Source organism: Pseudomonas sp. TH34, from assembly GCF_016650865.1.
GTDB lineage: Bacteria > Pseudomonadota > Gammaproteobacteria > Pseudomonadales > Pseudomonadaceae > Aquipseudomonas > Aquipseudomonas yamanorum.
The window spans coordinates 280,506-395,848 of record NZ_JAEKFB010000033.1 but is presented as its reverse complement, the minus strand read 5'-3'; the positions used below and the strand labels follow the sequence as shown (position 1 = coordinate 395,848).

Annotated in this window: 92 protein-coding genes, 1 other RNA gene and 5 pseudogenes (2 of these 98 cut by a window edge); 49 read left to right on the top strand and 49 right to left on the bottom strand. The window is 60.8% G+C overall.

Features of this window, described 5'->3' with window-relative positions; all coding sequences use genetic code 11:
- The 4 genes in view from JFU58_RS27355 to JFU58_RS27340 are tightly spaced (at most 24 nt apart) and all read right to left on the bottom strand, a layout consistent with a single transcriptional unit that may run on beyond the window.
- Window positions 1–51: the start of a serine O-acetyltransferase gene (locus JFU58_RS27355; RefSeq protein WP_063032377.1), read on the bottom strand. The gene continues 942 nt to the left of window position 1, outside the view; the window shows 51 of its 993 coding nt (coding positions 1–51); it begins with the start codon at window positions 49–51; its stop codon lies beyond the left edge, outside the window.
- A gap of 22 nt (window positions 52–73) precedes the next feature.
- Window positions 74–988, bottom strand: a complete 915-nt coding sequence (locus tag JFU58_RS27350; RefSeq protein WP_063034033.1) for a PLP-dependent cysteine synthase family protein — start codon at window positions 986–988, stop codon at window positions 74–76.
- Window positions 989–1,012: 24 nt separating this feature from the next.
- Window positions 1,013–2,872, bottom strand: coding sequence for a molybdopterin-synthase adenylyltransferase MoeB (moeB, locus tag JFU58_RS27345; protein ID WP_201142813.1), 1,860 nt, complete (start codon window positions 2,870–2,872; stop codon window positions 1,013–1,015).
- A gap of 1 nt (window position 2,873) precedes the next feature.
- On the bottom strand, window positions 2,874–3,767 hold the full coding sequence (locus tag JFU58_RS27340) for a DMT family transporter (protein WP_167410167.1): 894 nt from the start codon (window positions 3,765–3,767) through the stop codon (window positions 2,874–2,876).
- A 150-nt stretch (window positions 3,768–3,917) separates the two neighbouring features.
- On the opposite strand from JFU58_RS27340, the gene JFU58_RS27335 reads away from it, so the two are divergent.
- Window positions 3,918–5,342: an aminotransferase-like domain-containing protein gene (locus JFU58_RS27335; RefSeq protein WP_017479080.1), complete on the top strand. Its 1,425-nt coding sequence runs from the start codon at window positions 3,918–3,920 to the stop codon at window positions 5,340–5,342.
- Between the two features lie 83 nt (window positions 5,343–5,425).
- Here JFU58_RS27335 and ppsR read toward each other — a convergent pair whose 3' ends face one another.
- Entirely contained in the window at window positions 5,426–6,244 is an 819-nt protein-coding gene (gene ppsR, locus JFU58_RS27330; RefSeq protein ID WP_003215001.1) for a posphoenolpyruvate synthetase regulatory kinase/phosphorylase PpsR, read from the bottom strand.
- A gap of 178 nt (window positions 6,245–6,422) precedes the next feature.
- Between ppsR and ppsA the strand changes: the two genes are divergently transcribed.
- The 8 genes from ppsA (at window position 6,423) to JFU58_RS27290 (ending at window position 14,558) form a co-directional block, all read left to right on the top strand.
- Entirely contained in the window at window positions 6,423–8,798 is a 2,376-nt protein-coding gene (ppsA, locus tag JFU58_RS27325; protein WP_063032371.1) for a phosphoenolpyruvate synthase, read from the top strand.
- 107 nt (window positions 8,799–8,905) lie between these two features.
- Window positions 8,906–9,895: an alpha/beta fold hydrolase gene (locus JFU58_RS27320; RefSeq protein ID WP_017479078.1), complete on the top strand. Its 990-nt coding sequence runs from the start codon at window positions 8,906–8,908 to the stop codon at window positions 9,893–9,895.
- Window positions 9,896–10,117: 222 nt separating this feature from the next.
- Window positions 10,118–10,609 carry a ribonuclease E activity regulator RraA gene (gene rraA, locus JFU58_RS27315; protein ID WP_063032367.1) on the top strand — a complete coding sequence of 164 codons (492 nt, stop codon included), beginning with the start codon at window positions 10,118–10,120 and terminating at the stop codon, window positions 10,607–10,609.
- A 25-nt stretch (window positions 10,610–10,634) separates the two neighbouring features.
- On the top strand, window positions 10,635–11,630 hold the full coding sequence (locus tag JFU58_RS27310; protein ID WP_063032365.1) for a zinc transporter ZntB: 996 nt from the start codon (window positions 10,635–10,637) through the stop codon (window positions 11,628–11,630).
- Window positions 11,631–11,716: 86 nt separating this feature from the next.
- Window positions 11,717–11,962 carry a hypothetical protein gene (locus JFU58_RS27305; protein WP_003215011.1) on the top strand — a complete coding sequence of 82 codons (246 nt, stop codon included), beginning with the start codon at window positions 11,717–11,719 and terminating at the stop codon, window positions 11,960–11,962.
- Window positions 11,963–11,964: 2 nt separating this feature from the next.
- Window positions 11,965–12,789: a mechanosensitive ion channel family protein gene (locus JFU58_RS27300; RefSeq protein ID WP_008432650.1), complete on the top strand. Its 825-nt coding sequence runs from the start codon at window positions 11,965–11,967 to the stop codon at window positions 12,787–12,789.
- An 87-nt stretch (window positions 12,790–12,876) separates the two neighbouring features.
- Window positions 12,877–13,467 carry an RNA polymerase sigma factor SigX gene (gene sigX, locus JFU58_RS27295; RefSeq protein WP_063032363.1) on the top strand — a complete coding sequence of 197 codons (591 nt, stop codon included), beginning with the start codon at window positions 12,877–12,879 and terminating at the stop codon, window positions 13,465–13,467.
- Between the two features lie 107 nt (window positions 13,468–13,574).
- Window positions 13,575–14,558 (top strand): OmpA family protein, encoded by a 984-nt coding sequence (locus tag JFU58_RS27290; protein ID WP_201142812.1) that lies wholly within the window; start codon window positions 13,575–13,577, stop codon window positions 14,556–14,558.
- Between the two features lie 60 nt (window positions 14,559–14,618).
- Here the strand turns inward: JFU58_RS27290 and cobA are convergent, their stop codons facing one another.
- From cobA to JFU58_RS27250, 8 genes are all read right to left on the bottom strand, one after another.
- Entirely contained in the window at window positions 14,619–15,344 is a 726-nt protein-coding gene (gene cobA, locus JFU58_RS27285; protein WP_242488340.1) for a uroporphyrinogen-III C-methyltransferase, read from the bottom strand.
- 27 nt (window positions 15,345–15,371) lie between these two features.
- Window positions 15,372–18,080: a nitrate reductase gene (locus JFU58_RS27280; RefSeq protein WP_201142811.1), complete on the bottom strand. Its 2,709-nt coding sequence runs from the start codon at window positions 18,078–18,080 to the stop codon at window positions 15,372–15,374.
- A complete protein-coding gene (nirD, locus tag JFU58_RS27275; RefSeq protein WP_063032355.1) occupies window positions 18,080–18,397 on the bottom strand; it encodes a nitrite reductase small subunit NirD in 318 nt (105 codons plus the stop codon). Before nirD ends, JFU58_RS27280 begins: the two co-directional genes overlap by 1 nt.
- Window positions 18,394–20,847: a nitrite reductase large subunit NirB gene (gene nirB / locus JFU58_RS27270; protein WP_201142810.1), complete on the bottom strand. Its 2,454-nt coding sequence runs from the start codon at window positions 20,845–20,847 to the stop codon at window positions 18,394–18,396. Before nirB ends, nirD begins: the two co-directional genes overlap by 4 nt.
- Before the next feature lie 232 nt (window positions 20,848–21,079).
- Complete coding sequence (locus JFU58_RS27265) at window positions 21,080–22,750, bottom strand: bifunctional protein-serine/threonine kinase/phosphatase (protein ID WP_201142809.1); 1,671 nt, start codon at window positions 22,748–22,750, stop codon at window positions 21,080–21,082.
- Window positions 22,750–23,961, bottom strand: coding sequence for a nitrate/nitrite transporter (locus tag JFU58_RS27260; RefSeq protein ID WP_063032349.1), 1,212 nt, complete (start codon window positions 23,959–23,961; stop codon window positions 22,750–22,752). Before JFU58_RS27260 ends, JFU58_RS27265 begins: the two co-directional genes overlap by 1 nt.
- A gap of 989 nt (window positions 23,962–24,950) precedes the next feature.
- Window positions 24,951–25,526 carry an ANTAR domain-containing response regulator gene (locus tag JFU58_RS27255; protein ID WP_201142808.1) on the bottom strand — a complete coding sequence of 192 codons (576 nt, stop codon included), beginning with the start codon at window positions 25,524–25,526 and terminating at the stop codon, window positions 24,951–24,953.
- Window positions 25,527–25,538: 12 nt separating this feature from the next.
- Window positions 25,539–26,738 carry a CmpA/NrtA family ABC transporter substrate-binding protein gene (locus JFU58_RS27250; RefSeq protein WP_177026895.1) on the bottom strand — a complete coding sequence of 400 codons (1,200 nt, stop codon included), beginning with the start codon at window positions 26,736–26,738 and terminating at the stop codon, window positions 25,539–25,541.
- A 237-nt stretch (window positions 26,739–26,975) separates the two neighbouring features.
- Here JFU58_RS27250 and sctC point away from each other — a divergent pair.
- The 4 genes and pseudogenes from sctC to JFU58_RS27230 all read left to right on the top strand — a co-directional run bounded on the left by sctC (window position 26,976) and on the right by JFU58_RS27230 (window position 30,547).
- Window positions 26,976–28,438 (top strand): annotated as a pseudogene (sctC, locus tag JFU58_RS27245) (type III secretion system outer membrane ring subunit SctC).
- Between the two features lie 173 nt (window positions 28,439–28,611).
- Entirely contained in the window at window positions 28,612–28,977 is a 366-nt protein-coding gene (locus JFU58_RS27240; protein WP_063032342.1) for a winged helix-turn-helix domain-containing protein, read from the top strand.
- On the top strand, window positions 28,974–29,435 hold the full coding sequence (locus JFU58_RS27235; RefSeq protein WP_093200437.1) for a transglycosylase SLT domain-containing protein: 462 nt from the start codon (window positions 28,974–28,976) through the stop codon (window positions 29,433–29,435). Before JFU58_RS27240 ends, JFU58_RS27235 begins: the two co-directional genes overlap by 4 nt.
- Window positions 29,436–29,521: 86 nt before the next feature.
- A complete protein-coding gene (locus JFU58_RS27230) occupies window positions 29,522–30,547 on the top strand; it encodes a quinone-dependent dihydroorotate dehydrogenase (RefSeq protein ID WP_201142807.1) in 1,026 nt (341 codons plus the stop codon).
- Between the two features lie 121 nt (window positions 30,548–30,668).
- Here the strand turns inward: JFU58_RS27230 and rmf are convergent, their stop codons facing one another.
- Window positions 30,669–30,884, bottom strand: a complete 216-nt coding sequence (rmf, locus tag JFU58_RS27225; protein WP_002553055.1) for a ribosome modulation factor — start codon at window positions 30,882–30,884, stop codon at window positions 30,669–30,671.
- Window positions 30,885–31,416: 532 nt separating this feature from the next.
- Here rmf and rlmKL point away from each other — a divergent pair.
- The 3 genes and pseudogenes from rlmKL to JFU58_RS27210 all read left to right on the top strand — a co-directional run.
- Entirely contained in the window at window positions 31,417–33,681 is a 2,265-nt protein-coding gene (rlmKL, locus tag JFU58_RS27220; protein ID WP_063032336.1) for a bifunctional 23S rRNA (guanine(2069)-N(7))-methyltransferase RlmK/23S rRNA (guanine(2445)-N(2))-methyltransferase RlmL, read from the top strand.
- Window positions 33,682–33,822: 141 nt separating this feature from the next.
- On the top strand, window positions 33,823–36,222 hold the full coding sequence (locus JFU58_RS27215) for a sensor domain-containing diguanylate cyclase (protein ID WP_201142806.1): 2,400 nt from the start codon (window positions 33,823–33,825) through the stop codon (window positions 36,220–36,222).
- Window positions 36,223–36,431: 209 nt separating this feature from the next.
- A pseudogene (locus JFU58_RS27210) lies at window positions 36,432–36,644 on the top strand (hypothetical protein); the annotation flags it as partial.
- A gap of 177 nt (window positions 36,645–36,821) precedes the next feature.
- Here JFU58_RS27210 and dacB read toward each other — a convergent pair.
- On the bottom strand, window positions 36,822–38,282 hold the full coding sequence (gene dacB, locus JFU58_RS27205; protein WP_063032330.1) for a D-alanyl-D-alanine carboxypeptidase/D-alanyl-D-alanine endopeptidase: 1,461 nt from the start codon (window positions 38,280–38,282) through the stop codon (window positions 36,822–36,824).
- 235 nt (window positions 38,283–38,517) lie between these two features.
- Between dacB and JFU58_RS27200 the strand changes: the two genes are divergently transcribed.
- A complete protein-coding gene (locus JFU58_RS27200) occupies window positions 38,518–38,862 on the top strand; it encodes a YggL family protein (RefSeq protein ID WP_003219101.1) in 345 nt (114 codons plus the stop codon).
- Between the two features lie 54 nt (window positions 38,863–38,916).
- Here JFU58_RS27200 and JFU58_RS27195 read toward each other — a convergent pair whose 3' ends face one another.
- The gene (locus JFU58_RS27195; RefSeq protein WP_201142804.1) at window positions 38,917–40,107 is read right to left on the bottom strand and encodes a benzoate/H(+) symporter BenE family transporter; all 1,191 of its coding nucleotides are present in this window, start codon (window positions 40,105–40,107) and stop codon (window positions 38,917–38,919) included.
- Window positions 40,108–40,436: 329 nt separating this feature from the next.
- Here JFU58_RS27195 and JFU58_RS27190 point away from each other — a divergent pair, with 329 nt between their 5' ends.
- Window positions 40,437–41,201, top strand: coding sequence for a GntR family transcriptional regulator (locus JFU58_RS27190; protein ID WP_017477154.1), 765 nt, complete (start codon window positions 40,437–40,439; stop codon window positions 41,199–41,201).
- 124 nt (window positions 41,202–41,325) lie between these two features.
- Here JFU58_RS27190 and guaD read toward each other — a convergent pair whose 3' ends face one another.
- The 4 genes from guaD to xdhA all read right to left on the bottom strand — a co-directional run bounded on the left by guaD (window position 41,326) and on the right by xdhA (window position 47,444).
- Window positions 41,326–42,630, bottom strand: coding sequence for a guanine deaminase (gene guaD, locus JFU58_RS27185; RefSeq protein WP_063032326.1), 1,305 nt, complete (start codon window positions 42,628–42,630; stop codon window positions 41,326–41,328).
- 7 nt (window positions 42,631–42,637) lie between these two features.
- Window positions 42,638–43,480, bottom strand: a complete 843-nt coding sequence (gene xdhC / locus JFU58_RS27180; RefSeq protein WP_063032324.1) for a xanthine dehydrogenase accessory protein XdhC — start codon at window positions 43,478–43,480, stop codon at window positions 42,638–42,640.
- A 123-nt stretch (window positions 43,481–43,603) separates the two neighbouring features.
- A complete protein-coding gene (gene xdhB, locus JFU58_RS27175) occupies window positions 43,604–46,003 on the bottom strand; it encodes a xanthine dehydrogenase molybdopterin binding subunit (RefSeq protein ID WP_201142803.1) in 2,400 nt (799 codons plus the stop codon).
- Window positions 45,996–47,444 (bottom strand): xanthine dehydrogenase small subunit, encoded by a 1,449-nt coding sequence (xdhA, locus tag JFU58_RS27170; protein ID WP_093200412.1) that lies wholly within the window; start codon window positions 47,442–47,444, stop codon window positions 45,996–45,998. The genes xdhB and xdhA overlap by 8 nt, the downstream gene beginning before the upstream one ends.
- 280 nt (window positions 47,445–47,724) lie before the next feature.
- On the opposite strand from xdhA, the gene JFU58_RS27165 reads away from it, so the two are divergent.
- The 8 genes from JFU58_RS27165 to JFU58_RS27130 all read left to right on the top strand — a co-directional run bounded on the left by JFU58_RS27165 (window position 47,725) and on the right by JFU58_RS27130 (window position 58,857).
- Complete coding sequence (locus JFU58_RS27165; protein ID WP_017477159.1) at window positions 47,725–48,384, top strand: GntR family transcriptional regulator; 660 nt, start codon at window positions 47,725–47,727, stop codon at window positions 48,382–48,384.
- Window positions 48,385–48,386: 2 nt separating this feature from the next.
- A complete protein-coding gene (gene smc / locus JFU58_RS27160) occupies window positions 48,387–51,875 on the top strand; it encodes a chromosome segregation protein SMC (protein WP_063032321.1) in 3,489 nt (1,162 codons plus the stop codon).
- A gap of 259 nt (window positions 51,876–52,134) precedes the next feature.
- The gene (gene zipA, locus JFU58_RS27155) at window positions 52,135–52,986 is read left to right on the top strand and encodes a cell division protein ZipA (RefSeq protein WP_017477161.1); all 852 of its coding nucleotides are present in this window, start codon (window positions 52,135–52,137) and stop codon (window positions 52,984–52,986) included.
- Between the two features lie 87 nt (window positions 52,987–53,073).
- On the top strand, window positions 53,074–55,431 hold the full coding sequence (gene ligA, locus JFU58_RS27150) for an NAD-dependent DNA ligase LigA (RefSeq protein WP_201142802.1): 2,358 nt from the start codon (window positions 53,074–53,076) through the stop codon (window positions 55,429–55,431).
- A gap of 80 nt (window positions 55,432–55,511) precedes the next feature.
- The gene (locus tag JFU58_RS27145; RefSeq protein WP_201142801.1) at window positions 55,512–56,678 is read left to right on the top strand and encodes a zinc-binding metallopeptidase family protein; all 1,167 of its coding nucleotides are present in this window, start codon (window positions 55,512–55,514) and stop codon (window positions 56,676–56,678) included.
- Window positions 56,679–56,789: 111 nt separating this feature from the next.
- An RNA gene (ffs, locus tag JFU58_RS27140) (signal recognition particle sRNA small type) lies at window positions 56,790–56,886 on the top strand.
- Between the two features lie 311 nt (window positions 56,887–57,197).
- Window positions 57,198–58,244: an N-acetylmuramidase family protein gene (locus JFU58_RS27135; protein ID WP_063032315.1), complete on the top strand. Its 1,047-nt coding sequence runs from the start codon at window positions 57,198–57,200 to the stop codon at window positions 58,242–58,244.
- 1 nt (window position 58,245) lies between these two features.
- A complete protein-coding gene (locus JFU58_RS27130; RefSeq protein ID WP_201142800.1) occupies window positions 58,246–58,857 on the top strand; it encodes a hypothetical protein in 612 nt (203 codons plus the stop codon).
- A gap of 57 nt (window positions 58,858–58,914) precedes the next feature.
- Here JFU58_RS27130 and JFU58_RS27125 read toward each other — a convergent pair whose 3' ends face one another.
- Window positions 58,915–59,826, bottom strand: a complete 912-nt coding sequence (locus JFU58_RS27125; protein WP_063032311.1) for a DUF2167 domain-containing protein — start codon at window positions 59,824–59,826, stop codon at window positions 58,915–58,917.
- Window positions 59,827–59,887: 61 nt separating this feature from the next.
- A complete protein-coding gene (locus JFU58_RS27120) occupies window positions 59,888–60,751 on the bottom strand; it encodes a LysR family transcriptional regulator (protein WP_003219067.1) in 864 nt (287 codons plus the stop codon).
- 97 nt (window positions 60,752–60,848) lie between these two features.
- On the opposite strand from JFU58_RS27120, the gene JFU58_RS27115 reads away from it, so the two are divergent.
- Window positions 60,849–61,817 carry a DMT family transporter gene (locus JFU58_RS27115; RefSeq protein ID WP_201142799.1) on the top strand — a complete coding sequence of 323 codons (969 nt, stop codon included), beginning with the start codon at window positions 60,849–60,851 and terminating at the stop codon, window positions 61,815–61,817.
- Here JFU58_RS27115 and JFU58_RS27110 read toward each other — a convergent pair.
- Together JFU58_RS27110 and JFU58_RS27105 are read right to left on the bottom strand one after the other, a co-directional pair.
- A complete protein-coding gene (locus JFU58_RS27110) occupies window positions 61,731–62,102 on the bottom strand; it encodes a VOC family protein (protein ID WP_201142798.1) in 372 nt (123 codons plus the stop codon). The two genes, JFU58_RS27115 and JFU58_RS27110, sit on opposite strands and share 87 nt — an antisense overlap.
- Before the next feature lie 148 nt (window positions 62,103–62,250).
- Window positions 62,251–62,565, bottom strand: a complete 315-nt coding sequence (locus JFU58_RS27105; protein WP_003219061.1) for a helix-turn-helix domain-containing protein — start codon at window positions 62,563–62,565, stop codon at window positions 62,251–62,253.
- 310 nt (window positions 62,566–62,875) lie between these two features.
- On the opposite strand from JFU58_RS27105, the pseudogene JFU58_RS32700 reads away from it, so the two are divergent.
- The 3 genes and pseudogenes from JFU58_RS32700 to JFU58_RS27095 all read left to right on the top strand — a co-directional run.
- A pseudogene (locus tag JFU58_RS32700) lies at window positions 62,876–63,352 on the top strand (PAS domain-containing protein); the annotation flags it as partial.
- 747 nt (window positions 63,353–64,099) lie between these two features.
- Window positions 64,100–64,591: pseudogene (locus JFU58_RS32695) on the top strand (methyl-accepting chemotaxis protein); the annotation flags it as partial.
- Window positions 64,592–64,609: 18 nt separating this feature from the next.
- Window positions 64,610–66,301, top strand: a complete 1,692-nt coding sequence (locus tag JFU58_RS27095) for a putative bifunctional diguanylate cyclase/phosphodiesterase (RefSeq protein WP_063032306.1) — start codon at window positions 64,610–64,612, stop codon at window positions 66,299–66,301.
- Window positions 66,302–66,351: 50 nt separating this feature from the next.
- On the opposite strand, the gene JFU58_RS27090 is transcribed toward JFU58_RS27095, so the two are convergent.
- Complete coding sequence (locus tag JFU58_RS27090; RefSeq protein WP_063032304.1) at window positions 66,352–67,101, bottom strand: substrate-binding periplasmic protein; 750 nt, start codon at window positions 67,099–67,101, stop codon at window positions 66,352–66,354.
- Window positions 67,102–67,234: 133 nt separating this feature from the next.
- On the opposite strand from JFU58_RS27090, the gene dnaX reads away from it, so the two are divergent.
- The 5 genes from dnaX to JFU58_RS27065 all read left to right on the top strand — a co-directional run bounded on the left by dnaX (window position 67,235) and on the right by JFU58_RS27065 (window position 73,023).
- Window positions 67,235–69,289: a DNA polymerase III subunit gamma/tau gene (gene dnaX, locus JFU58_RS27085; RefSeq protein WP_201142797.1), complete on the top strand. Its 2,055-nt coding sequence runs from the start codon at window positions 67,235–67,237 to the stop codon at window positions 69,287–69,289.
- 43 nt (window positions 69,290–69,332) lie between these two features.
- Window positions 69,333–69,671, top strand: a complete 339-nt coding sequence (locus tag JFU58_RS27080) for a YbaB/EbfC family nucleoid-associated protein (RefSeq protein WP_003193199.1) — start codon at window positions 69,333–69,335, stop codon at window positions 69,669–69,671.
- A gap of 271 nt (window positions 69,672–69,942) precedes the next feature.
- The gene (locus tag JFU58_RS27075; protein ID WP_201142796.1) at window positions 69,943–70,977 is read left to right on the top strand and encodes an NADP-dependent oxidoreductase; all 1,035 of its coding nucleotides are present in this window, start codon (window positions 69,943–69,945) and stop codon (window positions 70,975–70,977) included.
- A gap of 65 nt (window positions 70,978–71,042) precedes the next feature.
- Entirely contained in the window at window positions 71,043–71,645 is a 603-nt protein-coding gene (gene recR / locus JFU58_RS27070) for a recombination mediator RecR (RefSeq protein WP_003219049.1), read from the top strand.
- Between the two features lie 229 nt (window positions 71,646–71,874).
- A complete protein-coding gene (locus tag JFU58_RS27065) occupies window positions 71,875–73,023 on the top strand; it encodes an acyl-CoA dehydrogenase family protein (protein WP_201142795.1) in 1,149 nt (382 codons plus the stop codon).
- 63 nt (window positions 73,024–73,086) lie between these two features.
- On the opposite strand, the gene JFU58_RS27060 is transcribed toward JFU58_RS27065, so the two are convergent.
- The gene (locus JFU58_RS27060) at window positions 73,087–73,635 is read right to left on the bottom strand and encodes an adenine phosphoribosyltransferase (protein ID WP_017477175.1); all 549 of its coding nucleotides are present in this window, start codon (window positions 73,633–73,635) and stop codon (window positions 73,087–73,089) included.
- 80 nt (window positions 73,636–73,715) lie between these two features.
- Window positions 73,716–74,450 (bottom strand): fumarate/nitrate reduction transcriptional regulator Fnr, encoded by a 735-nt coding sequence (fnr, locus tag JFU58_RS27055; protein WP_003219044.1) that lies wholly within the window; start codon window positions 74,448–74,450, stop codon window positions 73,716–73,718.
- Window positions 74,451–74,603: 153 nt separating this feature from the next.
- Here fnr and JFU58_RS27050 point away from each other — a divergent pair, with 153 nt between their 5' ends.
- Window positions 74,604–75,092: a hypothetical protein gene (locus tag JFU58_RS27050; RefSeq protein ID WP_063032296.1), complete on the top strand. Its 489-nt coding sequence runs from the start codon at window positions 74,604–74,606 to the stop codon at window positions 75,090–75,092.
- A 3-nt stretch (window positions 75,093–75,095) separates the two neighbouring features.
- Here JFU58_RS27050 and hemN read toward each other — a convergent pair whose 3' ends face one another.
- From hemN to ccoN (JFU58_RS26980), 14 genes and pseudogenes are all read right to left on the bottom strand, one after another.
- A complete protein-coding gene (gene hemN / locus JFU58_RS27045; RefSeq protein WP_093200370.1) occupies window positions 75,096–76,478 on the bottom strand; it encodes an oxygen-independent coproporphyrinogen III oxidase in 1,383 nt (460 codons plus the stop codon).
- A 103-nt stretch (window positions 76,479–76,581) separates the two neighbouring features.
- Window positions 76,582–77,265 (bottom strand): sulfite exporter TauE/SafE family protein, encoded by a 684-nt coding sequence (locus JFU58_RS27040; RefSeq protein WP_201142794.1) that lies wholly within the window; start codon window positions 77,263–77,265, stop codon window positions 76,582–76,584.
- Complete coding sequence (gene ccoS / locus JFU58_RS27035; protein ID WP_201142793.1) at window positions 77,258–77,476, bottom strand: cbb3-type cytochrome oxidase assembly protein CcoS; 219 nt, start codon at window positions 77,474–77,476, stop codon at window positions 77,258–77,260. Before ccoS ends, JFU58_RS27040 begins: the two co-directional genes overlap by 8 nt.
- Before the next feature lie 22 nt (window positions 77,477–77,498).
- Window positions 77,499–79,949 carry a heavy metal translocating P-type ATPase gene (locus JFU58_RS27030; RefSeq protein WP_201142792.1) on the bottom strand — a complete coding sequence of 817 codons (2,451 nt, stop codon included), beginning with the start codon at window positions 79,947–79,949 and terminating at the stop codon, window positions 77,499–77,501.
- 135 nt (window positions 79,950–80,084) lie between these two features.
- On the bottom strand, window positions 80,085–80,624 hold the full coding sequence (locus tag JFU58_RS27025; RefSeq protein WP_017477180.1) for a FixH family protein: 540 nt from the start codon (window positions 80,622–80,624) through the stop codon (window positions 80,085–80,087).
- Window positions 80,625–80,638: 14 nt separating this feature from the next.
- Window positions 80,639–82,053 (bottom strand): annotated as a pseudogene (ccoG, locus tag JFU58_RS27020) (cytochrome c oxidase accessory protein CcoG).
- 431 nt (window positions 82,054–82,484) lie between these two features.
- Entirely contained in the window at window positions 82,485–83,462 is a 978-nt protein-coding gene (ccoP, locus tag JFU58_RS27015) for a cytochrome-c oxidase, cbb3-type subunit III (RefSeq protein ID WP_017477182.1), read from the bottom strand.
- Entirely contained in the window at window positions 83,459–83,644 is a 186-nt protein-coding gene (locus JFU58_RS27010; protein WP_008437575.1) for a CcoQ/FixQ family Cbb3-type cytochrome c oxidase assembly chaperone, read from the bottom strand. Before JFU58_RS27010 ends, ccoP (JFU58_RS27015) begins: the two co-directional genes overlap by 4 nt.
- 5 nt (window positions 83,645–83,649) lie before the next feature.
- Window positions 83,650–84,258 carry a cytochrome-c oxidase, cbb3-type subunit II gene (gene ccoO, locus JFU58_RS27005; protein ID WP_003193167.1) on the bottom strand — a complete coding sequence of 203 codons (609 nt, stop codon included), beginning with the start codon at window positions 84,256–84,258 and terminating at the stop codon, window positions 83,650–83,652.
- A complete protein-coding gene (gene ccoN / locus JFU58_RS27000; RefSeq protein WP_063032286.1) occupies window positions 84,258–85,700 on the bottom strand; it encodes a cytochrome-c oxidase, cbb3-type subunit I in 1,443 nt (480 codons plus the stop codon). Before ccoN (JFU58_RS27000) ends, ccoO (JFU58_RS27005) begins: the two co-directional genes overlap by 1 nt.
- A 473-nt stretch (window positions 85,701–86,173) precedes the next feature.
- Window positions 86,174–87,121: a cytochrome-c oxidase, cbb3-type subunit III gene (gene ccoP / locus JFU58_RS26995; protein ID WP_063032284.1), complete on the bottom strand. Its 948-nt coding sequence runs from the start codon at window positions 87,119–87,121 to the stop codon at window positions 86,174–86,176.
- Complete coding sequence (locus JFU58_RS26990; RefSeq protein WP_003219012.1) at window positions 87,118–87,324, bottom strand: cbb3-type cytochrome oxidase subunit 3; 207 nt, start codon at window positions 87,322–87,324, stop codon at window positions 87,118–87,120. Before JFU58_RS26990 ends, ccoP (JFU58_RS26995) begins: the two co-directional genes overlap by 4 nt.
- 3 nt (window positions 87,325–87,327) lie before the next feature.
- Complete coding sequence (gene ccoO / locus JFU58_RS26985; RefSeq protein ID WP_010176375.1) at window positions 87,328–87,936, bottom strand: cytochrome-c oxidase, cbb3-type subunit II; 609 nt, start codon at window positions 87,934–87,936, stop codon at window positions 87,328–87,330.
- A gap of 10 nt (window positions 87,937–87,946) precedes the next feature.
- Window positions 87,947–89,371 (bottom strand): cytochrome-c oxidase, cbb3-type subunit I, encoded by a 1,425-nt coding sequence (ccoN, locus tag JFU58_RS26980; RefSeq protein ID WP_017477185.1) that lies wholly within the window; start codon window positions 89,369–89,371, stop codon window positions 87,947–87,949.
- Between the two features lie 79 nt (window positions 89,372–89,450).
- Here ccoN (JFU58_RS26980) and JFU58_RS26975 point away from each other — a divergent pair, with 79 nt between their 5' ends.
- Window positions 89,451–90,143 carry an alpha/beta family hydrolase gene (locus tag JFU58_RS26975; RefSeq protein WP_063032280.1) on the top strand — a complete coding sequence of 231 codons (693 nt, stop codon included), beginning with the start codon at window positions 89,451–89,453 and terminating at the stop codon, window positions 90,141–90,143.
- Window positions 90,144–90,227: 84 nt separating this feature from the next.
- On the opposite strand, the gene JFU58_RS26970 is transcribed toward JFU58_RS26975, so the two are convergent.
- From JFU58_RS26970 to acnA, 3 genes are all read right to left on the bottom strand, one after another.
- Window positions 90,228–91,793: a methyl-accepting chemotaxis protein gene (locus JFU58_RS26970; protein WP_093200349.1), complete on the bottom strand. Its 1,566-nt coding sequence runs from the start codon at window positions 91,791–91,793 to the stop codon at window positions 90,228–90,230.
- Window positions 91,794–91,877: 84 nt separating this feature from the next.
- Window positions 91,878–92,669, bottom strand: a complete 792-nt coding sequence (locus JFU58_RS26965; RefSeq protein WP_177026880.1) for a CPBP family intramembrane glutamic endopeptidase — start codon at window positions 92,667–92,669, stop codon at window positions 91,878–91,880.
- Window positions 92,670–92,780: 111 nt separating this feature from the next.
- Entirely contained in the window at window positions 92,781–95,522 is a 2,742-nt protein-coding gene (acnA, locus tag JFU58_RS26960; protein WP_201142791.1) for an aconitate hydratase AcnA, read from the bottom strand.
- A 191-nt stretch (window positions 95,523–95,713) separates the two neighbouring features.
- On the opposite strand from acnA, the gene rlmM reads away from it, so the two are divergent.
- On the top strand, window positions 95,714–96,787 hold the full coding sequence (gene rlmM, locus JFU58_RS26955; RefSeq protein WP_003219000.1) for a 23S rRNA (cytidine(2498)-2'-O)-methyltransferase RlmM: 1,074 nt from the start codon (window positions 95,714–95,716) through the stop codon (window positions 96,785–96,787).
- Between the two features lie 27 nt (window positions 96,788–96,814).
- Window positions 96,815–97,066: a sulfurtransferase TusA gene (gene tusA, locus JFU58_RS26950; RefSeq protein ID WP_063032275.1), complete on the top strand. Its 252-nt coding sequence runs from the start codon at window positions 96,815–96,817 to the stop codon at window positions 97,064–97,066.
- Here tusA and JFU58_RS26945 read toward each other — a convergent pair.
- Window positions 97,063–98,451: an MATE family efflux transporter gene (locus JFU58_RS26945; RefSeq protein WP_003218996.1), complete on the bottom strand. Its 1,389-nt coding sequence runs from the start codon at window positions 98,449–98,451 to the stop codon at window positions 97,063–97,065. The genes tusA and JFU58_RS26945 overlap by 4 nt on opposite strands.
- Before the next feature lie 189 nt (window positions 98,452–98,640).
- Between JFU58_RS26945 and pdxB the strand changes: the two genes are divergently transcribed.
- Window positions 98,641–99,783, top strand: coding sequence for a 4-phosphoerythronate dehydrogenase PdxB (gene pdxB, locus JFU58_RS26940; protein WP_063032273.1), 1,143 nt, complete (start codon window positions 98,641–98,643; stop codon window positions 99,781–99,783).
- 51 nt (window positions 99,784–99,834) lie between these two features.
- On the opposite strand, the gene JFU58_RS26935 is transcribed toward pdxB, so the two are convergent.
- Window positions 99,835–100,008 carry a PA1571 family protein gene (locus tag JFU58_RS26935; protein ID WP_010176367.1) on the bottom strand — a complete coding sequence of 58 codons (174 nt, stop codon included), beginning with the start codon at window positions 100,006–100,008 and terminating at the stop codon, window positions 99,835–99,837.
- Window positions 100,009–100,263: 255 nt separating this feature from the next.
- On the opposite strand from JFU58_RS26935, the gene JFU58_RS26930 reads away from it, so the two are divergent.
- Window positions 100,264–102,033, top strand: a complete 1,770-nt coding sequence (locus JFU58_RS26930) for an ABC transporter transmembrane domain-containing protein (RefSeq protein WP_201142790.1) — start codon at window positions 100,264–100,266, stop codon at window positions 102,031–102,033.
- A 63-nt stretch (window positions 102,034–102,096) separates the two neighbouring features.
- Here JFU58_RS26930 and JFU58_RS26925 read toward each other — a convergent pair whose 3' ends face one another.
- Window positions 102,097–104,025 carry a transglycosylase SLT domain-containing protein gene (locus tag JFU58_RS26925; protein ID WP_201142789.1) on the bottom strand — a complete coding sequence of 643 codons (1,929 nt, stop codon included), beginning with the start codon at window positions 104,023–104,025 and terminating at the stop codon, window positions 102,097–102,099.
- A 212-nt stretch (window positions 104,026–104,237) separates the two neighbouring features.
- Between JFU58_RS26925 and JFU58_RS26920 the strand changes: the two genes are divergently transcribed.
- Entirely contained in the window at window positions 104,238–106,157 is a 1,920-nt protein-coding gene (locus JFU58_RS26920; RefSeq protein ID WP_063032268.1) for an ATP-binding cassette domain-containing protein, read from the top strand.
- A gap of 198 nt (window positions 106,158–106,355) precedes the next feature.
- Here the strand turns inward: JFU58_RS26920 and JFU58_RS26915 are convergent, their stop codons facing one another.
- Window positions 106,356–106,793, bottom strand: coding sequence for a universal stress protein (locus tag JFU58_RS26915; RefSeq protein ID WP_003218985.1), 438 nt, complete (start codon window positions 106,791–106,793; stop codon window positions 106,356–106,358).
- A 105-nt stretch (window positions 106,794–106,898) separates the two neighbouring features.
- On the opposite strand from JFU58_RS26915, the gene JFU58_RS26910 reads away from it, so the two are divergent.
- The 7 genes from JFU58_RS26910 (at window position 106,899) to JFU58_RS26880 (ending at window position 115,201) form a co-directional block, all read left to right on the top strand.
- Window positions 106,899–107,336 carry a hypothetical protein gene (locus JFU58_RS26910; RefSeq protein ID WP_063032266.1) on the top strand — a complete coding sequence of 146 codons (438 nt, stop codon included), beginning with the start codon at window positions 106,899–106,901 and terminating at the stop codon, window positions 107,334–107,336.
- 452 nt (window positions 107,337–107,788) lie between these two features.
- Window positions 107,789–109,936 carry a fatty acid oxidation complex subunit alpha FadB gene (gene fadB / locus JFU58_RS26905; protein ID WP_063032264.1) on the top strand — a complete coding sequence of 716 codons (2,148 nt, stop codon included), beginning with the start codon at window positions 107,789–107,791 and terminating at the stop codon, window positions 109,934–109,936.
- 29 nt (window positions 109,937–109,965) lie between these two features.
- Window positions 109,966–111,141, top strand: a complete 1,176-nt coding sequence (fadA, locus tag JFU58_RS26900; protein WP_003218978.1) for an acetyl-CoA C-acyltransferase FadA — start codon at window positions 109,966–109,968, stop codon at window positions 111,139–111,141.
- Between the two features lie 97 nt (window positions 111,142–111,238).
- On the top strand, window positions 111,239–111,475 hold the full coding sequence (locus JFU58_RS26895) for a DUF1653 domain-containing protein (protein WP_010176359.1): 237 nt from the start codon (window positions 111,239–111,241) through the stop codon (window positions 111,473–111,475).
- 114 nt (window positions 111,476–111,589) lie between these two features.
- Window positions 111,590–114,211, top strand: a complete 2,622-nt coding sequence (topA, locus tag JFU58_RS26890) for a type I DNA topoisomerase (protein ID WP_017477200.1) — start codon at window positions 111,590–111,592, stop codon at window positions 114,209–114,211.
- 126 nt (window positions 114,212–114,337) lie between these two features.
- Complete coding sequence (locus JFU58_RS26885) at window positions 114,338–114,859, top strand: DUF6586 family protein (protein WP_063032262.1); 522 nt, start codon at window positions 114,338–114,340, stop codon at window positions 114,857–114,859.
- Between the two features lie 108 nt (window positions 114,860–114,967).
- Window positions 114,968–115,201, top strand: coding sequence for a hypothetical protein (locus JFU58_RS26880; RefSeq protein ID WP_003218969.1), 234 nt, complete (start codon window positions 114,968–114,970; stop codon window positions 115,199–115,201).
- Between the two features lie 111 nt (window positions 115,202–115,312).
- Here JFU58_RS26880 and sulA read toward each other — a convergent pair whose 3' ends face one another.
- Window positions 115,313–115,343 carry the 3' portion of an SOS-induced cell division inhibitor SulA gene (gene sulA, locus JFU58_RS26875; RefSeq protein WP_017477202.1) on the bottom strand. It continues 443 nt past the right edge of the window, so only the last 31 of its 474 coding nucleotides appear in the window; the start codon falls outside the window, past its right edge; its stop codon occupies window positions 115,313–115,315.

Genomic DNA, 115,343 nt, shown 5'->3' with positions numbered 1-115,343 from the left:
GTGGGTGAGCAACTCATCGTGCAGCTGTTGCATGTCGATAAAGCCCCCCATGGAGGCACCCCCGCAATAGTTGTTATTCAAAACAGGGCAAATAACTGTCGGCACTGTCGTAGACCATGGTCAGCACAACGGTATCGGTGGGCAGCTCCGGCGCCAGTTTGGCGATCGCCACCATGTTGGCGGCCGACGACAGCCCGAGGCTGATGGCATCGGTGCGCATGATGCGTTTGATCATGTCGAGGCATTCCTGGCGCGACACCTTGAGCATCCCGTCAATGATTGCGACGTTGAGAATGCTCGGGATCAACCCGATGGACAGGCCCTGGATATGGTGCGGCGCGTGGCGGTCGCTGAGCAGGTCGCATTCTTCCGGCTCCACCCCCATGACGCGGATTGCCGGCCAGGTGCTCTTGAGGGTTTCGCCGATGCCGGTGATATGGCCGCCGGTGCCGATGCCGCTGACGAAGTAGTCGACCCGCAGCTCGCCGAAGGCGCGGATGATTTCCCGGGCGGTGGTGTCACGGTGTGTCTGCGGGTTGGCGCCGTTGCGCTGCTGGTTGAGCATCACGTAGCTGGGGTTTTCCAGCTGCAGCTCCATGCACTTTTCGCCGTGGGAATTGTTGCCCTGGCGGCTGTCGGACAGCACCACCTTGGCGCCATACAGCCGCAGCAGTTTCTGCTTCTCCGGGCTGTAGTTGTCGGGGATCACCAGCACCACTTTGTAGCCCAGCACGTTGCCGGCCATCACCAGGCCGATGCCGGTGTTGCCGCCGCTGGGTTCGATGATGGTTTGCCCGGAGCCGCGAATCAGAATGCCCCGGCGCTCGGCGTCGAGGATCATCCCCAGGGCGATGCGCGCCTTGTGGCTGCCACCAGGGTTGAGGGATTCCAGCTTGGCGTAGACCTCAATGCCAAGGTCTTCGGAAAACTGTTCCAGGCGCACGATGGGCGTTTGGCCAATGGCGTCGAGTATCGAGTTATGCAACATCAAGTAAGAACCCATGGCCGCTGATCAGTACAAAGGCATGTCAGGTTCGACGTCGCGAACCCAGTGTTTCATGCCACCTTGCAGTACTTTGGTGTTGACGAATCCGGCGGCCAGCAACGTGCTGGCGGCTTGCTCCGCGCGGGTTCCGGCGTAGCAGATGAGGTAGTGAGTGTTGTCACGGCTGAGGTTGGCGAGTTGCCCGTCGAGTTCGGCCAGCGGGATGTGCACCACCCCCGGCAATTTGCACACTTCCAGCTCGCTGGCGTCACGCACGTCCAGCAGCACGTCGGCCTTGCTGTGTCGTTCGAGCAGTTGCTTGAGCACCCGCGGCTTGATGTAGCGCTCTTCGGCCAGGGACGGTTGGCTTGGCATGGCGTCGGCGCAGACAGCGGGTGCGAGGGTTTGGGTGTGGCGCAGTTCGGAACAGCAGGGGCAGTCGGCGCGGCGCTTGAAGCGGATCTCGCTGAACTTCATCGCCAGCGCATCAAAGCGCATCAGCCGGCCCGAGAGGGGGTCGCCAATGCCGATCAACAGCTTGATCGCCTCGGTGGCCTGGATCATCCCGACCACCCCGGGCAATACGCCGATGACGCCGCCAGCGCTGCAGTTGGGTGCCAGTTCCGCCGGCGGGGCCTGGGGAAACAGGCAGCGATAGCACGGCCCGCCTTTGTAGTTGAGCACGCTGATCTGCCCGTCGAAGCGGTAGATGGCGCCGTACACCAACGGCTTGCCTAACTGCACGCAAGCGTCGTTGACCAGGTAGCGGGTTTCGAAATTGTCGGTGCCGTCGATCACCAGGTCATAGGCGCCCACCAGTTCCAGGGCGTTGTCGGTGTTGAAGGCGGTGTCGTAGGTGTTGATCTGGATGTGGCTGTTGAGGTCCTGCAAGCGTTGCTTGGCGGACTCCACCTTGGGCAGGCCCAGGGTGCTGTTGCCGTGGACGATCTGGCGTTGCAGGTTGCTGCTTTCCACCACGTCGAAATCCACCAGCCCCAAGGTGCCGATGCCGGCCGCCGCCAGGTACAGGCTGATGGGCGAACCGAGGCCGCCGGTGCCGACGATCAGCACCTTGGCTTTCTTCAGGTTCAGTTGGCCTTCGCGGCCGACGCCGGGCAGGGTGATGTGGCGCACGTAGCGCTGCACTTCCTCGTTGCTCAGTTGGTCGACGTCCATGCCGCCGGAGGTGGCCAGCAGCACTTCGATTTTGGCCTTTTCGGGCAACCGGTCGTTGGCGTCGATCAGTTCCTCTTCGGCGGTGAACAGGAAGTGTTCCTTGAGCTGGTTATTCTCGTAGAGCAGGTGCGCCCGCAATTGCGGGTGCTCGATGCAGAGGTTTTCAATGACTTCGCGCAATGTCGATCCGGCACCCTCGAGGGTCGATGCTGGCAGCTTGGCCACGCGGACCAGGATGTCGGGGAAAGAGACAGCGTTCATGCACAACTCCGTTTGCAGGTCGTTGAAGGGGGTTTGGGCGAAGCGCTTGCCATCCCAGGCAAACAGTTTTGAACCTTGGGTCTTGCCCTGGCGAACATCGACCACCAGGTAACTTACGGGGTAGATCGGTTCTCCCATGAAGAGGGCCTTGTCCTGGTCTTCGTCGCTGAAATACGCGCCGACGTCAGGGTGGGAGTGGTAGATCACCACCACCGGGTTATCACTGCGAAACGCCTTATTCATCATCAGCGTGTCGGCCACCGAAAAGGTGTAACCGTTGGCTGCACTGCGTGAATACATCTCGGGGTTCTTGCGGTGCAGCTCGTTCTGGATGTTGCTGCCCAGGTGCACGGTGCCATCGGCGAAAACGAAACCGCAGCATTCCTCGGGGTAGCTGCGGTCGGCGTGGGCGTAAACCTGCTCCAGGGCGGTTGGGCTCAGGACCTTCATCTCAGTTTTTCTTCGCCAGGAGCTTTTCGATGGGCAGCTTGGTGATGGCAAAACCGGCTAGCAGGATCGCCGAATACATCATCAGGTCCTTGGAGATCTGCACGCCTTCGTACCAGGCACCGATGATCACCGCGAACACCGGGAAGATGATGAACACGAAGGACAAAATGATCGGGCTCAGGCGCTTGAGCAGCATGAAATACACGATAAACCCGCCCACCGACGCCACCAGGCCAAGGTAGAACAGCGCACTCCAGGAGCGCAGAGTGATGTCTTCGAACGTCGGGGTTTCAAACCACAGCCCGGCGACAAACAGCATCAGCCCGGCGATGCCGATGGGCAGGGTGTTGTAGGTGATCACGCTGATGGCGCTGCCTTGTTTCTTGGTAATCACGTAGCACAAGGCATGCATGATCGCGGCGGCCAGGATTGCCAGCACCCCGAAGAACTCGGCATGGTCCAGGTGCAGGCCCTGGCTCTTGATGATCATGTACAGGCTGCCGAAACCGATGGCGATACCGACCACCTGTGAAAAGTAGATGCGCTCGCGCAGGAACAGCGCGGAGAAAATCAGGATAAACACCGGCATGCAGCTGAACAGCAGCGCGGTGAGTCCGGACGAGACATGCATCTCGCCGTAGTTGAGCAAGTAATACGGAACGCTGAAGTAGGACAGCGTCACAAACACGAAGAACCAGCGGCTTTCCCGGGGAAACAGAATCGGCTCGCGGCGCACCCAGGCGAAACACAGGAACAGCGGAAACGCGATCAAGAACCGCAGCCCGGCAGAGGTCAGCGGCGGCACGCTCTCCACGGCGATCTTGATGCCCAGCCAGGTGGTGCCCCAGCTCAGGCACACGATCAGGAACATCACACTGGTTATCAGCCCAGCCAACCACTGCTTGTGAGTTTTTGTTTTTTCAGCATTTTCGAGAACGGCGGACATTGGCATCGTGACATTGCTTCCATGAGACCGAATTGACCTCTATATTGAGTGCCTTGATTCGGTGATTGAACCCGTAAAAGCACACTATTAGGGCGAAAGATGGCTGTCAAAACAAATATTGACATGGTGTCAATTATGCGAGAAGGACTCTCCAACGGGCAGGGCGTGAAGTACAAGCGCCTGTCCGATGTCATGGAGCGGGGCATTCTTGAAGGCTTGATTGAACCGGGAAGAAAGCTGCCGCCTCATCGGGTGCTTTCCGACAATCTTGGGGTCACTATCGGCACCATCAGCCGAGCCTACGGTGAGCTGGAGCGGCTGGGGCTGGTGGTGGCGCGCGTGGGTGACGGCACCTTCGTGCGCAAGCGTGGGATGGAACGCCAGCGGGATGAAGGCTTTCGCAACTTCAGCGACGAGCCGCGGCAGTACTTTGATATGAGCCGCAACATGCATATCCCGGGGCAGGAAACCACGTTCCTGGCCCAGAGCTTTCAGACGCTGGCCACTAACGCCAAGTTTTTGCAGGACATCAGTGCCTACACCCCGGATGCCGGCCTGCCGCGCTACCGGGCAGCGGGTGCCCAGTGGCTGGTGCAGCGGGACTTCCATCCGATTCCCGAGCAAGTGATCTGCGTGAACGGTGGCCAGCATGGGCTGCTGTGCGCACTGATGGCACTGTTACGGGCGGGGGACACGGTGGTCACCGAACAGTTGACCTACCCGGGGCTGATCACCGCCGCGCGCATGCTGGGAATACGCCTGATCGGCCTGGAAATGGATGAAGAAGGGCTGCTGCCAGGGGCGCTGGATGAAGTCTGTCGCAATCACCGGGTTTCGGCGTTGTACTGCACGCCGACCATCCAGAATCCTACGACAGCGGTGCTGTCGGTCGCGCGCCGTGAGGCGCTGGTCAAGGTCTGCCGCGAGCACAACCTGCTGATTCTTGAGGACGAGGCCCACGGTGTGCTGGTGGAAGACCGCCCGCCGCCCCTGAGCCATTTCGCCCCGGAGCGTACGATTCTGATCAGCAGCCTGAGCAAGGCGGTGTCGGCGGGGTTGCGCGTTGGGTACGTACACGCACCGCCGGCGCTGGTCAGCCGGATTTCTGCGGCCTTGCGTTCCACCTGTTGGATGGCCACGCCGGTCACCCTGGAATTGGCCACGCAGTGGATCGAGAACGGCACGGCAGAACACCTGCTGCACCAGCAGATTCAGGAAATCAGCCGCCGCAAGGCGTTGGTTGAAGGGTTGTTGATCGGGCTGGAGTACCGCACTCATCTGAACAGCCCGCACTTCTGGATCGAAGTCCCGGAGCCGTGGCGTGCGTCGGAAATCGAGGCGGAGTTGAAGCAGAACAATTACCTGATCGCGACAGCCGAGGCGTTTGCGGTGGGGCAGACGGCGGTGCCGCAGTTTATCCGGGCGAGTATCTGCAATACGTCGGGAGATGATCAGTTGCTGCTGGATGGGTTTGATGCGCTGGCGACAGCGCTGGGGCAGGGAGGAGGGCGGTTTCACCTGTGAACCCAACAGCTTGTTGTGAACAGGCCTCTGTGGCGAGGGAGCAAGCTCCCTCGCCACACAAGCACCTTGGCCAGAGAGCGTATTTACTTAAACCGCCGCTCCACCCCTTTCTCCACCAGAATCTTCGCCGAAATCTCTTCCACCGAAAAATGCGTGGAATTGATGTGCGCAATATTTTCCCGGCGGAACAGGTTTTCCACTTCCCTCACTTCAAATTCGCACTGCGCATAGCTGGAGTAACGGCTATTGGGCTTGCGCTCATTGCGGATCGCCGTCAGCCGGTCCGGGTCAATGGTCAGCCCGAACAGCTTGTGCTGGTGCGCGCGCAGGGCGCTCGGCAGTGTCAGGTGCTCCATGTCGTCTTCGGTCAGCGGGTAGTTGGCCGCGCGAATCCCGAATTGCATGGCCATATAAAGGCAGGTCGGCGTCTTGCCGCAGCGGGACACGCCCACCAGGATCAAATCAGCCTTGTCGTAGTAGTGGGTGCGGGCGCCGTCGTCGTTGTCGAGGGCAAAGTTCACCGCCTCGATCCGCTCCATATAGTTGGAGTTGTGGCCGATGGAGTGAGATTTTCCGACGGAGTATGACGAATGTTCACTTAACTCTTGTTCCAGCGGCGCCAGGAAGGTAGAGAAGATGTCGATCATGAAACCATTGGAGGTGGCGAGGATCTCACGAATGTCCTGATTGACGATGGTGTCGAAAATGATCGGACGAAATCCGTCTTTTTCGGCGGCCAGATTGATTTGTTGTACCATGGCCCGCGCTTTATCCACGCTATCGATATAGGGTCGCGTGAATTTGCTGAAGGTAATGTTTTCGAACTGCGCCAGCAGGCTTTGACCCAGGGTTTCGGCTGTAATGCCGGTGCCGTCGGAGATAAAGAAAGCAGATCGTTTCATTTGAGCCTTGGGCCTTAAGCTGATGACGAATCTTGGATATGATAGGCGCGATTTTGCCGTCCCGCAGTGGGCCGCATTCTCACTTATTTTCCAGGTCCAGGCCACAAACGCCGGTAACTGCTCCTACTGAGCCGCCGGCGTCCTGAGCTTTTCCAACACAGAAAGTGGAGAGATCACCTTGGTAGAGTACGTAGTTTCCCTCGATAAGCTCGGCGTCCATGATGTAGAGCACGTAGGGGGCAAGAACGCATCCCTGGGCGAGATGATCAGTAATCTTGCGGGCGCCGGTGTATCGGTGCCAGGTGGTTTTGCCACCACCGCCCAGGCTTACCGTGATTTCCTCGAGTTGAGCGGCCTCAACGATCAGATCCACGCCGCCCTCGATGCGTTGGACGTCGATGACGTCAACGCCCTGGCCAAGACCGGTGCCCAGATCCGTCAATGGATCATGGAAGCCGAGTTCCCCGAGAAGCTCAACGCCGAGATACGCACCGCGTTTGCCACGCTGTCGGCCGGTAACCCGGACATGGCCGTCGCCGTGCGCTCCTCGGCCACCGCCGAAGACTTGCCAGACGCCTCCTTTGCCGGCCAGCAGGAAACCTTCCTGAACATCCGCGGCGTGGAAAACGTAATCCGCGCGGCCAAGGAAGTGTTCGCCTCCCTCTTTAACGATCGCGCCATTTCCTACCGCGTACACCAGGGGTTCGACCACAAACTGGTGGCCCTGTCTGCCGGTGTGCAGCGCATGGTGCGTTCGGAAACCGGTACGGCCGGCGTGATGTTCACCCTGGACACTGAATCGGGCTTCCGCGACGTGGTGTTCATCACCGGCGCCTACGGCCTCGGCGAAACCGTCGTACAAGGCGCGGTGAACCCGGACGAATTCTACGTCCACAAACACACCCTTGAAGCCGGCCGCCCGGCCATCCTGCGCCGCAACCTGGGCAGCAAGGCGATCAAGATGATCTACGGCGACGAGGCCAAGGCCGGTCGCTCGGTGAAAACCGTTGATGTCGACAAGGCCGAACGCGCGCGTTTCTGCCTGACCGACGCCGAAGTCAGCGAATTGGCCAAGCAGGCGATGATCATCGAGAAGCACTACAAGTGCCCGATGGACATCGAATGGGCCAAAGACGGCGACGACGGCAAGCTGTACATCGTTCAGGCCCGTCCTGAAACCGTGAAGAGCCGCACTTCGGCCAACGTCATGGAACGCTACCTGTTGAAAGAAACCGGCACCGTGCTGGTGGAAGGCCGTGCCATTGGCCAGCGCATCGGCGCCGGCAAGGTGCGGATCATCAAGGACGTGTCCGAGATGGACAAGGTCCAGCCTGGCGACGTACTGGTCTCCGACATGACCGACCCGGACTGGGAACCGGTGATGAAACGCGCCAGCGCCATCGTCACCAACCGTGGCGGGCGCACCTGCCACGCGGCGATCATCGCCCGTGAACTGGGGATTCCGGCAGTGGTGGGCTGCGGCAACGCGACCCAACTGTTGAAAGACGGCCAGGGCGTGACCGTATCCTGCGCGGAAGGCGACACCGGCTTTATCTTCGAAGGTGAGCTGGGCTTCGACATCAAGCAAAACTCCATCGACGCCATGCCGGACCTGCCGTTCAAGATCATGATGAACGTCGGCAACCCGGACCGCGCCTTCGACTTCGCGCAGTTGCCGAACGCCGGTGTGGGCCTGGCCCGCCTGGAGTTCATCATCAACCGCATGATCGGCGTGCACCCCAAGGCGTTGTTGAACTACGACGGCCTGCCGCCGGACATCAAGGAAAGCGTCGACAAGCGCATCGCCGGCTACAACGACCCGGTGGGCTTCTACGTCGAGAAACTGGTGGAAGGCATCAGCACCCTGGCGGCGGCGTTCTACCCGAAAAAGGTCATCGTGCGGCTGTCGGACTTCAAGTCCAACGAATACGCGAACCTGATCGGCGGCAAGCTCTACGAGCCGGAAGAAGAAAACCCGATGCTGGGCTTCCGTGGCGCCTCGCGTTACATCAGCGAAGCCTTCCGCGACTGCTTCGAGCTGGAATGCCGTGCTCTCAAGCGCGTGCGCAACGAAATGGGCCTGACCAACGTCGAAATCATGGTGCCGTTCGTACGCACCCTGGGTGAGGCAAGCCAAGTGGTGGACCTGCTGGCTGAAAACGGCCTGTCCCGTGGCGAGAACGGCCTGCGCGTCATCATGATGTGCGAGTTGCCGTCCAACGCCATCCTGGCCGAAGAGTTCCTGGAGTTCTTCGACGGCTTCTCCATCGGCTCCAACGACCTGACTCAGCTGACCCTGGGCCTGGACCGCGACTCGGGGATCATTGCCCACCTGTTTGACGAGCGTAACCCTGCGGTCAAGAAGCTGTTGGCCAACGCCATCCAGGCGTGCAACAAGGCTGGCAAGTACATCGGGATCTGCGGCCAAGGCCCTTCCGATCACCCGGACCTGGCCAAATGGCTGATGGAACAGGGCATCGAAAGCGTCTCGCTGAACCCCGATTCCGTACTGGAAACCTGGTTCTTCCTGGCTGAAGGCCAAACGCCGGCGTAAAACGCAGCACCCAAAAGTGCCGGTCAACCTTGCGGTTGGCCGGCATTTCTCATTCTGTACAGGGCGGAACTCCTTCCGGACGCCGCCCTTTTTTGTGCAAGAGCATTATGCAAAGCAGCAGCAACCTGTTTCCCGTCGCCTTGATCAGCGCTGAGCGTCGTGGCGACCTGAGTGAAGACGTGTATCGGCTGAAACCCGGCAACAGCCCCGACGGCACTGTCGAGCTGGCCGTGACCCGCCTGGGCCTGGCTGATGTCCCGGAAAACCGGGGCGTGCCGGTGGTTTTGTTGCACGGCAGTTTCTCCAACCGACGCTTCTGGTATTCGCCCAAGGGCATCGGCCTGGGTGCCTACCTGGCGCGCGAGGGGTTCGACGTCTGGATCCCGGAAATGCGCGGCCATGGGCTGTCCCGGCGTAATCAGGCCTATGCCAAAAACCGCGTCGCCGACTATGCGCGCTACGATTTGCCGGCTATTGCGGCCTTTGTGCGTGAGCAAAGCGGGCAGATTCCCCACTGGATCGGGCATTCCCTGGGTGGCACGACCTTGGCTGCCGCCCTGGGTGGACAGCATCTGGGCGCGCCGGCGGTGGCCTCGGTGGCGCTGTTTGGCTGCCAGGTCAGCCGCACCCATTGGCCGTTGAAACTGCCACCGGTGGAATGGACCGGCCGGCTGCTCTTGAAGCGTTTTGGCGAGTTGTCTGGCTCCCGACTGAAACGTGGCCCAGAGGACGAGCCGGCGGGCGTTCTGATTGAAGCCATGCGCTGGAATGGTCTGTTCGGCCGTTTTGGCGAAGGGAAGCAGGACTGGTGGAAAGGCCTGGCAGATGTTGACGTGCCGCTATTGGCGGTGAGCGCTGCCGGCGATCACCAGGACCCGGACTGGGCCTGTCGCAAGCTCTTCGAACAGATCGGCTCCGAGCATCGCCAGTACCTGTGCCTGGGGCGTCAGCAAGGGTTCAGCGGGGATTTCGGGCATGTTGAGATGCTTGTCAGCAAGGCCGCACAGGCTGAGGTGTGGCCGTTAGTGAGGCGTTGGTTGAAAGATCCGCTCACACCTTTGATGGAGGCGCAGTCTCAGGAACTCGCAGCAGTTTGAGCGCAAGGCTCTATCAGGGGCGTTTCGCTTGTTTGCCGTAGCGGCTAAGATATGACGCGTTGGGTGGTTCTGGTCATATTCAGTCGCGCAGTGGGTCTTGCGTTGCTGTCCGATGGGCCCGACTATTCGACCCGGATTAAAGAACCTTCACGGCAAAGCGTTTCCAGATGTAAGTAAACAGTGGGATGTTTGACACCTTCTTTCACCTACAGGAGTTTCTCGATGAACCATTACCTTACCCCCGACCTGTGCGATGCCTACCCGGAGCTGGTGCAGGTGGTTGAGCCGATGTTCAGCAATTTCGGCGGCCGAGACTCCTTTGGTGGCGAGATCGTGACCATCAAGTGCTTTGAAGACAATTCCCTGGTCAAGGAACAAGCCGAACTCAACGGCACCGGCAAGGTGCTGGTGGTCGATGGCGGTGGTTCCCTGCGCCGCGCGTTGCTGGGCGACATGATCGCCGAGAAAGCCGCGAAAAATGGCTGGGAAGGGCTGGTGATCTACGGCTGCATCCGTGATGTCGACGTGATCGCCCAAACCGACCTGGGCGTGCAGGCCCTGGCCAGCCATCCAATGAAGACTGACAAGCGTGGTCTTGGCGATTTGAACGTGGCGGTGACATTCGCCGGCGTTACTTTCCGCCCAGGTGAGTACGTGTACGCTGACAATAACGGCGTGATCGTGTCCCCCAGCCCGCTGAAAATGCCTGAATAAACAGCAGTAGCCGACAGGGGTGAGGATGTTCGAGGAAGAAAACGCGCAGTGGGGGCTGGTGCATGCCCTGGTGCTGGACGGTAAAGGTGGTGCGCGTTCGATTGCCCGGACAGAGCTTGATGAGCTGCAATTGCAGCCTCAGGAAAGCCTGTGGCTGCATTGGGACCGTAGTCACCCGCAGACCCAGACCTGGTTGCGCAAATCCAGTGGCTTGAGCGAGTTCGCCTGTGACCTGCTGCTGGAGGAGAACACCCGTCCGCGCCTGTTGCCACTGCCGGACGCTGAACTGCTGCTGTTTTTACGCGGGGTGAACCTCAATCCCGGCGCCGAACCGGAAGACATGGTCTCGGTGCGGATCTTTGCCTCGGCAGCGCGGGTGATTTCCCTGCGCTTGCGCCCGTTGCGCGCCACCGACGAGTTGCTGGTGCAACTGGCGGACGGCAAGGGGCCGAAGACGTCCTCGGAACTGGTCCTTTATATGGCGCAGTACCTGACCAACAAGGTTCAGGATCTGGTCAGCGACCTGTCCGAAATCGTCGATATCGAAGAAGAAAAACTGGATGCCGACGAACGGTATACCCCGGAGCATGGCAGCGTTTTGCAGATCCGTCGGCGTGCCGCCGGGCTGAAACGTTTCCTGTCGCCGCAGCGGGATATTTTCGCGCAGTTGACCCGGATCAAGTTGCCCTGGTTCTGTGACGACGATGCTGACTACTGGAACGAATTGAACAACAGCCTGACCCGTTACCTGGAAGAGCTGGAATTGGCTCGGGAGCGCGTGGGGCTTGTGCTTGAGACCGAAGACCGGCGTTTGAGCCTGCGCATGAACCGCACCATGTACCGCTTCGGGATCATCACCGGGATCTTCCTGCCGATGAGTTTTCTCACCGGTTTGCTGGGGATCAATGTGGGGGGGATTCCGTTCTCTTCCAGCCCTTATGGATTCCTGATTGCCTGCCTGATGATGGTCTCGGTGGCGCTTGGGCAGTGGTGGTTGTTTCGACGGTTACGTTGGGTTTGAGCTGAATGTGACCTGAACATGGAAAGAGGTCATGTGACCCGAAGAATTTTACCCTCGTCTTTTAAATCACTTGCGAGAGGTTTTTTATGCACGATCCGTTCGAACAGTCTTTGCGTGACATGCTGAATGCCTCGCCGTCCAACCGGGACGACGATGCTTGCCTGGGTCGCGTTTTGAAAACCGCCAACCGCCAGGTCGGGGCGGGGGACCTGTTCGGTCTGCTTGGTCGCTGGTTGCCGGCGTTGATGATGGCCTTGAACAATGGTTCGGCCCATGTTTCACCGGTTTCCCGTCGTAAACCTCTTGCTCGCACTGCTGATAAGGCTGAATGAATATGGAACTCGATCTCTGGACTCAGAGTCTGGTAACTGCAATGACTGCGTTGTGGACCAAGGTGGCGAATTTCATTCCCAACCTGTTTGGTGCACTGGTGGTGGTGCTGCTGGGTTTCGTCGTGGCCAAGCTGCTCGACACCCTGCTCTCCAAATTGCTGGCTAAACTGGGTCTTGATCGATTGATGGGTGGTACCGGCCTGACCAAGATTCTGGGGCGTGCCGGGTTGCAGGTACCGATCTCGACATTGATCGGCAAGATCGTTTATTGGTTTGTTTTGCTGATTTTTCTGGTTTCTGCGGCTGAATCCCTTGGACTTGAGCGAGTTTCAGCTACTCTCGACATGCTGGCGCTGTATTTGCCGAAGGTATTCGGTGGCGCGCTGGTGTTGCTGGTAGGGGTTTTGCTGGCACAACTGGCCAATGGCCTGGTGCGCGGTGCGGCTGAAGGCGTAGGGCTGGATTACGCCAGTGGCTTGGGTCGAATTGCCCAGGGCCTGGTGATTATTATCAGTATTTCGGTCGCGATCAGCCAGTTGGAGGTCAAAACTGACCTGCTGAACCACGTGATTGTGATTGTTTTGATTACCGTTGGTCTGGCCGTTGCGCTGGCCATGGGGTTGGGAAGCAGGGAAATTGCCGGGCAGATTCTTGCGGGAATCTATGTGCGTGAGCTATATCAGGTTGGGCAACAAGTGCGTGTGGGCGAGGTCGAAGGGCAGATCGAGGAGATCGGCACGGTCAAGACGACAGTGCTGACGGATGATGGCGAACTGGTGTCGCTTTCAAACCGGATCTTGCTGGAACAGCATGTGACTAGCCGCTAACCCGGCGAATCCTGCTAATGTACGCCGCCGCGAACCTGGGTATCCAGGCTGTGGCGGACATTGACCTGACTGTCGGCACGATTTGTTTTGAATAAAGCCCAAACGCTGTCCACGCGCTATGACCCCCGTGAGCTCTCTGATGAGGAGTTGGTCGCGCGCTCGCACACGGAGCTGTTTCACGTAACACGCGCGTATGAAGAATTGATGCGCAGGTATCAACGCACTCTGTTCAACGTTTGTTCAAGGTATTTAGGGAACGATAGAGATGCGGATGATGTCTGTCAGGAAGTGATGCTCAAGGTGCTATACGGCCTGAAGAACTTCGAGGGCAAATCGAAGTTCAAGACATGGCTCTACAGCATCACGTACAACGAGTGCATCACGCAGTATCGGAAGGAACGGCGAAAGCGTCGCTTGATGGACGCTTTGAGTCTGGACCCCCTTGAGGAAGCGTCTGAAGAGAAGACGCCAACCTCGGAAGAAAAGGGCGGACTCGATCGCTGGTTGGTGCATGTGAATCCGATTGACCGGGAAATTCTGGTGCTACGATTTGTCGCAGAGCTGGAGTTTCAGGAAATCGCTGACATCATGCATATGGGTTTGAGTGCTACAAAAATGCGTTACAAACGCGCTCTTGATAAATTACGTGAGAAATTTGCGGGCAGTACTGAAACTTAGTGCGTGGCAAATATCTCTTACGTGTAGGCAAGTTCTGTTAGACTTGTCGCCGAGTTGTCCCCCGGTATGTGGGACTGCTTTACAATCACCAGATGGGGATTTAACGGATGAAACTGAAAAACACCTTGGGCTTGGCCATTGGTACTCTTATTGCTGCTACTTCCTTCGGCGCTCTGGCACAAGGTCAAGGCGCAGTTGAAGGCCAGCTGTTCTACAAAAAGCAGTTCAACGATAGCGTCAAGCATATCGAAGACGGCTACAATCCTGGCGCAAGCATCGGTTACTTCCTGACCGACGACGTGTCGATCAACCTGAACTACGACACTACCAACCACACCCGTTCGAACGACGGTACTGGCAACCAGAAGATCAAAGGTGATACCGGCAGCGTTACTGCCCAGTACCACTTCGGTCAAGCTGGCGTCGACTCCCTGCGTCCATACGTAGAGGGCGGTTTCGGCCACCAGAGCCGTACCAACGTACAGGCTGATGGTCACAGCGGTCGCGATCAGTCGACTCTGGCTATCGCTGGCGCTGGTGTGAAGTACTACTTCACCGACAACCTGTTCGCACGTGCTGGCGTTGAAGCTGACTACGCTATCGACAACGGCAAGTGGGACTACTCCGCACTGGTTGGCCTGGGCGTAAACTTCGGCGGCAACGCTGGTAAAACTGCTCCAGCTCCTACCCCAGCACCAGCTCCAGAGCCAGTTCCAGAGCCAGAAGCTCCGGTTGCTCAGGTTGTTCGTGTTGAGCTGGACGTGAAGTTCGACTTCGACAAGTCGGTTGTTAAGCCTAACAGCTACGGCGACGTGAAAAACCTCGCTGACTTCATGAAACAGTACCCACAAACCACCACCGTTGTTGAAGGTCACACTGACTCCGTCGGTCCTGACGCTTACAACCAGAAGCTGTCCCAGCGTCGTGCTGACGCTGTTAAGCAAGTCCTGGTCAAAGACGGTATTGCTCCTAACCGTGTAAGCTCGGTTGGTTATGGCAAATCCCGCCCAGTTGCTGACAACGCAACTGAAGCTGGCCGTGCTATCAACCGTCGCGTAGAAGCCTCGGTAGAAGCACAAGCAGCTCAGTAATTACTGAGTTGTAGAAAAAAGCCCGGCTTAGGCCGGGCTTTTTTTCGCCTGCAATTTACCTCAGGCGGTGGCGCTGGCCAGGGCCTCAACCGCTTGTGTCGCCTGGGCAACCCGGCCAATCACCAGGATCGCCGGGCTCTTGAGCGCAAATTCGTGCGCATCTTCCTGCATCCGGGCAAGACTGCTGCGGCACTCACGCTGATGTGGCAACGAGGCGTTTTCAATCATCGCCACCGGCATGTCATCGCTTATGCCACCTTCCAGCAACTGCTGGCGAATCTCCCCCAGCTTCGCCACCCCCATATAGATCACCAGCGTCGTGCCGCCCTCGGCCAGTGCCCGCCAATTGATGCTGCTGTCGTCCTGAGTGTGGGCCGTAACCAGCGTGACGCCACGGCTGACACCCCGCAACGTCAGCGGGATATCACAGTTCGTTGCCCCGGCCAGCCCCGCCGTAATGCCGTTGACCAACTCCACGGTCACCCCTTGCTGCCTGAGCCATGCCGCCTCTTCGCCACCGCGACCAAAAATGCACGGGTCGCCACCCTTGAGCCGCACCACGCATTTGCCTTGTCGGGCATAGCGCAACATCAGGCGATGGATAAACGCCTGCGGCGTGGAACGACAGCCGCCGCGCTTACCCACGGTGATCAGCCGTGCAGTGGGGCAATGCTCCAGTAGCGCCGGGTTGACCAGGTCATCGATCAGCACCACATCGGCCTCCCGCAGGGCTCTCACTGCCTTGAGTGTCAGCAGCTCCGGATCGCCGGGACCTGCGCCCACCAGTCAGACTTTTGCGCTCATATGCTTCCCTCACACTGTGATCGCGATTGGCTGCGTGCCGCTCGCCAATAGCCGTTTGATTTCCGGCACGCAGGAGCCGCATTGCGTGCCGCAACCCAGTTCCTGCTTCAGCCCATTCAGGTCCAGGCCCCGGGCAATGCCGGCGCCGACCGCGCTTTCGCTGACGTTCTTGCAGTTGCACAACGTCTTGTGGCTGGTGGAACCGCCCCCCGGTGGCGCACTCAGTGGCGCCAGCAGCCAGCGTCGCAACTGGTCATCGGTGCGGCCTTCCAGCCACAGGTTTTGCAACCAGTGGCGAGCCAGGGTTTCGCCGGCCAGGCGGATCGCGGTGATCCGGCCCTTTTCAATTTTTACCCGCTTGCCAATGGAGCGCCGCGGGTCGTCGTAGGCCATCACCGGGCCGTCATTCAGGCCCAGCAACTGGTCAATCTGCTTGAGCAGCTCAAGTGCAGGCGCCTCGTGATGCGCCCCACGAATCAGCAGGGCAGGCCGCTCGCGCCCGGTCAGGCTCAGGCTGACGTAGGCAAAACCCTCACACAGCGGTCGCAACGCTTCAAAGTGTTGCTGCACATCGCCTTCGATCAGCGCGAACAAGTGCCAGGGCAGTTGCACCGCCTCCAGGCGCACACCGCTATGTTTGAGTTCCGGCTGCTTGGACAGCGGATCGAACGCCGGCTGGGTGAGTGCATTCACGCCGCCTTTGAGAAAGCGGTCGCCCCAGTGCATCGGCAGGAACGCCTGGCCGGGACGCACGCTGTCATCACTGCCGACGGCGACAATCACGCTGCCGCGCCGACTTTTCAGGCTGATCAGGTCGCCTTCCTTCAAGCGATGCCGGCGCAGCTCGTCCGGGTGCAGGCTGAGCAACGCTTCACTGACATGCCCGAACAACTGCGCCGCGGTGCCGGTACGGCTCATCCCATGCCATTGGTCCCGCAGGCGTCCGGTGATCAGGGTCAGAGGGAAGCGCGCGTCACGCTGCTCTTTGGCGGCGCGATAAGGGTCAGCAACAAAGTGCGCCCGGCCAGTCTCCGTAGGGAAAATTCCGTCGGTGTACAGCCGTGGTGTTCCGCTCATCGCATCGGCCGGGAATGGCCATTGCTGCGGGCCCATCCGGTCCAGCAGGGCGTGACTGATACCCGACAGGTCCAAGTCACGCCCACGGGTCAGCAGTTTGTATTCATCAAAGATCTGCGCCGGTTGCTCAAAGGCAAAAAGACCCGGTTTTCCGGGACAAAGACGTCGCTCCAGGCGCTGGGCAAAATCCACAGTGATTGCCCAGTCCGGCCGTGCCTCTCCTGGTGGGACGATGGCCTGCCGGACGTGGGAAATGCGCCGTTCAGAGTTGGTGACCGTGCCTTCTTTCTCGCCCCAGCTCGCTGCGGGCAACAACAGGTCGGCGAAACGCGCTGTCTCGGTTGTACAAAAGGCTTCCTGTAGCACCACGAACGGACACGCCTCCAGGGCCTGACGCACGGTGTTCTGGTCGGGCAGGGATTGGGCGGGATTGGTGCAGGCGATCCAAAGGGCCTTGATCTTGCCGGCCTGTATTTGCTCAAACAATTCGATAGCGGTCAGTCCGGTGTTGGCCGGCAGTTGGTCAACACCCCAATACGCGGCCACTTCTGCCCGATGTTCAGGGTTGGCTGCCTCACGATGGCCTGGCAGCAAATTCGACAAACTGCCGGTTTCCCGACCGCCCATGGCATTTGGCTGACCCGTCAGGGAGAAAGGTCCACAGCCGGGACGGCCGATGGTGCCGGTCGCCAAATGCAGGTTAATCAGCGCACTGTTCTTAGCGCTGCCTGCGGTGGACTGGTTCAGCCCCATGCACCACAACGACAGGAAGCTCGCCGAGGTGCCGACCCATTCCGCGCACTGGCGCAGTTGCTCGACACTGATCCCGCACAGCTGCGTCACCATTTGCGGTGTGTAGTCGTGAACCAGGCGTTTGAGCTCCACCAGGCCGTTGGTGTGGGCCTGGATAAAGTCGCGGTCGATCCAGTCTTCCCACAACAACAGGTGCAAGATCCCATGGAACAACGCGACATCCGTACCCGGCAGGATCGCCAGGTGCAGGTCCGCCAGGTCGCACGTGTCGGTGCGCCGGGGATCAATCACCACCACCTTCATCTGTGGCCGACGAGCCTTGGCTTCCTCCAGGCGTCGGAACAACACCGGATGTGCGTAGGCCATGTTACTGCCGACGATCATCACGCAGTCGCTCGACTCCAGGTCCTCATAACTGCAGGGCGGCGCGTCGGCCCCCAGGCTGCGCTTGTAACCAACCACTGCTGACGACATACATAGCCGCGAGTTGCTGTCGATGTTGTTGGTGCCCACCAGCGCCCGCGCCAGCTTGTTGAAGCTGTAGTAATCCTCGGTCAGCAATTGCCCGGAGATATAGAACGCCACGCTGTCCGGCCCGTGTTCGGCGATGGTTTCGGCGAACACATTGGCCGCGTGTTCCAGGGCGGTATCCCAGTCCGTGCGGGTACGGGCCAGGCCTTTGCCCAGTCGCAGTTCCGGGTACAACGCACGGGCCGTAAGGTCCCCGGTGAGGTGCAGGCTGGAACCCTTGCTGCACAATTTTCCAAAGTTGGCCGGATGGCTCGGATCGCCACTGACACCGAGGATCTGCGAGCCATCATGTTCGATCAGCACGCCGCAACCCACCCCGCAGTAGCAGCAGGTGGACGCGGTGGTCTGGCGGTTCATCAACCGGCGTCCCGCAGCGCCAACATCACCCGGCCGTTTTCCACGCGGGCCGGGTGGTGATGGGCGCAGCCGACGTCCGGTGCCTGGGCTTCACCGGATTCCAGGTCGATCTGCCAGTTATGCAGTGGGCAGGCCACGCGCTTGCCGTAGATCAAACCCTGGGACAGTGGGCCACCCTTGTGGGGGCAGCGGTCGTCGAGGGCGAAAACTTCGTCGTCACTGGTACGAAAAATCGCGATGTCGCCTTTGGGCCCGGTGATGATGCGCGAACCCAGGGCGTTGATTTCTTCGAGGGCGCAGATATCCAGCCAGTTCATGCCGGCACCTCCAGCAGTTTGACGGGGATGGTGTCGAATTCCTTTTTCAGCAGTGGCTGTTCCAGGCGTTCTTTCCACGGGTCTTGTTCGAACGACAGGGAGAATTGCAGACGTTCGTTAAGCGCCTGACGCCGCGCCGGGTCTTCCAGTACGGCCTTCTTGATGTGCTCCATACCCACCCGTTGCAGGTAGTGCACGGTACGTTCCAGGTAGAAGGCTTCTTCCCGATAGAGCTGTAGGAAAGCGCCGTTGTATTCGCGCACTTCTTCGGCGGTTTTCAGCTTCACGAAGAACTCGGCCACCTCGGTCTTGATCCCGCCGTTACCGCCGATGTACATCTCCCAGCCGGAGTCGACGCCGATAATTCCCACGTCCTTGATCCCGGCTTCCGAGCAGTTGCGCGGGCAGCCGGACACTGCCAGTTTCACCTTGTGGGGCGACCACATATTGAACAGATCATGCTCCAGCTCGATCCCCAGCTGTGTGGAGTTCTGTGTACCAAAGCGGCAGAACTCGCTGCCGACGCAGGTCTTCACGGTGCGAATGGATTTGCCGTAGGCATGGCCAGACGGCATGTCGAGGTCTTTCCATACGCCAGGCAAGTCCTGCTTCTTGATGCCCAGCAAATCGATGCGCTGCCCGCCGGTGACCTTGACCATCGGCACGTTGTACTTGTCGGCCACATCGGCGATGCGCCGCAGTTCTGACGGATTGGTCACACCGCCCCACATCCTCGGGACTACCGAGTAGGTGCCATCTTTCTGAATATTGGCGTGGGCCCGCTCGTTGATCAGGCGCGATTGCGGATCGTCTTTCGCCTCGCCGGGCCAAGTGGAAATCAGGTAATAGTTGAGTGCCGGACGGCAGGTGGCGCAGCCGTTCGGGGTGCGCCAATTCAGGTAGCTCATGGTGCCGGCGATGGTCAGCAGGTGCTGGTCGCGGATGGCCTGGCGGATCTGCCCGTGGTTGAGGTCGCTGCAGCCGCAGATGGCTTTTTCGCTTTTCGGTTTGACGTCGGCCGCGCCGCCCACGGTGTTGATCAGGATCTGTTCCACCAGCCCGGCGCAGGAGCCGCAGGAGCTGGCGGCCTTGGTGTGTTTTTTCACGTCGTCGACGCTGAACAGCCCGTGTTCCTGAATGGCCTTGACGATGGTGCCCTTGCATACGCCGTTGCAGCCGCAGACTTCAGCACTGTCGGCCATGCTCATCGCCTTGTCCTGGCCCTGGTGACCTACATCGCCAATGGCGTTTTCGCCGAACATCAGGTGATCACGAATCTCGCCAATGGCATGGTTCTCACGGATCTGCCGGAAATACCAACCGCCGTCAGCCGTATCGCCGTACAGGCAGGCGCCGACGAGGATGTCGTCCTTGATCACCAGCTTCTTGTAGACGCCGCCAATCGGGTCGGAAAGGGTGATGGTTTCCGTGCCTTCGCCGCCCATGAAATCCCCGGCGGAGAACAGGTCGATGCCGGTGACTTTCAATTTGGTGGAGGTCACCGAACCCTGATAACGCGCAAAACCCAACTGGGCGAGGTGGTTGGCGCAGACCTTGGCCTGCTCGAACAGCGGTGCCACCAGGCCATAGGCGATCCCGCGATGGCTGGCGCATTCGCCGATGGCATAGATGCGCGGGTCGTAGGTTTGCAGGGTGTCGTTGACCAGAATCCCACGGTTGCACGGGATGCCGGATTTTTCCGCGAGCTCGGTGTTGGGGCGGATGCCGGCAGCCATCACCACCAGGTCGGCGGGGATCACATCGCCATTCTTGAATTGCACCGAACCGACGCGGCCGTTGCCGGCGTCATGCAGCGCCTGGGTTTGTTCCTGCAGGCGGAACACCAGGCCACGGCTTTCCAGTTCGGTTTGCAGCAACTGGCCGCTGGTCTTGTCCAGTTGCCGCTCCAACAGCCACTCGCCGATATGCACCACGGTCACGTGCATGCCGCGCAGCATCAGGCCGTTAGCCGCTTCCAGGCCCAGCAGCCCGCCACCGATCACCACCGCGTGCTTGTGGGTCCTGGCGGTGTCGATCATGGCTTGGGTGTCGGCGATGTCGCGGTAGCCGATCACACCGTGCAGCGTATTGCCGGGGATCGGCAAAATAAACGGCGTGGACCCGGTGGCGATCAGCAGGCGATCGTACTCGGCCTCGCTGCCGTCTTCGGCGATGACTTTGCGTTTGACCCGGTCGATCTGCACCACTTTGCGATTGAGCAGCAACTTGATGTTGTTATCGAGGTACCAGCTCAAATCGTTGAGCACGATCTCTTCGAAGGTCTGCTCACCGGCCAGCACCGGCGAGAGCAGGATGCGGTTGTAATTGGTGTGAGGCTCGGCGCCGAAGACGGTGATGTCGTACAGGTCGCTGCTCAGCTTGAGCAATTCTTCAAGGGTGCGAACCCCGGCCATGCCGTTGCCGATCATCACCAGTTTGAGTTTCTTCATGTCGTTCTCCGCAGTGGCTCGACAAATCGTGCGCAACAAAAAAAGGCGTCCCCGCTAGGTAAGTAGCGAGGACGCCTTTGTCCTGGTCCCGTTCTCTCGGGAAGCTCGACCTTCGACGTTGAAGGTGCGGCTATATGTGTGTTGATGGAAAAGCTAATGCAGCGGTTGTGCCAAGTGGCGGTTTGGCCGGATTTGTTTGGTCTGGCGCCGATGTCTCGAGATATTTCGCCTCTTAGTGGTGCAGCAGCCAGTACAACAGCACCAGATTGATCAGCAACGACAGCACGGCCAACGTCTGCCAGACCTTCAGCGGTTCGCGCTCCAGCAGCGGTTTTGGCCGAATGCTCAACTCGCGGCGATCTGCCTGTTCCAATATCAGCAGCCACTCCTCGGCGGTTTCATAACGTTGCTCGGGGTGCGCAGCGACTGCGCGCTCCAGGGTTTGTTGCAGCCAGTCGGGGAGGTCGGGGCGGTAACGGCTGGCGCTGACAGGCGCGGTGAACCGGGGGCGTTGGAACGCTTCGATTTCGCCGTAGGGATAATGCCCGGTGAGCAGGTAATACAAGGTCACGCCGACGCTATACAAATCCTGTTGCGGGGTAGGGCGTTCGCCGCTGAAGGCTTCCGGGGCGATAAAACTTGGCGTGCCAGGCAACAGGTGCGCTCGATCTTCGGAAAGCCCGGGACAGTAGGCCAGGCCGAAGTCCAGCACGCGCAATTCGCCGTCCTCGCCCAGCAGCAGGTTTTCCGGCTTGATGTCGCGATGCAGGATCTGCCGGCGGTGCAGCATCCCGATGGCACGCAACAGGCGCTCGGCCAGGGATTGCCACTGCGCCAGGGGCAATGGGCCCTGGTGCTTGAACAGCTCCGCCAGGGTTTGCCCGGCGTATTCACGCATCACGTAGTACAAATGCTGGCGACCACTGGCCGGATGGACTTCAGGAAATGCGCGGCCGGCGACCCGACGCAGGAACCATTCCTCCGACAGCAATGCCTGGGCGGCGAACACGTCATCGTCATGACTGACCGGCAAGGTCTTCAGCAGCCACGCCTGTTGCTGGGCATCGCGCACCCGGTAGAGCAGGGATTGGCGACTTTGTCCCAGCAGCGCTTCCACCTGCCAGCCTTCGAAGCGCTGCCCGACTTTCAGGGGCGGCGGCAGCGGCCATTGCTGCAACTGCACCAGTGCATCACCCAGGGTGGCAGCGCCGAGCTGGTCGACGCGCACCAGCAAGGCGCTGGCATTGTCCTGGCTGCCCGCCAGATGCGCGGTGCTGACCAAGGTGTTGACCGCGAGGTTCAGGTCCGACTGTTCCCGCAGGATTGCGCTGATGCGGTTGTCATCCAGGGTTGCCCATACGCCGTCGCTGAGCAGTAGAAAACATTCTCCTGCCCGCAACTCGCCGTCGAGGAAATCCAGTACCAGATGCTGATCCAGGCCCATGGCGCGCTTGAGCACATGCTGCATGCCCGGTTGCTCCCACACGTGTTCTTCGCTGAGGCGCTGCAACTCGCCATCGAGCCAGCGATACACCCGGCAATCACCCACATGGGCCAGGGTGAAACGCTGGCCGCGAAACACCAGAGCGCTCAGGGTGGTCAGCAACGGTTGGCCACCACCGTTGGCTTGCAGCCAGCGATTCTGTGCCACCAGCAAGCGTTCCAGGGCCTGGGCCACACCCCAGGTTTGCGGCGTGGCGTAGTAGTCCAGGGCCAGGGCCTGCAAGGTCGAACGAGCAGCCAGTCCGCCATCGGCGCATTGGCTGACGCCGTCGGCGATGGCGCACAGGTAGCCTTTGCTGGCGGCCAGCTCCGGGGCCGGCGTGACCAGGCGCAAGGCGTCCTGGTTTTCCTGCCGAGGGCCGGTGGCGCTGGTCTGGGCGAAGCTTAGTTGCAGGCTCATCAGACCCGGGCAGCCGTCACCGCTGCCGAGCCCCACGTGGTTCTCCAGCGACGCTTGACGCCATACAGGCCGAACCAGGCCAACACACCCAGGCTGGCGAACAACCACAGCGCCAACTGATAGCTGCCGGTGCTTTGCTTGATTGCACCCATGCCCGCCGCCAGGGCGAAACCGCCGATGCCGCCGGCCATGCCGATCAGGCCGGTCATCACACCAATCTCCCGATGAAAACGCTGGGGCACCAGCTGGAACACGGCGCCGTTACCCGCACCCAAACCGAGCATGGTGCAGACGAAAAGCGCCAGGGCGGCGTAGGAACTTGGCAGGTTGAAACCCACCGCCGCGATACAGATCGCGGCCACGCCGTACATGCCGAGCAGGGTGCGAATCCCGCCGAAACGGTCGGCCAGGGCGCCGCCCAAAGGCCGCATCAGGCTACCGCCGAACACACAGGCGGCGGTGTAGTAACCGGCTGTGACCGGGCTCAAGCCGTATTGGTCGTTGAAGTAGCCGGGCAGGGCGCTGGCCAGGCCGATAAAACCGCCGAAGGTCACACTGTAGAAGAACATGAACCACCAGCTGTCGCGGTCGCCCAGGGCCTTGAAGTAGTCGGCCATGGACTTGGCTTTGGGCCGTTGTGGGGCATTGCGGGCGAGCCAGGCGAAGATGATCAGGGTCAGGATCAGTGGGATCAGCGCAAAGCCGAACACATTGCTCCAGCCGAACGCGGCGGCCAGTACGGGGGCCAACAAGGCTGCGAACACCGTACCGGAGTTGCCGGCGCCGGCGATGCCCATGGCCTTGCCCTGATGCTCGGCGGGGTACCACTGGGACGCCAGGGGCAGCGCGACGGCGAACGAGGCGCCGGCCATGCCGAGGAACATGCCCAGCAGCAGGGCTTGTTCGTAGCTGTGAATCCCCAGTTTCCAGGCGCCGAAGAGGGCGCAGATGACGATCACCTGGCCAATCAGGCCGGCGGTCTTGGGGGAGAGCTTGTCGGCGAGCATGCCCATCAGGAAGCGCAGCACTGCGCCGGCGAGGATCGGTGTGGCGACCACCAGACCGCGTTGTTGGGTGGTGAGGTGCAGGTCGGCGGCGATTTGCACCGCCAGCGGGCCTAACAGGTACCAGACCATGAAACTCAGGTCGAAATACAGGAACGCGGCAAACAGGGTTGGGGTGTGGCCGGATTTCCAGAAGCTTGATTTCATCACGCACCTCAGCGGTAAAGGGGTCTTATGAGAAGGCCTGGTGATGGAACGGCTGTGGCCGCCCCACCGGCCCCGGGCTATGGGGCCAAAACGAAAAAACGCCGCCACCGGGTTCGCGAGGGCAAACCGGGTGTGCGACGTCTTTGTCGTGGAGGGGGCAACCGCCGTTGGCTACCTGTGGGGATTCTTTAGCAAGAGGTGGGCCAACAGGGGTTGGGTTTTGGGTACATATCCGTTGCTGCGGTAACGGCTACTTATGGTTCCGCTCTTACAGCGGGTCACTTTTGGCAAACGCCCCAAAAGTAACCAAAAGGTCTTTGCCCCACCACTCGGTGCCTCGCTTAGGCTCGGCATGCCCGCACTCCGGCCCGATTCCGCGGGCCGCTCCACCGTGCCTACTTGCGGCCATCGTGGTTAACGGGGCCCGCAGATCAAAATCAAAAGCAGATCAAAAGCAGAGCACAGCGGCCTACCGGCCGGCTTGAGTGTTAAAAGCCAGATCAAAAGCCAGAGCGAATGCAGATCTGCTTTTCTGTGGGGGCTGGCTTGCCTGCGATGCAGACACCTCGGTACATCAGACACACCGAGGCGATGCCATCGCAGGCAAGCCAGCTCCCACATTTGGACCGTGCCCGCTTTAGCTTTTGATTTTGCTCTTCAACACTCAAGCCGGCCGGGAGGCCGCTGTGCTGTTGATCTGCTTTTGATCTTGATCTTAGGCGCCCCGTTAACCACGCTGGCCGAACGCAGGCTTTGGAGCGTGGGTAACCCGGCAGGACGCCGGGTTAGCCGCGCTGGGCCAAGGATGGCCCATCGCGGCGGCCCACGGTCCAAAGCCGGAGTGAGGGCACACCGAGCCTAGGCGAGGTGCCGAGTGGTGGGGCAAGAGCGTTTTGCTTACTTTTGCGCTGTTCAAAAGTGAGCCGCTGTAAGAGCGGAACCAATAGTCGCCGTTACCTAAATAACGGATATACACCCCGACCCACCCCTCACCCCAACAACTCACTCATCGCAATAATCTGCTCCGCCACCTGAATCAGCTTCTGCTGCCGACTCATCGCCTGACGCCGCATCAGCGTGTAGGCCTCTTCCTCATTACACCCCTTCATTTTCATCAACAGCCCCTTGGCCGTCTCAATCCGCTTACGCTCCGCCAACTGCTGATCCCGCGCCTGCAACTGCGCGCGCAGCGCCTGGTCACTCTCGAACCGTGCCATGGCCACATCCAGAATCGGCTGCAGCCGCTGCGCCTGAATCCCTTCGACGATATAGGCACTGACCCCAGACTTGATCGCCTGACGCATCACCCCCGGATCATGCTCATCGGTAAACATCACAATCGGCCGCGGCTGGTCGCGGCTGACCAGTACCACCTGTTCCATCACATCACGCCCCGGCGACTCGGTATCGATCAAAATCACATCCGGGCGCACCGCCTCAACCCGCGCCGGCAGGTCAATCGTCAGCCCCGACTCATCGATCACTTCAAACCCGGCCTCGATCAACGCGGCCTTGAGCCGCCCAACCTTGCGTGGCGTGTCGTTGATCAACAGGATTCGCAACATAAGATCCTCCTGTCAGCGCAAGGCCTGGCGGCTGGAAACGTCTGCCATGGCGTGCAGGCGAAAGCTGCGGGCATACCCGGCCGGGTCCGAACCGTCCCAGACTTTGCCGTCGATCAACTGACCGCTGCGCATGGCCTCGCCTCCGGCGGGCACCCCCACGGCGCTGGCCGCCTGGCGATAGATGTCCAGTTGCTGTACGCGGCGGGCAGTACCGAGGTAGTCCGGGTCTTCCCGCAGCAACCCCCAGCGGCGGAACTGGGTCATGAACCACATGCCATCGGACAGGTACGGCAGATTGACTTCGCCATTGCCAAAAAAACGCAGGGCATGAGGATCCTGCCAGTGGTTGCCGAGGCCGTCGTCGTAGTTGCCCAGCAGCCGCGGTTCGATGCAGTCCAGCGGCGCGTCGAGGTATTGCGGGGCGCTCAGCAGTTGCGCGGTGGAGCGGCGGTTTTCAACGCTCTCCTCGATAAATCGGCTGGCTTGCAGAATGGCCATCACCAGCACCCGGGCGGTATTAGGGTATTGCTCGACAAACGCCTGGGTGCAACCGAGGACCTTCTCCGGATGATCCGGCCAGATCGCCTGGGTTGTCGCCAGGGTGAAGCCTTGATTTTGCTTCACTGCACTCGCGCACCAGGGCTCGCCAACGCAGAACCCATCGATACGCCCGGCTTGCAGATGCGCAACCATTTGTGGCGGTGGCACCACCACACTGTCCACGTCCTGCAGTGGATGAATGCCTTGGCTCGCCAGCCAGTAATACAACCACATGGCGTGAGTGCCTGTGGGAAAGGTCTGGGCGAAGGTGAGTTTTGTTCGGCTTTGGTGCACGCGACGATCCAGTGCCTCAGGACTGGTCACCCCTAACTGTTGCAGACCACGGGACAGGTTGATGCTCTGGCCATTCTGGTTCAGGCCCATCAGCACGGCCATGTCGGTGGGCGCCACGCCGCCGATGCCCAGGTGCACCGCGTAGATCAGACCGTACAGACTGTGGGCGGCGTCCAGTTCGCCGCTGACCAGGTTGTCGCGCAGGCTGGCCCATGATGACTGGCGCCTGAGGTTCAAGGTCAGGCCATAGGGCTGCGCGAAGCCCTGGGTGGCGGCGACCACCACCGAGGCGCAATCGCTCAGGGCCATGAAGCCCAGGCTGAGGCTGCTCTTTTCCGGGGCATCGCTGCCGTTGACCCAAGCCAGGGGATCACTCATCAATAGCTACCTTTCATAAAAAAACGCCGTTCCGTCGGGCCACTCACAATGAAGGCCCGGGGTAACGACGTCTGTGTCCTTGAGCCCGTTCCGCCGTTGGCGCGGGCTGCGATAGACAAGGCAAAGCAAGGCACATGCCACGAAGCGCACAGGATGGGCGGGGCGTCAGCTTTCCATCAGGATTGAAAATGGCCTGACTCGCAGTATGGCCGCTCTTTCAGCCCGGGCCATGCAGGCATGTTCATCAACCTTTCCCATTTTTCGACGCTGCTTTTCTGCCTGGTGCTGTTGGGCAGCCCCTGCGCGTTCGGGGAGTCGTACCAGGCTCGTGATGAAAGCCTGCACACTTTTTTACCGCGCTGTCATTGCCGCTGGGGCAACCGATCGTTGTCAGTCAGGCGGCGGCGCGCAAGCGCATCAGCGGGGCGTTCGATTTCGATTCGGCGCAACCGCTGCTGGAGTCGGTCGCCCGGCAGCACGGCTTGATCTGGCACAGCGACGGCCTGGTGCTTTACCTCTATGACGCCGACGAGGCGAAAAGCTCGGTGGTGACCTTGCGGCACATTTCGGTGGATATCCTGCGCGGGTTCATGCGCCGCTCGGGGCTCGACGAGGCGCGTTATCCGCTGCGGGCAAGTGGGGCGCGGATGTTCTATGTGTCCGGGCCGCCGAACTATGTCGACCATGTGTTGCGCCTGGCGCAACTGATGGACCGCCAGCGTGCGGAACTGCGCATGGGGCCGCAGCGGATCGGCGTGGTGCAGGTACTCAACACCCACGTGGCAGACCGCGAGTACGAGATGGGCGACAGAACCGTCACGGTGCCGGGCATGGCGTCCATGATCGAAAAACTGTTGGCCGTCGAGCAGGAGAGTGCCTCACGGGGGCAATCCGGATTACTGGGTGACACCGATATTTCGGTGCTGGCCTACCCGGACACCAACAGCCTGTTGATCAAGGGCAAGCCTGAGCAGGTGAGCTTTATCGAAAGCCTGGTGGCGGAGTTGGATGTGCCGAAGCGTGCAGTGGAGGTTTCATTGTGGCTGGTGGATGTGGACCGTGATGAGCTCAAGAAGCTGGGCGTGGCCATGCATGAAGGCTCCGGCGAGCCTTCCGCAACCCGGGTCATGGCGCCCGTCGTGGACGACGCCTTCATGAAGCGGATCATGGCACTGGAGCCGCGTCGGCGAGCGAAGGTCACGGCGTTGCCGGTGATTCTTACCCAGGAGAATGTGCCGGCGGTGTTCAACGATCACCAGACGTTCTATCTGCCCCGGCCGGGTGAGGACGGTGATGAGTGGCAACCGGTGGTCTACGGCACGCAGGTCAGTGTTTTGCCGCGCTTCGCCGAGGCGGGTGAAATCGAGATGCTGCTCACCATTGAGGATGGCCGCCAGCGGAGCAAGGCTGGCAGTCGCGACAAGCGCTCGGCGGCGGTGGAGCGCGTGGGAATCAGCAGCGTGGTACGTGTGGCGCCGGGCAGACGGCTGCTGGTGGGGGATTTTCAGCGTGATGCCGGGCCGGCCTCGTCCGGACGCTATTACGGGCCTATGGCCAACAGTGTCCGGCTGTTTGTCATTCAGGCGGCGGCGCTTGGGGATGCTGTGCGTACCCGTGCAGAGCCGGGGCAGGCACCGCCGCTGACACCCTCCCAGTATGAGCAGGTGAAACGTGCATTTAGCCGTCGGGGCGAGGGATAAAACCGCCGTTGTTCCTGTATGGGGTGGTGCTGAAAAGTCCTACGCAGCCTGTCTGGAAAAAATAGTGCACGGGGGCTTTTGCCTCTCCTATACCGCGGGTGAGCTTTTTATAGTCGCGATTTTTCGGGATAACCAGTGTTGGAAATGAGGGTGAGTTGGGTGCAGAGGTACGAATGGCCGTGCTGAATAACGGGGTACTGGCTGCCCCCATGGTCTTTGATCGCTGGACATTGCATGGCGACGGCAGGCTGACCGGCGAAGATTCGGATATTCAACTACCGCCCAAGGAGGGGCAGGTGCTGCGCGTGCTGCTGGCGTCGGCCGGTGTGTTGGTGACCAAGGATCACTTGCTGGAACAGGCATGGCCCCATAACGAGGCCACCGAAGAGTCCCTGACCCGTTGCATCTGTTCGCTGCGCAAAATTTTGAAGGACGGTAGGGGGCTGATCAAGACGGTGTACGGCAAAGGGTACCGAGTGACCTGTGCCGTCACGGTTGCGAGCCATGTCTGTTCTACCTGCGGTCGAAGCCAGGCATGAGACGCGCCTGGCGCAAGGGAGTGCTGCTGCTCGCCCTCGGTTTCAGCAATGAAGCCCGGGCGTATTGCTGGGCCGAGGCCGCCAGCCGCTATGACATCGAACCGGAGCTGCTGCAAGCCATCGCCGCGGTGGAGTCGGGTTATCGCGCCGAGGCCATGAATTACGCCAACAGCAATGGCACCCGGGATATCGGGCTGATGCAGATCAACAGCATTCACCTGCCGCGCCTGCTCAAGTTGGGCATTACCGAACAACGCTTGCTTGATGAGCCTTGTCTGTCGGTGGAGGTCGGGGCGTCGATCCTTGCCGACTTTGTCAAACAGTTCGGCTACAACTGGACGGCGATCGGCTCCTACAATGTGGGCGGTGGCCCCGGGACTGAGCGCGAGGCCCTGCGTCTTCGCTATGCGCAAAAGATCTGGGTTCGCTACGAGGAACTGATGGCGTACCGCAACTGACGATTGGACAGCACGCCTCGCATGCAGCCCTTCACCCCGGCTATAATCGCCGCCACCTTTCGCCGCCATCCGAGTCAATCCCGCCCATGTATACCCTGGCCCGCCAGCTGTTGTTCAAACTCTCTCCGGAAACCTCCCACGATCTGTCCCTGGATTTGATCGGTGCCGGTGGCCGCCTGGGGCTCAATGGTCTGGTGTGCAAGGCCCCGGCGAAAATGCCGGTGTCGGTGATGGGGCTCGATTTCCCCAACCCGGTGGGCCTGGCTGCCGGCCTGGACAAGAACGGCGCAGCCATCGACGGTTTTGCGCAGTTGGGTTTTGGCTTTGTCGAAATCGGCACCGTGACCCCACGGCCGCAGCCGGGCAACCCGAAGCCGCGGATCTTCCGCCTGCCGGAAGCCGAGGCGATCATCAATCGCATGGGCTTCAACAACCTGGGTGTGGATAACTTGCTGTCGCGGGTTCAGGCAGCGAAGTACACAGGCATCCTGGGGATCAACATTGGCAAGAACTTCGACACGCCGGTGGAGCGTGCGGTGGATGACTACCTGATTTGCCTGGACAAGGTCTATGCCCACGCCAGCTACGTCACCGTCAACGTCAGCTCGCCGAACACCCCTGGCCTGCGCAGCCTGCAGTTTGGCGACTCCCTCAAGCAACTGCTCGAAGCCTTGCGCCAGCGCCAGGAAGACCTGGCTGTGCGCCACGGCAAGCGCGTGCCGTTGGCGATCAAGATTGCCCCGGACATGAGCGACGAAGAGACCGTACTGGTGGCCCAGGCCTTGGTGGACTCCGGAATGGACGCGGTGATTGCCACCAACACCACCCTGAGCCGCGTTGGCGTCGAAGGCCTGGCCTTTGGTGACGAGGCGGGTGGCCTGTCCGGTGCGCCGGTACGCGACCAGAGCACCCACATCGTCAAGGTGCTGGCGGCCGAACTGGCCGGGCGCTTGCCGATCATTGCGGTGGGCGGCATCACGGAAGGCAAGCACGCGGCCGAGAAAATCGCCGCTGGCGCGAGCCTGGTGCAGTTGTATTCCGGTTTTATCTACAAGGGCCCGGCATTGATTCGCCAGTCGGTGGATGCGATCGCGGCGTTGCCAAAAGGTTAATCGAGGCCCATTAAAAAGGGCTCCTCGAAGGAGCCCCTGGGCCGAAGCCCGCCGCCCGGATGGGGCGTGCGTGGTTAAGTGGTTGCGTATTCGTGCTGGTGTCGGAATTAAATGCCCTTGATTAGCCGACGGCGTGAAGTTCGTTGAGTCTGTGGATTCCCGCAGTGCCAGTCATACCGTCCCAGTTGTCGCCGCGTCCTTCTCGCCAGCCGTTGATCCAGGCTTGGCGTACCGACGGTAGAGTAAATGGGCAAAGCTCACGGGATTTGCCATGAACGCCATATTGATATCCGCGTAAAAATGCTCTTTCCAACGGATCACGCTTAAGTCTTCTCATAGGGTGTTTCCCTCACTTGTTGACTGTCTTGATATCCTTCGGCCTCGTCCGAGGCCGGGCAGAGTTTTTCTGCCGTTGGTGGGCTCGCTGCCGGCGTGGCGAGCCAATGTGTCGGCGTCGTTACGGCGCCAACCTGTGTTGAGTTCTAACCAATAGGTCACATGGATTCAATGATCGTTTTGTCATAAGCACGTAACGATAATGATGCTATGGCCATAAGCTGGGATGGCTTTTCGCCCCTTTTCTTGGGCAAACCCAGCTATGATGTGCCCTTCAAAGAGGATGGGTTTAATCCTTTAGTGAGAATGCCCACCTGTTGCAGTCGGTTATTATTCGACGAAGGGTCAGAATATTTCTTTTTGTTGCTTCAAATACTTGAACTGCCCCGTCGATAAAGGCCCAAAAGGCCTGTAGCCGAGGTGGAACGGCACATTCGTGCCACACGAGCGCTCTTCAAGAAAAGCGCTTGATTGAAAACCGAACGCGCGATGCGTCGCCCGTTCACTTATTGCTGAAAAGCCTGGAATGCCCCATGTCGGACCGTTTTGAACTCTTCCTCACTTGCCCCAAGGGCCTCGAAGGCCTGCTGATCGAGGAAGCCGTCGGGCTTGGCCTTGAGGAAGCCCGCGAGCACACCTCAGCCGTGCGCGGCATGGCCGACATGGAGACCGCCTACCGCCTGTGCCTCTGGTCGCGCCTGGCCAACCGCGTGTTGCTGGTGCTCAAGCGCTTCCCGATGAAGGACGCCGAAGACCTGTACCACGGCGTGCTGGACATCGAGTGGGAAGACCACATGCTCGCCGACGGCACCCTGGCCGTTGAATTCAGCGGCCACGGCTCGGGCATCGACAATACCCACTTCGGCGCGCTGAAGGTCAAGGATGCGATTGTCGACAAACTGCGCACCCCGACCGGCGAACGTCCGTCCATCGACAAGATCAACCCGGACCTGCGCATTCACCTGCGCCTGGACCGTGGCGAAGCGATCCTCTCCCTTGACCTGTCCGGCCACAGCCTGCACCAGCGCGGCTACCGCCTGCAGCAGGGCGCCGCACCGTTGAAAGAGAACCTGGCGGCGGCGATCCTGATTCGCTCCGGCTGGCCGCGCATCGCTGCCGAAGGCGGCGCGCTGACGGACCCAATGTGCGGCGTCGGTACCTTCCTGGTGGAAGGCGCGATGATTGCCGCCGACATGGCCCCCAACCTGAACCGTGAGCTGTGGGGGTTCACCGCCTGGCTCGGTCACGTTCCGGCGCTGTGGAAGAAACTTCATACAGAGGCCAGCGAACGCGCGGCCATCGGCATGGCCAAGCCGCCGCTGTGGGTTCGGGGTTACGAAGCTGACCCACGCCTGATCCAACCCGCGCGTAACAACATCGAACGCGCTGGCCTGAGCCACTGGATCAAGATCTACCAAGGCGAAGTCGGCACCTTCGAGCCGCGTCCGGACCAGAACCAGAAAGGCCTGGTGATCTGCAACCCGCCTTACGGTGAGCGTCTGGGTGATGAAGCCAGCCTGTTGTACCTCTACCAGAACCTCGGCGAGCGTCTGCGCCAGGCTTGCCTGGGCTGGGAAGCGGCGGTGTTCACCGGCGCTCCGGACCTGGGCAAGCGCATGGGTATCCGCAGCCATAAACAGTATTCGTTCTGGAACGGCGCCTTGCCGTGCAAGCTGCTGCTGATCAAGGTCACCCCGGACCAGTTCGTCACCGGCGAACGTCGCACCCCGGAACAGCGCCAGGCCGAGCGCGAGCAAGCGGCCTACGACCAGGCGCCGACCGAGCCGCAAGAGCGTCAGTACAACAAGAACGGTAACCCGATCAAACCTGCCCCGGCCCCGGTGGTCGAGCAGGCGCGTTTGAGCGAAGGCGGGCAGATGTTTGCCAACCGCCTGCAAAAGAACCTGAAGCTGCTGGGCAAGTGGGCCAAGCGCGAAGGCGTCGATTGCTACCGTGTGTACGATGCCGACATGCCGGAATACTCCATGGCCATCGACCTGTACCACGACTGGGTTCACGTCCAGGAATACGTGGCGCCGAAGTCGATCGACCCGGAAAAAGCCTCGGCACGCATGTTCGATGCCCTGGCGGCCATTCCCCAGGCGCTGGGCATCGACAAGAACCGCGTGGTGGTCAAGCGTCGCGAACGCCAGAGCGGCACCAAGCAGTACGAGCGCCAAAGTGCCCAGGGCAAGTTCACCGAGGTCAGCGAGGGCGGCGTCAAGTTGTTGGTCAACCTGACCGATTACCTGGACACCGGCCTGTTCCTTGACCACCGCCCGATGCGCATGCGCATCCAGAAAGAGGCGGCCGGCAAACGCTTCCTCAACCTGTATTGCTACACCGCCACCGCCAGTGTGCACGCGGCCAAGGGTGGCGCGCGCAGCACCACCAGCGTTGACCTGTCGAAGACCTACCTGGACTGGGCGCGCCGCAACTTCTCCCTCAACGGTTTCTCCGACAAGAACCGCCTGGAGCAGGGCGACGTGATGGCCTGGCTGGAAGCCAGCCGCGATGAGTTCGACATGATCTTCATCGACCCGCCGACCTTCTCCAACTCCAAGCGCATGGAAGGCATCTTCGACGTGCAACGTGACCACGTGCAGTTGCTGGACCTGGCCATGGCACGCCTGGCGCCGGGCGGCGTGTTGTACTTCTCCAACAACTTCCGCAAGTTCCAGCTGGAAGACAACCTCGTCGAGCGTTACGCCGTCGAGGAGATCAGTGACAAGACCATCGACCCGGATTTTGCGCGCAACGCCAAGATCCATCGGGCGTGGAAAATCACCGCTCGCTGATCACTGCGTTCTGAAGCCGCAAGCCCGGATCATTCCGGCCTTGCGGTTTTTTTTTGCGCTGGTCAAACGCAAGTCCTGTGGCTATAACTTAAGGCCTTGCCAAAGTGACGCACCTGCACGCTGGCGTTCCGAGTCTTGTCTATGCCGCTGCATGCCGTCCGCCCGAAAATCCTAGGCTTTATCAGTGAGCAAGTATCGGCGTGGCTGGTGGCGGTGGTGGTGTTTCTGGCCGGAAGTGCGCTGACGATCGTCGTCGCCTGGGCGGCCTCCGATCTCTATCAACAGCAGGTGCGCCAGCGCTTCCAGTTGCTGGTTAACGAGCGCTACAGCCGCCTCCAGGAACGCTTTGAGGACCAGGAACAACGCCTGGGCAGCCTGCGGCGGTTTTTCGTCAATTCCACTACGGTCTCCCGCGAAGAGTTCGACGGCTTTGCGCAGCCCTTGCTGTTGCGCACCCGCGCCTATGCCTGGGCGCCCCGGGTGTTACGGGACCAGCGCAGCGCGTTTGAACAAGAAATTACGGCTGAGCGCGGGGTGAGTTTTTCCATTCGCGAATTGAACGCAGCGGGCGAACTGGCCCCGGCCGCTCAGCACGATGAGTATGTGCCGGTGCTGTACAGCCAGACCCAGAGCCTGCTTGGCTCGCCGCTGGGGTTTGACCTGTTGGCCCAGCCACTGCGACGCTCGACGGTGGAGCGTGCGCGACAGTCCGGCAAAATGGCGGTGTCCCAGCCCATGCAACTGGTGGGGGTGGAGCCGGCCTACGCCATGGGCGTGCTGTTGGTGGCACCCGTCAGTGGGGCACCGACGCCACAAGCGCCCATCAGCGAACCTTACGGCTACGTAATGGCGGTAATCAGCATGCGCCAGCTGGTGGCCGACGGCTTGCCCAAGGCGGACCGGGACAATCTGGTGACGCAGATCGTCGATACTTCCGACGCAGAAAAGCGCGTGCTGTATGAATCCAGCAACGCGGTGGCGGACAGCGATCTGATGGCCGTACGCCGGCTGACGCTTGGCGACCACGTCTACGCCTTGAGCCTGCGCCCCAGCCAGGTGTTCCTGCAGGGTAATCATTCTTCGCAGGTCACTATCCTGGTCATGGGCAGCCTGCTGAGCCTGCTGCTCAGTGCGCTGCTCTACGTGTTGGTCAGCCAACGCCAGCGCGCGTTGAAACTGGTGGAGCAACGCACGGCCCAATTGCGTCAGCGTGAACAGGAGTTGCGGGGTACCCACGGCCAACTGCGCAGCGTGCTGAATGCGGCGACCCAGGTGGCGATCATTGCCACTGACCTGCGCGGTGTGATCACCACCTTCAACGCCGGCGCCGAGCGAATGCTGGACTTTGAGGTGGACGAGGTCCTGGGTCACCTGACCCTCGAAAGCCTGCATCTGGCGCCCGAGCTGGAAGCCCGCGCGGTGCAGTTGAGCGCGGCGCTGGGCAAGCGTATCGCGCCAGGCCAGGCGATGCTGGTGGACGGCGCCGATGCGGTGCACGAGACCCGTGAGTGGACGCTGGTGCGCAAGGACGGCAGCCATCTGACGGTGAACATGCTCGCCACCGTGTTGCTGGATGAGCATGGCCTGTGGGTCGGACACCTGGCGATCTGCCTGGATGTCACCGAACAAAAGCGTGCCTATGAGGCACTGGCCGCGCGGGACCGCCTGCTGAAGAAACTCAGTGCCCATGTGCCCGGCGGTATTTTCCAGTTCATCCTGGAACCGAACGGCGACTCGCGTTTCATCTATGCCAGCGACGGCATTCGCGATATCTACGAGATCGAGCCGGGGGTGTTGCAGCAGGATGCACGAAAGGTCTTCGAGCGCATTCATCCGCTGGACGTCGAGCGGGTACGGGATTCCATTCGTTTGTCCACCCTGCAACTGAGCCATTGGCGTGAAGAGTACCGGGTGCAATTGCCCCAGCGTGGGCTGCGCTGGATTCGCGGTGAAGCGACGCCGGAAGAACTCCCCGGCGGCGGTACGTTATGGCATGGCTATGTGTCGGATATTTCCGATCTAAAGCGGGTCGAGGAAGAGCTGCGGGCGCTGTCGATTACCGATTCCCTGACCGGCATTCATAACCGACGCTACTTCCAGGACCGGCTGAAGGCCGAGATGATTCGAGTCAAGCGCGCCTCTGGAGCGTTGTCGGTGATCATGTTCGACATCGACCACTTCAAGCGTATCAACGACCAGCACGGCCACGCGGTCGGCGATGAAGTACTCAAGGAATTGTGCCGGCGCATCAGCCAACGATTGCGGCGTACGGATGTGTTTTGCCGGCTGGGGGGCGAGGAGTTCGTGGTGCTGTGCCCCAATACCGACGGCAGCCAGGCGCTCAGCGTTGCCCTGGAGTTGTGGCAGGCGTTGCGCAGTGAACCGATGGAGGATGTGGGGATCGTGACTGCCAGCTTCGGGATCGCCAGTTGGCGGGTCGAAGAGGGGGTTGATGGCCTGTTGCTGCGGGCGGATTCAGGGGTGTACGCGGCGAAGCAGGCGGGCAGGGATAGAGTTGAGGCAGAGCGGGTGCTTGCCTGAAGCCAGATCGGAGTGTGGGAGCTGTCGAGCTTTAGCGAGGCTGCGATGCAGGCGCCGCGGTGCACCAGGTACACCGTGGTGATCCTATCGCAGCCTCGCTAAAGCTCGACAGCTCCCACATTTGATCTTTGTTGCTGTTAGATAACCGGGGCCGCCGCCAGTTTCGGCTGGCGGTACAGGTCCAGCAGCACCTGGTCCAGCACCGAAGAGGCAGCCAGGCATTCAGTGTTGCCCTGGAGTTGTCGCAGGCGTTGCGCAGTGAGCCGATGGAGGATGTGGGTATCGTGACTGCCAGTTTCGGGATCGCCAACTGGCGAGTCGAAGAGGGCGTTGATGGCTTGTTGCTGCGGGCGGATTCAGGGGGGTACGCGGCGAAGCAGGCGGGCAGGGATAGAGTTGAGGCAGAGCGGGTGCTCGCCTGAAGCCAGATCGGAGTGTGGGAGCTGACGAGCTTGCCTGAAGCCAGGTATCGGAGCGTGGGAGCTGTCGAGCTTTAGCGAGGCTGCGATGCAGGCGCCGCGGTGCACCAGGTACACCGCGGTGATCCTATCGCAGTCTCGCTAAAGCTCGACAGCTCCCACATTTGATATTTGCTGCTGTTAGAGGACCGGGGCCGCCGCCGCCAGTTTCGGCTGTCGATACAGGTCCAGCAGCACCTGGTCCAGCACTGAAGAAGCCCCCCACGGTTTCGGATCGTTGAGAATCGCCACCACGGCCCAGGTATTGCCATTGTTGTCGCGGCTGAACCCGGCGATCGCACGCACGGTGTTCAGGGTGCCGGTCTTGACGTGGGCCTCGCCGCGCATGGCCGTGGTCTTCAGGCGTTTACGCATGGTGCCGTCGGTGCCGGCAATCGGCAGCGAGCTGATGTACTCCGCCGCGTACGGGCTTCTCCACGCTGCTTGCAGCATGGTTGCCATCTCGCGGGCGCTGACCCGTTCGGCGCGGGACAGGCCGGAACCGTTCTCCATCACCAGGTGCGGTGCGGTGATGCCCTTTTTCGCCAGCCACTGGCGCACCACGCGCTGGGCCGCCTTGGCGTCGTCGCCGTCGGCATCGGTGCGGTACTGCGCGCCCAGGCTCAGGAACAGCTGCTGGGCCATGGTGTTGTTACTGTATTTGTTGATGTCGCGGATGATTTCCGCCAAGTCCGGCGAGAACGCACGAGCCAGCACTTTGGCGTTCTTCGGTACCGGCGCCTGGATGTCACGGCCCTGGATGCTGCCACCCAGTTCCTTCCAGATCGCCCGAACGGCGCCGGCGGTGTAGGTGGCGTGGTCCAGCAGTGACAGATACGTCTGCGAGCTGCAGCCATCCGCCAACTGGCCGCTGACGGTCACGGTGACGCTGCCATCGGCGGCAGTCATCGGGCTGTAGCGCACGTCACCGGTGCACTGTTTAGCGTTGGAGACCTTGACCTGGTTGTCGATGCGAATGCTCGCAATCGGCGGCTCGACCGACACCAGTACCTTGCCCGAGTCATTGCGGGTGACGAAGCGCAGCGCCTTGAGGTTGACCATCAGGGCGTCGGGCTTGACCAGGAACGGCTTGTTCTCGTCGTTGCCGTCGTCATTGAACTCCGGCAGTTGCGGCGGGATGAAGAAGCCACGGTCGAGTACCAGATCGCCGGTCACTTGCTGCACGCCATTGGCCCGCAGGTCGCGCATCAGCAGCCAGAGTTTTTCCATGTTCAGCTTGGGGTCGCCGCCGCCCTTGAGGTACAGGTTACCGTTCAGGATGCCGCCGCTGAGGGTGCCGTCGGTGTAGAACTCGGTTTTCCACTGATGGTTGGGGCCGAGCATTTCCAGGGCCGCATAGGTGGTGACCAGCTTCATCGTGGAGGCCGGGTTGACCGACACGTCGGCGTTGAACACGGTGGGTGTGCCCGGGCCATTGAGGGGAATCATCACCAGGGACAGCGCGTTGTTTTGCAGCTTGGCTTTCTGAAGGGCTTCCTGGACCTTGGGTGGCAAGGAAGTGTTGATCGGGGCAGCGGTAACGGAAAAGGCCAGGGGGAGAAGAAAGCCGGCCAGTAACAATGGACGCAAAGATTTGATCATAAGAATTAAAACCCTACTGCTGAGGGGTAAAAAGGTGAGGGGTATGTACGAAAAATCCCTCAATGGTCATGAAAGTGTCGGCATTATGCCCCAAGGCTGTCGCACTTGTGGCTGAACGATAGCTGCAATTGGCGGTTTTTTTTACTGGCACTGTGCCGCCTGTCCCAGAGAATCGGGCAAAGGCCTGCTTAAACTGCTAAAGTGCCGCCCGTTATTACTTAAGAGGATTGTTCCAATGGCGACTAACCGTTCCCGGCGTCTGCGCAAAAAACTGTGCGTTGATGAATTTCAAGAGCTGGGTTTCGAACTGAACCTGGACTTCAAAGAAGGTTTGGACGATGAAGCGGTTGACGCTTTCCTCGAAGCATTCCTGACTGAAGCAATGGACGGCAACGGCCTGGACTACGTCGGCGGTGATGACTTCGGTCTGGTTTGCAAAGCCACCCGTGGTTCGGTCAACGAAGAACAGCGTGCCGCTGTTGAAGCGTGGCTGAAGGCTCGTCCAGAGCTGACCCGCGTTGAAGTCAGCGCCCTGTTGGACGCTTGGCATCCAGAAAAGCCGATCAACCCGGCAGTCTGATGTCATGAAAAAGCGACCCGCCCGGGTCGCTTTTTCGTTACTGGGTCTAAAGAATCAGGCCTTGCGCCAGTTCAGAATCACCAGCGTCAACACCCCCGCGACAATCCCCCAGAACGCCGAGCCGATGGAAAACAACGTCAACCCCGACGCTGTGACCATGAAGGTGATCAACGCTGCCTCCCGTTCCTTGGGCTCATTCATGGCGATGCTCAGGCCATTGATGATCGAGCCAAACAACGCCAATGCCGCAATTGACAGCACCAGTTCCTTGGGTAACGCAGCGAACAACGCGGCCAACGTCGCGCCAAACACCCCGGCAATCCCGTAGAAAATCCCGCACCAGACCGCGGCGGTATAGCGCTTGTTGCGATCCTCATGGGCATGGGGCCCGGTGCAGATCGCCGCGCTGATGGCTGCCAGGTTGATGCCATGTGAGCCAAACGGCGCCAGCACCAGCGAGGCCAGGCCGGTGGTGGTGATCAAGGGTGAAGCCGGCACGTTATAGCCGTCGGCCCGCAGTACGGCGACCCCCGGCATGTTTTGCGAGGTCATGGCCACCACGAACAGCGGGATGCCGATGCTGATGGTCGCCGCCAGGGAGAAGTGCGGTGTGGTCCACACCGGGGTTGCCACTTCGAGGTGGAAGCCGCTGAAATCCAGCAGCCCCATCAGCCCGGACAGCGCCGTGCCGATCAGCAGTGCCGCGAGTACGGCATAACGCGGCGACAGGCGCTTGATGACCAGGTAAGTGAAGAACATCCCCAGCACCAGCCCGGTACGGTGCTGCGCGGCGACAAAAATCTCGCTGCCGATCTTGAACAGAATGCCCGCCAGCAAGGCCGCCGCCAGGGACGCCGGGATGCGCCTGACGAGTTTTTCGAAGCTGCCGGTCAACCCGCAGATCGTCACCAGCACCGCACAGGTGATGTAGGCGCCGATGGCTTCGCCGTAACTCACACCGCCCAGGCTGGTGATCAACAACGCCGCCCCCGGGGTGGACCAGGCGATGGTGATCGGCGTGCGATAGCGCAGGGACAGGCCAATGCTGCACACCGCCATGCCGATGGAAATCGCCCAGATCCACGAGGAAATTTGCGCCGTGGTCAGGCCGGCGGCTTGGCCAGCTTGAAACATCAGCACCAGGGAGCTGGTGTAGCCGGTCATCATGGCGATGAAACCGGCGACGATGGCCGAAGGCGAAGTGTCGGCCAGTGGGCGTAATCGCGCTTGGGGGGCGTCGGACATGGGGCGGTGTTCCTTTTACCGGGCTGTCTGTAGGAGCGAGCTTGCTCGCGAAGGTCGTTAACGATGACGCTGGCATCCTGAATGAATGCGGTGCTTATACGTTTTTCGCGAGCAAGCTCGCTCCTACAAAGGAGAAAGTGCGGAATCAAGCCTAAACTCAAACGTAACGATTCATTGCAATACAGCCGGCGCCGCAAACAGCCGTACAGTGTGTTGGCGCAACGGGTTGTGTACAATGTGCGCTGATTTTACGCGATACTTGCCAGCGACCCTCTGTGCCGTATTACAGTCAACGTCAATTCGCCGCCGTTCTCCCGACCCGAGTGCCCATGAACGAACAGTTGCAGCCCCTCAAGAAACAACCGCGAGCCGGTAAGGCCGGTCGCAGTGGAACCCAGGACGATATCGTCTACGCGCATATCTTCGAGGCGATCCTCGAGCAACGCCTGGCGCCCGGTACCAAATTGAGTGAAGAAGCGCTGGGCGAAATCTTTGGCGTCAGCCGCACCATCATCCGCCGCGCACTGTCGCGCCTGGCCCATGAAGGCGTGGTACTGCTGCGGCCCAATCGCGGCGCGGTAGTGGCCAGCCCGAGTGTCGAGGAAGCCCGCCAGGTGTTCCTCGCCCGGCGTCTGGTGGAGCGTGCGATCACTGAGTTAGCGGTACAGCATGCCACGGCCGAGCAACTGGCCGAGCTGCGGCAGATGGTCAACGACGAGCGCGACAGCTTCTCCCGGGGCGATCGCGGTGCGGGTATCCGGCTTTCCGGCGAGTTCCACCTGAAACTGGCCGAGGCGGCGAAGAATGCCCCGTTGATCAGCTTCCAGCGCAGCCTGGTGTCCCAGACCTCGTTGATCATCGCCCAGTATGAAAGCGGCAACCGCTCCCACTGTTCCTACGATGAGCACACCCAGCTGATCGACGCGATCGAAGCGCGGGATGCGGGTCTGGCGGTGAACCTGATGATGCATCACATGGATCACATCGACAGCAAGCTCAACCTCGATGAGGAAAGCGCTTCTGACGATCTGCATGCAGTGTTCTCGCATTTGTTGCAGACCAAGAAGCCGGGGCGCTCGTCTGTAAAGTTGTAACCCCGATCAAAAAATGTGGGAGCTGGCTTGCCTGCGATAGCATCACCTCGGTATCACTGATACACCGAGGTGTCTGCATCGCAGGCAAGCCAGCTCCCACATTTGGTTTGTGGTGCTGGTTAAATCAGCGTTGGTGCACCAATTGCCCCGCCGCATACGTCTGCAACACCGCCCGGTCATCCCCCAGTGTCATCAATACAAACAACGTCTCGGCAATGTTGTTGGCCTGCTTCAGGCGATAGCTGAGCAGCGGGGTGGCGTTGTAATCCAGCACCAGGAAGTCGGCATCAGTACCCGGTTGCAGGGTGCCGATCTTGTCTTCCAACCGCAGTGCCCGCGCACCGCCCAGGGTCGCCAGGTACAACGACTTGAACGGGCTCAACCGCGCCCCTTGCAGCTGCATCACCTTGTACGCTTCGTTCAGTGTCTGCAGCAGCGAGAAGCTGGTGCCGCCACCGACATCCGTACCCAGGCCGACATTCAGCTTGTGCTTCTCGGCCATCGGCAGATTGAACAATCCGCTGCCCAGGAAGAAGTTCGACGTCGGGCAAAATGCGACTGCCGAGCCTGCTTCTGCCAGTCGCGCGCACTCGTCATCGCACAGGTGCACACCGTGGGCGAACACCGAGCGCTCACCCAGCAGTTTGTAATGGTCGTACACGTCCAGGTAGCCCTTACGCTCCGGGAACAGTTCTTTCACCCATTCCACTTCCTGCAGGTTTTCACTGATGTGGGTCTGCATGTACAGGTCCGGGTATTCCCCCAGCAACTGCCCGGCGAGGGTCAGTTGTTCAGGCGTACTGGTCGGTGCGAAACGTGGCGTCACCGCGTAGTGCAAACGGCCCTTGCCGTGCCAGCGCTCGATCAGCGCCTTGCTCTCCGCGTAGCCGGATTCAGCGGTGTCGGTCAAATAGTCCGGCGCGTTGCGGTCCATCATCACCTTGCCGGCGATCATCCGCAGGTCGAGCTTCTCGGCCGCTTCAAAAAACGAGTTCACTGACTGCGGGTGCACGCTGCCGAATACCAGGGCGGTGGTGGTGCCGTTGCGCAGCAGTTCCTTGATGAAAATATCCGCGACTTCTTCGGCGTGGGCCTTGTCGGCGAACTGGCTTTCACACGGGAAGGTGTAGGTATTGAGCCAGTCCAGCAACTGCTCGCCATAGGCACCGACCATGCCGGTTTGCGGCAGGTGAATGTGGGTGTCGATCAGGCCGGGGGTGATCAGCGCGTCCTGGTAATGGGTGACTTCGATGTCGGCGGGCAGGGTAGCGAGCAATTCGCTGGCGTGACCCAGGGCGCTGATCTGGCCGTTGTCGATCACCAGCAGGCCGTCTTCGAAATACTCGTAGGAGGCTTCGATCCCCACTTCGGCAGGGTCGGCGATGCTGTGCAAAATAGCGGCACGGTAGGCTTTGCGTGTCAAAGGCATGGTCGTCTCAGTTAGTCGCTTGGCTGCGGCGGGATACCGGCAGCAGTTTGGCAATGGGTTCGGCGCTCGCAGTGTGCTGGCCGAAATTGGCGTTATAGGTGGCGATGATTTCGCCGGCGATGGAGATGGCGATTTCCACAGGCAGTTTGCCTTTGACCTCAGTCAACCCCATCGGGCAATGCATGCGTTGCAGTTGCGCGGTGTCAAAACCGCGATCCCGCAGGCGGTGTTCAAACTTGACGCGCTTGGTCTTCGAGCCGATCAGGCCGAAGTAGGTGAAGTCATTGCGCTTGAGCAGGGCGGCGGTCAGTTCCAGGTCCAGTGCATGGTTGTGGGTCATGACGATGCAGTAACTGCCCACAGGCAAGTGGTCGATTTCATCCACCGGCTCTTCGCTGACGATTTTACGCACGCCTTGGGGGATGTGTTCCGGGAATTCCTGTTCCCGGGAGTCGATCCAACGCACCCGGCACGGCAGGCTGGCCAGCAACGGCACCAGCGCACGGCCCACATGGCCGGCGCCGAACACCGCGATGTGCGCCTGCACCTGGCCCATGGGTTCGAACAACAGCACCGTCACGCCGCCGCAGCACTGGCCCAGGCTGGCGCCGAGGCTGAAGCGCTCCAGGTGGGTGTTCTGCTGGCCGCGCACGAGCATGTCCCGGGCGATCTGCATCGCCTTGTATTCCAGGTGCCCGCCACCGATGGTGTCGAAGGTGTGGGCGGCACTGATGACCATCTTCGAGCCGGCATTGCGCGGTGTGGAGCCGAGCTCTTCGATGATGGTCACCAGCACGCAGGGTTCACCCTGGTTCTGCAGGTCGGCGAGGGCGCTGATCCAGTTGTTCATGTTTACCTCAGCATCTCTGTTGTCAGTTCGACCGCTATCGCAGGCAAGCCAGCTCCCACATTTGATTGGGTTCACACATCAGAATGTGGGAGCCAGGCTTGCCCGCGATGGCAGCGCCTCGGTCTAAAGCGAAGCCAACTCGGTTTCCGTTTCCACAGCTTTTGCGGCGGTTAACTGGCGCATCTGCTCACACCCCCACAACACCCGCTCCGGCGTCGCCGGCGCATCAATCTTCGGCTGATGGCGATAGTCACCCAGGCTCGCCACGGCATCCTTGATCGCACACCACGAGGCAATTCCGAGCATGAATGGCGGCTCACCCACGGCCTTGGAATGGAACACCGTGTCTTCCGGGTTCTTGCGGTTTTCCACCAGCTTCACCCGCAGGTCCAGCGGCATGTCGGCGACGGCGGGGATCTTGTAGCTGGCCGGGCCGTTGGTCATCAGCTTGCCTTTGTTATTCCAGACCAGCTCCTCCATGGTCAGCCAGCCCATGCCCTGGATGAAGCCGCCTTCCACCTGGCCGATGTCGATGGCCGGGTTCAGCGAGGCGCCCACGTCGTGCAGGATGTCGGTGCGCAGCATTTTGTATTCGCCGGTCAGCGTGTCGACGATCACTTCGCAACAGGCCGCGCCGAACGCGAAGTAGTAGAACGGTCGGCCACGCGCCTGGCTGCGGTCGTAGAAAATTTTCGGGGTCTTGTAGAAACCGGTGCTCGACAGTGAAACCTGGGCGAAATACGCCTGCTGGATCAACGCTTCAAAGGTCAGAATGTGATCGCGAACCCGCACATGCCCGTTGTGGAATTCAACGTCGGCCTCGCTGACTTCATACTTGCGCGCGGCAAATTCCACCAGGCGCTGCTTGATGGTTTCGGCGGCGTTCTGTGCAGCCTTGCCGTTCAAGTCGGCACCGCTGGACGCCGCCGTCGGCGAGGTGTTCGGCACCTTGTCGGTGTTGGTGGCGGTGATTTGTACGCGGTCGATTTCCACCTGGAAGATCTCGGCCACCACCTGCGCGACCTTGATGTTCAACCCCTGGCCCATCTCGGTGCCGCCGTGGTTCAGGTGGATGCTGCCGTCGGTGTAGATGTGGATCAGCGCACCGGCCTGGTTGAGGAAACTGGCGGTGAAGGAAATCCCGAATTTCACCGGTGTGAGGGCCAGGCCTTTTTTCAGGATCGGGCTGTTGGCGTTGTAGCGACGGATCGCTTCGCGGCGCTCAAAATACTGGCTGCTTTGTTCCAGTTCGGCGGTCATTTCTTCGAGCATGTTGTGCTCGACGGTCTGGTAGTAGTGGGTGACGTTGCGCTCGGTCTTGCCGTAGTAGTTGGCCTTGCGCACCGCCAGCGGGTCGAGGGCCAGGTGCCGGGCAATCGCGTCCATCACTTCCTCGATGGCGACCATGCCTTGGGGGCCGCCGAAGCCACGATAAGCCGTGTTGGACGCGGTGTTGGTCTTGCAGCGGTGGCCGTTGACGGTGGCGTCGCCCAGGTAATACGAGTTGTCGGAGTGGAACATTGCGCGGTCGACAATCGAGTTCGACAGGTCCGGCGAGCAACCGCAGTTGCCCGCCAGATCCAGATTAATCCCGTGCAGGCGGCCGGTGTCGTCGAAGCCCACGTCATACTCGATGTAGAACGGGTGGCGCTTGCCGGTCATCAGCATGTCTTCCACGCGTGGCAGGCGCATCTTGGTCGGCTGGCCGGTGAGGCGCGCGACCACCGCGCACAGGCATGCCGGGCTGGCGGCCTGGGTTTCCTTGCCGCCAAAACCACCGCCCATGCGGCGCATGTCGACCACGATCTTGTTCATCGACACGTCGAGTACTTCGGCCACCAGTTTCTGCACTTCGGTGGGGTTTTGCGTGGAGCAATACACAATCATTCCGCCATCTTCAGTGGGCATCACCGAAGAAATCTGGGTTTCCAGGTAGAAGTGTTCCTGGCCGCCGATGTGCAGGGTGCCCTGGATACGGTTTTTGGCGGTCGCCAGCGCGCCCGCCGAATCACCGCGTTGATGGGTGTGGCTGTCCAGCACGAAGTGTTTTTTGCGAAACGCCTCGACCACGTCCAGCACCGGCTCCAGGTCTTCGTATTCGATTACGGCAGCCATGGCGGCTTTGCGCGCGGTTTCCAAGTCGCGGGCGGCGACGGCCAGCACCACCTGGCCGACGAACTGCACGGTGTCGATGGCCAGCAACGGGTCGCCGGGCATCAGCGGGCCGATGTCTTTCAGGCCCGGCACGTCTTCGTGGGTGATGACGATGCGCACACCCTCAAAGGCGTAGCAGGGCGCGGTGTCGATGCTGAGGATTTTTGCGTGGGCGCGGTCCGACATGCGTGCGTACAGGTGCAACTGGTTCGGAAATTCCAGGCGGTCATCGATGTACTGCGCCTCGCCCGAGACGTGCTTGGCGGCGCTGTCGTGCTTGACGCTGCGACCGACGCCGCTGGTCAGGTCCTTGGCAAACAGTTCGGCGAGTTCGGCCTGGGATTTTTCCACAGCGTGATGGTTAGACATAAGCGGTCACCCGAGTCTCGATGTGCGGCGTTTGCAGTTCGATGAAGTATTTGCGCAGCAGGTTTTGTGCGCTGAGCAGGCGGTATTCCTTGCTGGCGCGGAAGTCCGACAGTGGGGTGAAGTCTTCGGCCAGGGCCGCGCAGGCTTTTTCCACGGTGGCGGAGTTCCAGGTGGCGCCGTTCAGCGCGGCTTCGCAGCTTTTCGCACGTTTTGGGGTGGCGGCCATGCCACCGAACGCCACGCGGGCATCCGTGATCACGCCGTTATCAATCTTGAGGTTGAAGGCGGCGCAGACGGCGGAAATGTCATCGTCCAGACGCTTGGAAACCTTATAGGCACGGAACAGCGGCACGCCTTTGGGCACGATGATTTTTTCGATGAATTCGCTGTCCTGGCGGGCAGTGACACGGTAGTCGATGAAGTAGTCTTCCAGGGCCAGAGTGCGACGGGTGTTGCCTTTGCACAGTACGATCTGCGCGCCTAGGGCGATCAGCAGTGGCGGTGAGTCACCGATGGGCGAGGCGTTGCCGATATTGCCGCCCAGGGTGCCCTGGTTGCGGATCTGCAACGAAGCGAAGCGGTGGAGCAATTCGCCGAAGTCCGGGTATTCGTTGTTGAGTGCGCTGTAGCAGTCGGACAGGGAAGTGGCTGCGCCGATTTCCAGGCGGTCGTCGAAGCTTTCGATGCGCTTCATTTCTTCGATATTGCCAACGTAGATCATCACCGGCAGCGTGCGGTGGAACTGGGTGACTTCCAGCGCCAGGTCGGTGCCGCCGGCCAACAGCCGGGCTTGCGGATAAGCGTCGTAGAGGTCCGCCAGGTCGGCGACGGTCAACGGCACCAGGCAGCGTTTGTCGCCGCTGTTCAGTTCACCCGTTTGCGTCGGGGCGATGGATTTCAGGCGGGCGATGGTGTCGGCCTGGCGGCTGTCGAACTGGTCCTGGGGCTTGTTGCAGCAGGCCTGTTCGGCGGCCGCAAGAATCGGGCGATAGCCGGTGCAGCGGCAGAGATTGCCGGCCAGGGCTTCGTGGGCTTTCTGGCTGTCGGGCGCATCACTGTTCTTTTGCAGGGCGAACAGCGACATCACAAAACCCGGGGTGCAGAAGCCGCACTGCGAACCGTGGCATTCCACCATGGCTTGTTGCACGCTGTGGAGTTGGCCCTGGTGCTTGAGGTCTTCGACGCTGATCAGTTGTTTGCCGTGCAGGGACGAGACAAAGGTCAGGCACGAGTTGAGGCTGCGATAGCGAATCTGCTCCGCACCTTGATCGTCGGTGTGCAGCTCGCCGACCACCACGGTACAGGCGCCACAGTCGCCGCTGGCGCAGCCTTCCTTGGTGCCGGATTTGCCCAGGTGCTCACGCAAATAGTTGAGCACGGTCAGGTTCGGGTCCAGGGCGTGCTCGCTACGGAGCTCCTGGTTTAGTAAAAACTGGATCACGGAAGGCCTCGCAGACTCATTATTGTTGTTAACCGCTTTGCGCCGAATCTAGTCATGTCTGACTTTTCGGTCAACGATTTTCTGACCGAAAGGTCAAGAAAATGCGATCTCAACATCCTTAATTATGGTCCAGTTCTCTGGAACCGCCGTTTTTAGGGGCTTCTGGACTTTAACGGTTGCTTATTTCATGCCAAATTCGTGCTTGTGGGCCGTACGCCATCAATGGGCAAGTGCGCTACACTGCCGCGCTCGTACCGATAGAAGATTTTGAAGGGAAAACATGACGTTCAAGGCGCCGGATAGTCTTGCCGAGCAAATCGCTCACCACCTCGCCGAACGTATCATTCGCGGCGACCTCAAGCCTGGGGAGCGGATCCAGGAGCAGAAGGTCACACTGGCGCTCAATGTCAGCCGTGGTTCCGTGCGCGAAGCCTTGCTGATCCTTGAGCGTCGGCACCTGATCGCAATCCTGCCGCGCCGTGGCGCCCATGTCACCGAGCTGACTGCCCACAAGGTGCAGAGCCTGTGCACGCTGATGGGTGAGCTGTACATACTGCTGGGCAACGCGGTCGCCGCCGGCTGGCAGACCCAGGCCGACATGGCGCCGTTTGTGCAGATCCAGCAGCGCCTGGTCGCCAGCTTCGAACGCCAGGACATCCGCGCCTTCGTCGAAGAAAGCTTCAACGTGATGCGTGCCGCCTATCCGTTCGCCAACAACCCGTATCTGCAGGAAACCGTTGAGAACCTGCAGCCGGCGATGAACCGTGCCTATTACCTGGCGCTGGATCAACGCAAGGCGTCCATGAGCGAGTACCTGGTGCTGTTCGAGCAGTTGCTAGCCGCCGTGCTGGCCCGTGACCTGCCACAGATTCGCCAGGTGCTCTCGGCCTACGGCGAGCGCAGTTGCTCGCTGGTTATTGCTGCGTTGGCGGAAGCCTAAGCGTGCGGCTCAAGTGCATCAAACTGGCGGGGTTCAAATCCTTCGTCGATCCGACCACGGTGAACTTCCCCAGTAATATGGCGGCAGTGGTCGGGCCCAATGGCTGCGGCAAGTCGAACATCATCGACGCCGTACGCTGGGTGATGGGCGAGAGCTCCGCGAAAAACCTGCGTGGCGAGTCGATGACCGACGTCATCTTCAACGGCTCCACCAGCCGCAAGCCAGTGAGCCAGGCCAGCATTGAACTGGTGTTTGATAACTCCGACGGCACCCTGGTGGGCGAGTACGCGGCCTACGCGGAAATTTCCATCCGCCGCAAAGTCACCCGCGACAGCCAGAACAGCTATTTCCTCAATGGCACCAAGTGCCGCCGGCGGGACATTACCGACATCTTCCTCGGCACCGGCCTGGGCCCGCGCAGCTACTCGATCATCGAGCAGGGCATGATCTCCAAGCTGATCGAAGCCAAGCCCGAAGACCTGCGTAACTTTATCGAGGAAGCGGCCGGCATCTCCAAGTACAAGGAGCGCCGGCGCGAGACCGAAAACCGTATCCGTCGCACCCATGAAAACCTTGCCCGTCTGACCGACCTGCGTGAAGAGTTGGAGCGCCAGTTGGAGCGCCTGCACCGTCAGGCCCAGGCGGCCGAGAAGTATCAGGAATACAAGGGCGAGGAGCGTCAGCTCAAAGCGCAACTGTCAGCCCTGCGCTGGCAGGCATTGAATGATCAAGTGGGCCAGCGCGAAGCGATCATCGGCACCCAGGAAATCAGCTTCGAAGCGTTAGTGGCTGAGCAGCGCAATGCCGACGCCAGCATCGAGCGCCTGCGGGACGGTCACCATGACCTGTCCGAGCGCTTCAATCTGGTGCAGGGACGCTTCTATTCGGTGGGCGGCGACATCGCCCGGGTCGAGCAGAGCATCCAGCACGGCCAGCAACGCTTGCGCCAGTTGCAGGACGACCTGAAAGAGGCCGAACGCGCGCGCCTGGAAACCGAATCGCACCTGGGCCACGACCGCACCTTGCTGCTGACCCTCGGGGAGGAGCTGGACATGCTCACCCCGGAGCAGGAAGTCACCAGCGCCGCCGCCGAGGAAGCCGCTGCGGCCCTGGAAGAATCCGAAACCACCATGCACGCCTGGCAGGAGCAGTGGGACACCTTCAACCTGCAATCCGCCGAGCCGCGCCGTCAGGCTGAGGTGCAGCAGTCGCGCATCCAGCAACTGGAAACCAGCATGGAGCGCCTGGCCGAGCGTCAGCGGCGTTTGGTGGAAGAGCGCGTGTTGCTCGCGGCCGACCCGGAAGACGCGGCGATCCTCGAGCTGAGCGAGAAACTCGCCGAAAGCGAAATGACCCTGGAAGAGCTGGAAGCCAGCGAAGAACAACAAGTGGAGCGCCTGGAGCAATTGCGTCAGCAACTGCAGCAGGCGACCCAGGCGCAGCAAACCGCCCAGGGGGATTTGCAGCGGCTTAACGGTCGATTGGCCTCCCTTGAAGCCTTGCAGCAAGCGGCGCTCGACCCGGGCACCGGCACTGCCGAATGGTTGCGTGATCAACACCTGGCCGAGCGCCCGCGCCTGGCCGAAGGCTTGAAGGTTGAAGCCGGTTGGGAGCTGGCGGTGGAAACCGTCCTCGGTGCCGACCTGCAAGCCGTGTTGGTGGATGATTTTGGCGGTTTCGATCTGGCGGGCTTTACCCAGGGTGATTTGCGATTGCTTAGCCCCGCGGCAGACGGCACACGCGTACCGGGCAGCCTGCTGGACAAGGTCGAGGCGGCGATTGATCTGTCGCCTTGGCTGGGTCAGGTCAAACCGGTGGACAGTCTTGAGCAGGCCTTGGCCCAGCGTGGCCAATTGGCGGCCGGGCAAAGCCTGATCAGCCGTGACGGTTTTTGGGTCGGCCGGCACTTCCTGCGGGTGCGTCGTGCCAGCGAAGCGGAAAGCGGCGTATTGGCCCGTGGCCAGGAAATCGTCAACCTGACCGCCGAACGGGAAGAGCGCGAAGCCACCCTTGAATCCCTGGAAAACCAGCTGCAAACCTTGCGCGCCACCCAGCGCCAGCAAGAGACCGGCCGCGAACACCTGCGCCGGCTGTTGCAGGACGAAGCGCGCCAGCAAGGCGAATTGAAAGCCCAGCTCTCGGCGAGCAAGGCCAAGGTCGAGCAACTGACCTTGCGCCGCACCCGGCTCGACGAAGAAGTGGCGGAGATGGGCGAGCAACGCGCCCTCGAACACGAACAAGTCGGTGAAGCGCGCCTGCAACTGCAGGAAGCCCTCGACAGCATGGCCCTGGACACCGAGCAGCGCGAGTTGCTGCTGGCCCAGCGCGACAGCTTGCGCGAGCGCCTCGACCGGGTGCGTCAAGAAGCCCGCCAGCACAAGGACCATGCCCATCAACTGGCCGTGCGCCTCGGCTCCCTGCGGGCGCAACACGACTCCACGCGCCAGGCCCTTGAACGTCTGGAAATGCAGTCCGAACGCCTGACCGAAAAGCGCGAGCAACTGAGCCTCAACCTGGAGGAGGGCGAAGCCCCGCTGGAAGAGCTGCGCCTGAAACTTGAAGAGTTGCTCGACAAGCGCATGACCGTCGACGAAGAGCTCAAGACCGCACAAATCGCCCTGGAAGATGCCGACCGCGAACTGCGCGACGCCGAAAAGCGCCGGACCCAGGCCGAGCAGCAATCGCAGCTGATCCGTGGCCAGCTCGAACAGCAGCGCATGGAATGGCAGGCCCTGACGGTTCGACGCAAAACCCTGCAAGACCAGTTGCTGGAAGACGGCTACGACCTGCACGGCGTGCTCAATACCCTGACCGCCGAGGCCAACGAGAAAGAAGCCGAAGAAGAACTTGAACGGATTGCCGCACGCATTCAACGACTCGGCGCGATCAACCTCGCGGCCATCGACGAGTACCAGCAGCAGTCTGAGCGCAAGCGCTATCTGGACGCGCAGAACGCCGATCTGGTGGAAGCCCTGGACACCCTGGAAAACGTGATCCGCAAGATCGACAAGGAAACCCGTAATCGCTTCAAAGATACCTTTGATCAGATTAATGGCGGTTTACAGGCGTTATTCCCGAAAGTTTTCGGTGGTGGCAGCGCTTACTTGGAACTGACGGGCGAAGATCTACTCGATACAGGGGTAACGATCATGGCGCGGCCTCCGGGCAAGAAGAACAGCACCATCCATTTGCTGTCCGGTGGCGAGAAGGCACTGACGGCATTGGCCCTGGTATTTGCGATCTTCAAGTTGAACCCGGCGCCGTTCTGCATGCTCGACGAAGTTGACGCTCCGCTGGATGACGCTAACGTTGGACGGTACGCCCGACTGGTTAAAGAGATGTCCCAGACGGTGCAGTTCATCTATATCACCCACAACAAGATCGCCATGGAAATGGCTGATCAATTGATGGGTGTGACGATGCACGAGCCGGGCTGTTCGCGTTTGGTGGCGGTGGATGTCGAAGAGGCGATGGCGCTGGTGGAATCCTGAGGCGCACTTCGCAGGAGGATTTCCAGCAGGATGTAAGGTGATTTACCGGTCTGGGAAAAGTGGCAAATGGACATATTTGTTCAAGGCATTTTGACAGACGGTGTAAAGTTATCTTTGGTCGTGCTAGTTTAATGTCAAATTTTCGTATGCGTGGGCAAAACGTCATTCAGAACATAGAGTTGGCGCCACGTTTTAAAGCGGTTTGCACGGTGCTAAACCCCTTATTTTTCAGCATTTTTTATTAGAGGCACGGGATTACATGGAAATCGGTCTGCGCGAGTGGCTGATCGTCATCGGCATTATTGTCATTGCCGGTATTCTTTTTGATGGCTGGCGTCGGATGCGCGGCGGCAAGGGCAAGTTGAAATTTCGCCTGGACCGCAACCTGTCCAATTTGCCGGACGACGACGGTAGCGCCGAGCTGCTGGGGCCTCCACGTGTGCTGGATAACCATAAAGAGCCGCACCTGGACGAGCACGACCTGCCGTCGATGAGCGCACCCGTGCGTGAGGCCCGTGAACCCAAGCGCGGCAAGCGCAGTGCGGCCAGCGAGCCATCCCAGGGTGACCTGAACCTGGACCTGGAAGAAGGTCCGAGCTTCAGCAGCCGTGACGGTGACTTCCCGGATGAAACCCCGGTCAAGAGCGCCCATAAAGAATCCGTCAAGGATCAACCGGCTGCCGAAGAGGTGCTGGTGATCAGCGTGATCTGCCGCGACGCCGCCGGCTTCAAGGGCCCGGCCTTGCTGCAAAACATTCTGGAAAGCGGCCTGCGTTTCGGTGAGATGGATATTTTCCACCGCCACGAAAGCATGGCCGGTAACGGCGAAGTCCTGTTCTCTATGGCCAACGCGGTCAAGCCGGGCATCTTTGATCTGGACGACATCGACCATTTCAGCACTCCGGCCGTGAGCTTCTTCCTCGGTTTGCCAGGCCCGCGTCACCCGAAACAAGCCTTCGACGTGATGGTGGCCGCTGCCCGCAAGCTGTCCCAGGAACTCAACGGCGAGCTCAAGGACGACCAACGCAGCGTCCTGACCGCCCAGACCATCGAGCATTACCGTCAGCGCATCGTCGAGTTCGAGCGTCGCGCCCTGACACAGAAGCGCTGAGGTCCAAGCTTAAGCGTTGCCTGTAGAATTCATGCACTAACATATTGAGCAGCTTCGGCTGCTCTTTTGCTTTATGAGAGAACACCCATGACCGCCGCCCACACCCGTATCCTCGAACTGCGCGCTGAACTGGATCAGCATAACTACCGTTACCACGTCCTCGACGAGCCGAGCATCCCGGACGCCGAGTACGACCGGCTGTTCCATGAGCTCAAGGCCCTGGAAGCCGAGCACCCGGATCTGGTAACCCGTGATTCACCGACGCAGCGGGTCGGCAGTGCGGCATTGTCGGCGTTCACTCAAGTGCGTCACGAAATCCCGATGCTCAGCCTCGGCAACGCCTTCGATGAAAGCACCATGCTTGAATTCGATCGCCGGGTCACTGAGGGCCTGGACCTGCCGGTGGGTGACCTGTTTGGCGGCGGCGCGGCGGTGGAATACAGCTGCGAGCCGAAGCTCGATGGCCTGGCGGTCAGCCTGCTGTATCAGGACGGTGAACTGGTGCGTGGCGCCACGCGCGGCGATGGCACCACCGGCGAAGACATCAGCGTCAACGTGCGCACCGTGCGCAATATTCCTTTGAAACTGCACGGCACCGGCTGGCCGGCGACCCTCGAAGTGCGCGGCGAAGTGTTCATGTCCAAGGCCGGCTTCGAGCGGCTGAACGCCACGCAGTTGGAGGTCGGTGGCAAGACCTTCGCCAACCCGCGCAACGCGGCTGCGGGCAGCCTGCGCCAGCTGGATTCGAAGATTACCGCCAGCCGTCCGCTGGAATTCTGCTGCTACGGCGTGACCACGGATATCAGCGACACCCACATTGGCAATCTGCAACAGCTGAAGAAATGGGGCATGCCCATCAGCCATGAGTTGAAACTGGCCAAAGGGATTCAGGATTGCCTCGACTACTACCGCGATATCGGTGAGCGACGGAATGCCTTGCCCTATGAAATCGACGGTGTGGTGTTCAAGGTCAATAGCATTGCCTACCAACGTGAACTGGGCTTCCGTGCCCGCGAACCGCGTTGGGCAATCGCCCACAAGTTCCCGGCGATGGAGGAACTGACCGAACTGCTGGACGTTGAGTTCCAGGTGGGTCGTACCGGCGCTGTGACGCCCGTTGCACGCTTGAAACCGGTCAAGGTTGCGGGTGTGACCGTGTCCAACGCCACCTTGCACAACATGGACGAAGTGGCGCGCCTGGGCCTGATGATCGGCGACACCGTGATCATCCGCCGTGCCGGTGATGTAATTCCCCAAGTGGTATCGGTGGTGACCGAGCGCCGCCCGGAAAACGCGCGCGCGGTGCAGATCCCCGAGGGCTGCCCGGTGTGCGGCTCCCACGTTGAGCGCACGCAACTGGTCAAGCGCAGCAAGGGCAAGGAAACCGTCAGCGAAGGCGCGGTATACCGTTGCGTTGGGCGCCTGGCCTGCGGTGCGCAGCTCAAGCAGGCGATCATTCATTTCGTCTCGCGCCGGGCCATGGACATCGATGGCCTGGGCGACAAGACCATCGAGCAACTGGTGGACGAGAAACTGATCGGCTCGCCGGCTGACCTCTACAAGCTCAAGTACGAACAGATCATCGACCTGGAAGGCTTTGCCGATGTCTCCAGCAAGAAGCTGATCACCGCCATCGAAAACAGCAAGACGCCAACCCTTGCACGGTTTATCTACGCCCTCGGCATTCCCGATGTGGGCGAGGAGACCGCCAAGGTGCTGGCGCGCTCCCTGGCGTCCCTGGAGCGCGTGCAGCAGGCGTTGCCGGAAGTGCTGACGTACTTGCCGGATGTCGGTCTGGAAGTGGCCCACGAGATTCACAGTTTCTTTGAAGACAGCCATAACCAGGACGTGATCGGTGCCTTGATCTCCAAGGACGAGTGCGGACTGGAGTTGCAGGAGCAGGGTGAACTGAGCGCCGAGTTTGCGGCCAGCACCACGTTGGGCGGCTTGCTCGACAAACTGCACGTGCCGTCCGTAGGCCCAGGTGCTGCGCAGAAACTGGCGGACAAGTTTGGCTCCCTCGAAGGTGTGATCAAGGCCGACTGGCTCGACATGCGCCAGGCGTTGCCGGAGAAGCAGGCCAAGGCCGTCCGGGATTTCTTCGACATCGAAGAAAACGCCAATCGTGCGCTGGCCATCGAGCAACAGCTCAAGGACTTCGGCATGCACTGGCAGAGCGAGAAGAAGGTCGTCGAAGGCTTGCCCGAGGCGGGTCACACCTGGGTGCTTACCGGCTCCCTGGAACTGATGAGCCGCGATGTCGCCAAGGAAAAACTCGAAAGCCTCGGTGCCAAGGTGGCGGGCTCGGTGTCGGCGAAAACCCATTGCGTGGTGGCCGGGCCGGGTGCCGGTTCGAAGTTGGCCAAGGCCACTGAGCTGGGCTTGAAAGTGCTGGATGAAGAAGCGTTCGTGGCATTTTTGGCCAAGCACAACATCACGGTCTGATGATCGTTCCCACGCAGAGCGTGGGAACGATCTCTCCCGGGCAATGCTCTAGTATTGGCAAGCTTCCGGGAGAGATCGCCATGTACCGCTTCTTCGAGCAACTCAGTTCGCGTATTGCCGCACCGTTCATGGCCGAGACCTCGCGCAACAGCAAGGTCTGGCAGTGTCGCTGTGGGCAGTCCCTGTTCTTTCGCAACAGCCAGTGCCTGGCCTGTTCGGCGCTGCTGGGCTACCAGCCGGAGCAGAGTCGCCTGTCATCCCTGCAGCCCGGCCCGTACGCCGATACCTGGCTGCTGGACGCCGACCCTCAAGCCGGTGCCTTTCGCCGCTGCGCCAACCTCGACACGCCGGCCGCCTGCAACTGGTTGCTGCCCGCCGACAATGGCCAGACCTTGTGCGTGGCCTGCAGCCTGAACCGAACCATCCCCGACCTGTCGATTCCTGAAAACCCCGAACGCTGGCGCAAGGTCGAGACCGCCAAGCGCCGCCTGGTGGCGCAACTCATCAGCCTGGGCTTGCAGGTCATTCCCAAGACCGTCGATGAAGACACTGGCCTGGCCTTCGATTTCGTCGGCATCGACCTGGAAGGCAACGCGCCCACCACCGGCCACGCCAATGGCCTGGTCACCCTTGATATCAAGGAAGCCGACGACGCCCACCGGGAAAAAATCCGTGTGCAGATGCGCGAGCCTTACCGCACCTTGCTCGGCCATTTTCGTCATGAGGTCGGCCACTACTACTGGGACCGCCTGATCGCCAACAGCCACTGGCTGGAACCGTTCCGCACGCTGTTCGGCGACGAGCGCGCCAGCTACGCTGATGCCCTCGACCAGCACTACCAGAACGGCCCGCGCCCGGACTGGCAGCAAACCTGCGTCAGTGCCTACGCCACCATGCACCCGTGGGAAGATTGGGCGGAAACCTGGGCGCATTACCTGCACATGATGGACGCCGTCGACACCGCGCTGGGATTCGGCATGAGTGCTCGGGAGATGGACCTGGATTACCAGCCGTTCCCCCTGAGCACCCTCTATGACCCTGAACATCCCGGTGGCACGGCGTTCCTGTCATTCGTCAACGCATGGATCGAACTGGCCGGCATGCTCAACGAACTGTCCCGCAGCATGGGCCAGCCGGATTTCTATCCGTTCGTCCTGCCGCCGGCGGTGATTGCCAAGCTGCACTTCATTCACCTGGTGATCCAGCAAGAGGGCGGCAGGGCGGACGAGGTGTTGCAGGCCCAGTAGGCAAGTGCTTGAAGCCCTTCATATTTTAATCCCGCAGGAACGGTTGTAACTTCCGATGAGATCGGTACAATGGCCCCGCTTGCCGAGAGGCGAGCGTCGTTATGGTGATCCCATCGGTCCCCCCGCAACGATTACCCGTGAACCTGGTCAGAGCCGGAAGGCAGCAGCCACAGCGGGAACATTGTGTGCCGGGGTGTGGCTGGTGGGGTTGCCTCCATAACGCCACCCTCCTTGATTCAAAAAAATACTTTTATGAAGCCCTTCGCTGACAATCGTCATCTGCGAAGCGATTTCTGCTGTTCGTCCTTCAGCACAGTGCTCACAAGCCCGAAAGCAATCGTTACCGGCAAAAGACTGTGAGGGCTCTTTCACAACTTCAAGCTTCCACTCTGGACAACCCAAAACCACCTTGCTAGTTTGCGCCAGTCACATATTTCAAAATATGTCGATGGCACATGGATGATATTAAAGTGATGGCGCTTTATGGCTCATTCACCTCAACTAACAAGGATGTCGGTCATGAAAAGCCTGCAAGGGTTGCCCACGCTTATCAGCGCTTCCGTCGGTGCCCCCGGCAAAGCCCGCAACTTGCCCGCCGACGTTCAGTGCATCCAGTATTTGTTCAACTTGATCACTCCCAAGTTGGGTTTCCCCTTGGCCGAAAACGGCAAGTGCGACGGCCAGTTGGTGCAGTGCATCAGCCAGTATCAGTTCCGCTATCTCAAGTACGCCCATCCCGATGGGGTGATCGACCCCACCGGGCGTACCTTCAATAGCCTGATCGAAGAGGCGGTGAAGGTGCCGGTCAAGTCGAATCCGGCCCTGCGCATTCCGACCTTCCTGAATGTGTTCGGCAACACCAGTTCCGATATGGTCCAGGCGACGGTCAACCATTACCTTGACCGCATGCGGGCGATGATCGAGGCCGAGCGGCGCAACCGGCAGATGATGCTCCAGGCCACGTGCGACGGCGGTACGACGCTGACGGACACCGACTTCCAGAACGCCGCCACACAGTTAGGCAGCGGAATTTCGGTCAATATCATCAAGGCGTTTGCCACGGTGGAGTCGGGCGGGCGCTCCGGGTTCGGGCCGGCCAAGTTGCCGGTGATCGCTTTTGAAGGGCATCACTTTCGCAAGTACACCCACCAGAAATACGATCAGACCCACCCGCTGTTGTCGTACCCCTACGTGCAAAAAGCCGGCCCCCAGTGGAAGGCCAACAACAAGGACCAGACCAAAGCCTGGGAAACCATGGCCACGGCCTTTGCGCTGGATCAGGAAGCGGCCTTGAAGTCGGCTTCCTGGGGGATGTTTCAGATAATGGGCTCCAACTTCACGGCATGTGGTTATAAAACGGTGTTTGAGTTTGTCGTGGCCATGAAGATAAACGCCGGGCATCAACTCAAGGCCTTCCTCGGTTTTTGCAGCCAGAGCCCTGCTTTGGTCAAGGCCATGAAGAACAAGGATTACGCCGCCATGGCGCTGAACTATAACGGCAAGGATTATGGCGACTATGACCATCGAATCAAAAAAGCCTACGAAGCACTTGAAGGGAAAAAATAGAATGCCGTTCAAACGTTGCCTGTCCCGATTGTTGGTTGCCTCTTTCGTGTGTGTTGCGGCGGGATCGCCGGCCTTTGCCGCTACGTTGCATTCTGGCAAGTACGAAGGGCTGATGCTGGCCGTGACGCCTGAGCATCAGGTAGAAGGTTTTTATGCTGAGGAGATGGGCGAGGGCGTGACTCGCACGTGTACGTTCTTCCTGCAGGGCAAGGTCGACGGCGCGAAGGCGTCGGTGTCCACGTGGCTGGATGCGGCCTATCCGGGAACCGTTGCGGCTTCCTCGGACGGCGTGACGTTGACGGTGGAGAAGGGTCGCGAACATCCCGGCTGCATCAGCGTGCTGATGCCGGAAATAGCCACCGGCCTGGACCTGACCCAGACCGCTGCCAAGAAGTGGATTGGCCTGGTGACCGTTTCGGCCGACAAGGCTTTCCTGCAGAAGACCCCGGACGCCAAGGCCAGTCATCGTGCCTACGTGGTCAAGGACGATGTGGTCGCGGTGCTGGCCTTCAAGGAAGGCTGGGCCCAGGTCGAGTACATCAATGGCGAAGGCCGCTCTTCCAAGGGCTGGATCAGCCAGGACCAGTACGCCAGGCTGGCCCCTAAAGGCTGAAGCTGTTCCCCGCGCCGCGGTGTGCCAGGCACGCCGCGGCTTTTTTACGCCCGCAACTCAGGCCTTGTTACGGTTGAACAGCTTGCGGATAACGGCAAACAGCGCGACGACGCCCACCACCAGGAATTTCTTCGCCGCCAGCAGGAAGATGCCGATCTTGGCGAACAGCCCGGCCTTGGCCGCGATCCCGCCGGCAACCAGTGCGGCAAGGCCGTAGGTCGCGAGTTTGTCGGTCTTCGGGTTGAAGTCGGTGTACAGGTTGCCATCGGTGAAGTTGGTAAAGGCCAGAACCTTGGGCAACTCCTGCTTGATGGTGGCCAGGTCGGCCATGGCGGCGACGGCGTTGAGTTCCAGCACGCCTTCACGGCCCAGCACGCGGATGCTGTAGTTGAGGGTGGTCTGCTTGGCGTCGTCGGCTTTCAGCTCACGGGCCCAGTACATCTTGTGGGTGGTGTCGTCGTAGTGCGGTGGCTCGGCCCAGCCCAGCAGGTGCAGGCCTGCGTAGCCTTGTTTCTGGCGTTCTTTGTTGTCTTCGACGTCTTCTTCCTGCATTTGCTTGAGCAGTTCGGTGTAGTCGATTTTCGCGGCGTCTTCGTCAGAAATGTGCCCGTCGGCCTTGTAGCTGACGATCACGCCCCAACCGCGCTCCGACAGCGGGCTGACGGATTTCGGCACGATCATGCCCAAGGTCTTGAAGCCCGGTGGGTTGCCCCAGCCATCGGTCAGCAGGCGCTCGGTGTCTGTGGGGTCGAGGTAGTAGAACTCGTCGTTGAGCTTGAGAGTTGCAATGCCGCCGGGCAGGGTGACGGTGCCGGTCTTCTGTTTGAGAGAGCCCAGAAAGTGCTCGGCGGTTTCGGGCGCTTCGGCGGGTGCAGCGGCTTCAACGGGGGCCGGCTTGGCGGCAGCAATGGCGGGGGCGACAGGCAGGCTCAGGGCAGCCGCCGCCAGCAACAGGCGGAAGTAATTCATGGTAGTCCCTTACAATTTGAATTAATTTCGCGGGAGGATAACTGAAACATGTTGCAACGGGTTAGCCGAATGTCTCCCGCAGCAGCCCCGCAAAGGCATCCCGCGCCAGGTGGCGTTGGGTGTCTTTGTGCCAGAACAGCAGGTTATCCACCGCAGCCAATTCGTCGAAGCGGTAGGACGTTAATTGGTTGGCCTGCTCGTAGCGCGCCAGGATGCCTTCTGGCGCCAGTGCCACGCCAATCCCCGCGCTGACGCAGCCAATGATCGTGCCCCAGCTGGCGTAACTGGCGATGGCGGGCTTGATGTCGTGGGGCTTGAGCCAGTTTTCCAAGGCGGCGCGGTACGGGCAGCCGGGCGGCCAGACCAGCAAGGTGCGGCCGGCCAGGTCCCGCGCGTCCTCAATGGGCGCGCTGGAGGCGCTGGTGATCAGCACCAGGCGCTCGCTGTAGACCACGCTTTGTTCGAGCTTCGGGCGTTTGCCGCCGGCGGCCACCAGCGCCGCATCGATGCGGTGATGTTGCAAGTCATCGAGTAACTGCGCCCAGGCGCCGGTCACCAGTTCCAATTCCACCTGTGGATAGCGCCGATGGTATTCAGCCAGCAACGGCGGCAGGCGGCCACTGGCACTGGATTCCACTGCGCCGATGCGCAGCTTGCCGCGGGGAATCGCGTTGCTGTCGACGGCGCGCTTGGACTCTTCCACCAGCGCCAGGATGCGCTCGCAGTAGTCGAGAAACACTTCGCCGGCGGCACTGATCGCCAACCCGCGCCCGGCACGAATGAACAGCGGGGTACCCAACTCGCTTTCCAGTTGCTTGATGCGCGTGGTGATGTTGGACGGCACGCAGTGCAGTTGCAGGGCGGCCTGGGCCACGCTGCCGGTTTGCGCCACGGCTTTCACCATTTTCAGTTGGGCCAGTTCCATCGCTCAGTTCCAGTGATTACAGAAGTCAGAAACGGTTAATTGTCCTGCGCCTTGCCGGGGCCAAGACTGACGGCATTCCCACTGCTGGACGCCGTTCATGAATGCCCCGTCACCCGTAAAGCTTACGCTAGTCACTGCCAGCGTCATCCTCTGTTGGGCGTATTCGCCGATTGGTGTGCACATGGCCTTGCACAGTTACAGTCCGGGCCAATTGGCCTTGGGGCGGTTTCTGATTGCTTCGGTGTTGATGGCTGGAGTCGCGCTGACGGCGAAGATCGAGCGCCCACGGCTGCGGGACCTGCCGTGGCTGCTGGTGCTGGGGTTCTTCGGGATTTTCCTGCACCACCTCACCATCAATTTCGGTCAGCAATTTGTCACGGCTGCCGCGTCCAGTGTGCTGGCGCAGTCCGTCCCGCTGTTTACGGTGCTGGTGGCGTTTTTCGGCTTGAAGGAGCGGGTGACCGGCTGGCGCTGGGGTTGCGTGTTGCTGGGTTTGAGCGGGGTGCTGGTAGTGATCTGGGGCGAGCATGGCCTGGGCAAGATTGATCCCCGTGGCTTGATGATCCTGGTGGCGGCGCTGTCATGGAGCCTTTACTTCACCCTCCAGAAACACTATTCCCGGCGCTATAGCCCGCTGACCACGGTGTGCTACACGGTGTGGTCGGGCACCTTGCTGCTGTGTGTCTATTTGCCGGGTTTGCCGGCGGTGGTGGCGCAATCATCAACCCAGGCCAATTGGGCGGTGTTGTTGCTCGGCGTGTTCCCCAGCGCCATGGCCTACCTGGCCTGGGCCTATGTGTTGCGGCATGTCGAGGTCAGCCGCGCTTCAGTGGCGTTGTACCTGGTGCCGCCGGTGGCAATGGTGATGGCTGCCACGCTGCTGGGCGAGCAGGTTTCGATGCGAGTCGTGCTGGGTGGCCTGATCGTGCTGGCCAGTGTCGGCGCCATCAGCCTGGAAGGACGCTGGCGCCGCAAGCCGTCACGGGTTCACGGTGAACACCCGCAAGCGGTGACCGTCGGGGTCTTGGGCGACAAAGGTGTAGCCGAAGTCCGCCTCGACCGGTGACTGGATGATGCTCATCCCGAGTTGCACCCAACGCGTGTGCAGCTCGTCGACCGCTGCGATATCCGCGACGCAGAAACCCACCTCGCTACCGCCGACCGTGGCTTGGGCCGCAGGCTCCACGGTGTGGCGCGACCACAGGCCGAGTTTCACCCCGTTGTCGAGGATGAACAGTGCGAAGGTCGGCCCCAGCTCTACAGGTGCGTTGTCCAGCAGGCGGCTATAGAGGTTGGCACTGGTGGCCGGGCTGTCGACGTACAACAAAAAGTAATGGGCAATGCTATTCATGATGATATCCCTGATATTGCGCGGCAATGGCGCGGCTCAGTCCCTAGTCTAAGGGGCTGTCCTGTCAGTTCATGTCAGGAGTCATCAAGCAAAGAGCAGACAGTCTCGCTGTCTGCTCTTTTTGTTGCGTGCACGTGTGTTGCGAGCTCTAAGGCTTGGACAAGGCCTGGTCTACCGCTGCGATCAGCTTTCCCAGATCCTTCGGGGTGGCTTTATGAATGACACCGAACAGATAAGCGCGCTGTTCCTCCTCGTCGACCAGGTCTGCGAAAAAGACTTTCAGCTTCACTCCCAGCGCCTCTGCAAACAAGAACAGAGCCTCGACGCTGGGTGTATAGGTGCCGGTTTCGAAGCGGCTGATGGTTTTAGGGTCAAAACCGGTTTTTTCACCTAGTTCAGCCTGAGTAAGCCCTGCGACCTTGCGGTAACGTCTGATGGCTGGACCCAAACTTGAAATGTGCATCGCTCAATTCCCATTTAGAATCAAGAACTTAACGATAAATCTTAAAATTAGACAACCGCATGTACCATCACCTTTTCTTGCAAAATGTGATGTAATTCGTAGAATCGGCATCTAGGACAAGTATTTGGTGGTCTCGTTTCAGAAGGCAGGTTTATGAAACAGGAAATCATTGCTCTCTCCTTACTCTCATAAATGTGCCCATAAAACGGACGCTTGGCAGAGACTGAAATGTCGCTCGTCAGTGCCACGCTTCATTGCGCCTCACGTGCCGGATACCCGAATTCAAGCCTAGTTGATCATCACTGAATGGATGATGAATTGCTGTGCAAAATCGTGGGTTTGCGCCCGTTTGCGGCCAACCAGCCGATCGACGGCGCAGCCCGACTGGAAATACGAATCCGCCTGTCCTGCCTACCCGGTGGTCGAGAGGGCGATCGAATGCTGTCCATGGAGCTTTAACGTGCGTCTCAATTTGCCGGTCACTGCTGTTGAACAGACTTTTGGGGAGCAGCAACGGCTAATTTCCGCGACTGACGTCAACAGCCACATTACCTACTGCAACGCCGAGTTTGCCGCCATGAGCGGCTTTACCCAGGCCGAGCTGATCGGCAGCACCCACAACCTGGTGCGCCACCCGGACATGCCGCCCGCCGTTTTCCAACTGATGTGGAGCTACCTCAAGGCCGGGCAGAGCTGGATGGGCGTGGTGAAGAACCGCTGCAAGAACGGCAACTACTATTGGGTCAGTGCCTATGTGACGCCGATTCTCGAAGACGGGCGGCTGACGGGCTACGAGTCGGTGCGGGTCAAGCCCACCCGCGAACAGGTACGGCGCGCCGAAGCGCTGTACGCACGTTTGCAGGCTGGTGGTGCGGCGGTCGCGCCAGTGCGGCGCCTGGCGTCCATGGCTCAGGCCCTGGCTTTGCCATTGGTGGCCGCCGCCGCCAGCGTCGCCGCCTTTCAATGGCTTCCGGGTGTGTGGGGGCAGGCGGTGACCGTTGGCCTGTTTCTCGGCGCAGGTATCTGGGCCCATCAACGCTTGGGACTACAGCTCAAACGGATTGTGCAGAACACGCCCAATACCTTTTCCGACCCCATCAGCGCCATGACCTACAGCGATGCGCTGGGGCCGACCGCGCAGCTGGAAATGATCCTGATCAGCGAAGAAGCGCGGCTTAAAACCGCCCTGACGCGCCTCAGTGACCTGGCCAACCAGATGGCCGAAGCCGCTGCCCACTCCAGCGTGCTGTCGAGCACCACCGAATCGGCGCTGCTGGAGCAACGCGCCGAGACCGACATGACTGCCGCCGCCATGACCGAAATGGCCGCGTCCATCGCCGAAGTGGCGGTGCACGTTCAACAAACCGCCAGTGAAGCCCACACCGCCAACACCCTCGCCGAGCAAGGCAGCCAGGTGGCGGGCACGTCCCGTGAGGCGATCCAGTTGCTGGCCGGCACCGTCACCCAGATCAACCAGGCGGTGGGTAACCTGGCCGGGCAGACCCAGCAAATCCAGGTAGCCGCGAGCATGATCCAGGCGATCGCCGACCAGACCAACCTGCTGGCCCTCAACGCGGCCATTGAAGCGGCACGCGCCGGTGAGCAGGGCCGCGGCTTTGCCGTGGTGGCCGACGAGGTGCGTGCACTGGCGGGCAAGACCCGCGAGTCGACCCAGCAGATCCAGGGCATTATCCAGAACCTGCGGGCCGGCGCCGATGAGGCGGTCGAGATCGCGAGCCTGGGCATTCACGAAGCCGAGCAGGGCGTGCAGCAGGTGCTTGAGGCCCAGCAGGCGTTGCAGGGCATTCGCCATGCGGTGGAACGTATTACCAACATGAGTCAGCAAATGGCTGCTGCCTCCCAGGAACAATCCCACGTCGCCGAGGAAGTTTCACAACAGATCAATAACGTCGCCGCCACGGTGCAAAAGACAGCGGGCAATGCCAACGCTGCAGTCACCCGTGGCAGGGAACTCGAAAGCATCTCTTCCGGGTTGCGCGCCCTGGTCGAGCGGTTCAACCGCTAGCCACAGTGAGCCTGACTCATGGACGAGAAATACCGCAGGGCCGTGGATGCAGCCGCCATTTTCTCCGAGACAGACCTGGCGGGCCGCATCACTTACGTCAATGACCAGTTCTGCGGCATGTCCGGCTACGGGCGTGACGAGTTGCTGGGGCAAAACCACCGTATTCTTAGCTCGGGACTGCACCCTGTGGGGTTCTTCCAGGGCATGTGGCAAGCCATCAGCGAAGGCCGGGTGTGGCGTGGGGAAATCTGCAACCGGGCCAAGGACGGAACCCTGTATTGGGTAGACAGCACCATGGTGCCGCTGATCGATGAGAAGACGGGGCGGGTGCAGAAGTACGTGTCGATCCGCTTTGATGTCAGCGAAAAACGCCAGTTGTTGCACACCCTGCAATGGCGGGTCGGCCACGACGTGCTGACCGGCTTGCCGAACCGTGCCTATCTGTCCGAGTTGCTTAACCAGTCCCTGGAATTCTCCCGCAGCGAAGACATCCCGCTGGCGCTGTGCATGCTCGACCTGGACGGCTTCAAGGCGGTCAACGATGGCTATGGGCATGCCTGCGGTGATTTGTTGTTGGTGGAAGTGGCCACGCGCTTGCGGGAGATCATTCGCGGCGAGGACGTGGTCGCCCGGCTGGCCGGTGACGAATTTGTCCTGATCCTGCGTTACGTGCGTGACATCGACGAGCTGAACGCCGCCTTGCTGCGCATTCTCAAGGCGATCTCCGAGCCGTACTCGATCCAGGGGGCCGAGTTGAACGTGTTCGCCAGCATCGGCGTCACGCTGTTTCCCCTGGATGACGAGGACGCCGACACCCTGCTGCGCCATGCCGACCAGGCGATGTATGTGGCCAAGCAGAGCGGGCGCAACCGTTACCAGTTGTTTGATGTGTCCCTGGAGCAGGAGGTGAAGGCCAGCCACCAGACCGTGCAGCAGATTCGCCAGGCGTTGGCGGCGGGCCAGTTGTGCCTGCATTACCAGCCCAAGGTCAATCTGCGCTGCGGCACGGTGGTGGGGTTCGAAGCGTTATTGCGCTGGCAGCACCCCGAGCGCGGGTTGGTGGCGCCGGGGGATTTCCTGCCGCTGATCGAGCAGACCGACCTGATTGTCGACATCGGGGAATGGGTGATCGCCCAGGTGTTGGCGCAAATGCATCACTGGCAGGCCCATGGGCACGGGTGGTCGGTGAGCGTGAATATCGCGGCACGGCATTTCCAGCGGGAGGATTTTGTTGAGCGGCTGCAAGAGTTGCTGGAGCAATGGCCCGAGGTGGAGCCGCACCGGCTGGACCTGGAAATTGCCGAGTCGGTGGCCATCGACAATATCCAGCGCGTCACCCAGCACCTGGAAGCGTGCCAGGCCCTGGGCGTGCAGTTCTCCCTGGATGACTTTGGCACTGGCTATTCCTCCCTGAGTTACCTCAAGCGCCTGCCGACCCAGACCATCAAGATCGACAAGTCGTTTGTGCGGGACATCCTGCACGACAAGGACGACCTGGCGTTGACCAAGGCGGTGATCGGCCTGGCCCGTGCGTTTGGCCGCGAAGTGATCGCCGAAGGCCTGGAAACCCTGGAGCATGGCCAGTTGTTGATGCGCATGGGCTGCGAAGTGGCCCAAGGCTATTTCATCGCCCGGCCGATGCCGGCGGGGGAGGTCCCTGGTTGGGTGGAGGGGTTCAGGCCGCCGGCGCAGTGGCAAAAGCTTGAGTGATGTTTACTGTGGCGAGGGAGCTCCCTCGCCGCAAGGTAAATCAGGTGATCTTAAGGGGAGGGTGCGCTGTTCCCGATATACAGCTGGATGATTTCATCAATCTCACCGGACATCTTCATCCGCAGCAATGTGCGCAGGATCTGCTGCCCCGGCACCTGCGGGTCGTTACGCACATAGCACCCCAGGCTTTGCTCCTCGATCACGGCCACCGTGTGCAGGCGCTCTGTGGGCGGTAATTGCTGGTTGAAGCGGTCGAGGATCCATTCGTTGATCACCGCATACTTGAAGCGTCCGGCCACCAGCTTTTGCAGCACCTGCTCTTCACTGCGGCTGTCTTCGCGGCTGAACTGGCCGCTGGCGAAGCGTGCCTCCAGGGTCGGGTAGCTATAGCCGAGTACCGTGCCGATATGTTGCGGGGCCAGGCTGTCCAGCGCCACTGACAGCGGCGGCACGTGCGCGGTGACCAACACATTGCGTTGCACCAGCAGTGGAATGCTCCAGGTGTAATCACCGGACAGGTTGTTCAGCCACGCCGGCGTCACGTAGCAGCGCACATCCACATCCCCGCGTTCCATGGCGGTATCGATGCGCGCACGGGGCAGCACATGGAATTTCGCAGGGCGGCCGACCTGGGTGGCCAGGCTCAACATCAGGTCATACAAAATCCCTTGGGTTGGCTGGCCCTGGTCGAGTTGCACCATGGGCATGGTCCAGCTGTCGGAAATGGAGAAACGCAGAGGTGCGGGTGCCGCCAGGCTGACCGTGGCAATCATCCACAAGGCGCCCAGGACTGCGCGCATAAACTCTCCGGGTTCAGCCTTCTACAGGCTTGGTTAGACCAGCTTAGTCAGATTAGACGAGCGTGCCGGATGCAATTTCCCCCTTGCTCCGCTAGCATTACCCGCTTCCGCTTCCCAGTTGCGACGGTTTTCGATGAGTTATCAGGTTCTTGCACGTAAATGGCGTCCGCGCTCGTTCCGCGAAATGGTCGGCCAGACCCATGTGCTCAAGGCTCTGATCAATGCCTTGGACAGCCAACGGCTGCACCACGCCTACCTGTTCACCGGTACCCGCGGTGTGGGCAAGACCACCATTGCCCGCATCATCGCCAAGTGCCTGAACTGTGAAACCGGCATCACCTCGACGCCGTGCGGTACCTGCTCGGTGTGCCGGGAAATCGACGAAGGGCGCTTTGTCGACCTGATCGAGATCGACGCCGCGAGCCGCACCAAGGTCGAAGACACCCGCGAACTGCTCGACAACGTGCAGTACGCACCGAGCCGTGGCCGCTTCAAGGTCTACCTGATCGACGAAGTGCACATGCTGTCCAGCCACTCCTTCAACGCCCTGTTGAAAACCCTGGAAGAGCCGCCGCCCTACGTCAAATTCATCCTGGCCACCACCGACCCGCAGAAACTTCCTGCAACGATTCTGTCGCGGTGCCTGCAGTTCTCCCTGAAAAACATGACCCCGGAGCGTGTGGTCGAGCATTTGACCCACGTGCTGGGCGTCGAGAACGTACCGTTCGAAGACGACGCCCTGTGGTTGCTGGGCCGCGCCGCCGACGGCTCGATGCGCGACGCCATGAGCCTCACCGACCAGGCCATCGCCTTTGGTGAAGGCAAGGTCATGGCCGCCGACGTACGGGCGATGCTCGGCACTCTCGACCACGGCCAAGTGTTCGATGTGCTGCACGCGCTGATCGAAGGCGACGCCAAGGCGTTGCTCGAGGCCGTGCGCCATCTGTCCGAGAAAGGCCCGGACTGGAATGGCGTGCTCTCGGAAATCCTTAATGTGCTGCACCGCGTCGCCATTGCTCAGGCGCTGCCTGAAGGTGTCGACAACGGCCACGGCGACCGCGACCGCGTGTTGGCCCTGGCCCAGGCGTTGCCGGCCGAGGACGTGCAGTTCTACTACCAGATGGGCCTGATTGGCCGGCGTGACTTGCCGCTGGCACCTGACCCGCGCGGCGGCTTCGAAATGGTCCTGCTGCGAATGCTGGCCTTCAGGCCCGCCGACACGGCGGATGCCCCGAGACAGCCGCTAAAGCCAGTGGGGATCAGCCAGGCCACAGTTGATTCCGCCAAACCAGTGGCTGGCCCGGCTGTCGTCGCGCCAGGGGTTGCGCCGCCTGCGGCTGTTGCTCCCGCGCCAGCCCCGGTTGTCGCTGAGCCGGTGGCGCCTGTGGTCGTGCCTGAGCCGGTGATCGAGCCTGCGCCCGTGCCTGAAGTCGACCTGCCGTGGAATGACCCGGTAGAGGCCGAGGTCGAGCTGCAGCCTGCCGTCGAGCCGGTGCTGGAAACCACCAGCGAGCAGCCTGAACTGACACCCATGCCCGCGCCGACCCCGGACAGCGTAGTGCCGGACGCCCCCGAGTGGGTTTCGGCCCCGGTGCCGGAACCGACTGTCGCGCAAGTGGACGCCGCCACACCGGGCACTGACCTCGAAGACGAGCCGCCGCTGGACGAAGACTACATCGAGCCGGACATCGATTCGGCCTACAGCTACCTGGACGACCTGGCCAGCGAACACACCGCCGAGCCTGCCCCGGAGCCGGAACCTGAACCCGCGGCGATGCCGGCCACCGGCCTGGCGTTGCAATGGCTGGAGCTGTTCCCGAAACTGCCGATCTCCGGCATGACCGGCAGCATCGCCGCCAACTGCACACTGATTGCCGTGGATGGTGACAATTGGTTGTTGCACCTGGACCCGGCCCACAGCGCCCTGTTCAACGCGACCCAGCAACGTCGGCTCAACGATGCCCTGAACCAGTTCCACGGGCGCACACTGACTATCAGCATCGAACTGATCAAGCCCGAGCAGGAAACCCCGGCCCAGGCGGCGTCCCGCCGCCGGGTCAACCGCCAGCGCGAGGCTGAAGAGTCGATCCACGGTGATCCGCTCATCCAGCAGATGATGGAGCAGTTTGGTGCGGTGGTGCGGCACGATACTATTGAACCTGTAGAAGCCCCGGTTCAGGCGTCATAAGCCGGGGCCAATAATTGATCCACGTACTTTTGAGGTGATTCCCATGATGAAAGGTGGCATGGCCGGCCTGATGAAGCAGGCACAGCAGATGCAGGAAAAAATGGCCAAGATGCAGGAAGAACTGGCCAACGCCGAAGTCACCGGTAAAGCCGGTGGCGATATGGTCAGTGTGGTGATGACCGGTCGTCACGACATCAAGCGCGTGAGCATCGACCCAAGCGTATTGCCAGGTGTGGGCGAAGACGACCTGGAAATGCTCGAAGCGCTGTTTGCCGCGGCCGTCAACGACGCCGTGCGCAAGATCGAGGCCAACAGCCAGGACAAAATGTCCGGCGTGACCGCTGGCATGCAACTGCCACCGGGTATGAAGCTGCCGTTCTGATCGGCAAGCGCAGCACCGAAAATGCCAGGTCCCGTGCCTGGCATTTTTTTGGCCGTCTATTTTCCATACTCGTAGCAGCTGTCGAGCGCCAGCGAGGCTGCGTCGGCAGCGACTCGGTCCCACGCCTGGCATGAACGCAGCGGTGCGGCTAACGTAGCCTCGCTGGCGCTCGACAACTGCTACTGCGAGAGTTTTGTCGAACCCTGGGCCCTGTGTTGGGGTCTGCACCCTATACCGTTGAATTCAATCACCGATAGAAGGAGCCTCGCTGATGTCCGAAGCATTGACCCTCAACCAGCGCATTGTGCTGGTCTCACGCCCCCACGGCGCACCGGTGCCGGAAAACTTTCGCCTGGAGCGCGTCGCGCTGCCGGAACTGGCCGACGGCCAGGTCCTGCTGAAAACCCTTTACCTGTCGCTGGATCCCTACATGCGCGGACGCATGAGTGATGCGCCGTCCTACGCCGCGCCGGTGGAAATCGACGAGGTGATGACCGGTGGCGCTGTCAGCCGTATCGAACAGTCCCGCAACACCAAGTTCGAAGTGGGTGACCTGGTGGTCGGTTCCACCGGCTGGCAGAGCCACAGCATCTCCGATGGCCGCAACCTGGTGCCGGTGCCCAAGGGTCTGGCCAGTCCGTCCATGGCGTTGGGTGTGCTGGGTATGCCCGGCATGACCGCTTACATGGGCCTTATGGATATCGGCCAACCCAAGTCCGGGGAAACCCTGGTAGTGGCGGCGGCTTCCGGCGCGGTGGGCTCGGTGGTCGGCCAGGTGGCGAAGATCAAGGGCCTGAGGGTGGTCGGTGTGGCGGGTGGTGCCGAGAAGTGCCGCTATGTGGTGGACGAGCTGGGCTTTGATGCCTGTGTCGATCACAAGAGCGACAACTTTGCCGAGGAGCTGGCTCAGGCCTGCCCCAAGGGTATCGACATCTATTTTGAAAACGTCGGCGGCAAGGTATTCGATGCGGTCGTGCCGTTGCTGAACGCCAAGGCGCGCATTCCCTTGTGCGGCCTGATCGCCGGCTACAACGCCCACGAAGCCCCCAGCGGTCCCGACCGTCTGCCGGCGCTGCAACGCACCCTGTTGACCAAGCGCGTGCGCATTCAGGGCTTTATCGTGTTCGACGACTACGGCGACCGTCAGCCGGAATTCCTCAGCGCCATGGCGCCGTGGGTGCGGGATGGCAAGATCAAGTTCCGCGAAGACGTGGTGGAAGGCCTGGAGCAGGCACCAGAAGCCTTTATCGGTTTGCTGGAGGGGCGCAACTTCGGCAAGTTGGTGGTGCACGTCGCACAAGATTGAGCATTTGACGCTAATCCGGGGCGCGGGTATAAACCGCGTCTCGTTGTTTTGTCGGACCTTTCCCCATGAGCTTCAGCCCCCTGATTCGTCAACTGATCGACGCCCTGCGCACTTTGCCAGGTGTGGGTCAGAAAACCGCCCAGCGTATGGCGCTGCAACTGCTGGAACGTGATCGCAGCGGCGGCTCCCGACTGGCCCAGGCGTTGAGCCAGGCCATGGAAGGGGTAGGCCACTGCCGCCAGTGCCGCACCTTGACCGAGGAAGAACTCTGCCCGCAATGCGCCGACCCGCGTCGCGACGACACACTGCTGTGCGTAGTTGAAGGACCGATGGACGTGTACGCGGTGGAGCAGACCGGTTACCGCGGGCGCTACTTTGTGCTCAAGGGCCATCTGTCGCCGCTGGACGGCCTGGGGCCGGAAGCGATCGGTATTCCGCAACTGGTGACGCGGATCGAGGAGCAGGGCACCTTCGTCGAGGTGATCCTGGCCACCAACCCTACGGTGGAAGGCGAAGCGACGGCCCATTACATCGCGCAGTTGCTGACCAACAAAGGCCTGATCACCTCGCGCATCGCCCACGGTGTGCCGTTGGGTGGCGAGCTGGAACTGGTGGATGGCGGGACCTTGGCGCATTCGTTTGCCGGACGTAAGCCGATCGCTCTGTAACAAACACCGCAGGACAACATGTGGGAGCTGGGCTTTATGTGGGAGCTGGCTTGCCTGCGATGCAAACAACTCGGTCTTTCAGTTAAACCGAGGTGATGCTATCGCAGGCAAGCCAGCTCCCACATTTGATCTTTACTGTTCATCTAAGTCTTCGTCAGGCTCTGCCTTGTGCCTTGATAGCCAAGCAAGCGCTTGGTAAGTTCGTTCCACCGTCCCGTGGAGCTTGCCGATGTCTGCCTATCAGGAATACTTCGACCCCAGCCACCAATTGGTCCGCGACAGCGTGCGCCGTTTCGTCGAACGCGAGATGTTGCCGGGCATCGAGCAGTGGGAGGAAGCCGAGAGCTTCCCCCGGGAGTTGTACCTCAAGGCCGGCGCGGCGGGGATCCTGGGGATCGGTTACCCCGACGCCCTCGGCGGCAGTCATGAAGGTGATCTGTTCGCCAAGGTCGCGGCCAGCGAAGAGCTGATGCGCTGCGGCTCCGGCGGTGTGGTGGCGGGGTTGGGCTCACTGGATATCGGCTTGCCACCCATCGTCAAATGGGCCCGGCCTGAAGTGCGCGATCGTGTCGCGCCGCAGGTTTTGTCCGGCGAGAAGATCGCCGCCCTGGCGGTCACCGAGCCCGGAGGCGGCTCCGATGTCGCCAGCCTGCAAACCCGTGCCGTGCGCGACGGTGATCATTATCGGGTCAGCGGCAGCAAAACCTTTATCACCAGCGGCCAGCGCGCCGACTTCTACACCGTCGCGGTACGTACCGGGGGGCCGGGCTTTGCCGGCATCAGCCTGTTGTTGATCGAAAAGGGCACGCCTGGTTTTACCACCGGTACACCGCTGAAGAAAATGGGCTGGTGGGCGTCGGACACTGCCGAATTGTTTTTCGATGATTGCCGCGTACCCGTAGGCAATCTGATCGGCGTCGAGAACATGGGCTTCGCCTGCATCATGGGCAACTTCCAGAGCGAGCGGCTGGCCCTGGCCTTGATGGCCAACATGACGGCGCAGATGGCCCTGGAAGAGAGCCTGAAATGGGCCACCCAGCGAGAAGCGTTCGGCAAACCCATCGGCAAGTTCCAGGTGCTCAAGCATCGCTTGGCGGAAATGGCCACGGCGGTGGAAGTCTCTCGGGAGTTCACCTACCGCCAGGCCGCCAAGATGGCCGCGGGCAAGAGTGTAATCAAGGAGATTTCCATGGCCAAGAACCTCGCCACTGATACCGCCGACCGCGTGACCTACGATGCCGTGCAGATTCTCGGCGGCCAGGGGTACATGCGCGGCAACCTGGTGGAGCGGCTGTATCGCGACAACCGCATCCTGTCCATCGGTGGCGGGACTCGGGAAGTGATGAACGAAATCATCAGCAAGCAGATGGGCCTGTAGAAAGCGCTTTTGTGGCGAGGGAGCTCCCTGCCACACAAGCTCCCTCGCCACACGAATCCCGGGTTATTGGTCTGTCAGCGCAAACTGCGTCAGGCAGAAGGTAGGAATGCCCATGTCTTCCAGGCGCTGGGAACCACCCAGCTCCGGCAGATCGATGATCGCCGCCGCTTCGAAAATCCGTGCGCCCATGCGCCGGGCCAGGTTGGCTGCCGCGATCAGCGTGCCGCCGGTGGCAATCAAGTCATCGAACATCAGCACCGAATCACCTTCACACAGGCTGTCGGCGTGCACTTCCAGGAAGGCTTCGCCGTACTCGGTCTGGTAACCCTCGGCCAGCACGTCAGCCGGCAATTTGCCTTGCTTGCGGAACAGGATCAGCGGTTTGTTCAACTGATAGGCAATGATCGAACCGATCAAAAAGCCCCGGGCATCCATCGCGCCAATGTGGGTGAACTCGGCTTCGACGTAGCGGTGCACAAAGGTATCGGCCACCAGGCGCAAAGCCTTGGGCGACTGAAACAGCGGCGTGATATCACGAAAGATCACCCCAGGCTTGGGGAAGTCGATGACTGGGCGAATCAGGGATTTGATGTCGAACGAATCGAAGACCATCGTCGAGGAGTCCTGGGGAGGAAAACGGACTCGAAGTATACCTGCGGCCCAGCCGATTGGCTCGGCCGCAAGCGTCTGGATCAACCGTCGAGCGAACCGCCAGCGAGGGCGCAGAGCTGGATCGGGTCGAGGATATGCACTTCCTTGCCTTCAGCGGCAATCAGCTCGTTCTGCTGGAAGCGGGTGAATACCCGGGACACGGTTTCCACCGCCAGGCCCAGGTAGTTGCCGATTTCGTTGCGCGACATGCTCAGGCGGAACTGATTGGCCGAGAAACCCCGCGCACGGAAACGCGCGGAGAGGTTGACCAGGAAGGTAGCGATCCGCTCGTCGGCGGTTTTCTTCGACAAGAGCAGCATCATCTGCTGGTCGTCGCGGATTTCCCGGCTCATCACGCGCATCAACTGGCGACGCAATTGCGGTAGCTGCAGGGCCAGTTCATCCAGGCGCTCGAACGGAATTTCACAGACGGACGTGGTTTCCAGGGCCTGGGCCGATACCGGGTGAATCTCAGTGTCCATGCCCGAGAGTCCCACCAATTCGCTGGGCAGGTGGAAACCGGTGATCTGCTCTTCGCCGCCATCGCTCAGGCTGAAGGTTTTCAACGCGCCAGAACGTACTGCATAAACGGAATCAAACTTATCGCCCTGGCGAAACAGAAACTCGCCTTTTTTCAGTGGGCGACCGCGTTTAACGATCTCGTCCAGCGCTTCCATGTCTTCCAGATTCAACGAAAGTGGCAGGCAGAGGGGGGCCAGGCTGCAATCCTTGCAATGAGCCTGGCTATGAGCGCGCAGTTTAACTGGCTCGGACATTTCTTAAATCCTTGTGGGAAAACACACATAAGACGTAAGGGTACCGCACTGGGGGACGATCAGGCCAGCGTGTACAAAAAAGCAGCAGCGATATAAAGGTTTATGTATCGGCGTCGATACATAGATGTCTCTCTAGGAGCTGGAGCTCAGATCATGTCAGTCAGCACTGTCCAAAACCCGCTTATCAACGTGTCCGCAGTGGCCGTTTGGAAGGCTGCTGATGCAGCCAAGGAAAAAGAAGCCGCTGCCAAGGCGCCGGCTCTGGAAACCAAGGCTGCCGAGCCTACGGTCACTGAGGGCGTGAAGGTGGTCATTTCCGGTGCGGGGATGGGCATGGCCTCGGCAGCGAAATCCTCCAATAGCGATATTGATGAAAGCAGCCTGAGCGACAGCGCCAAGCAGCTGTTGAAGATGATCCGCGAATTGAGAAAGCAGCTGGCCGAGAAGATGGCCGAACTCTCTGCGGCCATGGCTGACACCTCCCTGAGCCCCGAGGCGCGCCAGGCCAAGGTGGCCGGTTTGCAGGGCGACGTGGCGACCATCCAGTCCGGCTTGATGACGGCCCAGACGCAATTGTCCAAAGTCCTGAAAGACGAGCCGCCTCAGGCTCAGATGGAAGCGATGAGCCTGATGGCGAAGTAACACTCAGATAACCCTGGAGAAGCGCTGCCGGTTCTGGTGTTCGAGGTAGGCATCGAACACCATGCACACCGAGCGCACCAGCAGGCGTCCAGCCGGCAATACGCGGATGCCTAGTGGGTCGAGTTCGATCAGCCCGTCCTCGGCCATTGCCTCCAGTTGTGGCCACAGCTCATCGAAGTAACCACGAAAATCGATGTTGAAGGCCTGTTCGATTTTCTCGAATGCCAAGCTGAAATTGCAGATCAACTGCTGAATCACTTCCCGCCGTAACCGGTCATCCGTGGTGCACAACAGCCCACGACTGGTGGCCAGCTGCGCGCCGGCCAGGGCGTTCTGGTAGTGGTTCAGGTCGCTGCTGTTCTGGCAGTACAGGTCGCCAATCTGGCTGATCGCCGACACCCCAAGCCCGATCAAGTCGCAATGCCCATGGGTGGTGTAGCCCTGGAAGTTGCGTTGCAGCCTGCCTTCCTCCTGGGCGATGGCCAGTTCGTCATCCGGCAGGGCGAAGTGGTCCATGCCGATGTAACGGTAGCCGGCCTGGGTCAACTGCTCGATGGTGGTTTGCAGCATCAGCAGCTTTTCCGCCGGGGTCGGCAGGTCTGCGGTGTTGATCCGCCGTTGGGGCATGAAACGTTCCGGCAGGTGTGCGTAGTTGAACACTGAGAGCCGGTCCGGTTGCAGGCTGATCACTTCCTCCACCGTGCGCGCAAAATTCAGCGGTGTCTGCTTGGGCAGGCCGTAGATCAGGTCGATATTGATCGAACGAAACTGCAGGGTGCGCGCTGCGTCGATCACTGCCCGGGTTTCTTCCAGGCTTTGCAGGCGGTTCACCGCACGCTGCACTTCGGGGTCCAGGTCCTGCACGCCAATACTGACGCGGTTGAACCCCAGCTCACGCAGCAGGCCCATGGTCGCCCAGTCGGCTTCCCGTGGGTCGATTTCAATCCCGTAGTCGCCGGAGTCATCGTCCAGCAGGTTGAAGTGCTGGCGCAGCCGGCCCATGACCTGACGCAGCTCGTCATGGCTGAGAAAGGTCGGGGTGCCGCCGCCGAAATGCAGTTGCTCCACCGGTTGCCTGGGGTCGAGGTGGCAGGCCACCAGCTGGATTTCCTGCTCCAGGCGTTGCAGATAGGCGTGGGCCCGCCCACGGTCCTTGGTGATGACCTTGTTGCAGGCGCAGTAGTAGCAAATATTCGCGCAGAACGGCACATGCACATACAGCGACAATGGCCGAGTGGCCTTGCGACTGTCACGCAGGGCGTGGAGCAGGTCGAAGGTGCCGACCTGGCTGTCGAATTGTACGGCGGTGGGGTACGAGGTGTAGCGCGGCCCCGCCAAGTCGTAGCGGTGAATCAGATCAGTGTCCCAACGAATGGCGTCGAGCATGCGGGCGTTCCCCCGGATAGGCTAGTGGGCCGAGTCTAGGGGCTGGGTGCAGAGGCCATCTTGATTTGCATCAACGGGGAGCGGCGCTATGCCACATGGCCTTTTAATGGCCCATTAGCCAGTGCTGGTGCGGCCCGGGCAAGGTCCAGATGCCGAACAGGATGACTAACAGGCCTCCCGTCATCCGCACGCTACGTTTACGCAATAACGCTGTTACTCGATCAGCGGCTAACCCCGTGGCCAGCAGCACCGGCCAGGTGCCGAGGCCGAAGGCGAGCATCAGCACTGCACTGTCCAGCGCATTGCCCTGGCTGGCCGCCCACAGCAGGGTGCTGTAGACCAACCCGCACGGCAGCCAGCCCCAGAGCGCACCCAGCAGTAACGCCCGGGGCAGGCTGGACACCGGCAGCAAACGGTTGGCGATCGGCTGGATATGCCGCCACAGGCCGCGACCGAGGCTTTCGATACGGGTCAGGCCGCTCCACCAGCCGGCCAGGTACAAACCCATGCAAATCAGCAACAGCCCGGCGAGGATGCGCATGAACATCGCCGCCGGGCTGTTGGCCACGGCCCAGCCGGCCAAGCCGATCAACAGGCCGGCGGTGGCGTAGCTGAGGATGCGTCCCAGGTTATAGGCCAGCAGCAGGCGAAAGCGCCGACTGCGTTGCTCCTTGGGAATCGCCAGGGTCAGCGCGCCCATCAGGCCGCCGCACATGCCCAGGCAATGGCCCCCGCCCAGCAGGCCGAGGATCACCGCCGAGACCAGCAGGGGCGCCAGTTCAAGCATGGGGCGGGTCTTTGGGCTTGGGCGGTTGCTCAGGGCCGTTGGCTTCGTCGATGGCGGCCAGGTGATTCGGGTCCTGGTCGTCGAACAGCACACTGTGGGCCGGGCCATCGAGGTCGTCATACTGGCCGCTGTCCACCGCCCAGAAGAAGATGTAAATGGCGATGGCCACAATCAACAGCGCCGCCGGGATCATCACGTAAAGAGCTGGCATCTGCACTCCATGCCCGCGCGGCTCAAGCCGGCAGCGGACGGTTAACGGGGGTGACGCTCGCGGCTGGCGTGCTCGGCATGCGAGTCAGGCGCAGGGCGTTGAGCACCACGGTCAACGAACTGAGGGACATGCCGATCGCTGCCCAGATGGGGGTGATCCAGCCGAGGGCGGCAAACGGCAACATCAGGCCATTGTACAGCCCGGCCCACAGCAGGTTTTCAATGATTACCCGGCGAGTGCGCCGGGCCAGGGTAAAGGCTTGTACCAGGGCGTCGAGGCGGTTCGACAGCAGTACCGCGTCGGCACTGGTCTTGGCCAGGTCGGTGGCCGAACCCATAGCCACGCTGATATCGGCGGCGGCCAGCACCGGCACGTCGTTGACGCCGTCACCGAGCATCAGCACCTTGCGGCCTTCCATGTGCAACTGTTGCAGCATTTGCAGCTTGTCGTCGGGGCGCAGGCCGCCGTGTGCTTCGTCGATGCCCAGCTCAAGGGCGACGCTGGCGACCATTGGCGAGCTGTCGCCCGACAGCAGCAAGGTGCGCCAGCCGCGGGCCTTGCAGGCGGCGAGCAAGGCGGGGGCGTCGCTGCGCAGGCGATCATCCAGGACAAACCAGGCCAGGGCGCCGTCGGTGTCCCCCAGCAGCAACCATTGCCCGGCTTCCGTTGGCGAGGCGGGAAGGGCACAGCCGCTCAATTCGCAGACAAAACCCGGCTGGCCAATGCGCAACCGGCGTTTACCGACAATGCCTTCCAGCCCCAGTCCCGGTGTGCTGAGCACTTCATCCGCCGCCAGTGGTGCGCGGCCGAATGCGCGGGCAATCGGGTGTTCCGAGCGTTGTTCCAGCGCGGCGGCAAGGCTCAGGCACTCGTCGCTGCCCAGCACGCTCAACGGGCGGATCGCGCGCAAGGCCAGACGACCTTCGGTGAGGGTGCCGGTCTTGTCGAAAATCACCGTGTCGATCTGGTTCAGGCCTTCCAGCACGTGGCCCCGGGTCAGCAGCAGGCCGAGCTTGTGCAGGGTGCCGGTGGCCGCCGTCAGGGCGGTTGGCGTCGCCAGGGACAGGGCGCAAGGACAGGTCGCAACCAGCATCGCCAGGACAATCCAGAAGGCCCGTGAAGAGTCCAGCTCCCACCATACAAGGCCGATCACTGCGGCCGCGATCAGCGAGCACAACAGGAACCATTGGGCGGCGCGGTCGGCGATCTCCGCCAGCCGGGGTTTTTCCGCCTGGGCCCGCTCCAGCAGGCGCACGATGGCCGACAGGCGTGTGTCGTGGCCCAGGGCGCGGACTTCGACGGTCAGCGCGCCTTCGACGTTGAGGGTGCCGGCGGTCACCGCATCGCCGACCTGTCGCGGTTGCGGCAGGTACTCGCCGGTCAGCAGGGACTCGTCGATGCTCGACTGGCCGTCGAGGATGATGCCATCTGCCGGCAGCACCGCACCCGGATGCACCAGCACCCGATCCCCCAAGGCCAGTTCGCTGAGCAGGATCCGCTCACTTTGCCCATCGGCACTCATGCGCAGGCACGAAGCCGGCAACAGATTGACCAACTGCGCGGTCGCCGCCGCCGTACGTTCCCGGGCGCGGCGTTCCAGGTAGCGCCCGGCCAGCAGGAACAAGGCAAACATGCCGACGGCATCGAAGTACAGCTCACCGGTGCCGGTGATGGCGGTCCAGATCCCGGCCAGGTATGCACCGCCAATCGCCAGCGACACCGAGACATCCATGGTCAGGTGGCGGGTACGCAGGTCGCGCATCGCACCTTTGAAGAAGGGGGCGCAGCTGTAGAACACGATGGGCGTTGTAAGAAACATCGCGACCCAGCGTAGGATCACATGCAGCTCCGGGCTCAGGTCGATGTTGAATTCCGGCCAGGTGGCCATCGTTGCCATCATCGCCTGGAACCACAGCAGCCCGGCCACCCCCAATTGACGCAAGGCCAGGCGGTTTTCGCTGGCCAGTTGTTCGGCGGCGCGATCAGCTTGGTACGGGTGGGCGGCGTAGCCGATATGGCGCAACTCGCCGAGCAGTTGGCTCAACGGCAATTGCCCGTCAGCCCAGCGCACGTGCAGGCGGTGGTTGGACAGGTTCAGCCGCGCCGCGGCCACGGCGGGCAGGCTGCGCAGGTGTTTTTCGATCAGCCAGCCGCAGGCGGCGCAGCTGATGCCTTCCATCAACAGCGTGGCTTCCGACAGACCGCCGTCGTGGCGGACGAAAGGCTTTTGCACATCCGCGCGGTCATACAGCGCCAGCTCGTCCACCAGTTGCACCGGCAGTGCCTCGGGGTTGGCCGAGGCTTCGCTGCGGTGCTGGTAATAGCTTTCCAGGCCACCGGCGACAATCGCCTCGGCCACCGCCTGGCAGCCCGGGCAACACAGCTCGCGGGGCTCGCCGAGGATCACCGCAGTGAACCGGCTGCCGGGCGGCACGGGCAGGGCGCAGTGGTAGCAGGGGGTTGGGGTGGTCATGGCTCAGTTCCGATGATCGTTCCCACGCTCTGCGTGGGAACGCTTCGTTGGACGCTCCGCGTCCGCTCTTGTGACGCGGAGCGTCACGGAATGCATGCCCACGCAGAACGTGGGAACGATCAAACAGGTGCCGCTCTATTTTTTCAGGTCTTCAGCACCCTGCAGCGGCTCGTCACCCAGCAGCAAGTCCTTGTCATGGCTGACCTGTTCTTCTTCAAACATGCGCCAGGTCCTGTCGCCTTCCACCCCCAGCAGTTCGACGAAGCGGCGGCCTTCGACCTTGTCGGTCACTTGGCCGATGTAGCGGCCAGGTTCGCTGTCGCTGCGGGTCAGGATGATCTTGCGGTCCTTCTCTGGCTGGGTCGGCGAAATCAGGTTCAGTTCCAGGGTGCCGGGCCCGCTGTTGCCGGTCAGGTGCACCTCGACTTCGCCGGTCAGCTCGTCCAGGTGCACCTTGGCCCGCAGTTGCAGGGTCTGGGCCAGCAGTTCGCGGTCCAGGGAACGGTTGATGCCTTTGCCCGCCTCATAGTAGTTGTCGTTGACCAGGTTGTCGGGGTTCTTCACCGCGATGGTCACCATGGACAAGGTCAATGTCACCGAACAGGTCAGGATCCCGATGATGATCCAGGGCCAGAGGTGCTTGTACCAGGGGCTTGCGGCAGTAGCTGCGGGCATTGTTCGGCTCTCTATTAACGGACTTGTGGGCCGATGAATCGGCTCTTGGCTTCAATGTGAACGCTGTCGTCATCGGCATCCTTGAGGATGAATTTCACCTCGTTGGTGCTCGACGGCAGCTGTTCCGGCGCGCTCGACAGCTCCACCGGCATGCTGAAGATTTCCCCGGCAGCCACCTTGATCTCGCGCCGGCCTTGCAGCTTGAGGTCCGGCAGGCCTGCGGCTTCCAGCACGTAAGTGTGGTCGCGCTGGTCCTTGTTCATGATCTTCAGGCTGTAGACGTTTTCGATCCGGCCTTCGGCGTTTTCGCGGTACAGCACTCGGTCCTTGCTGACGTCGAAACCCACCAGCGAACGCATGAAGAATGCGCCTGCCAACAAGCCCATCATCGCCAGCAGAACCAGGGCATAACCGATCAGGCGCGGGCGCAGTTTATGGGTTTTCTGCCCCGACAGGTTGTGCTCGGTGGTGTAGCTGATCAGCCCGCGCGGATAGTCCATCTTGTCCATGATGTTGTCGCAGGCGTCGATGCAGGCCGCGCAGCCGATGCATTCGATCTGCAGGCCGTCACGGATGTCGATGCCGGTGGGGCACACCTGCACGCACATCGTGCAATCGATGCAATCCCCCAGGCCCTCGGCCTTGTAGTCGATACCTTTTTGCGCGGGCCACGGGTTTCGCCACGGCGTGGGTCGTAGGACACGATCAGGGTGTCCTTGTCGAACATCACACTCTGGAAACGCGCATATGGGCACATGTAGATGCACACTTGCTCCCGTAGCCAACCGGCGTTGCCGTAGGTGGCGAGGGTGAAGAAGCCGACCCAGAAATACGACCAGCCATCGGCCTGGCCGGTGAAGAAGTCGAACACCAGCTCACGGATCGGCGAGAAGTAGCCGACGAAGGTCATGCCGGTGACGAAGCCGATGATCAGCCACAGGCTGTGCTTGCTGAATTTGCGCAGGAACTTGTTGGCGCTCATCGGCGCCTTGTCCAGCTTGATGCGCTGGTTGCGGTCGCCTTCGGTGACTTTTTCGCACCACATGAAGATCCAGGTCCACACGCTTTGCGGGCAGGTGTAGCCGCACCAGACGCGGCCGGCATACACGGTGATGAAGAACAGGCCAAACGCCGCCACGATCAGGATGCCTGACAGCAGGATGAAATCCTGGGGCCAGAAGGTCGCGCCAAAAATGAAGAATTTACGCTCCGGCAGGTTCCACCACACGGCCTGGTGGCCACCCCAGTTCAGCCACACGGTGCCGAAGTAGAGCAGGAACAAACCGGCGCCACCGAGCATCCGCAAATTGCGGAACAAACCGGTGAAGGCGCGGGTGTAGATTTTCTCCCGTGATGCGTAGAGATCGACAGTGTTGCTTGATTTTTTGGCAGGCGGGGTAACGTCATGTACCGGAATCTGGTTGCTCATCATTGCATCCCACGGCAGTGGAGATTTGCCTCGGCCAGTACGTGCCAACCGGGGTCAAAATAGGGGTGTTGCAGTGGCCTAATGATACGCCCCGGATACCCTTTGACGGGTGCGACCTTTGGTCGCGTTGGGGGAAGTCAATTGATGGTGTACGTGATCTGGATCAATTGACTTGTGAAGTATGGACGGTTTTTGCTGTTGCGGTGGGCCGGCAGGTCCTCAATGCAGTCAGCCAAGAGACCCAGATCTTCAAAACAAGGCAGGTCTGATGTGGGAGCGGGCTTGCTCGCGAATGCGCAGTGTCAGTCAACTTATTGGTTACTGATACACCGCATTCGCGAGCAAGCCCGCTCCCACATTGGATCTTTGGTGGTTTCAAAAACGGCTCTGTCAGCTTCCGCTGACAGAGCCGTTTTTATGGCCGTTTTGCCTTACTCGGCGTCCGCCGGCTTGTCCCCATGGGACAGGCTGTAAACATACGCCGCCAGCAAATGCACCTTGTCATTGCCCTGCAATTGCTCCTGCGCAGGCATTTGGCCCTGACGGCCATAACGGATGGTCTGCTGCAGTTGCGCGAAGCTCGAACCGTAGATGAAGGCGCCCGGGTGGGTCAGGTCAGGTGCGCCCATGGCGGGTGTACCTTTACCGGCGGGACCGTGGCACGCCACGCAGTTGGCGGCGAAGAGTTTCTCGCCGTTGGCCACGTCAGCCTTGGCGCCTTCCGGCAGTTTACGGCCATCGAGATTGGTCACCACAAAGCCGGCCACATCGGCCACGCCTTGCTCGCCAATGACTTCGGCCCAGGCCGGCATCACCGCGTGGCGACCTTTCATGATGGTTTCCTTGATGGTGGCCGGGTCGCCGCCCCAGCGCCAGTCGGCGTCGGTCAGATTGGGAAAGCCGTAGGCCCCCTTGGCGTCGGAACCGTGGCACACCGAGCAGTTGGAGGCGAACAGGCGGCCACCCATCTTCAAGGCTTGCGGGTCCTTGGCCACTTCTTCAATCGGCATCGCGGCGAACTTGGCGAAGATCGGCCCGAACTTGGCGTCCGACTTGGCCATTTCCTTTTCCCATTCGTGCACGCCGGTCCAGCCCGTCTGGCCGTTGGCGAAGGGGGTTTGCTTGTCGTTGTCGAGGTAGTTATAGCCCGGCAGCAGGCCTTTCCAGTTGCCCAGGCCAGGGTACAGCGCCAGGTAACCGAGGGCGAAGATGATGGTGCCGACAAACAGCATGAACCACCATTTCGGCAGCGGGTTGTCGTACTCCTCGATGCCGTCGAACGAGTGGCCGACGGTTTCATCGGTTTGCTCGGCGCGCTGGCCCTTGCGGGTCGACAGCAGCAGCCAGGTCAGGGCGAAAATGGTACCCAGACTGAGGACTGTGACGTACAGACTCCAGAACGTAGTCATTCTTTGTTACTCCTAGACGCTTCTACGACGTGCTTGATGGCTTCGGGATCATCCGCGAAGGGCAGCAACGTCGCGTCTTCAAACTCCGACTTGCGCTTGGGGCTGAACACCCACAACGCCAGGCCGATAAAGGCCACCATCACGACAACGGTGCCCAGGCCTCGAATCATCCCGATATCCATCGTGATCACCGTTTGCTTTTGATGATGGTGCCAAGGCCTTGCAAGTAGGCCACCAGTGCGTCCATTTCGGTCTTGCCCTTCACGGCAGCTGCCGCGCCGGCGATGTCTTCGTCGGTGTAGGGCACGCCGAGGGTGCGCAAGACTTCCATCTTCTTGGCGGTGTCCTTGCCGTCGAGTTTGTTTTCGACCAGGAACGGGTACGCCGGCATTTTCGACTCGGGCACGACGTTGCGCGGGTTGTACAAGTGCGCACGCTGCCAGTCATCGGAGTAACGACCGCCGACACGGGCCAGGTCCGGGCCGGTACGCTTGGAACCCCACAGGAACGGGTGGTCCCACACGCTTTCACCGGCCACCGAGTAGTGGCCGTAGCGTTCGGTTTCGGCGCGGAATGGACGGATCATCTGCGAGTGGCAGCCGACACAGCCGTTGGCGATGTAGACGTCGCGGCCTTCCAGTTCAAGGGCGGTGCGCGGCTTCATGCCTTCCACCGGTTTGTTGGTCACGTCCTGGAAAAACAGCGGAACGATCTGGGTCAGGCCGCCGATACTCACGGCGATGACCATGAAGAAGGCCAGCAGGCCGATATTCTTCTCGACTACTTCATGCTTCATCAGTGAGCTCCCACAACGGCGATCTGGCTGGCGGCTTCGGCTTCTTTAGGGTCGGAGGCACGCACGGTGCGCCAGACGTTGTAGGCCATGAAGAGCATGCCGCTGGCAAAGATCGCACCGCCGAGGGCGCGCACGATGTAACCCGGATGGCTGGCTTGCAGCCCTTCGACGAAGGAGTAAGTAAGGGTGCCGTCGTCGTTGATCGCACGCCACATCAGGCCCTGGGTGATGCCGTTGACCCACATCGAGGCGATGTAGAGCACGGTACCGATGGTGGCCAGCCAGAAGTGTGTGTTGATCAGGCTGACGCTGTGCATCTGCGCACGGCCGAACAGTTTCGGGATCATGTGGTACAGCGCACCGATGGAGATCATCGCTACCCAACCGAGGGCGCCGGCGTGTACGTGGCCGATGGTCCAGTCGGTGTAGTGGGACAGCGAGTTGACGGTCTTGATGGCCATCATCGGGCCTTCGAAGGTCGACATGCCGTAGAACGCCAGGGATACCACGAGGAACCGCAGGATCGGGTCGGTGCGCAATTTATGCCAGGCGCCCGACAGGGTCATCATGCCGTTGATCATGCCGCCCCAGCTTGGCGCCAGCAGGATGATCGACATGGCCATGCCCAGGGACTGGGCCCAGTCCGGCAACGCGGTGTAGTGCAGGTGGTGCGGACCGGCCCAGATGTACAGGGTGATCAGCGCCCAGAAGTGCACGATGGACAGGCGATAGGAGTAGATCGGACGCTCGGCCTGTTTCGGCACGAAGTAGTACATCATCCCCAGGAAGCCGGTGGTGAGGAAGAAGCCTACGGCGTTGTGGCCGTACCACCACTGGATCATCGCGTCCGTCGCACCGGCGTAGGCCGAGTAGGACTTGAAGAAGCTCACCGGCAAGGAGGCGTGGTTGACGATGTGCAGCATCGCCGTCACCAGGATAAACGCCCCGTAGAACCAGTTGCCGACGTAGATGTGCTTGGTCTTGCGCTTGACGATGGTGCCGAAGAACACCACCGCGTAGGTCACCCAGACAATCGCCAGCAAAATGGCGATCGGCCATTCCAGCTCGGCGTATTCCTTGGTGGTGGTGTAGCCCAGCGGCAGGGTGATGATCGCGCCAACGATGACCGCTTGCCAGCCCCAGAAGGTAAAGGCAGCCAATGCATCGGAAATCAGTCGCGTTTGGCAGGTTCGCTGCACGACGTAGTAAGAAGTGGCAAACAGTGCACATCCACCGAAGGCAAAAATCACCAGGTTGGTGTGCAACGGGCGCAGGCGTCCAAACGTCGTCCATGGCAGGCCAAAATTCAACTCTGGCCAAACCAGTTGCGAGGCGATGAAGACACCGAGCCCCATGCCAAGGATCCCCCAGACCACCGTCATGATGGCGAACTGGCGGACTACCTTATAGTTATAAGCAGTCGGACTGATTGCTGTGCTCATTCTAAGGTTCCACGGTTTAGGTTTTTTTATAGGGTAAAAATCGGTCGCAAGTATGGAGAAAGCAAGATTCCATTGCAACGCAAGGTGACCTGCGTCAATGCGTTCCAAACCAGATTCTGCGCCCTTTCCATGTTTGGCGTAAGGACAAAATTCAGGGTTAAAAGCTGACGACTTGGACAGGATTTTAAGCGGGTCGAAGGTACTTGTAACTGAGTGTGTGTAAACAAGCCGCTCGGGTGACGAGTGGTTAGTGGCACGACAGCCGGTAAGTACCAGCCTTTGCGCCTGTCATCGAGCAGAAATGTTTCAACCCATCGAGTGCAAGTCGGCCATCGACCGGCCAATGCCGGTCCACTGTGCAAACAAGCGTAGACCCGAATGGCAGGAGGGGAAAGTCGCTGATCGGAAGGGTGCGACAATGGGTCGCAAAAAAGCCGCACCTGAAGCAGGCGCGGCTTTTGGGGAGTGCAGGATTACTCGGGTTGGCTGTCAGGCGTCGCGCCATCGGCGTTATGGGACAGGCTGTAGACGTAGGCCGCAAGCAAATGCACCTTGTCATTGCCTTGCAGCACTTCCTGCGCGGGCATCTGGCCTTGGCGGCCGTGGCGAATGGTCTGCTGCAACTGTGCCAGGCTGGTGCCGTAGATAAAGCCGCTGGGTTGCGTCAGGTTCGGCGCACCCATGGCTTCCACACCATGGCCTTGCGGACCGTGGCAGGCGACACAGGTGGTGCTGAACGCCACTTGGCCCGCCGCAACGTCAGCGGTGCTGTCTGCCGGCAACGGCAGGCCCGCCAGTTCATGGCGCACATAGGCCGCGACGTTTTTCACACCGTCTTCGCCCAGCACTTCACCCCAGGCCGGCATCGCGGCATGACGGCCATTCATGATGGTCATCTTGATGGCGTCCGCCGAACCGCCCCAGCGCCAGATGTTGTCCGCCAGGTTTGGGAAGCCGTAGGCGCCCTTGGCATCCGAGCCGTGGCAAACCGCGCAGTTGGAGGCAAACAGGCGACCGCCCATTTTCAGCGCCTGCGGGTCCTTGGCGACTTCTTCTACGGGCATGGCCGCAAATTTGGCGAAGATCGGTCCGAACTTGGTGTCGGCCTTGGCCATTTCCTTGTCCCATTCCTTGGCCGAGGTCCAACCGTCTTCATAGCCCGGCAGCACGCCTTTCCAGTTGCCCAGGCCCGGGTAGAGAATCAGGTAGCCGACCGCAAACACCAGAGTGCCGGCGAACAGCATGAACCACCACTGCGGCAGCGGGTTGTCGTACTCCTCGATCCCGTCGAAGGCGTGGCCCATGGTCTGGTCCACGCTGCCCTTGGTCTCGCCCTTGCGGGTGCCGATCAACAGCCAGGTCAGGCCGATCAGGCTGCCGAGGGTCAGTACACAGATCCATGTACTCCAGAAGGTAGTCATGGCCGGTTGCTCCTTGTTGCAGGCTCTTCTTGAGCGTCGGGGGTTGGCGGTAGCGGTTCATCGGCAAACGGCAGCAGGCAGGCCTCGGCGAACTCCGCGTTGCGCCGGGAGTTGAACACCCACAGCGACAGGCCGATGAAGGCGATGGCCACGACCAGTGTGCCGAGGCCGCGGATGGTTCCAGCATCGAATTCAAATCCCATGGCTCACCTCTTGCTCTTGATGGCAGTGCCGAGCACTTGCAGGTAGGAAACCAGTGCGTCCATCTCGGTCTTGCCCTTGAGGGTGGCCACGGCGCCGGCGATGTCGTCGTCGGTGTACGGCACGCCGAGGGTGCGCATCACTTTGAGCTTGGTCTCGGTGTGGCTGCTGTCGACCGGAGCGGTGACCAGCCATGGGTACGCCGGCATCTTCGATTCCGGCACCACGTTGCGCGGGTTGTACAAGTGCGCGCGGTGCCAGTCGTCCGAGTAGCGCGCGCCGACGCGGGCCAGGTCCGGCCCGGTGCGTTTGGAGCCCCATAGGAAGGGGTGATCCCACACGCTTTCACCGGCCACCGAGTAGTGGCCGTAGCGCTCGGTTTCGGCGCGGAACGGGCGGATCATCTGCGAGTGGCACTGTACGCAACCTTCGCGGATGTAGATGTCGCGGCCTTCCAGTTGCAGCGCGGTGTAGGGCTTCATGCCTTCCACCGGCTTGTTGGTCACGTCCTGGAAGAACAGCGGCACAATCTGGGTCAGGCCGCCGATACTCACGGCGAGCACCATCAGCAGCATCAGCAGGCCGACGTTCTTTTCAATGGTTTCGTGTTTCATCATCGACTCCTCAGGCCATCTGCGCCGCAGCGGCGACTTCGGCGGGTTGTGCCGAACGCACGGTGCGCCACGTGTTGTAAGCCATCAGGAACATGCCGCTGAGGAAGATCGCCCCACCCACCAGCCGCACGATGAAGCCTGGGTGGCTGGCCACCAGGGTTTCGACGAAGGAGTAGGTCAAGGTGCCGTCTTCATTGACCGCACGCCACATCAGGCCCTGGGCAATGCCGTTGACCCACATCGAAGCGATGTAGAGCACGGTGCCGATGGTGGCCAGCCAGAAGTGCGCGTTGATCAGGCCGACGCTGTACATCTGCTCGCGACCGAAGACTTTCGGGATCATGTGGTACAGCGCGCCGATGGAAATCATCGCCACCCAACCGAGGGCGCCGGCATGTACGTGGCCGATGGTCCAGTCGGTGTAGTGGGAGAGGGCGTTGACCGTCTTGATGGCCATCATCGGCCCTTCGAAGGTCGACATGCCGTAGAACGCGAGAGACACGACAAGGAAGCGCAGGATCGGGTCGCTGCGCAACTTATGCCAGGCGCCCGACAAGGTCATCATGCCGTTGATCATCCCGCCCCAGCTCGGTGCCAGCAGCACCAGCGACATCACCATGCCCAGAGACTGTGCCCAGTCCGGCAACGCGGTGTAGTGCAAGTGGTGGGGGCCGGCCCAGATGTACAGGGTGATCAGTGCCCAGAAGTGGACGATGGACAGGCGATAGGAATACACCGGACGTTCGGCCTGTTTCGGCACGAAGTAGTACATCATCCCAAGGAAGCCTGCGGTGAGGAAAAAGCCTACCGCGTTATGCCCGTACCACCACTGCACCATGGCATCCGTCGCACCGCCGTAGGCCGAGTAGGACTTGGTCCAGCTCACCGGCAGGGACGCGTGGTTGACGATGTGCAGGATAGCCACGGTGATGATGAACGCACCGAAGAACCAGTTACCGACGTAGATATGCTTGGTGTTGCGCTTCATCACCGTGCCGAAGAACACGACGCCGTAGGCCACCCAGACCACGGCGATGAGAATGGCGATCGGCCATTCCAGCTCGGCGTATTCCTTGGAGGTGGTGTAGCCCAGCGGCAAGCTGATCGCGGCCAGCACAATCACCAACTGCCAGCCCCAGAAGCAGAACTGCGCGAGTTTGGGCGCGAACAGCTGGGTCTGGCAGGTGCGCTGCACCGAGTAGAAGGAGCTGGCAAACAGCGCGCAACCGCCAAAGGCAAAGATCACCGCGTTGGTGTGCAGCGGGCGCAAACGGCCGAAACTGGTCCAGGGCAAATTGAAGTTGAGTTCGGGCCATACCAACTGGGCTGCGAGAAAAACCCCGAGCCCCATGCCGACGATGCCCCACACCACCGTCATAATGGCGAATTGGCGGACCACCTTGTAGTTATAGGCGGTACTTAAAGTAGTGTTCATGGTTCCCCATCCACGGTTCAACCCAAGCAAATGCGGCACTTGGGCTGGAGTTATAGGCAGACTAAAAAGCGAGGCAAGCATGGGCAAAGAGCACAAGGCCAGTATTGACGGGGATCAATGGGCGCAGTGTGTGCGGGAACGCGGCTGGTTGTGGGATGCCGCGACAGGGTCTATCGCGGGTACGCCCGCGACGTTGATCCTGGCCCACGGCGCGGGTGCGCCGATGGACTCGGGCTTCATGAACGACATGGCTGCACGCCTTGCCGGGCATGGCGTGAACGTGTTGCGCTTCGAGTTTCCGTACATGGCCCAGCGCCGTGTGGACGGCGGTAAACGCCCACCCAATCCAGCCCCGAAACTGCTGGAATGCTGGCGTGAGGTGTATGCCGAGGTGCGACGTCATGTCGCTGGGAAACTGGCGGTTGGCGGCAAGTCCATGGGCGGGCGGATGGCCAGTTTGCTGGCGGATGAATTGGGCGCGGATGCGCTGGTGTGCCTGGGTTATCCGTTTTATGCGGTGGGCAAGCCGGAGAAACCACGAACCGAGCATCTGGCCGGGCTGAAGACGCCGACGTTGATTGTGCAGGGCGAGCGGGATGCGCTGGGCAATCGGGCGGCGGTGGAAGGGTATGTGTTGTCGCCGAGTATCGAGGTGATGTGGCGGGTAGCGGGGGATCATGATTTGAAGCCGTTGAAGGCTTCGGGGTTTAGTCATGAGCAGCATCTGGAGGCTGCGGCGGTGAAGGTCTCAAGCTTTCTTGCTGGCCTTTAGGGCCTCATCGCAGGCAAGCCAGCTCCCACATTTTGATGTGTGAACACAGTCAAATGTGGGAGCTGGCTTGCCTGCGATAGCGATTTACCGGTTAAACCGCTCTACCAGCGAGTACTGGGTATTGGCGGTATGCGTCAGCTCTTCACTCAACTGTGCCGAGTTCAACGCCTGTTCCGACGTCTGGTCCGCCAGCAACGCAATGGTGCTGATATTACGGCTGATCTCTTCAGCCACCGAGCTTTGCTCTTCGGTCGCCGCCGCAATCTGCGCCGTCATGTCAGTGATATGCGCTACCGCTTCACTGATCCCGATCAGCGCCTGGTCCGCCTCCATTACCCGCGCCACACCTTCCTCCGCCTGGCGATGCCCGGCGTCCATGGTCTGTACGGCGGCGTTGGCGGTCTGTTGCAGCTTGGCGATCAGCGCGTGAATCTGCCCGGTGGACTCGCTGGTACGCTGGGCCAGTTGCCGCACTTCGTCGGCCACCACTGCGAAGCCCCGGCCCATCTCGCCGGCACGGGCCGCTTCGATGGCCGCGTTCAGCGCCAGCAGGTTGGTCTGGTCGGCGATGCCTTTGATCACATCCACCACGCCGCCGATCTCATCGCTGTCCTTGGCCAGTTGGGTCACGGTCACACCGGTTTCCCCGACCGCCACCGACAGGCGCTGAATCGCCTCGCGGGTTTCGCCGGCGATATCACGGCCACGCCCGGTCAGGCGATTGGCTTCCTGAGTGGCGTCGGCGGTGCGTTGTACATGGCTGGCGACTTCCTGAGTCGTCGCGGCCATCTGGTTGACTGCCGTGGCCACCTGTTCGGTTTCCACGCGTTGGCGTTCAAGACCGCTGGAGCTGTTATGCGCCAGGGTGTTGGACTGCGCAGCCTGGGAGTTGAGGTGTTCAGCCGTGTCCTGCAAACGGGTAAGACACGTCTTCAGGCGCGCCTCCTGGCTGAGGATCGACATCTCCAGGCGCGCCTGGGCGCCGCGGCTGTCGGTGTACATCTGCGCAATCAGCGGGTCGGACGTGGTCTGCTCGGCTAGGCGCAGCAAACGCTTGAGCCCGCGCTGTTGCCAGCTCAGGCCCAGCAGGCCCAGCGGTACCGACAGCGCGGCGGCCAAGGCAAAGCCCCAGTGGGAATTGAGCCAGACGCCAATCAGAAAGCTCAACTGGCTGACCAGGATAAACGGCAGCCAGTCCTGCAACACCGGCAGCCACTTGTCGCGGCGCGGGATGGCCGGCTTGCCCTGGTTGATGCGCTGGTAAAGCGCCTCGGCACGGCGAATCTGCTCGGCGGTGGGCTTGACCCGAACCGACTCGTAGCCGATCACCTGATTGCCGTCGAAGACCGGTGTCACATAGGCGTTGACCCAATAGTGATCACCGCTCTTGCAGCGGTTCTTGACGATGCCCATCCATGGCAAGCCTTGTTTGAGCGTCGACCACATGTGTGCGAACACTGCCGCCGGAACATCCGGATGACGAACCAGGTTGTGCGGGGCACGCAACAGTTCGTCATGGGAAAACCCACTGATCTCGACAAAGGCGTCGTTGCAGTAGGTGATCACGCCTTTGGCATCCGTGGTGGAGATCAACCGTTGCTGAGCGGGGAAGGTACGTTCGCGCTGGGTAACGGGTTGGTTATTACGCATGATTGTTCAATCCGCAAGGCTTTGATGGGTTGTCGGCCGCTGCGGGGTTTTATTTAACTTATTTTTGCAACAATCGGCTCAGCGTCAGCCCGCCAGCATCGGATAGGTAAACAACCCGAAATGCAGCAGGTTCAAGCCGAAGTGCGTGACGATCGCCGCGCCCAACCCACCAAAGCGATACGCCAGGCCGTATCCCAGGCCGGCGATGGTTGCCAGCAGGGTCCACTGCCAGCCTGCGCCAAGGTGGACCAGGCCGAACAAAAGCGCTGCCAGTAACAGCGCGAGGTTTTCACCATAGGGCAACTGCTTGAAGCGCCGGCTCAGCCCGCCCTGGATGTAACCGCGAAACAGCGCTTCCTCCACGAGAGTCACCAGCAGCAGGTTATTCAGCACCCACAGCCATGCCTGTTCCGGCCACTTCGGCGCCCAACTGATAACTCCCAGCAACGCAGCACCGCCCAGTGCGGCAATCGCCGTCAGGGTCAATGCCAGCGCCGTGGCATAGATCGACAGGCGCAATGACCGGCGCGCAACAATCCACGGGCAGGCCAGCAGCAGCCAGAAGCCGATCAGCGGCTTGTCCTGGTTCAAGTACATCGAAAACGGCACGGCATCGTCAGTAAAGCGCTGCGGGGCGATCCCGCGACCGTTGTAGAAGCCCGGCAGCCAATGCATCGCCAACCCCAGCGCCAATACGATAAACAGGCCGTGGCCGAGATAGCGCACCCAAGGATTTCGCTGCTGGCGCACGGCAAATCCGGCCAACAGCAACATGGCGACGGACAACGCCGCCATCAAACCCAATTGCCCGTAGCTCAAGGCGAATACATAGCCGATGGAAAGAAGCGCCAGGTACAGCCATGGCAATGCAAGCATGGGAAATCCTTGTGACAGTCAAAATCTGAGGGCGGCAGTATAACGAGCGTCACCGACGGTAAAAATGAAAACACCGCCTGGGGAGGCGGTGTTTTGTGTAGCGCGTGTCAGTTACGAGGCAATCAACTGCCGCAACACGTAGTGCAGGATACCGCCCGCCTTGAAGTACTCGACCTCATTCAGGGTGTCGATGCGGCACAGCACCTCGACCTTCTCGCTGCTGCCATCCTCACGGGTGATCACCAGCGTCAGGTTCATGCGCGGCTCGATCTCGGCGTGGGTCAGCCCGAGGATGTCGATCTTCTCCTTGCCGGTCAGCTTGAGTGCCTTGCGGTTCTGGTCCAGCTTGAACTGCAGGGGCAGCACGCCCATGCCTACCAGATTGGAGCGGTGAATCCGCTCGAAACTCTCGGCGATCACCGCCTTGACCCCCAGCAGGTTGGTACCCTTTGCCGCCCAGTCACGGCTAGAGCCGGTGCCGTATTCCTGGCCCGCGATCACCACCAGCGGGGTGCCCGAGGCCTGGTATTTCATGGCGGCATCGTAAATCGGCATTTTCTCGCCGGTAGGGATGTAGATCGTGTTGCCGCCTTCCTCACCGCCGAGCATTTCGTTGCGGATGCGGATGTTGGCGAAGGTGCCGCGCATCATCACTTCATGGTTGCCGCGACGTGAGCCGTAGGAGTTGAAGTCCCGCGGTTCGACGCCTTGCTCGCGCAGGTATTTGCCGGCCGGGCTGTCGGTCTTGATGTTGCCGGCAGGAGAGATGTGGTCGGTGGTCACCGAGTCCCCCAACAGTGCCAGCACGTTGGCGCCCTTGACGTCCTCGATCACCGGAAGCGGGCCGCCAATGTCGTCGAAGAACGGTGGGTGCTGGATGTAGGTGGAGTCCTTTTGCCAGACGTAGGTGGCGGCCTGCGGCACTTCAATGGCTTGCCACTGTTCGTCGCCGGCAAACACTTCGGCATATTCCTTGTGGAACATCTTGGTACTGACTTGCGCGACGGCGTCGGCGATTTCCTTGCTGCTGGGCCAGATGTCCCGCAGGTACACCGGTTTGCCGTCAGAGCCGGTACCCAGCGGTTCGCTGCTGATGTCCATGCGCACGGTGCCGGCCAAGGCATAGGCCACCACCAGGGGCGGGGACGCCAGCCAGTTGGTTTTCACCAGGGGGTGCACCCGGCCTTCAAAGTTACGGTTGCCCGAAAGCACCGACGCTACCGCCAGGTCGGCTTTCTGGATGGCTTTTTCGATCGGCTCGGGCAGCGGCCCGGAGTTGCCGATGCAGGTGGTGCAGCCATAACCCACCAGGTCGAAGCCCAGCTTGTCGAGGTATTGGGTCAGCCCCGCCGCTTTGTAGTAGTCGGTGACCACCTTGGAACCAGGCGCCAGGGACGTTTTCACCCATGGCTTGCTCTTCAGTCCTTTCTCCACGGCCTTTTTCGCCACCAAGCCCGCTGCCATCATCACGCTGGGGTTGGAGGTGTTGGTGCAGGAGGTAATCGCGGCGATCACCACCGCGCCGTTTTTCAGGCGATAGGTCTGGCCTTCGAAGTCGTAGTCGGCTTCACCGATCAGGTCGGCGTTGCCCACCGCAACACCACCGCCGCCTTCACTTTCCAGGCGGCCTTCTTCCTTGTTGGTGGGTTTGAATTGCAGGTCGAGGAAGTCGCTGAAGGCTTGGCCGACGTTCGGCAGGGAAACACGGTCTTGTGGGCGTTTTGGCCCCGCGAGGCTGGCTTCGACACTGCCCATGTCCAGTGCCAGGCTGTCAGTGAAGATGGGCTCCTGACCGGCGTTGCGCCACAGGCCCTGGGCCTTGGTGTACGCCTCTACGAGTTTGACGGTTTCCGCAGGACGGCCTGACAGGCGCAGGTAGTCCAGAGTCACGTCGTCCACCGGGAAGAAGCCGCAAGTGGCGCCGTATTCCGGGGCCATGTTGGCGATGGTGGCGCGGTCTGCCAGGGGCAGGTCAGCCAGGCCATCACCATAGAATTCGACGAATTTCCCGACCACGCCTTTTTTGCGCAACATCTGGGTGACGGTCAGCACCAGGTCGGTGGCGGTGATGCCTTCTTTCAGCTTGCCGGTGAGCTTGAAGCCGATCACTTCCGGGATCAGCATCGACACCGGCTGCCCGAGCATCGCGGCCTCTGCTTCGATCCCGCCCACGCCCCAGCCCAGTACGCCGAGGCCGTTGATCATGGTGGTGTGGGAGTCGGTGCCTACCAATGTGTCGGGGAAGGCGTAGGTGCGGCCATCTTCATCTTTCGTCCAGACGGTGCGGCCGAGGTATTCCAGGTTGACCTGGTGGCAGATGCCGGTGCCCGGCGGTACTACGCTGAAGTTGTCGAAGGCGCTCTGGCCCCAGCGCAGGAAGGCGTAGCGTTCGCCGTTGCGCTGCATTTCGATGTCGACGTTTTCCTGGAAGGCGCCGGTGGTGGCGAACTTGTCGACCATCACCGAGTGGTCGATCACCAAATCCACCGGTGACAGCGGGTTGATGCGCTGCGGGTCACCGCCGGCCTTGGCCACGGCGGCGCGCATGGCGGCCAGGTCGACCACCGCGGGCACGCCGGTAAAGTCCTGCATCAGCACCCGGGCGGGGCGGTATTGGATCTCGCGGTCGGAGCGGCGCTCCTTGAGCCAGGCGGCAATGGCCTTGAGGTCGGCGCCGGTGACGGTCTTTTCGTCTTCCCAGCGCAGCAGGTTTTCCAGCAGTACCTTGAGGGACATCGGCAGCTTGTCCAGATCACCCAGGCTCTTGGCGGCTTCGGGCAGGCTGAAGTAGTGATAGGTCTTGTCGTCGATCTGTAAGGTTTTAAGGGTTCTCAGACTATCAAGGGATGACATTACATGACTCCTTATGGTCCGCACGGCTACGGACCTGACGGGACGAACAGAGCTTACAAATTAGCCCTGTTTTAAGTAGCTGGCTAATTACTGGACTCTATCAATAAGTCCAAGGTTCCGAACTCGGCTATCATGCGCGCGTTTTCATGACAGGCATTGCGCTATAGCAAGCCCGTGATCCAGGAGAGTTGATGAACACCCTTTTTATGCACTGCCGCCCGGGTTTTGAAGGCGAAGTCTGTTCCGAGATCGCGGAACACGCCGCTCGCCTGAACGTTTCGGGCTACGCCAAGGCCAAGACCGGCAGCGCCTGCGCCGAATTTGTCTGCACCGAAGAAGACGGCGCCCAGCGCCTGATGCGCGGCCAACGCTTTGCCGAGCTGATCTTCCCAAGGCAGTGGGCGCGCGGGGTGTTCATCGATTTGCCGGAAACCGACCGCATCAGCGTGATCCTGGCGCACCTGCGGGATTTCCCGGTGTGCGGCAGCCTGTGGCTGGAGATGGTCGACACCAACGATGGCAAGGAGCTGTCGAACTTCTGCAAGAAATTCGAAGTGCACCTGCGCAAAGCGTTGATGGCCGCCGGCAAGCTGGTGGAAGACGCCAGCAAGCCGCGCCTGTTGCTAACCTTCAAAAGTGGCCGCGAAGTGTTCATGGGCCTGGCCGAGTCGAACAACTCGGCCATGTGGCCGATGGGCATCCCCCGCCTGAAATTCCCGCGGGACGCGCCAAGCCGCTCGACCCTGAAGCTGGAGGAGGCCTGGCACCACTTCATCCCCCGTGATCAGTGGGACGAGCGTCTGCACAGCGACATGACCGGCGTCGACCTCGGCGCAGCGCCTGGCGGCTGGACCTGGCAACTGGTCAACCGTGGCATGCTGGTGACCGCTATCGACAACGGCCCGATGGCCGAAAGCCTGATGGACACCGGCCTGGTGCAGCACTTGATGGCCGACGGCTTCATCTACACCCCCAAGCAGCCGGTGGACTGGATGGTCTGCGACATCGTCGAGAAACCGGCGCGTAACGCGGCCCTGCTGGAAACCTGGATTGGCGAGGGACATTGCCGCGAGGCGGTGGTCAACCTGAAGTTGCCGATGAAGCAGCGTTATGCCGAAGTGAAGCGCCTGCTTGAACGCATCGCGGAAGGCTTCAAGGAACGGGGTATTCGAGTGGAGATTGGCTGTAAGCAGCTGTACCACGACCGTGAAGAAGTGACCTGCCATTTGCGCCGGTTGGATGTGAAGAAGCCAAAGGCCCGGTAAACTGGCGGCCTGTTTCAGGAGTGAATGATGAGCGACATTTTTGACACCCCGGTCGACGGCACCCTGGACGCCACCGGCCTCAACTGCCCCGAACCGGTGATGATGCTGCACCAGCACATCCGTGACCTGGCGCCCGGCGGCTTGCTCAAGGTGATCGCGACCGATCCGTCGACCCGTCGCGATATTCCCAAGTTCTGCGTGTTTCTCGACCATGAACTGGTGGGCCAGCAGGAACAGGCGGGCACCTACCTGTACTGGATCCGCAAGAAGTCCGCTTAGGCCCGGCGAATCCGCTTGCGTGCACTGCGCACCAGGCGGATCACCAGCATCGCCGCCGCACAGCTCAGGCCCACGATCAGCCCCTGCCACAAGCCGCTCGGGCCGCGCGCCTGGCCCAGCCACTCGGTCAGCCCCAGCGCGTAGCCCACCGGCAAGCCCACGCCCCAATACGCAAACAGCGTCAGCACCATGGTCACCCGTGTGTCCTGGTAACCGCGCAACGCGCCGGCGGCCGTGACCTGGATCGCGTCCGAGAACTGAAACAGCGCCGCAAACACAATCAGCATCGCCGCCACCTGGATCACCAGCGGATCCTGGGTGTAGATGGTGGCGATCTGTTCGCGAAACAACAGCATCAGGCTGCAGGACAGGCAGGCATACACCAGCGCCGTGCCCATGCCGACACCTGCCGCGAAGCGCGCTTCACGGGGTTCGCCGCGGCCGAGGGCCTGGCCGACGCGCACGGTGACCGCCATGCTCAGGGAATACGGAATCATGAACACCAGCGAGCTGAAGTTCAGCGCAATCTGGTGCCCGGCCACCACCGTGGCGCCGAGGCTGCCGATCAGCAGCGCGATCACCGCGAAGATGCTCGACTCGGCAAACACCGCAATCCCGATGGGCAAACCAATGCTCAGCACGCGCTTGATCACCGACCATTGCGGCCAGTCAAAGCGCTTGAACAGCTCGCTGCTCTGATACACCGGCGCCCAGCGGGTCCAGGCGGCCAGGCCGAGCATCATCACCCACATCACGATCGCCGTGGCCCAGCCACAACCGATGCCGCCCATGGCCGGCACGCCGAAGTGGCCGTAGATGAACACATAGTTCAGCGGAATATTCAGCGCCAGCCCGCACAGGCCCATGACCATGCTCGGCCGCGTTCGGCCCAGGCCGTCGCTGAAGCAGCGCAACACGTAATACAGCGCAATGGCCGGCATGCCCGAGGCGATGCCGTGCAGGTAGCCCATGCACGGCTTGATCAGTTCGGGATCGACCTTCATCAGGTGCAGGATCGGTTCGGCGCTGATCAGCAACAGCAGCGCGGTAATTCCCACCACCAACGCCAGCCACATCGACTGGCGCACCAGCGGGCCGATTTCACCGTGGGTGCCGGCGCCAAAGCGTTGGGCAACTTTCGGTGTGGTGGCCAGCAGCGTGCCGGTCATCAGCAGGTACACCGGGATCCAGATGGAGTTGCCCAGGGCGACCGCCGCCAGGTCCCGGGAGCTGACACGCCCGGCCATCACGGCATCGACAAAGCCCATGGCGGTGGTCGCCAGTTGCCCGATCATGATCGGCAGGGCCAGGGCCAGCAGATTGCGCACTTCAAGGCTGACGCGGGCGGGGCGGGAGAGGGCGGTGGTGGTTGTGGCAGTGTTCACGTACGGATGTCCGATAGGGGGAGCGCAGGACGGCGCATTCTACGCCTTGACGTGTTGGTCAGGAAAAAACCTGTGTTGTGGATTTGTAAACACAGCCCAGCGCAAGTGTTGCTTTTTGTGGCGAGGGAGCTTGCTCCCTCACCACAAGGAAAACCGCTGTACACTGCTGATCCGCGAAAGGAGCCTGCCATGCTGATTGTTGCCGACGAAAATATCCCGCTGCTCGATGCATTCTTCGAAGGACTTGGCGAGATTCGCCGGGTTCCAGGCCGGTCCATCGACCGCGCGACGATCGAACAGGCCGATGTGCTGCTGGTGCGTTCGGTGACCAACGTCAACCGGGCTTTGCTCGAAGGCACACCCGTGCGGTTTGTCGGCACCTGCACTATCGGCACCGACCACCTCGACCTTGATTACTTCCAGCGCGCCGGCATCCAGTGGTCCAGTGCCCCCGGCTGCAACGCCCGTGGCGTGGTCGACTATGTGCTGGGCAGCCTGCTGACTCTGGCCGAAATCGAAGGCGCCGACCTGGCCCAACGCACCTATGGCGTGGTGGGTGCCGGTGAAGTCGGCGGGCGTCTGGTCAAGGTGCTCAAGGCGTTGGGCTGGAAGGTGCTGGTGTGCGACCCGCCCCGGCAAATCGCCGAGGACGGTGATTACGTCAGCCTGGAGCAGATTGTCGAGCAATGCGATGTGATCAGCCTGCACACGCCGCTGAACAAATCCGGCAACGGTTCCACCTGGCACTTGTTCGACCGCGAGCGCCTCAACCAGCTCAAGCCCGGCGCCTGGCTGATCAACGCCAGCCGTGGCCCGGTGGTGGACAACGCCGCCCTCAAGGAGGTGCTGCTGGAACGCGAAGACCTGCAGGCCGTGCTGGATGTGTGGGAAGGCGAGCCCCAGGTGGACGTCGACCTGGCCGACTTGTGTGTGTTGGCCACCCCGCATATCGCCGGCTACAGCCTGGACGGCAGGCAGCGCGGTACGGCGCAGATCTACCAGGCGTTATGCCGGTATCTTGGCCAGGAGGCGATCATTCAACTCAGCGACTTGCTGCCGGAGCCGTGGTTGGCCGAAGTTACCCTCAACGCCAATACCGACCCGGCCTGGGCGCTGGCGGCCCTATGCCGTGGCGTTTACGACCCGCGCCGTGATGACGCGGATTTTCGCCGCAGCCTGGTAGGCACCGTGGACGAGCAGCGCAAGGCGTTTGACCAACTGCGCAAGCTCTACCCGCCGCGGCGCGAGATTGAGGGTTTGAAGGTGCGAATCAGCGGCGACTCTGCGGCCTTGTCTAACATCGTGGCGGCATTGGGCGCGCAGGCAATCTGAAGGCATAAAAAACCCGGCCATCAAGGCCGGGTTTAAAAGAGCGTGGGCGATTCAGCCTCGCTTGGCAGGCTTGACCAATTTCTGTTCCAGTTCGGCGCAGGCGCTCTGGATCATCTCTTCGGTGATTTGCACTTCGCGGCCTTGAGCGTCGATGTACGAGCAAGGCAACTGCTGCGGTTGGCGGATCACTTCAATTTTGGCGTTGCTGCTGTTTTGCAAGGACATGGCCCGTCTCCTCATCAGGTTGTGTACCTACCTTAAAATCACTGCGTGACCGCGTTGTTACAACTCCTTGCGCGGTCAGCAGATCGAATGCCCAGTCCAGCAGAAACCGATACAAATTTCCAGCCAGGCCTTAGACCGATAGCCTCTAGGGGCTAGGTTCGGTAAGCATAATTAACCTGACTCATTGTGATTCGCTCAAGTTCCCCCCATGTAGTTACGTAGGTTCCCGTCTCCCACCCTCAGGTGAAACTCGCCATGCTCTCAGCCCGTCAACGCCGCGCGATTCGCCTGGCCAGCCGCTTCGTCGCTCCCTACCGCTGGCAGGCCCTGGGGGCCTTGTTGGCGTTGATCGTCACCGCTGGCATCACCTTGTCCATGGGGCAGGGCATTCGCCTGCTGGTGGACCAAGGCTTCATGACCCAGTCGCCGCACCTGCTCAACCAGTCCATCGGCCTGTTCATGATTCTGGTGCTGGGCCTGGCGGTGGGCACCTTTACGCGGTTTTACCTGGTGTCGTGGATCGGCGAGCGGGTGGTGGCCGACATCCGGCGGCAGGTGTTCAACCACTTGATCTACTTGCATCCGGGTTTCTACGAAAACAACCGCAGTTCGGAAATCCAGTCCCGGTTGACCACCGACACCACCTTGCTGCAATCGGTGATCGGCTCCTCGCTGTCGCTGTTCCTGCGCAACGCCCTGATGGTGATCGGCGGGATTGTGCTGTTGTTTGTCACCAACCCCAAGCTCACCAGCATCGTTGTGATCGCGCTGCCGCTGGTGCTGGCGCCGATTTTGATCTTTGGCCGCCGGGTGCGCAGCCTGTCGCGCCTGAGCCAGGACCGCATCGCCGACGTGGGCAGCTACGTGTCCGAGACCCTTGGCCAAATCAAGACGGTGCAGGCCTACAACCACCAGGTGCAGGACGAGCGGCGCTTTGCGGTGACAGTGGAGGAGGCGTTCACCACCGCGCGCAAACGCATCCTGCAGCGTTCGTGGCTGATTACCCTGGTAATCATGCTGGTACTGGGCGCCGTGGGCGTGATGCTCTGGGTCGGCGGCATGGACGTAATTAGCGGGCGGATTTCCGGTGGTGAACTGGCCGCGTTCGTGTTCTACAGCCTGATCGTCGGCAGTGCCGTCGGCACCTTGAGTGAAGTGCTGGGCGAGTTGCAACGAGCGGCCGGTGCAGCAGAGCGGATTGGCGAGTTGCTGCAGTCGAGCAACGAGATCAAGGCGCCCGAGGCAAACGTCGTCAAGCTGCCGGAGCGGGTCAGCGGCCGCCTGGAAGTCCAGGATTTGCGTTTCTCCTATCCGTCGCGCCCGGATCGTTTTGCTATCGACGGATTGAGCCTGAGCATCAATGCCGGTGAAACCCTGGCCCTGGTCGGCCCGTCGGGCGCGGGAAAATCGACGATCTTCGATCTGTTGCTGCGTTTCTACGATCCTCAGCAAGGCCGCATCCTGCTTGAAGGTCAGCCGCTGACCGAACTGGACCCGCTGGACCTGCGCCGCTGTTTCGCCCTGGTGTCCCAGAGCCCGGCGCTGTTCTTTGGCACGGTCGAAGAGAACATCCGCTACGGCAATCCATCGGCCACCTTTGCCCAGGTCGAAGAAGCGGCGCGCATCGCCCACGCCCACGATTTCATCCTGCAAATGCCCGACGGCTACCAGACCCACCTGGGCGACGGCGGCATGGGCCTTTCCGGCGGCCAGCGCCAACGCCTGGCCATCGCCCGGGCCTTGTTGGTGGATGCACCGATCCTGCTGCTGGACGAAGCCACCAGCGCGCTGGACGCCCAGAGTGAGCACTTGATCCAGCAAGCGCTGCCGCAGTTGATGGAAGGGCGCACCACCCTGGTGATCGCCCACCGATTGGCCACCGTGAAGAACGCCGACCGGATTGCCGTGATGGACCAAGGCAAGCTGGTGGCGGTGGGGACGCATCAGCAACTGATTGCGAGTAATCCACTGTACGCACGGCTGGCGGCGTTGCAGTTCAGTGATGGTGAATCGAGCACCCACTAAATCACCGCCCATAAAAAATGCCCGCATCTCTCAATGCGGGCATTTTTTATGGGACAGCGTTACTTACTGATCATCAAAATACCGCTCATGCCAATCCACCAGCGGCTGTGGCGCATTGAGCTTCTGCCCGTAGATCACCGAATAAGACAGCACGTTCTGCACATACTGGCGGGTTTCGTCGAACGGGATGCTTTCCACCCACACATCGAAACTCAGGTGATCGGCGCCGCGCAGCCATTGGCGTACACGGCCCGGGCCGGCGTTGTAGGCGGCGGTGGCGAGCACGCGGTTGCCGTTGAACTGGGCATGGACCTGGCTCAGGTACGCCGCGCCGAGCTGGATGTTCTTGTCCGGGTCGAGCACCTGCTGTTGCGAGGCCAGCGGGATGCTGAACTTGCGTGCGGTCTCTTTGGCGGTGCCGGGCATCAGTTGCATCAGGCCGGTGGCGCCGACGCCGGAGCGGGCGTCGTCCATGAAGGCGCTTTCCTGGCGGGTGATCGCAAACACCCAGCTTGAATGCACGCCACGGACCTTGGCTTCACGCACCAGAGTGTCGCGGTGGGCCATCGGGAAGCGGATATCCAGGTCATCCCAGTACTGCGCCTGGCTGATGGTGCGGATCGCCGGGAAGTACCATTTCATGTCATAGGCCAGCTTGGCCTGGGCGACCATTTCGTCTCGATTGAAGTGCCGGCTCACGTGGTACCACTCGCGACGGCCATCAACGATCTGGCCGCGGGCGTAGAACTCCAGGGCGCGGCGTACGCCCGGGGTGTTGCGCACCTTGTTCATCAGCGCCTGGCTCATCACCAGCGGCTTGTTGTTCAGTTGGTACGGCGACTGGGAGCGATCCGCCGCCAGGAAGCCGTAGAAGTCACGTTCCTTAGCCAGGCCCTTGTACATCACCAGGGCTTGCGGGTTTTTCGGCTCTGCCAGTTCCAGGCTGCGGGCCTGCCAGTAGCGCCAGCGGTTGGTGGTGGCCAGGTCCTGTGGCAGCTTGCGGGTCAACTGGTAGGCGTCTTCCCATCGCGCCAGGCGCAGCAGCAGGCGCAGGCGCCATTCGGAAACGGTGTTGTCCCGTAGTTCCGGATCGTATTTGGTCATCACGTCGAGGGCGCGCGGGTCGTAGCGGCGCGCCAGGGTCAGGCCGATTTCCCGGGCGATCGACACTTTTTCGTCACGAGAGAAGTGCATGCTGCTGGCATAACCGTCGAGCAGGGCCATGGCCTTGTCCGGGTCCTGGCGGGCCAGGCGGCGAAGGCCCAGGCCGACGGCGTCGGACATCGCCTCGTTGGCCGGCAGGAAGCGCGACGGGGCGCTGAGCATGTCGGGCTTCTGCGCCACGTCTACCATCAGGCGGCCTTGGGCGCCGAGGGTCGGCAGGGTTTTTACCAGGCTGTTGGCCAGCGGGTAGTTGCGGGCTTCGGCGGCGAGTTTGGCGCGGTCCCAGATTTTCTGTTCGGTCAGTTGGCCGTCGGCGGCCCACTGGCCAAAGGTCGCATCACAGGCAGCAGGCTGGGATTTACCGGTCAGCCACAGCTTCTCGGTGGTTTTATAACCTTCGGCTTTTTGGTTATGGGTCAGCTGGAACTGGCCGTGCAGGCAGTCCAGTTCGACGAAATTGAGTTTTGGGTCGTAGTACTTTTCAAAGGTTTGCCAGTCGCCACGGTCGGCCAGCCAGCGCAACCAGCGCAGTTTCATCCAGTTGGCCTGGGGCAGGTCGCCGTTCTTGGCGAGGAATTGTTCGATTTCCTCGTTGCTCGCGGTTTTCAGGCGCGCGGTCAGTTCGTCGTAGGCCAGGTATGGCGTCAACGGGTAGTCGGCCAGGGCCTGGCTGTACTGGAAGTACGGGCCGCTGTCGCCTTTGGCGAGGGCTCGTTTGGCTTCATCGTAATATTGACGTTGGGTGGTGAGGTCCACGGCCTGGGCGGATTGAACGGCGGTGGCAGAAAGAAGCAGACAAGATAAAAAGCTGAAAAGGCGACTGCGCATGAGACGTCCGTGCAGAGAAATCTGGACTAGTGCCGACGTCGCCGACACTGATTGCCCCTAGCTTAGCCTTTTGGCTGCAACCGGTGAAAGCTTTGCCGGTCGCTTCGTTCAAGTTCATCTGAAATGTCCAACAGAACATGTCAACGGCGAAAATGCCGGCCGCCTCGCGCCCTAAGTCAGGTAGAATGCGCGCCCAGTTTTTGGAGAAGCGTATGACCCTGCTCAAATTCAGCGATGTGTCCCTTGCTTTCGGCGCTATGCCGTTGTTGGACAAGGTGTCCTGGCAGATCGCCCGTGGTGAGCGGGTGTGCATCATCGGCCGTAACGGCACCGGCAAGTCCAGCATGATGAAGCTGGTAAAAGGCGACCAGAAGCCCGATGACGGCTCTGTCTGGCGCGCCCCGGGCCTCAAGATTGGCGAATTGCCGCAAGAATTGCCGGTGGCCGACGGACGGACAGTGTTCGACGTGGTCGCCGAAGGCCTCGATGGCGTGGGCGCATTGCTCGCCGAATACCATCACCTGGCACAGAACTGCGTCACTGAAGAAGACCTGGACAAGCTGATGCACGTCCAGCAAGACCTCGAAGCCCGTGACGGCTGGCGCCTGCAGCAATTGGTCGACAGCACCCTGAGCCGCCTGCAACTGCCGGCCGACAAGACCCTCGCCGAATTGTCCGGCGGCTGGCGTCGCCGCGTCCTGCTGGCCCAGGCCCTGGTTTCCGAACCGGATCTGCTGCTGCTCGACGAACCGACCAACCACCTGGACATCGGCGCAATCGCCTGGCTTGAAGAAGCCCTCAAGGATTTCCAGGGCGCCGTCCTGTTCATCACGCACGACCGTTCTTTCCTGCAAAACCTCGCCACACGCATTCTCGAACTGGATCGTGGCGGCCTGATCGACTGGAATGGCGACTACGCCAGCTTCCTGGTGCATAAAGAAGCTGCACTGTCCGCCGAAGAAACCGCCAATGCGCTGTTTGACAAAAAGCTGGCTCAGGAAGAAGTCTGGATCCGCCAGGGTATCAAGGCCCGTCGCACCCGTAACGAAGGCCGCGTACGCGCCCTGAAAGCCTTGCGCGTTGAGCGCAGCGAGCGTCGCGAGCGCACCGGCAAGGCCAACATTCAGCTGGATACCGCCGACAAGTCCGGCAAGCAAGTGATGGTCCTGGAAAACGTCAGCTTCCATCACCCGGACGGCCCGTTCCTGATCAAGGACTTCTCCATGGTCCTGCAGCGCGGCGACCGTATCGGCCTGCTCGGCGCCAACGGTACCGGCAAGACCACCTTGCTCAAGCTGATGCTCAATGGCCTGCAACCGACCAGCGGCACAGTGGAAGAGGGCACGCGCATCGACGTGGCCTACTTCGACCAGTTGCGTCACCAGTTGGACCTGGAAAAAACCGTGATCGACAACGTCGCCGAAGGTCGCGACTTTATCGACATCGACGGCCAGAGCCGCCACGTATTGAGCTACCTGGGCGACTTCCTGTTCAGCCCGCAGCGTGCACGGACACCGGTTAAAGCCTTGTCTGGTGGTGAGCGTGCGCGCCTGCTGCTGGCCAAGCTGTTCAGCAAACCAGCCAACCTGCTGGTGCTCGACGAACCGACCAACGACCTCGACGTTGAAACCCTGGAACTGCTGGAAGAGGTCTTGCTGACCTTCAACGGTACCGTGCTGATGGTCAGTCACGACCGGGCTTTCCTCGACAACGTGGTCACCAGCACCCTGGTCTTTGAAGGTGAGGGCAAGGTGCGTGAATACGTCGGTGGTTATCAGGACTGGCTGCGTCAGGGCGGTTCGCCGCGCCTGCTGGGCGTGACCGAAAGCAAATCCGGCAAGGCTGACCTGACCTCGGCCGTGGTTGCCCCGGTGGCTGCTGCTCCTGCCCCTGCGCAAGAAGCGCCTGCGGCCAAGAAGAAGCTCAGCTACAAGCTGCAACGCGAGCTGGAAGCACTGCCGGGCGATATCGATGCCAAGGAACAGCAGATCGCTGCCGTTGAAGCTGAAATGGCGGACGCGGGTTTCTATCTGCGCCCTGCTGCCGAAACCGCCAAGGTGATTGCATCCCTCGAGCAGTTGAACAGCGAGCTGGAAGCCCTGGTTGAGCGCTGGGCCGAGCTGGATGCCTGAGTGATTCAAGCGCAATAAAAAACCCGGCGCTCATTTGTATGAGCGCCGGGTTTTTTGTATGAAACGCGGTTCAAATGTGGGAGCGGGCTTGCTCGCGAATGCGGTGTGTCAGTCCATATATTTGTCGACTGATCCACTGCTTTCGCGAGCAAGCCCGCTCCCACACAAGCCCGCTCCCATATTAAATTGCTGTTGGTCTTACGAGCTCTTTACCAGTTTCACTGCCAGCACATCGCAAGGTGCGCCGTGCAGCACGTCATTGGCGGTGGAGCCCAGCAGCAGGGCCAGCCCGTGGCGGCCATGGCTCCCGACCACGATCAGGTCGCAACCTTGTTCCTTGGCCAGGTGGTGGATTTCCTGGCGCGGCTGGCCGTAGGTCAGGTGGCTCTGGTCTTTTTTCAGGGCGGGGTACTTGTTGATCAGTCGATCAAGGCGTTCCTTGGCCTGGTCGAACTGCTGCTGTTGCAGCTGGGAAAGGTCCATTGGCACGTCGCCACCAAAGGCCATGGCCATCGGTTCGACGATATGCACCAGGGACAGCTTCACCGAATCGCCTGCAAGGCCTACGGCCCGCTTGATCACGGGGTCGCATTCTTCGGTCAGGTCCACGGCGACCAGAATATGTTCGTAGGGCATGAGGAGTTTCTCCAAAGGAAAGCGATAAGTTCAGTATGGCTTGTTTCAAGCGGATGGGGTTGCGTCAGGTCAAATCCGCTCATCAAGAAATTCGGGAGTACACATATGACGGTCTGGATAGTGGTGTCAATCCTTGCGCTGGTTTTGAGTCCGCTGGCGTGGCTGCGTCCTTCGCGCCATTCGAGCGGGCGCATGGCGTTACGCATGGAGGCGCGGCGCATCGGTTTGGCCATGCAACTGACACCTCAGGAGTGGCCGCACTGGCTCAAGCACGAGCCGCCGAGCCCGTGCGCGCAGTATCACCGGCCGCGACGCGGCACCAAGCTTGTGACCTGGAGTTATTGGCAGTTGGAACCGGGGGTGTGGGTCAATCAGTGGCAGGAAATCTGCGTTGATGAAAAGTTGTTGCCGCATTTTGCGACGCTGCCTGAGAACGTCTACAAAGTCGAAGCCGACAAGCAAATGATCACCCTGTACTGGGGCGAGAAGGGCGAGTTGAGCGTGTTGCAGGACATTGACGCGGTGCTCAAGGCGCTGGCCTGAGATTCCTGCAGGCATTAAAAAGCCCGAAAGCATCATCGGGCTGGAGTTGGCCAGGCAGGCCGGTAATTCGTTTTACGTGCCGCTAGCCTAGCCGCATATTCGGTTCTGTACAGCCCTTTAAATCATATTTCTCATTATTGATTTCGCGAATGATTAAACATTGGCGGGGCGATGCCGGCTGCTTCGGGTTCTGAAATGACTGAAAAGTCGCGTTTTAGCGGCCCTTTCGAGCGATTGACAATTCATCGGATTTGGCTGAAGGTGACGTACCCAAATCAAACGGGCGTATGAATTGAGCGTTTGTCTTTCAGACCGTTCGTACAGAATCCCGACTATCGCGTTGGCGGGTGTGCCTGGCAAATTGGCGTTAGCATCGACGGTAACGTCAGTGTCTACGCTGAATCCTGCGTCCGACGTGTACTGTTCAGCTTCCATATCGTGGAGATCAGTTGATGATTTACGAAGGTAAAGCCATCACGGTTAAGGCTCTTGAAAGTGGCATCGTCGAATTGAAATTCGACCTCAAGGGTGAGTCCGTCAACAAGTTCAACCGTCTAACCCTGAATGAATTGCGTCAGGCCGTAGACACCATCAAAGCAGATGCATCGGTCAAGGGCGTGATCGTCTCCAGCGGCAAGGACGTGTTCATCGTCGGCGCTGACATCACCGAATTCGTCGACAACTTCAAGCTGCCCGATGCCGAGCTTGTGGCTGGCAACCTCGAAGCCAACAAGATTTTCAGCGATTTCGAAGACCTCAACGTGCCGACCGTTGCCGCGATCAATGGCATCGCCTTGGGTGGCGGTCTGGAAATGTGCCTGGCCGCCGACTTCCGCGTGATGTCTGCCACCGCGAAAATCGGCCTGCCGGAAGTCAAGCTGGGTATCTACCCAGGCTTCGGCGGTACCGTGCGCCTGCCGCGCATCATCGGTGCCGACAACGCCATCGAGTGGATTGCCGCCGGCAAGGAAAACCGTGCTGAAGACGCGCTGAAAGTCGGCGCCGTGGATGCCGTGGTGGCTCCCGACAAGCTGGCAGAAGCCGCCCTGAACCTGATCAAAGGCGCCATCAGCGGCGAATTTGACTACAAGGCCAAGCGTCAGCCAAAGCTGGAAAAACTCAAGCTCAACGCCATCGAACAAATGATGTCGTTCGAAACCGCCAAAGGTTTCGTGGCTGGCCAGGCCGGCCCGAACTACCCGGCGCCGGTTGAAGCGATCAAGACCATCCAGAAGGCCGCGAACTTCGGTCGCGACAAGGCCCTGGAAATCGAAGCTGCCGGCTTCGTCAAACTGGCCAAGACTTCTGCGGCGCAGAGCTTGATCGGTCTGTTCCTGAACGACCAGGAACTGAAGAAAAAGGCCAAGGCCTACGACGAAATCGCCCGCGATGTGAAACAGGCTGCCGTACTCGGCGCCGGTATCATGGGTGGCGGTATCGCCTATCAGTCGGCGTCCAAAGGCACGCCGATCCTGATGAAAGACATCAACGAACACGGTATCGAACAGGGTCTGGCAGAAGCCGCGAAACTGCTGGTAGGCCGCGTGGATAAAGGCCGCATGACGGCAGCGAAAATGGCTGAAGTGCTTAACGGCATTCGTCCTACGCTGTCCTACGGCGATTTCGGCCACGTCGACCTGGTGGTCGAAGCGGTTGTCGAGAACCCGAAGGTCAAGCAGGCGGTACTGGCTGAAGTTGAAGCCCAGGTTAAAGAAGACACTATCCTGGCTTCCAACACCTCGACCATTTCCATCACCTTGCTGGCCAAGGCCCTCAAGCGTCCGGAAAACTTCGTCGGCATGCACTTCTTCAACCCGGTGCACATGATGCCGCTGGTGGAAGTGATCCGTGGTGAGAAGTCCAGCGAACTGGCCGTTGCCACCACCGTTGCCTATGCCAAGAAAATGGGCAAGAACCCGATCGTCGTCAACGATTGCCCGGGCTTCCTGGTCAACCGCGTGCTGTTCCCGTACTTCGGCGGTTTCGCCAAGCTGGTCAGCGCCGGTGTGGACTTCGTGCGCATCGACAAGGTCATGGAAAAATTCGGCTGGCCAATGGGCCCGGCGTACCTGATGGACGTGGTCGGCATCGACACCGGCCACCACGGTCGTGACGTAATGGCTGAAGGCTTCCCGGACCGCATGAAAGACGACCGCCGCTCGGCGATCGACGCGCTCTACGAAGCCAAGCGCCTGGGCCAGAAGAATGGCAAGGGTTTCTACGCTTACGAGACCGACAAGAAGGGCAAGCAGAAGAAAGTGGCCGACCCATCGGTTCACGAAGTACTCGCGCCGGTCATCTACGAACAGCGTGAAGTGTCCGACGAGGACATCGTCAACTGGATGATGATCGCCCTGTGCCTGGAAACCGTGCGCTGCCTGGAAGATGGCATCGTTGAAACCGCAGCCGAGGCCGACATGGGCCTGGTCTACGGTATTGGTTTCCCTCCATTCCGTGGTGGTGCGCTGCGTTACATCGATTCCATCGGTGTGGCCGAGTTCGTTGCCCTGGCTGATCAATACGCTGATCTGGGCCCGCTGTACCACCCGACTGCGAAGCTGCGTGAGATGGCCAAGAACGGCCAGAGCTTCTTCGGTTAAGTGCCCAGACGACTAGAGCGAGAATATTTATGAGCTTGAATCCAAGAGACGTCGTGATTGTCGACTTCGGTCGTACGCCGATGGGCCGCTCCAAGGGCGGCATGCACCGCAACACCCGCGCTGAAGACATGTCGGCGCACCTGATCAGCAAATTGCTGGAACGCAACGTCAAGGTCGATCCGAACGAAGTCGAAGACGTGATCTGGGGCTGCGTCAACCAGACCCTGGAGCAGGGTTGGAACATCGCCCGCATGGCTTCCTTGATGACGCAGATCCCGCACACCGCTGCCGGCCAGACCGTCAGCCGCCTGTGTGGCTCGTCCATGAGCGCGTTGCACACCGCTGCCCAGGCGATCATGACCGGTAACGGTGATGTGTTCGTGGTCGGCGGCGTGGAGCACATGGGCCACGTCAGCATGATGCACGGTGTCGATCCGAACCCGCACATGTCCCTGTACGCGGCGAAAGCCTCGGGCATGATGGGCCTCACCGCTGAAATGCTCGGTAAAATGCACGGCATTACCCGCGAAGCCCAGGATGCATTTGGCCTGCGTTCCCACCAGCTCGCCCACAAGGCGACCGTGGAAGGCAAGTTCAAGGATGAAATCATCCCGATGAACGGCTACGACGAGAACGGTTTCCTGAAACTGTTCGACTACGACGAAACCATTCGTCCGGACACCACCCTGGAAAGCCTGGCGGCCTTGAAGCCTGCCTTCAATCCAAAGGGCGGCACCGTGACAGCCGGTACTTCGTCGCAGATCACCGACGGTGCTTCGTGCATGATCGTGATGTCGGCCCAGCGTGCCCAGGACCTGGGCATCCAGCCGATGGCCGTGATCCGTTCGATGGCAGTCGCAGGTGTGGACCCGGCAATCATGGGCTATGGTCCAGTACCGGCCACACAAAAAGCATTGAAGCGCGCGGGCCTGACCATCTCCGATATCGACTTCTTCGAGCTCAACGAAGCTTTCGCCGCACAGGCCCTGCCAGTGCTGAAAGATTTGAAAGTGCTCGACAAGATGAACGAGAAGGTTAACCTGCACGGCGGCGCGATTGCCCTGGGTCACCCGTTTGGGTGTTCCGGTGCTCGTATCTCCGGCACGTTGCTGAACGTGATGAAGCAAAATGGCGGCAACCTTGGGGTTGCGACCATGTGCATTGGCCTCGGCCAAGGCATCTCCACCGTCTTCGAACGTATCTAAACGTTTCGCTGACGGAAGCCGGGGCCCAGTGCCCCGGTTTTTGTTTTTTGGAATTTTTTATATTTTTTTTTAACAAATTTTGTAAGAGGGCCAGAGCATGAAAGTCGAACCAGGGCTCTACCAGCATTATAAAGGTCCGCAGTACCGCGTTTTTAATGTGGCGCGGCATTCCGAGACCGAAGAGGAAGTGGTGTTTTACCAAGCACTGTATGGCGATTACGGCTTTTGGGTGCGTCCCTTGAGCATGTTCCTGGAGACCGTCGAAGTTGACGGCGAACAGGTCCCGCGCTTTGCTTTGATCCAGGTCGAACCCAGCCTTTTTTCCGCGCAATAAAGGCAGGCCGCGCAGAATGCTGCGCTTGACCTCACCTTGTTGCCACTATATATAGCGTTGCCGCGTCAGGCGCCAACCGCCTTTCACTTCTCGAATTCAGGAATTTTCCGATCCATGGGCAAATCGCTGGTCATTGTGGAATCCCCGGCTAAGGCCAAGACCATCAACAAGTACTTGGGTAACGAGTACGTGGTGAAGTCGAGTATCGGCCATATCCGAGACCTGCCCACCAGCGGTTCGGCTAGCGCCAGCAAGGAGCCTGCCGCCAAGCGCGGCAAGGCGGCTGCGGGCGAAGGTCCGGTGCTCACGCCTAAAGAGAAAGCGCGCAAGCAGCTGGTCTCGCGCATGGGTGTCGATCCCGATCATGGCTGGAAAGCCAAGTACGAGATCCTCCCGGGCAAGGAAAAGGTCATCGAAGAGCTGCGCCGGCTCGCCAAAGATGCTGACACCATCTATCTCGCAACCGACTTGGACCGCGAAGGGGAGGCTATTGCCTGGCACCTGCGGGAAGCCATCGGTGGTGACGACAGCCGCTACAAGCGCGTGGTGTTCAACGAAATTACCAAGAAGGCGATCCAGGAAGCCTTCTCCAAGCCGGGCGAACTGGACATTGACCGCGTCAATGCCCAGCAGGCCCGTCGCTTCCTCGACCGCGTCGTGGGTTACATGGTCTCGCCGCTGCTGTGGGCGAAGATCGCCCGTGGCCTGTCCGCCGGCCGTGTGCAATCGGTTGCGGTAAAGCTGGTGGTGGAGCGTGAGCGCGAGATTCGTGCGTTCAACCCTGAAGAATATTGGGAAGTGCACGCTGACCTGGGCACTGCCAAGGGCAACAACGTGCGCTTTGAAGTGGCCCGCGAGAAAGGCGAGGCCTTCAAGCCGCTCAACGAAGCCCAGGCCATGGCCGCGCTGGAGAAGCTCAAGGCTTCCAGCTACAGCATCGTCAAGCGTGAAGACAAGCCCACCAGCAGCAAACCGTCGGCGCCATTCATCACGTCCACCCTGCAACAGGCTGCGAGCAACCGCCTGGGCTTCGGGGTGAAGAAGACCATGATGATGGCCCAGCGTCTGTATGAAGCGGGCTACATCACGTATATGCGTACCGACTCCACCAACCTGTCGCAAGACGCGGTGGCGATGGCGCGCACTTATATTGAAAGCGAGTTCGGCAAGAAGTACCTGCCGGAGAAGCCGAACGTCTATAGCAGCAAGGAAGGCGCACAAGAGGCTCACGAAGCGATTCGTCCCTCCGACGCCAACACCGAGCCAAGCAAGTTGAGCGGCATGGAGCGCGACGCTGAGCGCCTCTATGAGCTGATCTGGCGCCAGTTCCTGGCGTGCCAGATGCTGCCGGCGCAATATCTGTCGACGACTGTCAGCGTGGGGGCTGGTGACTTCGAGCTGCGTGCCAAGGGCCGTATCCTCAAGTTCGACGGTTACACCCGCGTGATGCCGCAAATTGCCAAGCCGGGCGACGATGACGTGCTGCCGGACATGGCCCAGGGCGATGTGTTGAAGCTGATCAAGCTCGACCCGTCCCAGCACTTCACCAAGCCGCCGGCGCGTTATTCGGAAGCCAGCCTGGTCAAGGAGATGGAAAAACGCGGTATCGGTCGTCCTTCGACCTATGCGGCGATCATTTCCACCATCCAGGACCGCGGCTACGTTGCCTTGCACAACCGTCGTTTCTACTCGGAAAAGATGGGCGACATCGTCACCGAGCGCCTGTCCGAGAGCTTCTCCAACCTGATGGACTACGGCTTCACCGCCGGCATGGAAGAGAATCTCGATGACGTGGCCCAGGGCGAACGCGACTGGAAAAACGTGCTCGACGAGTTCTACGGCGACTTCAAGAAGAAACTCGAAGTGGCTGAAAGCGCCGAGAACGGCATGCGTGCCAACCAGCCGGTGATGACGGACATTCCGTGCCTCACCTGCGGTCGTCCGATGCAGATTCGTACCGCGTCCACTGGTGTGTTCCTCGGTTGCTCGGGTTATAGCCTGCCGCCGAAAGAGCGTTGCAAGGCCACCGTCAACCTGGTGCCAGGCGATGAAATCGCTGCCGATGACGAGGGTGAATCCGAGTCGCTGGTACTGCGTGGCAAGCACCGTTGCCCGATCTGCAGCACGGCGATGGACGCCTATCTGCTGGACGAGAAGCACAAGCTGCACATCTGCGGTAACAACCCGGATTGCAACGGCTATGAGATCGAAGAAGGCACTTACCGCATCAAGGGCTACGAAGGTCCGAGCCTGGAATGCGACAAGTGCGGCAGCGAGATGCAGCTCAAGACCGGCCGTTTCGGCAAGTTCTTCGGTTGCACCAACCCGACGTGCAAGAACACCCGCAAACTGCTGAAAAGCGGTGACGCGGCGCCGCCGAAGATGGACCCGGTGAAGATGCCTGAACTCAAGTGCGAGAAGGTCAACGACACCTACATCCTGCGTGATGGCGCTTCGGGGCTGTTCCTGGCTGCCAGCCAGTTCCCGAAAAACCGCGAAACCCGTGCTCCGCTGGTGATCGAGATCGTGCCCCACAAGGACGAGATCGATCCGAAGTACCACTTCCTCTGTGAAGCGCCGAAGAAGGACCCGGACGGTCGCCCGTCCGTGATCCGCTACAGCCGCAAGACCAAGGAGCAGTACGTGCAGACCGAAGTGGAAGGCAAGCCTACCGGCTGGAAAGCGTTCTACGACGGTGGCAAGTGGAAGGTCGAGGACAAGCGCCAGGGCGCTTGATACGATCAGCCATATGAACAAAGGCCGCCTTTATAGGCGGCCTTTTTTTGCGCTTGCAGTGGACTTGGCTGATCCGTGACACTGTTCAGCCAGCATCACGCCTTATTCGTTGTGGAGACTGCCTTCATGGCCAACGAACTCTATACCCGTACCAACCAGAAAATTTACTTCGCGGGTTTGTCCCTGGAAGCACTTGGCCGCGCCGAGGAAGGAAAGGAGATGAACGCTATCGCGCTGGTGCAGGCCGGGCGTGAAGCGGCGCTGTTTCACCTGTATGGTGCCTTGCTTGGCTTGTGCCATGAAATTGCCGGGTTCTACCGCTTGCCTCAGGCCGGTTCACCGCGTGCAGAGATGATCATCAACCGTGATGTGCTGGAGTCCATGGCCATTCCGGAGTTGGCCGAGCTGGTGGAAATGGCGCAGAGCCCGGACAGCTGGTTGGCACGCTTGCTGGTAGCTCACGCCGAGATGTTCCAGCCGCCTCGTGTACCTCACAAGCCCAAGGGGGATGTGACCCAGCCGCTGATCCTGGCCGTGAGCCTGGAAGAAGAGGGGCCTGCGCCATTAAGCCGTGAAGAGCTGGAAAGCTGGCGACAGGAGTTGAAGAAGTTGGCCATTCGTTTTCGGGATGGGCTGAACGAGTGCTGAGTTAAGTCAGGCACCATTCATCAAGCCGTAAAGAAAGCTGTTCAGATCCTGAGCGAGGCCGCGCTGATGACTGATATAATGCCGGCCTTTCGTGGAGAACAGACTTTTATGCCAACGTCCTTTCTGGAAATTGTTGAACTGCCCGACGGCCGAATTGAGCTGCGCCGGGCTGAGGACGAGGGTTCTCTGGTAATTTTGGATTTTTCCGAAGATGCAAAAGCATTCCTGCAGGGCCAGCACGTGGAAGTGGCAAAAGCCATGTTGAGCGTAGGTGTGCAGATGGCAGGGCGCCTGGCTGAGGGCGAGCCGGAGAAGGAAGACGGCCCACGGATTCTTCACTGAGTCCGTTTGTCGGCTTTTTTGTAAGCTTTAGTCGTGCAGATCGGCTTCTCAAGCCTGAAGAAGCCTCGCGTCATGGCGGATCCTGACAGAGTCAGTTATCCGCGCATCGTTTTATCCCAACCGAATGTTCAAGCTCTGCGCA

Bases quoted from the DNA above. Each gene is read 5' to 3' on its own strand.
- JFU58_RS27350 (WP_063034033.1), bottom strand. From the start codon at position 988: ATGTTGCATAACTCGATACTCGACGCCATTGGCCAAACGCCCATCGTG.
- moeB (WP_201142813.1), bottom strand. From the start codon at position 2,872: ATGAAGGTCCTGAGCCCAACCGCCCTGGAGCAGGTTTACGCCCACGCC.
- JFU58_RS27335 (WP_017479080.1), top strand. From the start codon at position 3,918: ATGGCTGTCAAAACAAATATTGACATGGTGTCAATTATGCGAGAAGGA.
- ppsR (WP_003215001.1), bottom strand. From the start codon at position 6,244: ATGAAACGATCTGCTTTCTTTATCTCCGACGGCACCGGCATTACAGCC.
- JFU58_RS27320 (WP_017479078.1), top strand. From the start codon at position 8,906: ATGCAAAGCAGCAGCAACCTGTTTCCCGTCGCCTTGATCAGCGCTGAG.
- rraA (WP_063032367.1), top strand. From the start codon at position 10,118: ATGAACCATTACCTTACCCCCGACCTGTGCGATGCCTACCCGGAGCTG.
- JFU58_RS27310 (WP_063032365.1), top strand. From the start codon at position 10,635: ATGTTCGAGGAAGAAAACGCGCAGTGGGGGCTGGTGCATGCCCTGGTG.
- JFU58_RS27305 (WP_003215011.1), top strand. From the start codon at position 11,717: ATGCACGATCCGTTCGAACAGTCTTTGCGTGACATGCTGAATGCCTCG.
- JFU58_RS27300 (WP_008432650.1), top strand. From the start codon at position 11,965: ATGGAACTCGATCTCTGGACTCAGAGTCTGGTAACTGCAATGACTGCG.
- JFU58_RS27290 (WP_201142812.1), top strand. From the start codon at position 13,575: ATGAAACTGAAAAACACCTTGGGCTTGGCCATTGGTACTCTTATTGCT.
- JFU58_RS27280 (WP_201142811.1), bottom strand. From the start codon at position 18,080: ATGAACCGCCAGACCACCGCGTCCACCTGCTGCTACTGCGGGGTGGGT.
- nirD (WP_063032355.1), bottom strand. From the start codon at position 18,397: ATGAACTGGCTGGATATCTGCGCCCTCGAAGAAATCAACGCCCTGGGT.
- nirB (WP_201142810.1), bottom strand. From the start codon at position 20,847: ATGAAGAAACTCAAACTGGTGATGATCGGCAACGGCATGGCCGGGGTT.
- JFU58_RS27265 (WP_201142809.1), bottom strand. From the start codon at position 22,750: ATGAGCCTGCAACTAAGCTTCGCCCAGACCAGCGCCACCGGCCCTCGG.
- JFU58_RS27260 (WP_063032349.1), bottom strand. From the start codon at position 23,961: ATGAAATCAAGCTTCTGGAAATCCGGCCACACCCCAACCCTGTTTGCC.
- JFU58_RS27255 (WP_201142808.1), bottom strand. From the start codon at position 25,526: ATGTTGCGAATCCTGTTGATCAACGACACGCCACGCAAGGTTGGGCGG.
- JFU58_RS27250 (WP_177026895.1), bottom strand. From the start codon at position 26,738: ATGAGTGATCCCCTGGCTTGGGTCAACGGCAGCGATGCCCCGGAAAAG.
- JFU58_RS27240 (WP_063032342.1), top strand. From the start codon at position 28,612: ATGGCCGTGCTGAATAACGGGGTACTGGCTGCCCCCATGGTCTTTGAT.
- JFU58_RS27235 (WP_093200437.1), top strand. From the start codon at position 28,974: ATGAGACGCGCCTGGCGCAAGGGAGTGCTGCTGCTCGCCCTCGGTTTC.
- JFU58_RS27230 (WP_201142807.1), top strand. From the start codon at position 29,522: ATGTATACCCTGGCCCGCCAGCTGTTGTTCAAACTCTCTCCGGAAACC.
- rmf (WP_002553055.1), bottom strand. From the start codon at position 30,884: ATGAGAAGACTTAAGCGTGATCCGTTGGAAAGAGCATTTTTACGCGGA.
- rlmKL (WP_063032336.1), top strand. From the start codon at position 31,417: ATGTCGGACCGTTTTGAACTCTTCCTCACTTGCCCCAAGGGCCTCGAA.
- JFU58_RS27215 (WP_201142806.1), top strand. From the start codon at position 33,823: ATGCCGCTGCATGCCGTCCGCCCGAAAATCCTAGGCTTTATCAGTGAG.
- dacB (WP_063032330.1), bottom strand. From the start codon at position 38,282: ATGATCAAATCTTTGCGTCCATTGTTACTGGCCGGCTTTCTTCTCCCC.
- JFU58_RS27200 (WP_003219101.1), top strand. From the start codon at position 38,518: ATGGCGACTAACCGTTCCCGGCGTCTGCGCAAAAAACTGTGCGTTGAT.
- JFU58_RS27195 (WP_201142804.1), bottom strand. From the start codon at position 40,107: ATGTCCGACGCCCCCCAAGCGCGATTACGCCCACTGGCCGACACTTCG.
- JFU58_RS27190 (WP_017477154.1), top strand. From the start codon at position 40,437: ATGAACGAACAGTTGCAGCCCCTCAAGAAACAACCGCGAGCCGGTAAG.
- guaD (WP_063032326.1), bottom strand. From the start codon at position 42,630: ATGCCTTTGACACGCAAAGCCTACCGTGCCGCTATTTTGCACAGCATC.
- xdhC (WP_063032324.1), bottom strand. From the start codon at position 43,480: ATGAACAACTGGATCAGCGCCCTCGCCGACCTGCAGAACCAGGGTGAA.
- xdhB (WP_201142803.1), bottom strand. From the start codon at position 46,003: ATGTCTAACCATCACGCTGTGGAAAAATCCCAGGCCGAACTCGCCGAA.
- JFU58_RS27165 (WP_017477159.1), top strand. From the start codon at position 47,725: ATGACGTTCAAGGCGCCGGATAGTCTTGCCGAGCAAATCGCTCACCAC.
- zipA (WP_017477161.1), top strand. From the start codon at position 52,135: ATGGAAATCGGTCTGCGCGAGTGGCTGATCGTCATCGGCATTATTGTC.
- ligA (WP_201142802.1), top strand. From the start codon at position 53,074: ATGACCGCCGCCCACACCCGTATCCTCGAACTGCGCGCTGAACTGGAT.
- JFU58_RS27145 (WP_201142801.1), top strand. From the start codon at position 55,512: ATGTACCGCTTCTTCGAGCAACTCAGTTCGCGTATTGCCGCACCGTTC.
- JFU58_RS27135 (WP_063032315.1), top strand. From the start codon at position 57,198: ATGAAAAGCCTGCAAGGGTTGCCCACGCTTATCAGCGCTTCCGTCGGT.
- JFU58_RS27130 (WP_201142800.1), top strand. From the start codon at position 58,246: ATGCCGTTCAAACGTTGCCTGTCCCGATTGTTGGTTGCCTCTTTCGTG.
- JFU58_RS27125 (WP_063032311.1), bottom strand. From the start codon at position 59,826: ATGAATTACTTCCGCCTGTTGCTGGCGGCGGCTGCCCTGAGCCTGCCT.
- JFU58_RS27120 (WP_003219067.1), bottom strand. From the start codon at position 60,751: ATGGAACTGGCCCAACTGAAAATGGTGAAAGCCGTGGCGCAAACCGGC.
- JFU58_RS27115 (WP_201142799.1), top strand. From the start codon at position 60,849: ATGAATGCCCCGTCACCCGTAAAGCTTACGCTAGTCACTGCCAGCGTC.
- JFU58_RS27110 (WP_201142798.1), bottom strand. From the start codon at position 62,102: ATGAATAGCATTGCCCATTACTTTTTGTTGTACGTCGACAGCCCGGCC.
- JFU58_RS27105 (WP_003219061.1), bottom strand. From the start codon at position 62,565: ATGCACATTTCAAGTTTGGGTCCAGCCATCAGACGTTACCGCAAGGTC.
- JFU58_RS27095 (WP_063032306.1), top strand. From the start codon at position 64,610: ATGGACGAGAAATACCGCAGGGCCGTGGATGCAGCCGCCATTTTCTCC.
- JFU58_RS27090 (WP_063032304.1), bottom strand. From the start codon at position 67,101: ATGCGCGCAGTCCTGGGCGCCTTGTGGATGATTGCCACGGTCAGCCTG.
- dnaX (WP_201142797.1), top strand. From the start codon at position 67,235: ATGAGTTATCAGGTTCTTGCACGTAAATGGCGTCCGCGCTCGTTCCGC.
- JFU58_RS27080 (WP_003193199.1), top strand. From the start codon at position 69,333: ATGATGAAAGGTGGCATGGCCGGCCTGATGAAGCAGGCACAGCAGATG.
- JFU58_RS27075 (WP_201142796.1), top strand. From the start codon at position 69,943: ATGTCCGAAGCATTGACCCTCAACCAGCGCATTGTGCTGGTCTCACGC.
- recR (WP_003219049.1), top strand. From the start codon at position 71,043: ATGAGCTTCAGCCCCCTGATTCGTCAACTGATCGACGCCCTGCGCACT.
- JFU58_RS27065 (WP_201142795.1), top strand. From the start codon at position 71,875: ATGTCTGCCTATCAGGAATACTTCGACCCCAGCCACCAATTGGTCCGC.
- JFU58_RS27060 (WP_017477175.1), bottom strand. From the start codon at position 73,635: ATGGTCTTCGATTCGTTCGACATCAAATCCCTGATTCGCCCAGTCATC.
- fnr (WP_003219044.1), bottom strand. From the start codon at position 74,450: ATGTCCGAGCCAGTTAAACTGCGCGCTCATAGCCAGGCTCATTGCAAG.
- JFU58_RS27050 (WP_063032296.1), top strand. From the start codon at position 74,604: ATGTCAGTCAGCACTGTCCAAAACCCGCTTATCAACGTGTCCGCAGTG.
- hemN (WP_093200370.1), bottom strand. From the start codon at position 76,478: ATGCTCGACGCCATTCGTTGGGACACTGATCTGATTCACCGCTACGAC.
- JFU58_RS27040 (WP_201142794.1), bottom strand. From the start codon at position 77,265: ATGCTTGAACTGGCGCCCCTGCTGGTCTCGGCGGTGATCCTCGGCCTG.
- ccoS (WP_201142793.1), bottom strand. From the start codon at position 77,476: ATGCCAGCTCTTTACGTGATGATCCCGGCGGCGCTGTTGATTGTGGCC.
- JFU58_RS27030 (WP_201142792.1), bottom strand. From the start codon at position 79,949: ATGACCACCCCAACCCCCTGCTACCACTGCGCCCTGCCCGTGCCGCCC.
- JFU58_RS27025 (WP_017477180.1), bottom strand. From the start codon at position 80,624: ATGCCCGCAGCTACTGCCGCAAGCCCCTGGTACAAGCACCTCTGGCCC.
- ccoP (WP_017477182.1), bottom strand. From the start codon at position 83,462: ATGACTACGTTCTGGAGTCTGTACGTCACAGTCCTCAGTCTGGGTACC.
- JFU58_RS27010 (WP_008437575.1), bottom strand. From the start codon at position 83,644: ATGGATATCGGGATGATTCGAGGCCTGGGCACCGTTGTCGTGATGGTG.
- ccoO (WP_003193167.1), bottom strand. From the start codon at position 84,258: ATGAAGCATGAAGTAGTCGAGAAGAATATCGGCCTGCTGGCCTTCTTC.
- ccoN (WP_063032286.1), bottom strand. From the start codon at position 85,700: ATGAGCACAGCAATCAGTCCGACTGCTTATAACTATAAGGTAGTCCGC.
- ccoP (WP_063032284.1), bottom strand. From the start codon at position 87,121: ATGACTACCTTCTGGAGTACATGGATCTGTGTACTGACCCTCGGCAGC.
- JFU58_RS26990 (WP_003219012.1), bottom strand. From the start codon at position 87,324: ATGGGATTTGAATTCGATGCTGGAACCATCCGCGGCCTCGGCACACTG.
- ccoO (WP_010176375.1), bottom strand. From the start codon at position 87,936: ATGAAACACGAAACCATTGAAAAGAACGTCGGCCTGCTGATGCTGCTG.
- ccoN (WP_017477185.1), bottom strand. From the start codon at position 89,371: ATGAACACTACTTTAAGTACCGCCTATAACTACAAGGTGGTCCGCCAA.
- JFU58_RS26975 (WP_063032280.1), top strand. From the start codon at position 89,451: ATGGGCAAAGAGCACAAGGCCAGTATTGACGGGGATCAATGGGCGCAG.
- JFU58_RS26970 (WP_093200349.1), bottom strand. From the start codon at position 91,793: ATGCGTAATAACCAACCCGTTACCCAGCGCGAACGTACCTTCCCCGCT.
- JFU58_RS26965 (WP_177026880.1), bottom strand. From the start codon at position 92,669: ATGCTTGCATTGCCATGGCTGTACCTGGCGCTTCTTTCCATCGGCTAT.
- acnA (WP_201142791.1), bottom strand. From the start codon at position 95,522: ATGTCATCCCTTGATAGTCTGAGAACCCTTAAAACCTTACAGATCGAC.
- rlmM (WP_003219000.1), top strand. From the start codon at position 95,714: ATGAACACCCTTTTTATGCACTGCCGCCCGGGTTTTGAAGGCGAAGTC.
- tusA (WP_063032275.1), top strand. From the start codon at position 96,815: ATGAGCGACATTTTTGACACCCCGGTCGACGGCACCCTGGACGCCACC.
- pdxB (WP_063032273.1), top strand. From the start codon at position 98,641: ATGCTGATTGTTGCCGACGAAAATATCCCGCTGCTCGATGCATTCTTC.
- JFU58_RS26935 (WP_010176367.1), bottom strand. From the start codon at position 100,008: ATGTCCTTGCAAAACAGCAGCAACGCCAAAATTGAAGTGATCCGCCAA.
- JFU58_RS26930 (WP_201142790.1), top strand. From the start codon at position 100,264: ATGCTCTCAGCCCGTCAACGCCGCGCGATTCGCCTGGCCAGCCGCTTC.
- JFU58_RS26925 (WP_201142789.1), bottom strand. From the start codon at position 104,025: ATGCGCAGTCGCCTTTTCAGCTTTTTATCTTGTCTGCTTCTTTCTGCC.
- JFU58_RS26920 (WP_063032268.1), top strand. From the start codon at position 104,238: ATGACCCTGCTCAAATTCAGCGATGTGTCCCTTGCTTTCGGCGCTATG.
- JFU58_RS26915 (WP_003218985.1), bottom strand. From the start codon at position 106,793: ATGCCCTACGAACATATTCTGGTCGCCGTGGACCTGACCGAAGAATGC.
- JFU58_RS26910 (WP_063032266.1), top strand. From the start codon at position 106,899: ATGACGGTCTGGATAGTGGTGTCAATCCTTGCGCTGGTTTTGAGTCCG.
- fadB (WP_063032264.1), top strand. From the start codon at position 107,789: ATGATTTACGAAGGTAAAGCCATCACGGTTAAGGCTCTTGAAAGTGGC.
- fadA (WP_003218978.1), top strand. From the start codon at position 109,966: ATGAGCTTGAATCCAAGAGACGTCGTGATTGTCGACTTCGGTCGTACG.
- JFU58_RS26895 (WP_010176359.1), top strand. From the start codon at position 111,239: ATGAAAGTCGAACCAGGGCTCTACCAGCATTATAAAGGTCCGCAGTAC.
- topA (WP_017477200.1), top strand. From the start codon at position 111,590: ATGGGCAAATCGCTGGTCATTGTGGAATCCCCGGCTAAGGCCAAGACC.
- JFU58_RS26885 (WP_063032262.1), top strand. From the start codon at position 114,338: ATGGCCAACGAACTCTATACCCGTACCAACCAGAAAATTTACTTCGCG.
- JFU58_RS26880 (WP_003218969.1), top strand. From the start codon at position 114,968: ATGCCAACGTCCTTTCTGGAAATTGTTGAACTGCCCGACGGCCGAATT.